The sequence below is a fragment of the Streptococcus alactolyticus genome, assembly GCF_012277075.1.
Taxonomy (GTDB): domain Bacteria; phylum Bacillota; class Bacilli; order Lactobacillales; family Streptococcaceae; genus Streptococcus; species Streptococcus alactolyticus.
This window is the reverse complement of record NZ_JAAXMT010000005.1, coordinates 1-115343: the sequence shown is the minus strand read 5'-3', so window position 1 is coordinate 115343 and position 115343 is coordinate 1. Positions and strand designations below refer to the sequence as shown.

The 115343-nt window shown below is 40.3% G+C and carries 113 protein-coding genes, 2 tRNA genes, 6 pseudogenes and 2 other annotated features (1 of these 123 running past the window's edge); of the genes and pseudogenes, 14 read left to right on the top strand and 107 right to left on the bottom strand.

What is annotated here, in order from left to right; genetic code table 11:
• The 5 genes from HFK82_RS02410 to HFK82_RS02390 form a co-directional block, all read right to left on the bottom strand.
• Positions 1–570, bottom strand: the 5' portion of a protein-coding gene (locus HFK82_RS02410; RefSeq protein WP_240928805.1) for a CPBP family intramembrane glutamic endopeptidase. It extends 117 nt beyond the left edge of the window; only the first 570 of its 687 coding nucleotides appear in the window; it begins with the start codon at positions 568–570; the stop codon falls past the left edge of the window.
• Positions 571–758: 188 nt separating this feature from the next.
• The gene (yihA, locus tag HFK82_RS02405; protein WP_154455226.1) at positions 759–1355 is read right to left on the bottom strand and encodes a ribosome biogenesis GTP-binding protein YihA/YsxC; all 597 of its coding nucleotides are present in this window, start codon (positions 1353–1355) and stop codon (positions 759–761) included.
• A gap of 7 nt (positions 1356–1362) precedes the next feature.
• Complete coding sequence (gene clpX / locus HFK82_RS02400; RefSeq protein WP_168260665.1) at positions 1363–2595, bottom strand: ATP-dependent Clp protease ATP-binding subunit ClpX; 1233 nt, start codon at positions 2593–2595, stop codon at positions 1363–1365.
• 211 nt (positions 2596–2806) lie between these two features.
• Positions 2807–3301, bottom strand: coding sequence for a dihydrofolate reductase (locus tag HFK82_RS02395; RefSeq protein WP_168260664.1), 495 nt, complete (start codon positions 3299–3301; stop codon positions 2807–2809).
• Between the two features lie 86 nt (positions 3302–3387).
• Positions 3388–4227: a thymidylate synthase gene (locus HFK82_RS02390; protein WP_154455222.1), complete on the bottom strand. Its 840-nt coding sequence runs from the start codon at positions 4225–4227 to the stop codon at positions 3388–3390.
• A 262-nt stretch (positions 4228–4489) separates the two neighbouring features.
• On the opposite strand from HFK82_RS02390, the gene HFK82_RS02385 reads away from it, so the two are divergent.
• The 4 genes from HFK82_RS02385 to trhA all read left to right on the top strand — a co-directional run bounded on the left by HFK82_RS02385 (position 4490) and on the right by trhA (position 8126).
• Entirely contained in the window at positions 4490–5668 is a 1179-nt protein-coding gene (locus HFK82_RS02385; protein ID WP_168260663.1) for a hydroxymethylglutaryl-CoA synthase, read from the top strand.
• Complete coding sequence (locus tag HFK82_RS02380) at positions 5643–6926, top strand: hydroxymethylglutaryl-CoA reductase, degradative (RefSeq protein ID WP_168260662.1); 1284 nt, start codon at positions 5643–5645, stop codon at positions 6924–6926. Before HFK82_RS02385 ends, HFK82_RS02380 begins: the two co-directional genes overlap by 26 nt.
• A 110-nt stretch (positions 6927–7036) precedes the next feature.
• Positions 7037–7480 carry a DUF1836 domain-containing protein gene (locus HFK82_RS02375; protein WP_168260661.1) on the top strand — a complete coding sequence of 148 codons (444 nt, stop codon included), beginning with the start codon at positions 7037–7039 and terminating at the stop codon, positions 7478–7480.
• The gene (trhA, locus tag HFK82_RS02370) at positions 7470–8126 is read left to right on the top strand and encodes a PAQR family membrane homeostasis protein TrhA (protein WP_168260660.1); all 657 of its coding nucleotides are present in this window, start codon (positions 7470–7472) and stop codon (positions 8124–8126) included. The genes HFK82_RS02375 and trhA overlap by 11 nt, the downstream gene beginning before the upstream one ends.
• 23 nt (positions 8127–8149) lie before the next feature.
• Here trhA and fni read toward each other — a convergent pair whose 3' ends face one another.
• The 15 genes and pseudogenes from fni to HFK82_RS02305 all read right to left on the bottom strand — a co-directional run bounded on the left by fni (position 8150) and on the right by HFK82_RS02305 (position 18799).
• Positions 8150–9145, bottom strand: a complete 996-nt coding sequence (gene fni, locus HFK82_RS02365) for a type 2 isopentenyl-diphosphate Delta-isomerase (RefSeq protein ID WP_168260659.1) — start codon at positions 9143–9145, stop codon at positions 8150–8152.
• Positions 9142–10140 carry a phosphomevalonate kinase gene (locus HFK82_RS02360; protein WP_168260658.1) on the bottom strand — a complete coding sequence of 333 codons (999 nt, stop codon included), beginning with the start codon at positions 10138–10140 and terminating at the stop codon, positions 9142–9144. The genes fni and HFK82_RS02360 overlap by 4 nt, the downstream gene beginning before the upstream one ends.
• Entirely contained in the window at positions 10127–11077 is a 951-nt protein-coding gene (gene mvaD / locus HFK82_RS02355) for a diphosphomevalonate decarboxylase (protein ID WP_168260657.1), read from the bottom strand. Before mvaD ends, HFK82_RS02360 begins: the two co-directional genes overlap by 14 nt.
• Positions 11059–11937: a mevalonate kinase gene (gene mvk, locus HFK82_RS02350; protein ID WP_168260656.1), complete on the bottom strand. Its 879-nt coding sequence runs from the start codon at positions 11935–11937 to the stop codon at positions 11059–11061. Before mvk ends, mvaD begins: the two co-directional genes overlap by 19 nt.
• Positions 11938–12215: 278 nt before the next feature.
• A complete protein-coding gene (locus HFK82_RS02345; protein WP_240928804.1) occupies positions 12216–12944 on the bottom strand; it encodes a transporter substrate-binding domain-containing protein in 729 nt (242 codons plus the stop codon).
• A gap of 3 nt (positions 12945–12947) precedes the next feature.
• Entirely contained in the window at positions 12948–13244 is a 297-nt protein-coding gene (locus HFK82_RS08860; protein WP_272869844.1) for a lyase family protein, read from the bottom strand.
• Positions 13245–13445: 201 nt separating this feature from the next.
• A pseudogene (locus HFK82_RS08855) lies at positions 13446–14312 on the bottom strand (class-II fumarase/aspartase family protein); the annotation flags it as partial.
• Positions 14313–14330: 18 nt separating this feature from the next.
• Positions 14331–15086: an amino acid ABC transporter ATP-binding protein gene (locus HFK82_RS02335; RefSeq protein ID WP_168260655.1), complete on the bottom strand. Its 756-nt coding sequence runs from the start codon at positions 15084–15086 to the stop codon at positions 14331–14333.
• A pseudogene (locus HFK82_RS02330) lies at positions 15073–15621 on the bottom strand (amino acid ABC transporter permease); the annotation flags it as partial. The gene HFK82_RS02335 and the pseudogene HFK82_RS02330, both read right to left, overlap by 14 nt.
• 15 nt (positions 15622–15636) lie before the next feature.
• Entirely contained in the window at positions 15637–15762 is a 126-nt protein-coding gene (locus HFK82_RS09125; protein WP_272869840.1) for a hypothetical protein, read from the bottom strand.
• Positions 15752–16303, bottom strand: coding sequence for a GNAT family N-acetyltransferase (locus HFK82_RS02325; protein WP_168260654.1), 552 nt, complete (start codon positions 16301–16303; stop codon positions 15752–15754). Before HFK82_RS02325 ends, HFK82_RS09125 begins: the two co-directional genes overlap by 11 nt.
• Positions 16304–16319: 16 nt before the next feature.
• The gene (locus tag HFK82_RS02320; protein WP_240928802.1) at positions 16320–16727 is read right to left on the bottom strand and encodes an MmgE/PrpD family protein; all 408 of its coding nucleotides are present in this window, start codon (positions 16725–16727) and stop codon (positions 16320–16322) included.
• Between the two features lie 49 nt (positions 16728–16776).
• Complete coding sequence (locus HFK82_RS08850) at positions 16777–16992, bottom strand: hypothetical protein (RefSeq protein ID WP_235280910.1); 216 nt, start codon at positions 16990–16992, stop codon at positions 16777–16779.
• A gap of 113 nt (positions 16993–17105) precedes the next feature.
• Positions 17106–17645 (bottom strand): MmgE/PrpD family protein, encoded by a 540-nt coding sequence (locus HFK82_RS02310; RefSeq protein ID WP_168260653.1) that lies wholly within the window; start codon positions 17643–17645, stop codon positions 17106–17108.
• Between the two features lie 11 nt (positions 17646–17656).
• Complete coding sequence (locus tag HFK82_RS02305; RefSeq protein ID WP_168260652.1) at positions 17657–18799, bottom strand: amidohydrolase; 1143 nt, start codon at positions 18797–18799, stop codon at positions 17657–17659.
• Positions 18800–19062: 263 nt separating this feature from the next.
• Here HFK82_RS02305 and HFK82_RS02300 point away from each other — a divergent pair, with 263 nt between their 5' ends.
• Both HFK82_RS02300 and HFK82_RS02295 read left to right on the top strand, forming a co-directional pair.
• Positions 19063–19968 carry a LysR family transcriptional regulator gene (locus HFK82_RS02300; protein WP_168260651.1) on the top strand — a complete coding sequence of 302 codons (906 nt, stop codon included), beginning with the start codon at positions 19063–19065 and terminating at the stop codon, positions 19966–19968.
• A gap of 59 nt (positions 19969–20027) precedes the next feature.
• Positions 20028–20876, top strand: coding sequence for an aldo/keto reductase (locus HFK82_RS02295; RefSeq protein ID WP_168260650.1), 849 nt, complete (start codon positions 20028–20030; stop codon positions 20874–20876).
• 66 nt (positions 20877–20942) lie between these two features.
• Here the strand turns inward: HFK82_RS02295 and HFK82_RS09185 are convergent.
• A pseudogene (locus tag HFK82_RS09185) lies at positions 20943–21110 on the bottom strand (ABC transporter permease); the annotation flags it as partial.
• On the opposite strand from HFK82_RS09185, the gene HFK82_RS08845 reads away from it, so the two are divergent.
• Positions 21055–22161 (top strand): FtsX-like permease family protein, encoded by a 1107-nt coding sequence (locus tag HFK82_RS08845; protein WP_240928831.1) that lies wholly within the window; start codon positions 21055–21057, stop codon positions 22159–22161. The pseudogene HFK82_RS09185 and the gene HFK82_RS08845 overlap by 56 nt on opposite strands.
• A 176-nt stretch (positions 22162–22337) precedes the next feature.
• On the opposite strand, the gene bsh is transcribed toward HFK82_RS08845, so the two are convergent.
• From bsh to gdhA, 8 genes are all read right to left on the bottom strand, one after another.
• A complete protein-coding gene (bsh, locus tag HFK82_RS02275; RefSeq protein ID WP_168260649.1) occupies positions 22338–23315 on the bottom strand; it encodes a choloylglycine hydrolase in 978 nt (325 codons plus the stop codon).
• 33 nt (positions 23316–23348) lie between these two features.
• On the bottom strand, positions 23349–24653 hold the full coding sequence (locus HFK82_RS02270) for a conjugated bile salt MFS transporter (protein WP_168260648.1): 1305 nt from the start codon (positions 24651–24653) through the stop codon (positions 23349–23351).
• Positions 24654–25022: 369 nt separating this feature from the next.
• Positions 25023–25850, bottom strand: a complete 828-nt coding sequence (locus HFK82_RS08840) for a polyprenyl synthetase family protein (RefSeq protein ID WP_239472467.1) — start codon at positions 25848–25850, stop codon at positions 25023–25025.
• Between the two features lie 226 nt (positions 25851–26076).
• Positions 26077–27849 (bottom strand): ABC transporter ATP-binding protein, encoded by a 1773-nt coding sequence (locus tag HFK82_RS02255; RefSeq protein WP_168260647.1) that lies wholly within the window; start codon positions 27847–27849, stop codon positions 26077–26079.
• The gene (locus HFK82_RS02250; RefSeq protein ID WP_168260646.1) at positions 27839–29653 is read right to left on the bottom strand and encodes an ABC transporter ATP-binding protein; all 1815 of its coding nucleotides are present in this window, start codon (positions 29651–29653) and stop codon (positions 27839–27841) included. The genes HFK82_RS02255 and HFK82_RS02250 overlap by 11 nt, the downstream gene beginning before the upstream one ends.
• Positions 29654–29663: 10 nt before the next feature.
• Positions 29664–30098, bottom strand: a complete 435-nt coding sequence (locus HFK82_RS02245) for a MarR family winged helix-turn-helix transcriptional regulator (RefSeq protein ID WP_168260645.1) — start codon at positions 30096–30098, stop codon at positions 29664–29666.
• A 144-nt stretch (positions 30099–30242) separates the two neighbouring features.
• On the bottom strand, positions 30243–30653 hold the full coding sequence (locus HFK82_RS02240; protein ID WP_154454614.1) for a peptide deformylase: 411 nt from the start codon (positions 30651–30653) through the stop codon (positions 30243–30245).
• 89 nt (positions 30654–30742) lie between these two features.
• The gene (gdhA, locus tag HFK82_RS02235; RefSeq protein ID WP_168260644.1) at positions 30743–32092 is read right to left on the bottom strand and encodes an NADP-specific glutamate dehydrogenase; all 1350 of its coding nucleotides are present in this window, start codon (positions 32090–32092) and stop codon (positions 30743–30745) included.
• Between the two features lie 235 nt (positions 32093–32327).
• Between gdhA and HFK82_RS02230 the strand changes: the two genes are divergently transcribed.
• Positions 32328–32825 carry an HdeD family acid-resistance protein gene (locus HFK82_RS02230; RefSeq protein WP_168260643.1) on the top strand — a complete coding sequence of 166 codons (498 nt, stop codon included), beginning with the start codon at positions 32328–32330 and terminating at the stop codon, positions 32823–32825.
• Positions 32826–32872: 47 nt separating this feature from the next.
• Here the strand turns inward: HFK82_RS02230 and queF are convergent, their stop codons facing one another.
• From queF to HFK82_RS02080, 31 genes and pseudogenes are all read right to left on the bottom strand, one after another.
• Positions 32873–33364 carry a preQ(1) synthase gene (gene queF / locus HFK82_RS02225; RefSeq protein ID WP_168260642.1) on the bottom strand — a complete coding sequence of 164 codons (492 nt, stop codon included), beginning with the start codon at positions 33362–33364 and terminating at the stop codon, positions 32873–32875.
• A gap of 12 nt (positions 33365–33376) precedes the next feature.
• The gene (queE, locus tag HFK82_RS02220; protein WP_154454611.1) at positions 33377–34090 is read right to left on the bottom strand and encodes a 7-carboxy-7-deazaguanine synthase QueE; all 714 of its coding nucleotides are present in this window, start codon (positions 34088–34090) and stop codon (positions 33377–33379) included.
• On the bottom strand, positions 34056–34529 hold the full coding sequence (gene queD, locus HFK82_RS02215; RefSeq protein ID WP_168260641.1) for a 6-carboxytetrahydropterin synthase QueD: 474 nt from the start codon (positions 34527–34529) through the stop codon (positions 34056–34058). The genes queE and queD overlap by 35 nt, the downstream gene beginning before the upstream one ends.
• Positions 34529–35182: a 7-cyano-7-deazaguanine synthase QueC gene (queC, locus tag HFK82_RS02210; RefSeq protein ID WP_168260640.1), complete on the bottom strand. Its 654-nt coding sequence runs from the start codon at positions 35180–35182 to the stop codon at positions 34529–34531. Before queC ends, queD begins: the two co-directional genes overlap by 1 nt.
• 184 nt (positions 35183–35366) lie before the next feature.
• The gene (locus HFK82_RS02205; RefSeq protein WP_168260639.1) at positions 35367–37136 is read right to left on the bottom strand and encodes an ABC transporter ATP-binding protein; all 1770 of its coding nucleotides are present in this window, start codon (positions 37134–37136) and stop codon (positions 35367–35369) included.
• Between the two features lie 2 nt (positions 37137–37138).
• Positions 37139–38878, bottom strand: a complete 1740-nt coding sequence (locus HFK82_RS02200; RefSeq protein WP_168260638.1) for an ABC transporter ATP-binding protein — start codon at positions 38876–38878, stop codon at positions 37139–37141.
• A gap of 64 nt (positions 38879–38942) precedes the next feature.
• Positions 38943–40814 (bottom strand): ABC-F family ATP-binding cassette domain-containing protein, encoded by a 1872-nt coding sequence (locus HFK82_RS02195; RefSeq protein WP_168260637.1) that lies wholly within the window; start codon positions 40812–40814, stop codon positions 38943–38945.
• A complete protein-coding gene (locus tag HFK82_RS02190; RefSeq protein ID WP_168260636.1) occupies positions 40811–42016 on the bottom strand; it encodes a CCA tRNA nucleotidyltransferase in 1206 nt (401 codons plus the stop codon). The genes HFK82_RS02195 and HFK82_RS02190 overlap by 4 nt, the downstream gene beginning before the upstream one ends.
• Positions 42013–42780, bottom strand: coding sequence for a 4-hydroxy-tetrahydrodipicolinate reductase (gene dapB / locus HFK82_RS02185; RefSeq protein WP_168260635.1), 768 nt, complete (start codon positions 42778–42780; stop codon positions 42013–42015). Before dapB ends, HFK82_RS02190 begins: the two co-directional genes overlap by 4 nt.
• 28 nt (positions 42781–42808) lie before the next feature.
• Positions 42809–43654, bottom strand: coding sequence for a DegV family protein (locus HFK82_RS02180; protein WP_168260634.1), 846 nt, complete (start codon positions 43652–43654; stop codon positions 42809–42811).
• Positions 43654–44034, bottom strand: coding sequence for a DUF1149 family protein (locus tag HFK82_RS02175; RefSeq protein WP_168260633.1), 381 nt, complete (start codon positions 44032–44034; stop codon positions 43654–43656). The genes HFK82_RS02180 and HFK82_RS02175 overlap by 1 nt, the downstream gene beginning before the upstream one ends.
• Positions 44035–44133: 99 nt before the next feature.
• The gene (locus HFK82_RS02170; RefSeq protein ID WP_168260632.1) at positions 44134–44814 is read right to left on the bottom strand and encodes a TMEM175 family protein; all 681 of its coding nucleotides are present in this window, start codon (positions 44812–44814) and stop codon (positions 44134–44136) included.
• A 76-nt stretch (positions 44815–44890) separates the two neighbouring features.
• Positions 44891–45421, bottom strand: a complete 531-nt coding sequence (locus HFK82_RS02165) for a GNAT family N-acetyltransferase (RefSeq protein ID WP_168260631.1) — start codon at positions 45419–45421, stop codon at positions 44891–44893.
• Between the two features lie 225 nt (positions 45422–45646).
• Complete coding sequence (locus tag HFK82_RS02160; RefSeq protein WP_168260630.1) at positions 45647–45787, bottom strand: hypothetical protein; 141 nt, start codon at positions 45785–45787, stop codon at positions 45647–45649.
• 626 nt (positions 45788–46413) lie between these two features.
• Positions 46414–47079 carry a glucosaminidase domain-containing protein gene (locus HFK82_RS02155; protein WP_168260629.1) on the bottom strand — a complete coding sequence of 222 codons (666 nt, stop codon included), beginning with the start codon at positions 47077–47079 and terminating at the stop codon, positions 46414–46416.
• 86 nt (positions 47080–47165) lie between these two features.
• Positions 47166–49022 carry a bifunctional homocysteine S-methyltransferase/methylenetetrahydrofolate reductase gene (locus HFK82_RS02150; RefSeq protein ID WP_168260628.1) on the bottom strand — a complete coding sequence of 619 codons (1857 nt, stop codon included), beginning with the start codon at positions 49020–49022 and terminating at the stop codon, positions 47166–47168.
• Positions 49023–49035: 13 nt separating this feature from the next.
• A pseudogene (metE, locus tag HFK82_RS02145) lies at positions 49036–51269 on the bottom strand (5-methyltetrahydropteroyltriglutamate--homocysteine S-methyltransferase).
• Positions 51270–51462: 193 nt separating this feature from the next.
• Positions 51463–53427, bottom strand: coding sequence for a PTS fructose transporter subunit IIABC (locus HFK82_RS02140; RefSeq protein WP_168260627.1), 1965 nt, complete (start codon positions 53425–53427; stop codon positions 51463–51465).
• Positions 53424–54335 carry a 1-phosphofructokinase gene (gene pfkB, locus HFK82_RS02135; protein ID WP_168260626.1) on the bottom strand — a complete coding sequence of 304 codons (912 nt, stop codon included), beginning with the start codon at positions 54333–54335 and terminating at the stop codon, positions 53424–53426. The genes HFK82_RS02140 and pfkB overlap by 4 nt, the downstream gene beginning before the upstream one ends.
• Positions 54332–55090, bottom strand: a complete 759-nt coding sequence (locus tag HFK82_RS02130; protein ID WP_272869839.1) for a DeoR/GlpR family DNA-binding transcription regulator — start codon at positions 55088–55090, stop codon at positions 54332–54334. Before HFK82_RS02130 ends, pfkB begins: the two co-directional genes overlap by 4 nt.
• Positions 55091–55209: 119 nt before the next feature.
• Positions 55210–56208, bottom strand: coding sequence for an NAD(P)/FAD-dependent oxidoreductase (locus HFK82_RS02125; RefSeq protein WP_206151209.1), 999 nt, complete (start codon positions 56206–56208; stop codon positions 55210–55212).
• A 27-nt stretch (positions 56209–56235) separates the two neighbouring features.
• Positions 56236–56721, bottom strand: a pseudogene (locus tag HFK82_RS08735) (GrpB family protein); the annotation flags it as partial.
• A gap of 60 nt (positions 56722–56781) precedes the next feature.
• Entirely contained in the window at positions 56782–57510 is a 729-nt protein-coding gene (gene trmD / locus HFK82_RS02120; RefSeq protein WP_168260624.1) for a tRNA (guanosine(37)-N1)-methyltransferase TrmD, read from the bottom strand.
• On the bottom strand, positions 57500–58018 hold the full coding sequence (rimM, locus tag HFK82_RS02115; RefSeq protein ID WP_154454591.1) for a ribosome maturation factor RimM: 519 nt from the start codon (positions 58016–58018) through the stop codon (positions 57500–57502). The genes trmD and rimM overlap by 11 nt, the downstream gene beginning before the upstream one ends.
• A gap of 79 nt (positions 58019–58097) precedes the next feature.
• Positions 58098–58169 (bottom strand) — tRNA-Glu (locus tag HFK82_RS02110).
• A gap of 31 nt (positions 58170–58200) precedes the next feature.
• A tRNA-Gln gene (locus tag HFK82_RS02105) sits at positions 58201–58272 on the bottom strand.
• 93 nt (positions 58273–58365) lie between these two features.
• Positions 58366–58608 carry a KH domain-containing protein gene (locus tag HFK82_RS02100; RefSeq protein WP_154454590.1) on the bottom strand — a complete coding sequence of 81 codons (243 nt, stop codon included), beginning with the start codon at positions 58606–58608 and terminating at the stop codon, positions 58366–58368.
• An 18-nt stretch (positions 58609–58626) separates the two neighbouring features.
• Entirely contained in the window at positions 58627–58899 is a 273-nt protein-coding gene (gene rpsP / locus HFK82_RS02095) for a 30S ribosomal protein S16 (protein ID WP_003065322.1), read from the bottom strand.
• Positions 58900–59070: 171 nt separating this feature from the next.
• On the bottom strand, positions 59071–60300 hold the full coding sequence (locus HFK82_RS02090) for an ABC transporter permease (protein WP_168260623.1): 1230 nt from the start codon (positions 60298–60300) through the stop codon (positions 59071–59073).
• An 11-nt stretch (positions 60301–60311) separates the two neighbouring features.
• A complete protein-coding gene (locus tag HFK82_RS02085; protein ID WP_167829263.1) occupies positions 60312–61022 on the bottom strand; it encodes an ABC transporter ATP-binding protein in 711 nt (236 codons plus the stop codon).
• A complete protein-coding gene (locus HFK82_RS02080) occupies positions 61022–62254 on the bottom strand; it encodes an efflux RND transporter periplasmic adaptor subunit (RefSeq protein ID WP_168260622.1) in 1233 nt (410 codons plus the stop codon). Before HFK82_RS02080 ends, HFK82_RS02085 begins: the two co-directional genes overlap by 1 nt.
• 413 nt (positions 62255–62667) lie before the next feature.
• Between HFK82_RS02080 and HFK82_RS02075 the strand changes: the two genes are divergently transcribed.
• Positions 62668–63870: an IS110 family RNA-guided transposase gene (locus HFK82_RS02075; protein ID WP_336498111.1), complete on the top strand. Its 1203-nt coding sequence runs from the start codon at positions 62668–62670 to the stop codon at positions 63868–63870.
• Between the two features lie 226 nt (positions 63871–64096).
• Here the strand turns inward: HFK82_RS02075 and carB are convergent, their stop codons facing one another.
• The 15 genes from carB to HFK82_RS02000 all read right to left on the bottom strand — a co-directional run bounded on the left by carB (position 64097) and on the right by HFK82_RS02000 (position 79298).
• Positions 64097–67276: a carbamoyl-phosphate synthase large subunit gene (gene carB / locus HFK82_RS02070; protein WP_168260620.1), complete on the bottom strand. Its 3180-nt coding sequence runs from the start codon at positions 67274–67276 to the stop codon at positions 64097–64099.
• A 97-nt stretch (positions 67277–67373) separates the two neighbouring features.
• Positions 67374–68462, bottom strand: a complete 1089-nt coding sequence (locus tag HFK82_RS02065; RefSeq protein ID WP_154455119.1) for a carbamoyl phosphate synthase small subunit — start codon at positions 68460–68462, stop codon at positions 67374–67376.
• Between the two features lie 66 nt (positions 68463–68528).
• Complete coding sequence (locus HFK82_RS02060) at positions 68529–69455, bottom strand: aspartate carbamoyltransferase catalytic subunit (RefSeq protein ID WP_154455120.1); 927 nt, start codon at positions 69453–69455, stop codon at positions 68529–68531.
• Positions 69456–69458: 3 nt separating this feature from the next.
• The gene (locus tag HFK82_RS02055; RefSeq protein WP_336497808.1) at positions 69459–70721 is read right to left on the bottom strand and encodes a uracil-xanthine permease family protein; all 1263 of its coding nucleotides are present in this window, start codon (positions 70719–70721) and stop codon (positions 69459–69461) included.
• A 36-nt stretch (positions 70722–70757) separates the two neighbouring features.
• On the bottom strand, positions 70758–71279 hold the full coding sequence (pyrR, locus tag HFK82_RS02050) for a bifunctional pyr operon transcriptional regulator/uracil phosphoribosyltransferase PyrR (RefSeq protein WP_154455121.1): 522 nt from the start codon (positions 71277–71279) through the stop codon (positions 70758–70760).
• Positions 71280–71504: 225 nt separating this feature from the next.
• Positions 71505–72392, bottom strand: a complete 888-nt coding sequence (locus tag HFK82_RS02045; protein WP_168260619.1) for an RluA family pseudouridine synthase — start codon at positions 72390–72392, stop codon at positions 71505–71507.
• On the bottom strand, positions 72376–72849 hold the full coding sequence (gene lspA / locus HFK82_RS02040) for a signal peptidase II (RefSeq protein WP_168260618.1): 474 nt from the start codon (positions 72847–72849) through the stop codon (positions 72376–72378). The genes HFK82_RS02045 and lspA overlap by 17 nt, the downstream gene beginning before the upstream one ends.
• Positions 72846–73760 carry a LysR family transcriptional regulator gene (locus HFK82_RS02035; RefSeq protein ID WP_168260617.1) on the bottom strand — a complete coding sequence of 305 codons (915 nt, stop codon included), beginning with the start codon at positions 73758–73760 and terminating at the stop codon, positions 72846–72848. The genes lspA and HFK82_RS02035 overlap by 4 nt, the downstream gene beginning before the upstream one ends.
• Before the next feature lie 172 nt (positions 73761–73932).
• Entirely contained in the window at positions 73933–74226 is a 294-nt protein-coding gene (gene rpmA / locus HFK82_RS02030) for a 50S ribosomal protein L27 (protein ID WP_003065365.1), read from the bottom strand.
• Positions 74227–74247: 21 nt separating this feature from the next.
• Positions 74248–74583 carry a ribosomal-processing cysteine protease Prp gene (locus HFK82_RS02025; RefSeq protein WP_154455125.1) on the bottom strand — a complete coding sequence of 112 codons (336 nt, stop codon included), beginning with the start codon at positions 74581–74583 and terminating at the stop codon, positions 74248–74250.
• Positions 74584–74592: 9 nt separating this feature from the next.
• Positions 74593–74907, bottom strand: coding sequence for a 50S ribosomal protein L21 (gene rplU, locus HFK82_RS02020; RefSeq protein WP_003065371.1), 315 nt, complete (start codon positions 74905–74907; stop codon positions 74593–74595).
• Between the two features lie 35 nt (positions 74908–74942).
• Positions 74943–75017: a sequence feature (ribosomal protein L21 leader region), on the bottom strand.
• Positions 75018–75095: 78 nt separating this feature from the next.
• On the bottom strand, positions 75096–75635 hold the full coding sequence (locus tag HFK82_RS02015) for a GNAT family N-acetyltransferase (RefSeq protein WP_168260616.1): 540 nt from the start codon (positions 75633–75635) through the stop codon (positions 75096–75098).
• Positions 75626–76807 (bottom strand): CapA family protein, encoded by a 1182-nt coding sequence (locus HFK82_RS02010; RefSeq protein WP_168260615.1) that lies wholly within the window; start codon positions 76805–76807, stop codon positions 75626–75628. The genes HFK82_RS02015 and HFK82_RS02010 overlap by 10 nt, the downstream gene beginning before the upstream one ends.
• An 88-nt stretch (positions 76808–76895) precedes the next feature.
• Entirely contained in the window at positions 76896–78110 is a 1215-nt protein-coding gene (gene thiI / locus HFK82_RS02005) for a tRNA uracil 4-sulfurtransferase ThiI (protein WP_154455128.1), read from the bottom strand.
• Between the two features lie 42 nt (positions 78111–78152).
• The gene (locus HFK82_RS02000) at positions 78153–79298 is read right to left on the bottom strand and encodes a cysteine desulfurase family protein (protein ID WP_154455129.1); all 1146 of its coding nucleotides are present in this window, start codon (positions 79296–79298) and stop codon (positions 78153–78155) included.
• Positions 79299–79499: 201 nt separating this feature from the next.
• Between HFK82_RS02000 and HFK82_RS01995 the strand changes: the two genes are divergently transcribed.
• Entirely contained in the window at positions 79500–80018 is a 519-nt protein-coding gene (locus tag HFK82_RS01995) for a DUF6556 family protein (protein ID WP_168260614.1), read from the top strand.
• 67 nt (positions 80019–80085) lie between these two features.
• The gene (locus HFK82_RS01990) at positions 80086–81330 is read left to right on the top strand and encodes a bifunctional folylpolyglutamate synthase/dihydrofolate synthase (protein ID WP_168260613.1); all 1245 of its coding nucleotides are present in this window, start codon (positions 80086–80088) and stop codon (positions 81328–81330) included.
• Between the two features lie 39 nt (positions 81331–81369).
• On the opposite strand, the gene HFK82_RS01985 is transcribed toward HFK82_RS01990, so the two are convergent.
• From HFK82_RS01985 to HFK82_RS01950, 8 genes are all read right to left on the bottom strand, one after another.
• A complete protein-coding gene (locus tag HFK82_RS01985) occupies positions 81370–82287 on the bottom strand; it encodes an L-lactate dehydrogenase (protein ID WP_154455132.1) in 918 nt (305 codons plus the stop codon).
• Positions 82288–82380: 93 nt separating this feature from the next.
• A complete protein-coding gene (locus HFK82_RS01980) occupies positions 82381–82719 on the bottom strand; it encodes a YlbF/YmcA family competence regulator (RefSeq protein WP_168260612.1) in 339 nt (112 codons plus the stop codon).
• An 11-nt stretch (positions 82720–82730) separates the two neighbouring features.
• Complete coding sequence (locus HFK82_RS01975; protein ID WP_154455134.1) at positions 82731–83837, bottom strand: prephenate dehydrogenase; 1107 nt, start codon at positions 83835–83837, stop codon at positions 82731–82733.
• Positions 83838–83878: 41 nt separating this feature from the next.
• Positions 83879–85045: a chorismate synthase gene (gene aroC, locus HFK82_RS01970; RefSeq protein WP_168260611.1), complete on the bottom strand. Its 1167-nt coding sequence runs from the start codon at positions 85043–85045 to the stop codon at positions 83879–83881.
• Position 85046: 1 nt separating this feature from the next.
• Positions 85047–86111, bottom strand: coding sequence for a 3-dehydroquinate synthase (aroB, locus tag HFK82_RS01965; RefSeq protein ID WP_168260610.1), 1065 nt, complete (start codon positions 86109–86111; stop codon positions 85047–85049).
• 22 nt (positions 86112–86133) lie between these two features.
• On the bottom strand, positions 86134–87003 hold the full coding sequence (locus HFK82_RS01960; RefSeq protein ID WP_154455137.1) for a shikimate dehydrogenase: 870 nt from the start codon (positions 87001–87003) through the stop codon (positions 86134–86136).
• Positions 86993–87670: a type I 3-dehydroquinate dehydratase gene (gene aroD, locus HFK82_RS01955; RefSeq protein ID WP_168260609.1), complete on the bottom strand. Its 678-nt coding sequence runs from the start codon at positions 87668–87670 to the stop codon at positions 86993–86995. The genes HFK82_RS01960 and aroD overlap by 11 nt, the downstream gene beginning before the upstream one ends.
• Positions 87667–88830, bottom strand: coding sequence for a class I SAM-dependent rRNA methyltransferase (locus HFK82_RS01950; protein ID WP_168260608.1), 1164 nt, complete (start codon positions 88828–88830; stop codon positions 87667–87669). Before HFK82_RS01950 ends, aroD begins: the two co-directional genes overlap by 4 nt.
• A gap of 135 nt (positions 88831–88965) precedes the next feature.
• Between HFK82_RS01950 and HFK82_RS01945 the strand changes: the two genes are divergently transcribed.
• Positions 88966–91137: a sulfatase-like hydrolase/transferase gene (locus HFK82_RS01945; RefSeq protein WP_168260607.1), complete on the top strand. Its 2172-nt coding sequence runs from the start codon at positions 88966–88968 to the stop codon at positions 91135–91137.
• A 318-nt stretch (positions 91138–91455) separates the two neighbouring features.
• Positions 91456–92425: pseudogene (locus HFK82_RS01940) on the top strand (transposase).
• 212 nt (positions 92426–92637) lie between these two features.
• Here HFK82_RS01940 and rplT read toward each other — a convergent pair.
• The 5 genes from rplT to HFK82_RS01915 form a co-directional block, all read right to left on the bottom strand.
• On the bottom strand, positions 92638–92997 hold the full coding sequence (rplT, locus tag HFK82_RS01935; protein ID WP_000124839.1) for a 50S ribosomal protein L20: 360 nt from the start codon (positions 92995–92997) through the stop codon (positions 92638–92640).
• Between the two features lie 51 nt (positions 92998–93048).
• Positions 93049–93249 (bottom strand): 50S ribosomal protein L35, encoded by a 201-nt coding sequence (gene rpmI, locus HFK82_RS01930; protein WP_003065422.1) that lies wholly within the window; start codon positions 93247–93249, stop codon positions 93049–93051.
• Between the two features lie 39 nt (positions 93250–93288).
• Positions 93289–93819, bottom strand: a complete 531-nt coding sequence (gene infC / locus HFK82_RS01925; RefSeq protein WP_167829272.1) for a translation initiation factor IF-3 — start codon at positions 93817–93819, stop codon at positions 93289–93291.
• A 13-nt stretch (positions 93820–93832) separates the two neighbouring features.
• Positions 93833–93959 (bottom strand) — a sequence feature (ribosomal protein L20 leader region).
• A 24-nt stretch (positions 93960–93983) separates the two neighbouring features.
• Positions 93984–94664, bottom strand: coding sequence for a (d)CMP kinase (cmk, locus tag HFK82_RS01920; protein WP_154454707.1), 681 nt, complete (start codon positions 94662–94664; stop codon positions 93984–93986).
• A 15-nt stretch (positions 94665–94679) separates the two neighbouring features.
• Positions 94680–95225 (bottom strand): SAG1386/EF1546 family surface-associated protein, encoded by a 546-nt coding sequence (locus HFK82_RS01915; RefSeq protein WP_168260606.1) that lies wholly within the window; start codon positions 95223–95225, stop codon positions 94680–94682.
• A gap of 44 nt (positions 95226–95269) precedes the next feature.
• Here HFK82_RS01915 and HFK82_RS01910 point away from each other — a divergent pair, with 44 nt between their 5' ends.
• Positions 95270–95467: a ferredoxin gene (locus HFK82_RS01910; protein ID WP_154454705.1), complete on the top strand. Its 198-nt coding sequence runs from the start codon at positions 95270–95272 to the stop codon at positions 95465–95467.
• Here HFK82_RS01910 and HFK82_RS01905 read toward each other — a convergent pair.
• The 19 genes from HFK82_RS01905 to HFK82_RS01825 all read right to left on the bottom strand — a co-directional run.
• Positions 95457–95945 carry an EbsA family protein gene (locus tag HFK82_RS01905; protein ID WP_167829271.1) on the bottom strand — a complete coding sequence of 163 codons (489 nt, stop codon included), beginning with the start codon at positions 95943–95945 and terminating at the stop codon, positions 95457–95459. The genes HFK82_RS01910 and HFK82_RS01905 overlap by 11 nt on opposite strands.
• 57 nt (positions 95946–96002) lie before the next feature.
• Positions 96003–97220 (bottom strand): peptidase T, encoded by a 1218-nt coding sequence (pepT, locus tag HFK82_RS01900; RefSeq protein WP_168260605.1) that lies wholly within the window; start codon positions 97218–97220, stop codon positions 96003–96005.
• Positions 97221–97309: 89 nt separating this feature from the next.
• Positions 97310–97576, bottom strand: a complete 267-nt coding sequence (locus HFK82_RS08835) for a hypothetical protein (protein ID WP_239472481.1) — start codon at positions 97574–97576, stop codon at positions 97310–97312.
• A 21-nt stretch (positions 97577–97597) separates the two neighbouring features.
• On the bottom strand, positions 97598–97894 hold the full coding sequence (locus HFK82_RS08830) for a hypothetical protein (RefSeq protein ID WP_239472480.1): 297 nt from the start codon (positions 97892–97894) through the stop codon (positions 97598–97600).
• A gap of 15 nt (positions 97895–97909) precedes the next feature.
• Entirely contained in the window at positions 97910–98680 is a 771-nt protein-coding gene (locus tag HFK82_RS08825; RefSeq protein ID WP_300125237.1) for a GH25 family lysozyme, read from the bottom strand.
• A 51-nt stretch (positions 98681–98731) separates the two neighbouring features.
• Entirely contained in the window at positions 98732–99820 is a 1089-nt protein-coding gene (locus HFK82_RS08820) for a GBS Bsp-like repeat-containing protein (RefSeq protein ID WP_239472479.1), read from the bottom strand.
• 65 nt (positions 99821–99885) lie between these two features.
• On the bottom strand, positions 99886–100812 hold the full coding sequence (locus tag HFK82_RS01885; RefSeq protein WP_168260604.1) for a glycosyltransferase family 2 protein: 927 nt from the start codon (positions 100810–100812) through the stop codon (positions 99886–99888).
• Between the two features lie 82 nt (positions 100813–100894).
• Positions 100895–102445 (bottom strand): glycosyltransferase family protein, encoded by a 1551-nt coding sequence (locus HFK82_RS01880; protein ID WP_168260603.1) that lies wholly within the window; start codon positions 102443–102445, stop codon positions 100895–100897.
• A gap of 47 nt (positions 102446–102492) precedes the next feature.
• Positions 102493–103764, bottom strand: coding sequence for a hypothetical protein (locus HFK82_RS01875; protein WP_168260602.1), 1272 nt, complete (start codon positions 103762–103764; stop codon positions 102493–102495).
• Between the two features lie 2 nt (positions 103765–103766).
• Positions 103767–106244: a sulfatase-like hydrolase/transferase gene (locus tag HFK82_RS01870; RefSeq protein WP_168261004.1), complete on the bottom strand. Its 2478-nt coding sequence runs from the start codon at positions 106242–106244 to the stop codon at positions 103767–103769.
• Positions 106245–106252: 8 nt separating this feature from the next.
• Positions 106253–108019, bottom strand: a complete 1767-nt coding sequence (locus HFK82_RS01865; RefSeq protein ID WP_168260601.1) for a rhamnan synthesis F family protein — start codon at positions 108017–108019, stop codon at positions 106253–106255.
• Positions 108016–109434, bottom strand: coding sequence for a glycosyltransferase family 2 protein (locus HFK82_RS01860; RefSeq protein ID WP_168260600.1), 1419 nt, complete (start codon positions 109432–109434; stop codon positions 108016–108018). The genes HFK82_RS01865 and HFK82_RS01860 overlap by 4 nt, the downstream gene beginning before the upstream one ends.
• Positions 109435–109467: 33 nt before the next feature.
• Positions 109468–110706, bottom strand: coding sequence for an ABC transporter ATP-binding protein (locus tag HFK82_RS01855; protein WP_168260599.1), 1239 nt, complete (start codon positions 110704–110706; stop codon positions 109468–109470).
• Positions 110706–111512, bottom strand: coding sequence for an ABC transporter permease (locus tag HFK82_RS01850; protein ID WP_168260598.1), 807 nt, complete (start codon positions 111510–111512; stop codon positions 110706–110708). Before HFK82_RS01850 ends, HFK82_RS01855 begins: the two co-directional genes overlap by 1 nt.
• The gene (locus HFK82_RS01845) at positions 111509–112444 is read right to left on the bottom strand and encodes a glycosyltransferase family 2 protein (RefSeq protein ID WP_168260597.1); all 936 of its coding nucleotides are present in this window, start codon (positions 112442–112444) and stop codon (positions 111509–111511) included. The genes HFK82_RS01850 and HFK82_RS01845 overlap by 4 nt, the downstream gene beginning before the upstream one ends.
• The gene (cps2T, locus tag HFK82_RS01840; protein ID WP_168260596.1) at positions 112434–113588 is read right to left on the bottom strand and encodes a beta 1-4 rhamnosyltransferase Cps2T; all 1155 of its coding nucleotides are present in this window, start codon (positions 113586–113588) and stop codon (positions 112434–112436) included. Before cps2T ends, HFK82_RS01845 begins: the two co-directional genes overlap by 11 nt.
• Before the next feature lie 122 nt (positions 113589–113710).
• Positions 113711–114565, bottom strand: coding sequence for a dTDP-4-dehydrorhamnose reductase (rfbD, locus tag HFK82_RS01835; protein ID WP_154454695.1), 855 nt, complete (start codon positions 114563–114565; stop codon positions 113711–113713).
• Between the two features lie 109 nt (positions 114566–114674).
• Positions 114675–115010, bottom strand: coding sequence for a metal-sulfur cluster assembly factor (locus tag HFK82_RS01830; protein ID WP_168260588.1), 336 nt, complete (start codon positions 115008–115010; stop codon positions 114675–114677).
• A gap of 18 nt (positions 115011–115028) precedes the next feature.
• On the bottom strand, positions 115029–115343 hold a 315-nt coding region (locus HFK82_RS01825), incomplete at its 5' end, for a sigma-70 family RNA polymerase sigma factor (RefSeq protein ID WP_168260595.1).

The following is a 115343-nucleotide window of genomic DNA, read 5'->3' as shown; positions in this document are numbered from 1 at the left end:
ACTGTCAATGAACACACCAGCAATATCGTAAGCTACAATCCCTATGTTTCCAGTAGCAATATGTCCAGCAGCAAAAACAATAGACGATACTACGGCACTAATCCAAATTGGAAATATTTTCAAGGATTTTCCAAAGAAGAAACCTCTATATGCAATTTCTTCTCCAAATGCTGCAATGATAACTTGACCTATCAATAATGCCGTCTTATCAAAAGACAAGATAGAATCCGTCCGTCCCATTACATGGGCAACAAATTCTCCACCAAAAATGATATTTCCTGCAACAAGCGCCGCAATACCACTTAAACTCGGTAGCAACATCCAAATAATGACTCCCGACTTTTTGAGGTCGGTGACGATAGTATTGAAACGTAAACCCGATTCGGAAGCTCGTGTTTTACTAACATCTTCTACTATAAAGAAAAATACTATCCCCACAAATACGGAATACCCTGCTATGGTTGAGGAAGGAACAACTTTTGTCAAAGTCAACAATATCATTACTGTTATATCGATGAGTGTAAGAGCAGTACTCTTTTTGTTAATATCCATCATTTGCTGATTTTTCATTTCATTTCCTCCTGTATTTGGAAGTGTTCCCCGTGTTAAAAATGATAATTCTCTATAAACGCCATCTTTTATAATAAGTATATATCTATAATAGCATAAGATTTTCAGGGAGGGTAATAGTCTTTATCTATCAATAGCGCTAGGCAAAAACGATAACAAAAAAAGACTGGCTAAACCAATCTTTTCCTTTATAATTCACTTAAAATGCTATCCCAAGCGTCATCTAAGCCAGTACGGTCAACAGATGAGAAGATAACGAATTGGTCTGATTTATCAAAATTCAGTGTTTTTTTGATTTCAGACTCGTGTTTGTTCCATTTACCGCGGGGGATTTTATCAGCTTTCGTAGCTACCACGATGACAGGAATCTCGTAATATTTAAGGAATTCGTACATCTGCACATCATCGGCGCTAGGGCTATGGCGCAAATCCACCAAACTCACTACCGCACGCAAATTGTCACGGCTCACCAAATACTCTTCAATCATCTTGCCCCATTTAGCACGCTCGGTCTTAGAAACTTTGGCATAGCCATAACCTGGAACGTCCACAAAACGCAGCTTGTCATCAATATTGTAAAAGTTCAAAAGCTGGGTTTTTCCTGGTTTGCTTGATGTCCGAGCAAGGTTTTTACGTCCTAAAAGGGTATTGATAAAACTTGATTTCCCAACGTTAGAACGTCCAGCCAAGGCAATTTCCGGCAAATCATCTTGTGGGTAATGCGATTTGTTAGCGGCACTCAAAAGAAGCGAGGCATTATGGGTATTTAAATACTCAGTCATCATTCTCTCCTTAAGACGCAATTTCTAAAATCGGTTTTTCCGTTCCGTCAACTGTCGCTTTCGTGATACGAACTTTAGTGACATCTTCTTGGCTTGGTACTTCAAACATAACATCCATCATGGTTTCTTCAATGATAGAACGCAAACCACGCGCCCCTGTTCGACGTTCGATAGCTTTATTGGCAATAGCTTGCAAGGCGTCGTCATCAAATTCTAACTCAACACCATCATAAGACATAAGGGTTTGGTATTGTTTAACCAAGGCGTTTCGTGGTTCTGTCAAAATACGAACCAAGTCATCTGCAGTCAATTTTTCAAGCGCTGCAACGACTGGCAAACGTCCGATAAATTCAGGAATCAAACCGAATTTTTGAATATCTTCTGAGATGATTTCTTGCATATAAGAAGCATCATCAGCAATTTTACGGTTGTTTTGACCAAAGCCGATAACTTTTTCACCCAAACGTTGTTTGACAATGTCTTCGATGCCATCAAAAGCACCACCAACGATAAAGAGGATATTTTTGGTATCGATTTGAATCATTTCTTGATTTGGATGTTTTCGTCCACCTTGTGGTGGCACGCTGGCAACGGTTCCTTCGATGATTTTCAAAAGTGCTTGTTGCACCCCTTCACCAGAAACATCACGCGTAATGGATACATTTTCCCCTTTTTTCGCGATTTTATCGATTTCGTCGATGTAGATAATTCCGCGCTCAGCTCGTTCAATATTAAAGTCAGCCGCTTGAATCAGTTTGAGCAAGATATTTTCAACGTCTTCTCCGACATAACCTGCCTCAGTCAATGATGTCGCATCGGCAATCGCAAATGGAACGTTCAAGGTTTTGGCCAAGGTTTGCGCAAGGAAAGTCTTCCCTGAACCCGTTGGGCCAATCATCAAGATATTTGATTTTTGCAAATCAACATCTTCTTCATCGCGGTTTTCTGCAAAAGCCACGCGTTTGTAGTGGTTATAAACCGCCACAGAAAGCGCACGTTTGGCACATTCTTGCCCGACAACGTATTCATCAAGCATCGCCATCAATTCTTTTGGTTTTGGAACTTCTGATAAATCCGCTAGCACTTCTTCCGCCAGTTCTTCACGGATAATTTCTTGGGACAAAGCCACGCATTCATTACAAATGAACACATTGTTTCCTGCAATGATTTTCTTGACTTCGTCTTGTCCTTTCCCACAGAAAGAACAATATACTTTAACATCATTTGTTCGATTTCCAACCATAGTTACTCTTTCTCACCTATCCTTTTCATTTCATTAAAATAACGTGCCATAAAAGGCATGGATTGTATTTACTAGGTTTGTAAAGGCATTTAAAAACAAAAGAACAGCCAAGGCATAGCGTCTTCTTCTAAGTGCTGGGATAGCACACAAGATACAAATAACCATTAAAAAAGCCGTAAATACACCAAAAATACTTCTTTGCATCCTCTTCCTATCTTTCTAGAACTGTAATGGTAAAATCGTAAGCATTTTTTTCATCTTTGTCGTAATGCGTTTCTGAAACGGTTTTAAAATCTGTCATATCCACTTCTGGGAAGTAGGTGTCGCCTATAAACGTCGCATGAACCTTTGTTCTAATCAAGGTCTGGCAATCAGGTAAAAAGCGTTCGTACACATGGCTACCGCCCACGACATACAAGTCTTTATCGTGTTCATCTAACCACTGGAAAACCTCTTCAGGACTATGAACAACGGTCACACCGTCAGCCTGATAGGTTTTATCCCGCGTCAAAACAAGGGTATCACGCCCTGGCAAAACACGATGACCCATGCCATCAAAGGTCACTCGCCCCATCAACAGAGCCTGCCCCATTGTTGTTTCTTTAAAATGCTTTAATTCCTTTGGTAGATGCCAAGGCAGACCGCCATCGACACCGATCAAGTGATTTTCATCTTCTGCCCAAATGGCAATCAGTTGTTTTGTCATACTATCCTTCCATTCATCAACTCCATTTTATCAAATTTCTCCAAAAAATTCAGAAATCCAACATCACAGGAGCATTTTCCCAAAACCTAGATGGCCAAATCGAATGTCAATTGCGGCTTAACTGGGTCATAATCTACCAATTCAAAATCATCGGGCTTAATGTCAAAGAAATTGGTTCCGTCAGGTACGTTTAAAACTAGTCTTGGTTTGCAATCCGTTGGATCACGACGTAATAATTCCTGTGCTTGTTCAAATTGATTGTCGTAAATGTGTAGGTTATTGACAAAATAGAAGAATTTGCCGACTTTCCAACCAAAGTGCTTGGCAATCATCATCTGCAAAGCCACGTATTGCATGGCATTGATGTGGTGCGATACCAACATATCATTTGAGCGTTGGGTTAGGGTCGCATCAAGGTAAATATCGCTGCCTACACGCCTTACATCGTACATGGTCTGAAAGGCACATGGCAAAAGCCCCTCCGTCCGCTCAAAAGCATCGTAATCCCAAAGCGAGATGACATTGCGTCTGTTCCACGGATTATCTTCCAATTGTTTTAAAATTTTGTTGATGATGTCGTGTTTTTTGACTACGGCACCGTAGCGCTCGCCGATTGTTCCTGTGTGTCCAACTTCCCACTCGTTCCAGTATTTCACACCGTATTTGTCATTTAAAACGGATAAATCGTTGGTTTGGTCTTGATAAATCCAAAAAATCTCACGAATGGCACTCTTAATGGGAATAGGGCGCAAAGTGGTAATGGGAAACTCACCCTTACTCAAATCGTACTCTGCAAAAGCACCCGTTACGTATTTTGAGTTGGCTTGCCCGCCACTTTGGTAAACAGGCCGTGCATTTTCTGAAAAGACCCCTTCTGTCATAATTTTTTGGATGTTTTCTTTAAAAATGGCATCAGCCTTTGTCATGTGTTTTTCCTCGATTCTCAAAAATTAGCTTTTTTTTATTTTAGCTAAAAAGTGTCAAAATTGCAAAGGAAACCAATAAATGGCTTAAATTCTTATTTAGTTTGAAACTTAAAATGAATACGTTTTTTGTGGGGCTTTTTGGGGAGTTTATGATAAAATTAACTTTGGACATTTTTGACAGGATGTATTTTATTATGACGAGCTTGTGATTGTTTTTAAGCTCCCACGCAAAAATATTCTATTTAAGAAAGGTTTGTTACTAATGAACGTTGGTATTGATAAGATTGGTTTTGCGACAACGCAATACCTATTGAATATGGATGATTTAGCCAAGGAACGTGGGGTTGACCCTGATAAATACAGCAAAGGTTTGCTTTTGGAAAACCTCAGTATCGCACCCATTACTGAGGACATTATCACTTTGGGAGCGTCAGCGGCTGATAGCATTCTAAGTGATGAGGACAAAGAAACGATTGACATGGTCATTGTCGCGACAGAGTCTTCTATTGACCAAAGTAAAGCAGCTGCGACTTACATTCACCATTTGTTGGGCATTCAGCCTTTTGCTCGTAGCATCGAAATGAAAGAGGCTTGTTACAGCGCGACGGCGGCTCTGGATTATGCCCGTTTGCACGTTGAAAAACACCCTGACTCAAAAGTCTTGGTAATTGCTGCTGATGTGGCACGCTACGGCGCCAATACCCCTGGTGAACCCACTCAAGGAGCTGGTAGCGTAGCCATGCTCGTTACACAAAATCCTCGTATTTTGCTTTTGAATGATAACTCTGTCGCTCAAACACGCGATATCATGGATTTCTGGCGTCCAAATTATTCAACAACCCCTTATGTCAACGGCATGTATTCAACCAAGCAATACCTTGATATGCTCAAAACGACTTGGGCTGAATTTCAAAAACGTTTTGACACCTCATTGGCTGATTTTTCTGCCTTTTGCTTCCACTTGCCATTTCCAAAATTAGCCCTCAAAGGCTTCCGCAAAATCATGGACAAATCTTTACCTACCCAATGGCAAGAAAAACTCCAAGCCAATTTTGAAAGTTCTATTCTTTACAGCAAACAAGTGGGCAATATCTACACAGGTTCTATTTTCCTTGGCCTGCTTTCCTTGCTTGAAAATAGCCAAAACCTAGCGGCAGGTGACCGCATTGCCTTCTTTAGTTATGGCAGTGGTGCAGTGGCTGAAATTTTCACAGGAACCTTGGTCGATGGCTTTCAAGAGCAACTCCACAGCAGTCGCCTCCAAGAACTCAACCAACGTCAACCACTTAGCGTTGCGACTTATGAAAAACTCTTCTTTGAAGAGGCTCAGCTCGATGCGGACGGTAATGCCACTTTTGCAGACTACCTCACAGGACCATTTGCCCTCAAAGAAATCCTCGGACACGAAAGATTGTATGGAAGAACAAATGACAAAAACTAAAGGAAACTGGGGAGGCTTCTCCAAAAAAACGTTGCCAGAGCGCCTTGATGTGCTAGACGCCCACCACTTACTCAGTCAAGACAACCTTGCTCTGCTCAAGGAAAATAAAGGCTTGTCCCTAGATACAGCCAATCAATTGACCGAAAATGTCTTAGGCACTTTTTCGCTACCCTTTTCTTTGGCGCCTGATTTTCTGGTGGATGGAACAGTTTTCAATGTGCCAATGGTTACGGAAGAGCCGTCAGTAGTGGCTGCTGCGAGTTTTGCTGCTAAAATCATCAAACGTTCAGGTGGTTTTAAAACCACTGTTCATTCCCGTCAAATGATTGGGCAGGTGGCGCTTTATGACGTCACAGACAAGACAGCCGCTCAAAAACGTATCTTAGAACACACTGAGCAGCTATTATCCGTGGCAAATGACGCCCATCCTTCTATTGTTAAACGCGGTGGCGGAGCACAATCGCTGCGCATGGAAGAAAAAGAGGCCTTTCTCATCGTTTACGTGAACGTTGATACCAAAGAGGCTATGGGAGCCAATATGGTTAATACCATGATGGAAGCTTTAGTCCCAAGCTTGGAAGAACTATCTGGAGGCAAAAGCCTCATGGCTATCTTGTCAAACTATGCGACGCAAGCCCTTGTTACTGCCGATTGTCAAGTGGACCTCCGCTACCTCAGCCGCAATACAAGCGAAGCCAAAAAGCTAGCGAGAAAATTTCAAATGGCAAGCCAACTGGCGCAAGTGGACACCTACCGTGCCACCACTCATAATAAAGGTATTTTCAATGGAGTGGATGCTGTCGTTTTAGCCACAGGAAATGACTGGCGTGCTATCGAAGCTGGAGCCAATGCTTATGCTTGCAAAGACGGGCAATACCGTGGCTTATCGACTTGGACATTTGACGAGGACAAGCAGCATCTCCATGGTCAATTGACCCTGCCGATGCCTATTGCAACGCGAGGAGGCTCAATTGGACTTAACCCAACGGTCTACATCGCCCATGAGCTGCTTGGTCAACCAGACGCCCAACAATTGGCTCAGATTATCGTATCAGTCGGATTGGCACAAAATTTTGCTGCCGTCAAAGCCCTCACGTCAACTGGTATCCAGGCGGGACACATGAAATTGCAAGCCAAATCGCTGGCTCTCCTAGCAGGTGCTAAGGAAAACGAGGTCACTCAGGTAGTCAACCAGCTCCTTCAAGCCCCTCACATGAATTTGGAAACTGCTCAGGCCATTCTCAAAACCTTAAACTAACTCAAGACATCAAGCAACACTCGATATTTCGGGTGTTTTTTCTTGACAATATTTTTCATAGATTATATAATCTAGTTATAAATACTAGATAAAGAGGTAAGGAAAACGTTATGACAAAATCTTATCCAAAATGGACGGATTTGCCAGAAATTGACTTGTATTTGGACCAAGTACTTCTTTACGTCAACCAAATCAACCAAGCCAATCATCCAAGTGACAAAGGCTTGACCGCTTCTATGATTAATAATTACGTCAAACACGGGCATTTGGATAAGCCCACTAAAAAGAAATACAGTCGCAAGCAAGTAGCGAGGCTCATTGTGATTACGTGTTTGAAAAATGTTTTCTCCATTCAAGAAATCAGTCAGACCTTGGCGCTGTTAACCGCAGATGATCAGTCGCAAAAACGCTACGATGATTTTGTTGCTTGCATGAATGGGGAAGAGGTCGCTGACGTGCCAGCTGTTGTGCTTTCTGCTTGTCAGACCTTGCAACTGTATGACCAAACCCACCAATTAGTTCAAGAATTAGGAGGAGTCGCTGATGAATGCTAGCATGACCGTGAAATTAAGTAAACGCTTATCATTTGGTGAAGAAGTTGCCAACAGCGTGACACATGCCGTTGGGACTGTTGCCATGCTTGTTTTATTACCTATTACCGCTATTTACAGCTACCAACATTATGGTATGGAAGCTGCTGTTGGGATGTCTATTTTTGATATTAGTCTATTTTTGATGTTTTTATCATCGACCATTTACCACTCTATGCAGTACGATTCACCGCAAAAATTCGTTCTTCGAATTATTGACCATAGTATGATTTACATTGCCATTGCGGGTTCTTACACGCCTGTTGCTCTCTCTTTAGTGGGCGGATGGCTTGGTTATCTGATTATCGTTTTGCAGTGGGGTGCAACTATCTTTGGTATTTTGTATAAGATTTTCGCCAAAGAGATAAACGAAAAATTCTCCCTTTCCCTTTATTTGCTTATGGGCTGGTTGGTGATTTTCATCATTCCAAGTATTGTGACGAAGACTGGTGTCGTCTTTTGGTTGCTCATGCTTGCGGGTGGATTGTCTTACACCGTTGGTGCGATTTTCTACGCACGCAAACGCCCTTACGACCACATGATTTGGCATCTCTTCATTTTATTAGCCTCTATGCTGCATTACGTTGCCATCGTCTTCTTCATGTTGTAATACAAAAAACACTGATATCGCTATCAGTGTTTTTTTGTTGCTTGTAATTTGCCATATAATAAATAATCAACCTGCCTAAGTTGGTCAATGGTTTTGCAATTTAGGGCACACATAATCAAACGCAGGTCATCTTTCCAGCCGTTGATAATGGCAATCACTTTTTCGACTGGGTATTTTTCAACAAGTTCTAAAACAGTGCGAGATAAACCGACTGCTTTAGCCCCTAATACCAAACATTTAATGATATCCAGAGGATGGCGAACACCACCAGAGGCAAGAATTTCCATCTTATCCACCATTGGCTGAGCATTTAAAAGGGTCTGCACTGTGCTTTGTCCCCAATCATCGAGGTAAGAACGGTTATTGCCACGCTGGTTTTCAATATAAGCAAAACTAGTCCCACCACGCCCTGAAATATCGACAGTCTGAATACCCAGGTCATGCGCCATCTCAATAGTTTTAAGGTCCATCCCAAAGCCGACTTCCTTAAGAATAACGGGAACAGGAGATTTGCTGGCATAATCAGCTAGGTTGGCTTTCCACTGATGAAAAACGCGCTCTCCCTCAGGCATAAGCAACTCTTGCATGAGATTAACATGGACTTGCAGAAAAATAGGCTGCATCTCTTGAATAGTTTGCAGACCGAGTTCATAAGGCTTATCAATGCCGATATTGGTCGCTAATAACAATTGTGGAAATTCTGACGACTTGGGATAAGACTGGTCTTTTGGATTTTTCAGCGCAGCACTATAAGAACCCGTCACCATAACCAGTCCTGTCGCTTGGGCCACCTGAGCTATTTTGCGATTGACAGCTCTGCCTTTTTCCGAGCCACCCGTCATCGCATTGATGTAAAAAGGAAAATCAAAATCTTGCCCAGCAAAATGAGTTGTGAGATCAATCTCGCTCAAATCATAGTCTGGCAAGGAATGATGAATTAATTCCATATCGTCAAATGAATTGTAGGGCGACTGGTAAGCCAAAGCGTACTTGATGTGGTCATCTTTACGGTTGGTCATGCTAATTCCTCCAAATCCAGTAATACAATTCCTGCATCTTCCCAGCGTTTGATGAGGGTTTTGGTGTCTGTTTGATTAAAGGACAGAGCGATGCCGCAATCGCCGCCGCCTGAACCTGATGATTTGGCAATAACGTCCAAGCCTTCTTCGGCTGCTTTCAAAGTTTTCAGAGTGTCATTGTAAATGGCTGGGCTCAAACCGAGCAACAAATCGCTGACCTTTTGCAGACTGGTTTTAATGACATCTTTATCACCTGTTTGTAAGGCTTCTTGGCAAATTAAGACTTGATTTTGAGTGTCCTTCAAAAAATCTGGTGTGATAGCCGATTTGACCAAACAAATCATATCCTTTGAAATAGAAGGTTGTCTGGTCCAACCAACCAAGAAATCACAGGCTAAAGCAGGCTTAAGAATGTCAATGCGATAGCCCCAATCCTTAGCCAGCACCTCTTGAATGCTTTCTGTGGCAATCCAACTTGCGACTTTTTGACGGTCAAAAGCGGTAAAGGCCACCAAATCATCATAAGTAATACAGGCAATATCGCCCATTGAACCGTTGTCCCCCATTTTCAAGAGCGTATAAGACGCCAACTTAAAAATAGTATTTGCCGATAAGTTCAAGTCATAAAAGGCAGACAAGGCTTTCAATGTCAGAACCGTCACTGAACCACTTGAGCCAATACCAAATTTCTTGCCGTCGCGCTCCATTTTTCCTGTAATACGAAGGTCAAAGGCAGGCAATGCTTCCAAAGATTTCCCCAAACAAGCGGCTAATGTCTTAATCGTCTGCTGAATAAGGGAGTAATCACTGTTTGGAGTCATGTCAGCACCTGCATCAAACATATCTGAAAAGAGGTGGATCGTCCTAGCTTCCCTAACCTGCGCGGTCATGTAAATGGGGATATTTTTGATAATAGCGGTCTGACCTGGGGTTAAAATAGCGTATTCCCCCGCAATATAAAGCTTACCGCCTGTTTGCACACTAATCGTTTTCATCTGGCAATACCTTGGTTTGTGAGGCAATTACGCGATACTTCTCTTCAAAACGTTTGGTTAAGCGCTCCAAATCATCTTCTAAACAAAGCACTTTAACGTTCGGACCTGCATCCATAGTGAAATAGCATTTTTCCCCTTGGGCACGCAAACTCTTAACAAAGTCCATAGCCTCATAAGACGCATCGGTCAGATAGTTAAAAGGAGGATTGGCATGGGTATTGGTATCATGCATGGCAAGGGCGTTGCGCTCAGTCAATTCCCCCACGCGCTCAAAGTCGTTGGCTTTTAAATAAGCCAACATATCCTTGTAATCTTGTTCTGATTGTTTGACCCAATCCGCAAAAGTGGTTGAGGTTTCTACGCAACGTTTCATGCCTTCGCGGCTAGAAATAGGCTTTTTATTATCGTTTAAAACTAGCATAATCATCGCCAGCTTGAGGTCAGTCTGAACAGGGTAAATGTCGCCGCTGTCCTTATCCCAAGCTGCAATGGGTCCAAAAAAAGAACGCGACGATGAACCAGAGGCAAATTTGGCTTTTTGAGCTAGTCGAGCCTGCGTCAATCCAGTTTCAAATAGTTCGTTGCAAGCTTTGACAAGGGCTGATAGGCCACTAGAACTTGAGGATAATCCCGCAGCTGTTGGCATGTTATTGCTTGTTTCAACGCTGACAAACTGGCTACGGTCCCTACGGTATTGGTCAATAATGGCTGAAATCTTAGCGTGTTCTTTCTCGTCTTGCAAGACCCCATTGATGTAAAATATATCCTTAGTTGCTGATGGGGGCAGGAAAGAAACGGTTGTTGTCGTAAAGAGATTGTCCAAAGTCAAGGAAATACTGCTAGTTGCTGGAATCATGCAGGCAGCGTCAGCTTTTCCCCAGTATTTGATAATGGCAATATTAGCGTATGATGTTACCGTTACAGTTTTTCGATCCACGTTTGAACCGCTCCTCCTTCTTTTAATACATGACTAATGTGCTCCGCGTCAGCTTGATCGCTTGCAAGGGCAATAATACACCCCCCAAGTCCGCCACCGCTCATCTTGGCTCCAAGGGCACCATTTTCCAAAGCAAGAGCAACCAACTGATCCGAAAGATCCACGCTGACACCGATAGCTTGCAAATGACTATGGGCCTTGGTCATCATCTGACCGATGGTGTCAATAGCCTTATCTTGAATCGCTTTCTGGACGATTTCCGTCAAATCACCCAATGCCGCTAGATGAGGAAGGTTGGCTTCTTCAGTTTGTGCCACTTTTTCGACGGCTTCTCTGGTGTTACCATAAATCCCCGTGTCTGCAATCACCAAATAAGCCCCCAAATCCAAATCTAGCGTGTTAAAACCAATGTTTCGGATAAAGGTGATGGCTTGGTCACTCAAACACGTCTTGGCATCCAAACCACTCGGATTGGAATGCGCAATGATTTCCGCCTTGTTCACCAAAATTTCCAATGTTTGTCGGTCAATGCTTTGCTCAAAGTAATCAAAAACCGCTCGAATAGCTGCAATAGATACCGCTGCCGACGACCCCATCCCTCGTTTTTGAGGAATTTCGGAACGAATGGCACAAGAAATCGGAATATCCGTGTGATTAAGGTACTCAAGAGCTGAATAAATCGCAGTTGACACCGTATCGTAAAAGTCAAATGTTATCTTCTCTTTGGCTGGATAAATGCAGCACTCAACCTCAATTCCCTTAAGCGGAATTGCAATGGCAGGATAGCCATAAACCACCGAATGCTCACCCATCCAAATAATCTTACTATGCGCCTTACCAACGCCAATTTTCTTAGTCATTTTCTTCTCTTATTAAAAAATTTAGTCCACTTATCATTGTATCATCAATAACAAAAAAAAGCGACTATTACTGAAAATTGATTAGAGGGAATATAATTCTTTTCATATGCTACCCACATTTTGGAAGGAAAAAAGTAAGTATAATCCTTGTGTCTTATTGACAGTGGGATTACACTTACTTGCATTTAACAATTCTTATTGATTTTTGTAGCTAGCATCAATGCCAGAGAAAAATTGTTTAGATAATTTGGAAATGGTGCCATCTTGTTCAAGTTCTTTCAGGCTTTGTTAAGCTTCTTTTGAAGAGCTTCATCTTGACCTTTATTAAAAGCAATGGCAATGTTTTCTTCACCAATTTCACCATCTAAAATTTTCAAATCCAATCCTTTTTGCTTGATAATAGCAGCTAAAATGGTCTTAGCATTTGAATAGCCATTGACTTGACCATTTGTCACTGCAGAAAATGCAGCTTCGCGGTCATCATAAGTTTGGATGGTGGTGCTTGGATTAAATTGCTTAAGGACGGTGATTTGGTTAGAACCAACAGTTGCTGCGATGGTCGTATTGGATAAGTCATCAACAGATTTTAGGTGAGAATCTGATTGAGTGACAACACCATATTTGAAAGTAGCATACGGTGTTGAAAAATCATAGGCTTCTTTTCGTTTATCCGTTATTGCCACAGAACTTGCCACTGCATCCACTTTATGGCTAGTCAACAAACCAAATAAACCGTCAAAACTAGTTGTCGTAAAATCAACACGATAACCCATTTTATCTGCTACAGCTTTCATAACTTCTACGTCAAATCCTGTTAAATTTCCATTATCATCTTTATAAGACCCTGGAAAACTAACCCCAGTTGTCGTCTCTTTCAAAACAGGTTTATCTGATGAGGCTGTGCTTTCTGATGCTTGATTGCCCTTGGTAGCTGTTTGATAGCCAAAATAAGCAAGTACTGCAATAACCACAATGGCAATAATCCCAATAATCGATTTTTTCTTCATTCATTAATCTCCTCTAAAATAAACTTGAACAGTTGACACCACATCGTCAACTTTAGCTAAACTTTCTCCAATATTATTTTCGGGAACAATCCAAGATTGAATTGTCTCCTTACTAAAATGAGTGCTTACAGTAGGCTCTTGATAAAGCAAACTAATAAAATCATCGTGATTTTCGATTGCCTTCATCGCTGCTTGATAAACCAACTCATGTGCGGTTTGCTTACCAATAACTTTCCCCAACTTAAACATGATACGCTCTGAATAAGGGAGACTGCCTTGAATATCAAGGTTTTTCCGCATCTGAACGGTATTAACCTCTAACTCCGACAAGATATAAGTCAATTGAACTAGCTGAGCATCCAAATAACTGGTGATTTCTGGAAGAGCAACCCACTCATTGCGCCAATGAATAGCGTCACGTTCGCCATCAATCAACATAGATTGTAACATTAGGCTAACATCTGAAAAAATGGGCTGCGTCAGGCTTGCAACCCCTTCTATCAAAGCTGGATTGCGTTTTTGAGGCATGGTTGATGAACCAATTTCCCCCTTACGAAAAGGTTCGTGAATTTCATTGATTTCAGTTTTCATCAGGGTAAACAGTTCATGTCCAATTTTACCCAAGGTACCAGCATAAATCCCTAAAGTCGTAGCGAATTCTGAAAAGTGATCTCTGGATGGCTGCCATGAAATATTGGGAACGACCAAACCCAATTCAGCCAAGGTTAAACGCTCAACTTCAATTCCCCTTCCGTCAAATGCAGCTTATGTCCCAACAGCACCACTGATACTTCCAACAAAAACCTCATTGAATTCCAATTGGCGTAAACGTTTGTGATTTCTTAATAATTCATCCAACCAAATGGCTAATTTAACGCCAAATGTAATCGGAATGGCGTGAATGCCATGAGTTCGCCCCATCATAAGAGTAGAACGGTGCTTTTGGGCCAATGCTGCTACTGTTTGAATGAGGGCTTTTGAATGTTGTACAATCACATCATAGGCTTCTTTGGTTTGCAACATAATACCTGTATCAACAATATCTTGAGTGGTAACACCGTAATGCACGTATTCCCCCACCTCAGTGCCGACTAATTCTTGAAGCGCATGAATTAAAGCAATCAAAGAGTGCCGCTTTTGAGCACTTTCTTTTTGCAAGGCCAAAAGGTTGAGATGTTCAACTTTTGCTTTTTCAATAATTTGTTGTGCTGCCGTTTTTGGAATAATGCCCAATTCACCTTCAATTTTAGCCAGAGCCACCTCAACCGCTAATTGTTTTGATACTTTGTTCTCGTCACTCCAAATCAAGCGAATCTCAGGTGTTGAAAAATTATTTTGCAATAATATCGAATCTAAAACACTTGTCATTTGTCATCTTTCCCTTTCTTATAAGGCTGAACTCTCTAAAGACCCACGATAGAGTGAATGAACAAAGGCACGCACGCGCTCATGACTGTTATTATTAGAAAGTAATAGATCCGTAGGTCCTTGTGTTAAAATTTCCCCATTTTCAATAAAGACAACATTATCTGCCGTCTTTCTAGCAAATGCCATTTCATGAGTCACTAAAATCATGGAAATATTTTCTTCTGCCAGAGTTGAGATAACTTGCAAGACTCCATCGACCATTTCAGGGTCAAGAGCTGAAGTTGGCTCATCAAATAAAATGATTTTGGGCTTAAACGCAATAGCAACACGTTGCTGCTGCCCGCCTGATAAAGTAACTGGGTACTGATTTTCAAAAGCTGCTAAACCAACTTTTTCCAAAGACTCATGTGCGATGATTTCGGCCTCTTTTCTTGAAAAACGACCGCTTAAAACCAAAGGCTGAACCACATTTTGCAAAACCGTGTAATTCTTAAACAAGTGAAATTGTTGAAAAACCATGGTTGAATGGTTGCGAATCTGACGAATATCACGCTTATTTATCTTTCCTCCGATGACTTCAGTATCTCCAACTCGCAACCTTCCTGACGTTGGTATCTGTAACAGATTCAAGGTGCGTAACAGAGTTGTTTTACCTGAACCGCTTGGCCCAACAAAAGCGGTCACCGTTCCTTCTTCAATAGTTAAATCAATGGATTTTAAAATGGTTTTGTGACCTATTGTCACTTCTAAATTAGTTAACTCAATCAAACTCATCTACGGACCTCCTATACGGTGCTGTCAAATCTCTTTCAAATAGATGTTGTATCCAAGTGTAGATCACAATCATCAGCCAATACAGTAACCCTATGGCTAAATAGGTTTCAAAATAGCGTAAAGAACCTCCTGCAATCATTTTTGCGTGGGCAAATAACTCTATTATTCCCAAGGTGAATACAAGCGATGTTTCTTTTAGCAAACTAACAAATGTATTTCCGGTAGCGGGTAAAGCATTTAAAGTCGCCTGAGGCAAAATGACATGTAGAAAAATCTTCCAACCCAGGATGTTAAGAGCTTGCCCTGCCTCAATTTGCCCTTTATCAACAGAATTAACGGCTGCTCTAAAAATCTCAGCCAAATAAGCAGATTGTTTTAAGCCAAGACCTACAACAGCTGAGGTAATGGCGGTCATTCCTTGAAAAGCTGGAAATAACTGAAGTAAGCCATAAAATATTAAAAACAATTGCACCAAGGTCGGCATCCCACGAAATAAGGAAATGTAAACATTAGCAAAGTATCGTAGCGTTTTTTGATTGGATAGTTGAAACTATGTCATCAAAGATCCGACTAAAATCGCTAATAACATAGAAGCCATTGCAATAAAAATGGTTACAGGAATGTAGGCAGGTAATTTTAAAAATAATTCAAAAAAGTATTGCCAACTAAAATTCATGGCTTACTCCTTTCAATAATGTTTGCAAAGCTTCATCCTTAACATCTAACAAAGCTTCTTGATTAAAGGTTTTGATGAGGTAAACCGTTTTATGATCTGAAAAAAGTGACTTCTCACCAAGGTAACGAAAACCCATTTTTTCGTAGGCATCAATGAGCCAAGGATGTTCTAGAGCCGTTCCCAGCGTCACAGCAGGTGCCTTCAATTCTTTTAGGATATAGTTGTCAATGATTTCTGATATCAAGGACTTAGCATGTCCCTGCCCTTGAAAATGAGGATTTGTCGCCACCCAGCCTAAGTGGGGGAGGAAAAAAGGACTCCGATTATCTGACCAAGGCAGCCTAACTGAAACAGACGATACCAGTTGTTTATCAAGCACTTTTACAAAAGTAGGCGTTGTTTGCAGTACTTTTTCAAGTTCTGATTGAGTCATTATCCCTGCTTTAAAATGAATTCCTAGTCTTTCATTTGCTGCATAAGCTTGATGATACAAGTTCACTAATGCTTCACTAAATTCATATGTTGCTTGCTGATAGGTCATACATTTCCTTTCTTTTTTAGTCTAACAATGTTATTTTTTCAAAAAATTCTGATATTTTTAGCAGTGTTTTTTCCATTAGTTGCCAATAAATGGCGTCGAGTTTCCCTTGAGTTAACTGGTGATACTTAGCAAAATGCTCTCGTGATGATAACGGATTTTGAGGAGAACCTTTAGGATATTGTACTAACTGATCAAAAATGATCTGATGATTGCTTCTGATAATCAAACGTATTGGACGTGTGCTATCATCGCTTGGCAAATCATTAAAACGGCTAATTTTTTGTGCAAATTCACGAAAGTCAGTAGATGTTTTTTCCTCGGAAAAATCAGAACTTTCCACACTTCCTTTAGATAAAACCAACCACAAAAGGTATTCAATTGAAAACTTACCTTCTAAACACGTTTTAGGAAAACGATGCGTCAAAGCCCGATCCCCTGTCGCAGAAAAATGTACTTCAATATCAGATACTTCATCAGCCCCTTATCCCAAATTGGTAAGCTTTTTCTCCCAAATCATAGCCAGCATTGGCTGTAGAGCAAAAAGGGTATTTCTTAAACCATAAGCCTGGTGATAAGATTTGAGCAGGTTCCAACCAATTATCCAAGAAAGCCGTCACAGAGAAATGCTGCCGATTAAAGATTTGAAACCAACCTGTCAAGGGGGATAAGACATCATCGTAAGCTGTCATGCCCAAATTCACTAACTCATAGGCTTGAACAGCATTTCTTGCTGCAAATCCTACATTTAAAGGCTTACCATCTGTTCCTTCTTGGCAGAGAAAGCCTGCAGATTGCGTTGATGTTAACGATAATAACTGAGAATATCCGTCAACGGTAAGGTTTTAAAATAACCAATAGCAACAGCAGCAGCTAAACTACCAATGGTGGCTGTACTATGCCAGCCTTGTTTAATGTGTTGAGGTTGGCACTGCAGACCAATCCTGCCAGCAAATTCCACGCCTTGAACATAAGCCGCTAATAACCTTTCAAAAGAATCATCGGCATCACTGACAGCTAACAGCGCCGAAAAGATTACTGCACTTGGATGCCCTCGAAAATTGGCTTGAACACCGTCTAAATCATGGTAGTGAGCCAAATAGCCTGATAGCAAGGCTGATTGCTCCTTTGATGTTCGATAAGGGGTTAAAAGAATCAGATGACTGCCAGCTTTTTCGAGTGATGCTTGCAACAAACCTTTCCTTTTAGCTGATTGTAATCCAGCAGAATAACAAGCTAAATAATCTAATAAAGCTATTTTCGCAAGCGCTATGCTTTCCTTATATTGCGGAGTATCATGAATCTCTTTTTGCAATTGTTGGATCATTTTTTTAGTAACGCTCATAACTTCTCAAATCATTTCTCACCAGCGTAGTAATCCAATAAATACAAGGCATTTTTAACAAAATAATTAACTGCAACTGGAATCGCCTCATCTTTTACACTAAAGTCATCGTGGTGCCAGTCAGGGGCATTTTCGTCACCATTTGAACCAATAAAGGCAAAAACTCCTGGAATTTTTTCTTGATAAGCAGCAAAATCTTCACCACCTGTTGATGGCAGGGTTTCAATAACCTCAGCAAAGGTTTTAGAATGTTCAAAAATCAAAGGCGTTAGCGTAGAATCATTAAACGTAACTTTTGGTGAATTTCCCCAAGAAATCGAAACTTCCGCTCCAAATTGTTCCGCCGTATGTTCGACTACTTTGGTAAATTGCTCAATGACTGACAAGCGAACGTCAGGATCAAATGTTCGAATAGTCCCTTCAAAAAAACTACTGGCTGGTAAAACATTCCAAGTATTGCCAACATCAATATGAGTCACAGACAAGACTGCTGATTGAAAAGGTGAGATTGTTCTTGACACAATCGACTGTAAATTATTAATAATAGTTGTGATAACCAATACTGTATCAACACCTAAATCAGGCCGAGCTGCGTGAACGCTGATGCCTTTGACTGTCACTGCAAATTGTTCCACTCCAGCCATTATAGCTCCTGAACGCAAACCGATTTGACCTGGTTTTAAATGAGGATTATTGTGATACCCCACAATAGCTGATACCCCTTCTATGCCACCAACCGCTATGACTTGATGTCCACCCTGAAAATGTTCTTCTGCTACTTGGAAAATCAAGCGAACGGTTCCTTTTAATGTTGCTTCTTGTTGTTTTAAACGTTCTGCTGCTCCCAATAAACTGGTTTGGTGAAAATCATGGCCGCAGGCATGCATCGCACCATTATCACTCGCATAGGCAAGCCCTGTCTTTTCAAAAATAGGAAGAGCATCAATATCTGCTCGTAAAGCAATAATGGGATATCCATGCCCAATTTCAGCAATAACCCCTGTTTTCAAAGGGTAATCCAAGGGCTCAATCCCAATATTTTGCAACTGTTCTTTGATAAAACGAGTGGTGTTGTATTCTTTTTCTGAAACTTCTGGATGTTGATGAATATGGTGACGAATCGCTGTCAATTTTTGATAAAACGTATCTGACAAATGCCTATCCTCCTCTTTTCAGATTGCTATTATCTTATCACCTCATTTTCACCTTGCATACTCTATTTTACTTATGGCAAGCTATAAATCATGTTTATAGAGGACTTTTAAAAAATGTTCTTTCATTAAAGGACACATGAACCTTCCCCTTCGCTATTACATTTTTTTATCACGGGTTTGGTTTTTTATATCAGAACTTTGCGATTTTTCAGTTTACTTTTTGTTATAATAGCTACAACTTTCACAAGGAGGGATGGGTTCATATGAATTTACAGCAGTGTCGTTATGTTGATATGGTGGCTCGTATGGGGTCTTTTAGTCAGGCGGCTAAGGAATTGTTTATGACACAGCCCAATTTATCCAGTTCCATTAAGGATTTGGAAAATGAATTGGGGGTTCAGCTTTTTGTGCGTTCCAATGTCGGCACGCGCCCGACCGAAGATGGCTATGATTTTTTAAAATATGCCAAGCGGATTCTTGGTGAGGTGGATTTATTAGAGCAACGTTATCAGGAAGATTTCAAAAAGAGTTTTACAGTCGCATCGCACCACTATGATTTTTTGTCCATTCCCATGGCAACCGTAGCGCAGCAATTTAACGAGGAATATCAGGAATTTCAAACCATTGAAACCACAACCAAGGAGATTTTGGATAGTGTGGCGACTTTTGAGGCAGATTTGGGCATTATTTACCTTGATGACGACAACAAGCATATTTTAGAAACGTCCTTGGAGCATCATGATCTGACGTTTACGTCTTTGGGGGATTTTCCCACGCGTATTTTTTTGCGAAGGCAACACCCTTTGGCAACGAAAAAAGAGATTTCTGAGAGTGATTTGAAGGGCTACGACCAAATTCGTTTTCGTCAGGAAGAGTCTGGATTGCATTTTGATGAGGACGCTCTGAGCATTCATCGTAAACAGCGCGTACTTTATAGCAATGATAGAGGCACGGTCATGAATTTGCTTTGTGCCACGGATGCTTATGCTTCTGGTCTTGGCATCGTCAATAGTTTTGTGCGTGACCAGATTGTCTTGATTCCGCTGAAGGATAGCCCCAAACATACACTTGGCTACGTTACCCATAAACATAAAAAAATGTCTGACATTGGGGCGGCTTTTGTTGCTGAAGTGCGAAAAAGTTTAGATGTCTTTCCAAATGCCATCTAAGACTTCTCTTGAAAACACTTTCTCTTTTTGTGTTACAATAGAAAAAAGGAGGATGCATTATGGAATGGAAAACACTTAATAACGGCGTGAAAATCCCTGTTTTGGGGTTTGGCGTGTGGCAAATGTTTGACCAAGCTGACTGCCAACGTGCGGTGGAGGAGGCCTTTGACGTTGGCTACCGTCTGATTGATACCGCTGCTCTTTACCAAAACGAAGAGGCTGTGGGACGTGCGGTCAAGGCTTCAGGTCTAGCCCGTGAGGACGTTTTTCTAACCAGCAAGGTTTGGATTAATGACTTGGGTTATGAAGCAACCAAAAAAGCCTTTGAAAAAAGCCTTCAAAAGCTTAATACCGATTATTTGGACCTTTATCTCATTCACCAACCTTATGGCGATACACACGGGGCTTGGCGAGCAATGATTGACTTGTACCGTGAGGGACGCATTCGCGCTATTGGGGTGTCTAATTTTTCAACTGGTCGCTTGACAGATTTTGCGATAAATACTGATATCGTGCCAGCGCTTAATCAAATTGAGCTGCACCCTTACAAGCAACGCCCTCTCATGCAAGCAGCTAATGCCGAATTTGGAGTGGCAACTCAGGCATGGAGCCCTTTCAACCGCGGAGAGGACAATATCTTCAAGGATCCTGTTTTGAACAACATTGCTGAAAAGCACGACAAAACCGTGGCACAGGTCATTCTTCGTTGGCAAATTCAAAGTGATATTCTCACCATTCCAAAATCAGCACATATTGACCGTATGCGTGACAATATCGATGTTTTTGATTTCCAATTGACAGATGATGACCTCAAACGCATTCAAGCTCTCGACCGTTATCCAAACGACTATGGTCCAAACGAAAGCCCTGAGCAAGTCAAGCGCTTATCAACTTTCTTCCCATCTTAATCGTAAGAGCACTCAAAATCTTAGATTTGGGTGCTCTTTCTTATTTTCCAAAAACGGCTTGAGAGGTTACTCCACTCCTTCACTTTTGAATAATTCTTCGGTCAAATACAAGATAACCTGAACCAAGATGGAAAGAGCCACTGTGAGGAGAATGCCCCAAATCAAAGGCGGAAAACTCATGGTGCGCAAGCCATCAAACAAAATGCGACCTAATCCGTCAGCATTGATGGTGGCTGAACCTAAGGAAAGTCGCAGTTTCAGTCTGGATCCTTCTTTAGGTACTTTAGAAAATATTGTCGTAAAAAATGGCCAGCAAGTTAAAAGTGGTGATGTGATTGCTACTTATCAAAATGCAACGATTGCTAATCAAGCCAATGAGCAAGCTCAATCTTTAAATAAATTAAATTTAGCCATTACCAATGCTAAGACAAATTTAGATAGTGCCGTTCAAAAACGTAACCAACTAGCCAATCAATTAGCCCAAGCTAAAAAGAATGTGCAAAGTTTGCAAGCAGCCAATGATCCTAGTGCAATTGAAGCATCGGCACAATTAGATGCAGCCCAACAAGCCTATGATGCCCAAGTTGAAGTGGTCAATCAAGCGCAACAAGCACTAGATAATGCCAATTTAGATTTTTCTGATGCTAATGCCCAAGTCGAGCAAACACGTAAGAAAGTTACTACTTCAGTAACTGCGCCGTTTGATGGTACCATTTCACGTTACTATCAAGGAAGTAAAAATACCGCTAGTGTAACAGCTGTATTGGATAAAGGGACAAAACCAGATGAAGTAGCTAAGAAAATTTTGGATAAATTGAAAAAACAAGGAAGCTTACGTAATCAGGGAACTTATCAATCATTTGATAGTAGTTTCTTAACCAAGGGTATCGGTAAAGTTTTAAGTACCATTACCTACTTTATCTCGGCGGTAGCAGGTATCTCATTATTTATTGCCGGTGTAGGTGTAAAGAATATGATGTATATTTCTGTCTCTGAACGGACAAAAGAAATCGGTATAAGAAAAGCCTTAGGAGCTACTCAGCGTTCGATTATGATCCAGTTTTTATTAGAAGGCGTCATGTTAATCTTTACTGGTGGAATTATCGGTTACCTTTTAGGAATAGTTGTGGCCTATTCGATAGGCGCTATTATGAAAATTGGTATTCAAATTGATTTTTTTACTATTAGTATAGCTGTAGGTGTCTCGACGTTAATTGGTTTAGTCTTTTCAGTAATGCCAGCTAGAGAGGCGGCTAAGAAAGACTTAATTGATATTTTACGTTAGTATGAAATAAAAAAGCTTTGCGATGTGTAGGTCGCAAAGCTTTTTTGGCGTGTTAAAAAGGTGTGAAGAAAACACGCAGCGTAAAGAAGTTGAAAGAGGATATTTATTTAAGTCAAATTTTACTGCATTTACCAATTATTTATGATTAAGCTAATTAAAATGAGTAAGCCAACGCCTTAATTGACTTGTCTAAATTGTTGTTTATCTTCCATAGGGTAAACAAACAATTTAGTAGATTCCAGATCAACTTTTGACATAGAAACCTTTGAGATTTGGTTGTTGGTATAGGTTTTATAGTAATAATCACCAGTAGCAGCATTTCCGCAAGAAGAATACATAGTGATATCATGAGTATTTCGATCAGAAGTGGTACAGCCCTGAACAAAAGCGACTGAATCTAAAATGTGGAAGAATTGTGTAACATTGGCTACATCATCTTGCGGACAAACTGAATGTTCTTTAACAAAGGTGGCTTTAACTAATCTAGATGCTGGTGACCAATCACCAGGTAAACCAATCGCACCAAAACCTTCGCCAAAAGGTTTTGCATCCCAATCAGGAGAATAAGAATTGTGAGGTTGTTTGCTACTTAAATGACGATAATTGTGTAAATTCATTAAATGATAATCAAAACTAGGACTATTAGTTAAAACGCCAACAGGATTATCATAAATGACGGTTTTTCCGTCAATAATTTCAACGACAATCGCTTCGTCTTTGTCGGCGATGAGCCAATGTAAAGTAGTGTTCGGTACATTAGGCTTAAAAGGAATATCAACCATATTTAAATTTTTAAGGGCAGCTTTAGTTTCCTTAACAGTTGAGAATTGTGCTAACACCCAAGGCACTAATTCATAAGGAGGAAGATTAAGGGCACCTTCTTTGATTTCATCAGCATATTTAGAAAACTGTGGGAAATTCAAATTTGCAATGCCTAAGCCTTTTTCGTTAATCGCATCGGCATAAAGTGGATAATTATCTAATACCATAGCTACGCCGATAAAAGCATAGTGTGATTTTTGTGAAGGTTCATTTTTATAGGTGATTTCATAGTTTCTAGGTGTAATAACGATTTCTTCGCCAAAATGGTAATCTAAATCTAAATTTCGTCCAAAGTAAAAATCTCCGTTAACATATCTTAATCCAGTACACATAAATATGATGCACTCCTTTCAAAAAATTATACATTAAGCAGTTTGATCGGCAAATTTATGTTTTTGAATATCGGTAATGAAGAATAATAAACCAGAAAATCCGATAAGTACATAACATAAAATGCTAATCCAAGCTGCAGTAAAGCCAAAGGTATCAACAAAGAAACCAAATACAATATTTCCTAAAGCAAAGCCAACTGCAAAAAAGATACTAAATACACCTAGTATTTGACTGGTGTCTTTCATACCGAAGAGTGTTTGCATCATTACAGCCGGTGCACTCATATAAGAGTAAACATTAAAACCATAAAGGACGGCCCAAGCAAATGCAGAAAAGACTTTAATGCTAGGAATAAAAATACTAGCAATTAGCAAGATAACGGTAACTAGTTGTAAAATAAAGGCTAAAAACATGGCGTTGCGTACACCAATTTTTGAGAATAAGAAACCTCCGCCAACATTTCCAACCAAACAAGCAATGGCAAACGTAGAGCCAATCGTACCAATTAAGGTAGTATTGATATGAATAGAAGCGAAAAAGTTTGCATATTGACTGGAAAGAGCAGAAATAGCTAATCCTATAATTAAATAAAAACAAGATAATGCCCAAAAACTTTTTTGTTGGGTAGTTTTTTTATAGCCGATACCGGTTTGAGTATTAGCAGGATGGGTACCTTGGGGAACAGATTGATTTGTAGAGATTTTTGAGTCTTTAGAAGAATCAGTTGATTGTTTGGTAGCACTAGATTCGATAGGTTGTTTGTTAGGATGGATTAAAAGCACACCAACAAGTACCCCAACAACCAAGGAAGCCAATGCACACATGAAATAGACTTTATGTAATTCATAATGATTGAGTAGGTTGGTTACGATAGGTTGTAAGAAGAAATTCCCGATAGAACCACCTGCAAAGGCAATTCCTAGTGCGCTAGCTTTAGATTTTTCATCAAACCAAGTAGCGATTAAAAACGGTACCCCTAAACCTGAAAACGTAACAGTTCCTATTTGAGTAATTGCATTTGCTACTAAAAACATCCATAATTTGCTTGAAACTGCGTTTAACATAACTCCACAAGCAGACAAAATTAATCCACCTAACATCATTAGCTTGACTGGAAATTTACTATACATTTTACCAGCCATTGGTGAAATTAATGATGCTGCTAAAGCGCCAATCATAAAAATATAACCAACACTTTGGACACTAAAATGATATTCTTTCTCTAAATAGTGAATGAATAATGGAGGGATGTTTTGTGCAATGCCATAAGGAATGGCTTGTAATAGCATACAAGCAAAAATAATTAAATGTTTACTACCTTTAGACACTTTTGTCATAAATTATCACCTCAATATTTATTTATAAAACATTGATCTCTTAAAAATGATAACAGACCTCCTTTTTTGTGAATATTTTATTTTTAGAGAATAACATATAAAATGATTTATTCAATAATTAAGAGAATCAATGAGATATCAATAGAAGATTGATTGAAGTCAATTAATCTTCTGTTGTATTATACAACTTTCTGTTGTATTATACAACCAAATAAAAAAAATATCCAAAATAAAGCATTGGATTAATAAAAAAAATGAATGAATGGAGGGAATATATTCAGAAAGAATATTTTAGAATAGGAATTCTTATAAAAACGGACTATATATAATAAATAATCGTAAAATAGCCAAGCTACTTTACGATTAAAGTTAATATTGACGCTGTAATAATTGTAAAGTTAATTGTTGAATGCAATCTTTGGCTGGAGAATTTGGTAATTTTTTAATATCGATCAAAGCTTTTTGAGTGAAAGCCTGAGCCATTTGTTTTGCTTGCTCTACGCCTCCTAATTGAACAACTAGCTTTGCGACCTCAGTAATCTCATCAGGAGTAATCGCTGATTGTTTACATAGATAAGGAATCAATGCTTCAGGATTTTGTTGTTTGGCTAAAAGTAGCGGTAAGGTATAGATGCCTTGTCCTAAGTCTTCAAGCACTGGCTTTTTAAGTTTATCCTGATCAGCAGTATAGTCTAGGATATCATCATAGATTTGAAAAGCAAAACCGATGTTACGACCAATTCGGCCGGCTAAACGTACTGTTTGCACATCGCAACCACCGAAATAAGCCCCTTCTTTACAAGCTAACCAAAATAATTCAGCCGTTTTTCCTTTGATGCTACGTCCAAGCGCTGTTTTCACTAGAGTGTCCGACACCGATTCAAAACCGATAATGGTCTGCAGCAAAATGGGAGGAATACCCAGAATAACCAAAGCAATTAAGGCAGGCAGCCGCCCCACTCCGATAAAAGGAATGAGAATAAACAATATCCCAAGGCTAGGAATAACCCGCAAACCTTGCGTCAAAAGGGTTGATACCTGCTGGACCCAAGGCTTTTCATAAGAAAAATAAGCCAGAGGAAGCGCCAGCACACAAGCCAGTACCAGAGCTTCGATACTCAAGCTCAAATGCTGCCCGACATAAGTTAAATACGTCTGACCATTATTTACAAAATAGGTGATAATGTCTTGAATCATTGGCTTTTCCTACTAACTTTCCGATAAGTTTCCATAACAGTATCAGCATACCACAATCTCTCTTGCAATAACATTTTTTGGTATGGCAAAAAGATAAATTGGTAGTATCTGAAACGGCTTTCATGACGCTACCAATTATGGTACAGACCTCCACTTGCGTCAACTATTTGGTTTTGGCATCAGACAAAAAAGAAAAACCAGAGCTACGTCTGATTTTTCCTGTCTATTAAGCGACTTCAAATTGTGAATTGTAAAGATCTGAATAGAAGCCACCTTGTTCCATCAATTCATCGTGGTTACCTTGTTCGATGATATTACCATCTTTCATCACGAGAATCAAATCGGCATTTTTAATGGTTGATAGACGGTGAGCGATCACAAATGATGTGCGTCCTTCCATCAATTTATCCATAGCTTTTTGAATCAATTCTTCAGTACGTGTATCAACTGAAGATGTGGCTTCGTCCAAAATAAGCAATGGAGCATCTTTCAACAGAGAACGCGCAATGGTCAACAATTGTTTTTGACCGATTGAAAGCGTTACGGAATCATCCAAATAAGTGTCGTAACCGTCTGGCAAGGTCATGATAAAGTGGTGCACACCAACAGCCTTAGCTGCTGCAATGACTTGCGCATCAGTGATGTTTTCTTGGTTATAAACCAAGTTTTCCTTAATAGTTCCTTCAAACAACCAAGTGTCTTGAAGCACCATTGAGAATTGGTCATGCACTTCTTCACGTGACATCAAACGCGTATCCACGCCGTCAATACTGATGCGACCTTTATCAATGTTGTAGAATTTCATCAACAAGTTAACAATGGTAGTTTTACCAGCACCTGTTGGTCCAACAATCGCAACTTTTTGACCAGGTTTTGCCACAGCTGAAAAGTCATGAATAATGGTTTTATCTTTAGAGTAACCAAAGAAAACATTATCAAAAGCGACTTCACCTTTCACATGGTTAAGTTGACGTTTCTTATCAGAATCGTCTTCCATTTCTTCTTCGCCAAGGAAATCAAAGACACGTCCCATAGCGGCAATAGCTGATTGCAATTGGGTGAAGGCTTGAGCGATTTGAGAAAGGGGTTGTGAGAAGATACGCACATAAGTCATGAAGGCAACAACGTCACCCATGTTTAGGTCACCGTTGATAACTTTGACCGCACCAACGACACAGACCATAACGTAACCAAAGTTACCAATGAAAATCATCAAAGGCATCATAATACCTGATAAGAATTGTGATTGCCACATTGATTTGTAAAGGTTTTGGTTCAATTCTTTAAAGGATTCGCTCACTTCTTCTGCTGCATTGTAGCTTGTTATCACGTTATGACCAGAATAAATTTCTTCGACATAACCGTTAATGGCAGCTAGGTTATTTTGTTGGCGTTTGAAGAGGGGTTGTGAAGAACCCATAATCACGATCACCAAGACAAAACCAATCAAGACAGAACCAATTGTAGTGAAGGCCATGCTGATGTTTGAATAGAACATCATGATGATTGAGCCAATCAACAACATCGTTGATGTTACCAGTGTTCCTAAACTTTGGTTAAGTGATTGGGCGAACAAATCGACGTCGTTTGTGACGCGTGACAAGGTATCCCCTTGGGCATGGCTATCGAAATAATTCAATGGCACATTATCAATCTTATCTTGGATAGCTCGACGCAAACGTTGTGAAAAACGTTGAACGATAGTGGCCACAGTGAAGTTTTGAATGTAACCCACAACAGCTGCAATCCCATACAAAATGGCCAAGGTCATCGCAATATGACCAATTTTATCCAAATCAATACCTGGAATCGTTCCAGTAGCCGTTGGTGTTAAGCCTTTGGTAATGGTATTGGTGATTTCTTTTAGCTTATCAGGACCGATAACCGTTACCGTGGCTGAAATACAAGCACCAATAACCGCAAGGAGAAATGGAAGTCTGAAACCTTTGATATAAGGTTTCAATTGACTATAGAAACTTGTTTTCTTTTTATTTTCCATTTTCTAATTCCTCCTTAGATAATTGTGAGTACGCAATTTCACGGTAAACTTCATTAGATGCCAACAATTCTTTGTGTGTTCCTTGACCAACCACACGACCTTTGTCTAGAACAAGGATTTGGTCGGCGTCCATAATGGTTGCAATACGTTGCGCCACAATCAATTTTGTCATGTGACTTGTTTTTTCTCTTAATTGAGTACGTAAGATACGGTCTGTCTTGTAATCAAGAGCAGAGAAGGAATCATCGAAAATGATAATTTCAGGTTTACGCGCCAAAGCACGTGCAATCGCCAAACGTTGTTTTTGACCACCAGAGAAGTTTTGGCCGCCTTGTGATACAGGCGCTTTCAGTTGCCCTTCTTTGCGTTCCACAAATTCTCTACCTTGTGCCAAATCTAGTGCTTCCCACATTTGGCTATCATTTAGAGGAGATTCAGGGCTTTCACCCATGTCCATATTAGAAGCGATATCACCACTAAACAAGACAGCTTTTTGTGGAATATAACCGACAATATTATGCAAGGTATCGTGGTCATATTGGCGAACGTCTAAACCATCGACTTTAACCGTTCCTTCAGTAGCGTCATAGAAACGCGGAATCAAATTCACAAGCGTTGATTTACCTGAACCTGTAGAACCGATAAAGGCAACCGTTTCACCAGCTTTAGCTTTGAATGAAACGTGTTCCAAAACAGCTTCTGAAGTTTTGCTGTAACGGAAAGACACATTGTCAAATTCGATAGACCCTTTTTCAGTTGGTTGTTCTTTAGTAGCTTCAGGGTAAGCAATTGAGGTCTTAGTTTCTAGCACCTCATTGATACGACCAGCTGCGACAACCGCACGTGGCAAAATGAAGAAGACGACAATCATCATCATAAATCCCATAACGACTTGCATGGCATAAGATGAGTAAACGATCATATCAGAGAAAAGTCCGACTTTGTCATGCATGGCACCAGCAATTTTAGTTGGATCTTTTGGAATAGCCACATCTTCAATCAAATGTGCCCCAATCCAGTAAATGGCCAAAGTCATTCCGCTAGAGATTGCTGTCATGACTGGTGACAAGATAGCCATTGAACGGTTGATGAACAAGTTGGTATTGGTTACATCGTCATTGGCTTTGGCGAATTTGCCATCTTGGTAAGATTCGGCGTTGTAAGCACGAACCACACGAATACCAGTCAACGACTCACGAGTAATACTATTCAATTTATCCGTTAATTTTTGGATAATACGTTGCTTAGGCATAACGACAATGAGTAGGAAGGTCAACATCAAGAACATGACTGCAACAGCGACAATCAATACCCAAAGCCATTCGTGGTTTTTATCGGCAATCTTCGTAATGGCCCAAATAGCCATGATAGGTCCTTTGGTAACCACCTGAATTCCCATGGTAAATACCAATTGAATTTGTGTGATATCGTTGGTTGTACGGGTTAAAAGACTTGGAATTGAAAATTTCTTGATTTCAGCATCAGAGAAATTCAAAACACTGTGGAAAATGTCATCTCGCAAGCTCGTACTAAAACTTGCCGCGATACGAGAAGCTAAAAAGCCGACAACAACAGCTGATAAGAAACTAGCAAACGATAACAAAATCATTCGCATCCCTGGAGAATCAACATCCCAAGCGAAAATATCATCCGCCTTTGTCCCTTGCGTTGACAAGAGCTTGGTAATCGTTGACATGTAATCTGGGATTTTCAAATCAAGATACACATTTAAGCAAACGAATAAGATGGCAAAGACAAGCATGGTGATTTCCTTTGCCGTTAAACGTTTCAAAATTTTTAACATGCCTTACTCCTTATTTTTCTAAATTTTTTAAAGCTTGTTTAAAGACGCGAAAAGAGGTTCTCAAATCCTCTCGGCTAATCCCTTTTAACACTTGGTCATGCATTTCATCGTGAAATGCCTTGATAGCCTTCGCTTTTGATTCACCTAATTCTGTTAAAACAACTTGTTTGTAGCGCTTATCCACTTTTGATGGAATCACTTGGATAAAACCATTTTTTTCCATACGTTTAATCAAGTTACTCGTTACTGATTTGGAAATGTTTAACCGCTTTTCAATGTCTTTGATAAAGATTTCTTTTCCTTTATCCTCACAAAGATACATCACCACAAATCCTTGTGGACCAGCTAGTTTTTCAATTCCGTACACCGCAGCAAGATGATTGACACGATTTTCCATCAAATTAATAAAATCCCTAAATTGTGAAAATGGATCTTTTGGGCGCATTGTCTCCTCACTCTCTAAGCATTTATAAGCACGATTTATTAACAAACAACATTATAGTTCTCATGGAAACCATTGTCAAGTGAAAACGTTGCTTTTTCACATTTTTTCAGAAAAAAAGAGCATGGCGCTCCACGCTCCTTCTTATTAGATGATAATCCCTTCCAAATGGTCAAGCTCATGCTGGCAAATTTGGGCTGGTAAACCTGTTAAGGTCAAGGTTTGACGTTGCCAGTACTTATCTAAGAAAGACACTTCGATGGTTTGGTAACGACGTGTCGGACGAGCCCCAGACAATGATAGGCAAGATTCTTTGGTATCAAATGGAATGGATTTGTTGAGCAAGACGGGATTGAACATCACCACATCTGCCACTCCCATATTCACAATAATCACACGCTTTATCACGCCAATCATATTGGCTGCCATGCCGATACACTGATCACGATTGGCTTCCAAGGTATCTTGCAAGTCCTGCGCTAAATACAAATCGTCTTTTGTAGCGTCTTCTGATTTTTGCGCCAAGAAAAAGGTGTCTTTTACAATCTCTTTAATCATGTTTTCTCCCATCGTTCTTTTATCCGATAGTATTATTATACCAAAAAAAGAGCCCACTAAGTGAGCTCTTTAGAGGTAGAATCGTCTGATTAAACGATACCTTGTGCTGACATGGCTTCAGCCACTTTAAGGAAACCAGCGATGTTGGCACCAACAACAAGGTCGCCTTCTGCACCAAATTCTTTGGCTGCTGCTGCTGCGTTTTCGTAGATGCCTTTCATGATGTCATAAAGTTTGGCATCAACTTCTTCAAATGACCATGCTGTGCGTTGGCTGTTTTGAGCCATTTCAAGCGCTGATACGGCTACACCACCAGCGTTAGCTGCTTTGGCAGGACCAAATGACACACCTGCTTTTTGGAAGACTTCGATAGCTTCAAGCGTTGATGGCATATTAGCCCCTTCTGTAACAGCGATAACGCCATTAGCAACAAGGGTTTTAGCGTCTTCTTCGTTAATTTCATTTTGTGTTGCACATGGGAAAGCAAGGTCAGCTTTGATTGACCAAATTGAACCTTCACCTGCTGGTGTGAAAGTAGCACTTGGACGAGCGTCAGCGTATTTAACGATACGAGCACGTTCGACTTCTTTCAATTGTTTCAAGAGAGCAACGTCAATACCTTCTGGGTCGTAAACGTAACCTGATGAATCTGAAACGGCAACGACTTTAGCACCAAGAGATTGCAGTTTTTCAGTCGCGTAAATAGCTACATTACCAGAACCTGAAACGATAGCCACTTTACCAGCGAAATCTTCGCCACGTGCTTTCAACATTTGTTCTGCAAAGTAAACAGCACCATAACCAGTCGCTTCTGTACGGGCAAGCGAACCGCCGTAAGTCAACCCTTTACCTGTTAGAACACCTGTGTATTCGTTGCGAAGGCGTTTGTATTGACCGTAAAGGTAACCAATTTCACGTCCACCAACACCGATATCACCCGCAGGAACATCTGTATCAGCCCCAATGTGTTTGCTCAATTCTGTCATGAAGCTTTGGCAGAAACGCATGATTTCATTGTCTGATTTTCCTTTAGGGTCAAAGTTTGAACCACCTTTACCACCACCAATTGGTTGGCCAGTCAATGAGTTTTTGAAGATTTGTTCAAAACCAAGGAATTTGATGATTGATTGGTTAACAGATGGGTGGAAACGAAGACCACCTTTGTATGGACCAATCGCTGATGAGAATTGCACGCGGTAACCACGGTTAACCTGAACATGACCTTGGTCATCTACCCAAGGCACACGGAATGAAACGATGCGTTCTGGTTCAACCAAACGTTCGAGAAGATTTTCGTCAATGTATTTTGGATATTTATCAAACACGGGAACAAGTGATTCAAACACTTCTCCAACGGCTTGCAAAAATTCTGGTTCATGAGCATTTTGTGCTTTGACTTTTTCAAAGACACTTGTTACATAGGCTTTACCTGTTGTCATATCTATTCCTCCGGAATTTAGATTATAATCAAACAAAATGACTATATGAATATTATAAAATTTTCTGAAAATTATTGTCAAGTATTTACGTTCTTTTTTGCATTCTCTTTACAAAAGAGACTTTAAAATCACCGAAAATCCAAATGATTGGCAAATAGTTGATATTCTTTAGCAGCTTCCTTTTCCTTTTGCTAAAAATATGGTACTATAAGGGTAACGAACGAGGAGGTCTTTTATGAAACGTCTTTCATTATGGTCAGGTGTGATTGCCTTACTGATTGGGATTTGGCTTTTTGTCCGTCCTTTTACGACAACTGCTATGATTGGTTGGATTATCGCTTTTTTGGTCTTTATGTCAGGGTTAACCAGCCTCATCATGTACACCAATAGCGTCGAACGACAATTTTGGTACTTGTTGCAAAGCATCTTATCCATTGTGTTTGGGATTATTTTATTATCAAGTTCTGCCTTTTCACTCTCAAATGTAGTGATTACGGTTGCTGCTTATTGGATTTTAATTAGTGGATTCCTTCGCTTGGTCGGTGGGATTCAAATGCGAAAAGCTGGTTTTTACGATGCCAATCGTTTCCTAAGCTCTGCGATTTTGGCTATCTTCCTTGGTATTTTCCTACTCTTTAACCCAACATTGTCTGCGATTTTCATCGGACGTTTGACTGGACTTTTGCTCATAGCAGTCGGCGCGTCAGGCATTGCCTTTTCATTCCGTATCTAGCCCCAAATACTTAAAAAGAACCTGTTAGTAGGTTCTTTTTTATGTTTTTAACGATTGTCAATGGTTTCAGGATACAGGTCGTGATTCATCAAGCGGTACTCTGCCATTTTTTCATACTTAGTACCTGGTTTACCATAATTAAAGTAAGGGTCAATCGACAAGCCTCCACGTGGGGTGAATTTTCCCCAAACCTCAAGGTAGCGTGGTTCCAAGAGCGCAATCAAATCCTTACCAATGGTATTGATGCAATTTTCATGAAAATCCCCATGATTGCGGTAGCTAAATAGGTAGAGTTTCAGCGATTTTGATTCCACGCAACGTTGGTCAGGAATATAAGAAAAGTAAATGGTCGCAAAATCTGGCTGGCCAGTCATAGGGCACAGCGACGTGAATTCGGGGCAATTGAATTTGATAAAATAGTCGTTATCGACATGGCGGTTATCAAAAGCCTCCAAAATATTTGGGTCGTATTCGTAAATGTAGTCTGTTTTTTGATTGCCCAAAAGGGTTAAATCTTTCATTTCATCTGTTTTTGTCATGTTAGCTCCTTTTTAAACGCCTCGTTGGTTGTCATATAATAAGGTGTGTAATTGGGGCAAGACGCATACGCTTTGCCAATCTGGGTCTTTGGCCACACTATCCCATAGTTGCTTTAAACGAACCAATTGGTGCTCCACAATATTGCCACTAGCATTTGGCTCGGGATTGCCTGCTGATAAATACAAAACATCAGGCTGGTAACGTTTTTGAATGGCTTTGGCAAAAGCCAAATCGGCTTCATCAAAGACAGGAATTTTAAAGGTAACTTGGTCTTTGTCTAGTTGTGACACAATAAAATCTAAGGTGTCCAATTGGACAGTCATCTGACTTGAAGGTGGTTTTGGGCTCAGAGTTACTTGGTCAATATCTTTTAACCAATCTTGCCAGCGAGAACCTTGCGTTTCAACAGCTAAGGTCACTCCTCTGGCTTTTAATTTAGCCACCAATTCTGCCATATTGGCTGCCAGCAAGCAAGGATTACCACCTGACAAGGTCACATAATCATATTGCCCCAGTTGGTCCAATGCAGCAATGACTTCATCAGCCGTCATGCGTCTAGGTTTTTCGGAACCATCCCAAGTAAAGGCAGAATCACACCAAGCACAGTGGTAATCACATCCTCCTGTTCGCACAAACATGGTCTTTTGCCCAATTGCTCGCCCCTCTCCTTGAAAGGTGGGACCAAAAATCTCAAGAATGGGTAGTGTCAGCGGTCGTTTTGACATCCTTATCCCACTCCCTTCTAAATTCTGCAAAAGAGGTTGGCGTTTCATACAGACGCACAGATTCTAGTCTTATATCGCGTTCTGTCGGCAAATGGGTCTGAACTTGTTTGAAAATCCAGTACACCATGTTTTCTGCTGTTGTGTTCATGTAAGGCAAACTTTCGTTGAGGTAACGGTGGTCGAGATAGGGTTCCAAGTGCGTTTTGTAAATGGCTTTCAAATCCCCAAAATCCACCGCCATGCCACGATGGTCTAAAAAACCTGATACCGCTATTTGCAAGTGATAAGTATGTCCGTGTAGGGCTTTGCATTTCCCCTCATAGTCAAATAAATGATGGGCAGCATCAAAGGTAAATTCTTTAGATACGCAGACACGGCGAGGGCAATAAACCAAAGATTCACCCGTTTGGGTTTTTACTTCTGTTGGTATTTGAAACATTAAGCCTCACCTCTTCTAGCCAGATATTGCTCTAGGCCTGCTTGGCGAAGGTGGCAGGCTGGGCATTCCCCACAACCACTACCTTTGATACCGTTGTAGCAAGTCAAGGTATGGTCACGCACGTACTCAAATTTTCCTAGTTGGTCAGCCAATTCCCAGGTTTCTGATTTATCCAGCCACATCAAGGGTGTCTGAATAACAAAATCATAAGCCATAGCCAAATTCAAGGTCACGTTGAGGGATTTGACAAAGGAATCGCGACAATCAGGATAACCTGAAAAATCCGTTTCGCAAACACCTGTCACAATGTCAGTAATCCCAAGCCCTTTCGCAAGAACTGCAGCAAAAGATAAGAACAAATGATTTCTGCCATCCACAAATGTATTTGGCAGGTCATCCTCAGAATTTTCAATTGCAATGTCGCGTGTCAGCGCATTTTCTGTTAATTGTCCCAACAAAGACATATCCAACAAGTGGTGCTTGACCCCTTGTTCTTTGGCAATCTGCTTTGCGACTTCAATTTCTAAACTGTGTCGTTGACCATAATTAAAGGTTACTGCTTCAACGTGTTCGTAGTGTTTTAGTGCCCAAAATAAACAAGTGGTGGAGTCTTGTCCTCCACTAAAAACAACAAGGGCTGATTGGCGTTTCATGTCCATTCTCCTCTATCTTTTCTAAGATATTTGGGTCAAAAAAAGCCCCTATGAAAAAGTCCATAGGAGCGCTAATATCAGTCATAGAGCTGGTTTTTTTTAGCGATGGCTTTTCCCAAACATCGTTATAATAACAGTATCTATGATAACATCTTTCAAGCAGATATTCAATGGGGATTGTCAATTAACTGCTCTTGCTAAATTGACTGTTGTACAAATCATAGTAGAAACCTTTGGCGGCAAGTAGGCTTTCATGGTTTCCTTGTTCGATAATTTGACCGTTATTTAACACCAAAATCTTATCAGCCTCTTGAATCGTTGACAAACGGTGGGCAATGACAAAGCTAGTGCGTCCTTCCATCAAATTCGTCATGGCTTTTTGGATAAGCAATTCCAAGCGTGTATCAACTGATGAAGTCGCTTCGTCCAAGATAAGAATTTTAGGGTCAGCGAGCAAGGCACGCGCAATGGTCAACAATTGTTTTTGCCCCAAGGAAACGTTGGTTGATTCTTGGTTCATCTCCATGTTGTAGCCACCTGGCAAGGTCCGAATGAAATGGTCAACGTTGGCAGCCTTGGCAGCCGCAACAATTTCCTCATCCGTCGCCTCTAAATTACCAAAGCGAAGGTTTTCCTTAATGCTAGCCTCGTAGAGCCAAGCGTCTTGCAAAACCATTCCAAATTGTTTGCGGTATTCTTGACGAGAGAGATTACGAATATCATGCCCGTCGATTTTGATAGAACCACCAGTCACATCGTAAAAACGCATCAAAAGGTTAATCAAGGTCGTCTTACCAGCACCTGTCGGACCAACGATGGCAACCATTTCACCTGGTTTGACCTCCAGATTAAAGTTTTGAATCAAAGGCTTGTCTGCAACATATTGGAAAGACACATTTTCAAAGCTGACTTGTCCTGTCAAATCATGTGTCAAATGTTCTGTGACTTGTGACACTTCATCAGGTTCATCCAACACTTCAAAGATACGGTCTAAAGATGATTTGGCACTTTGAAGAACGCTAGCTAGCTGAGTGATGGTTTGGACGGGTTGGCTAACTTGCCAAACGTATTGCACAAAGGCCTGCATATTACCAATTGTCAAAGTTCCTGAAAGCACTTGAAGGGCACCAATTGCTGCGATAATCAAGTAAGCCATATCTGAAATGGCACTAAGCACAGGCATCATTATCCCTGAAATAAAGCTGGCTTTAAAGCCGACTTCTTGCAAGTTTTGCGTAATCTCACGGAATTCCTCACTTGAAATTTCTTCACGTCCGTACAACTTCAAGACATTAAAACCTGTTAGATTTTCTTGAACAAAACCATTCATATCACCAAGAGCATCGGCTTGTTTCTTGAAATAAGGTTGCGATTTTTTCAAGATGAACTGAGCACTGACATAAGTGATTGGAATCATGACAATCACGATCATCGCCAATTGCCAGTTGAGGTAGAGCACCATAGCAATAACCAAAATAATGGTTAAAAAGGCATTGATAATCTGCAAGAAACTTTGTTGAAGGGCATTTGAAACGGTTTCGATATCCGATGTGAAACGCCCCAAGACATTCCCAAATTGTTGATTATCAAAGTAAGAAACGGGGACTTTATTAATTTTTTCACTCAAATCATGACGCAAATCACGGATACTATTTTGCACCGCATTGGTCATAAAGTAGCTTGACCCATAACTGCCCAATTCGTAAAGCAAGCCGCGCAGGAAGTAGAGCACCAAAATCACGCCAATGTAGGTGGTATCGATGTGCGCACCTGGAATCCCTTTTGCCATATCGATGAGGTTAGCTGTCAATTCGGTGATAGCCAAACCGAGAACAAAAGGTTCTAGCACGCTCATCACACTACTGAGCACTTTTAGGAAGATGGCAAAAAAGAGCGCTCCTTTATAATGCCTAAGGTAATCCCACAAGCGTAGAAAAGCATTACGTTGTTTCATCCTTATTCTCCTCCCATTTCATCCATATTTTTCAGTTGGGAATTGGTAATTTCACGATAAATGTCATTGGTTTTCATCAATTCATCGTGTGTACCACGTCCAACAATTTCACCATTATCCAAGACAATGATGTGGTCTGCGTCCATGATGGTTCCGATACGTTGTGCCACAATCAAAACTGTCGCATCTTGCGTGACTTCTTTCAAGCGTGCACGTAATTGCGCATCGGTTTTATAGTCCAAAGCAGAGAAAGAGTCGTCAAAGATGTAAATATCTGGTTTTTTGACCACCGCACGCGCAATAGACAAACGTTGTTTTTGACCACCTGACAAGTTGCTTCCGCCTTCTGCAAGGTGGGTTTGGTAACGCTCGTCCTTGCTTTCGATGAAGTCTTTCGCCTGAGCCACTTCCGCCGCTTCTTGCAATTCAAAAGTGCTGGCATCCACTTTCCCATATTTAAGATTTTCCTCGATCGTTCCTGTAAAGAGCAGCGCTTTTTGTGGAATGAAGCCGATTTTTTGACGCAAGGCCTTGAGCTGGTAATCGCGAACGTCCACGCCATCCACCAAAATACGGCCCAAAGTCACGTCATAAAAACGTGGAATCAAATTAACCAAGGATGATTTTCCAGAACCTGTCGAACCAATAAAGGCAACCGTTTCACCTGGCTTGGCTTTAAAGGAAATGTCTTTTAGTACTGGGCTTTCGGTTTCTCCAGGATAAGCAAAAGTGACCTTGTCAAATTCTAAATAACCTCTCTTATCAGTTGTTGTCACGCCATTTTCATTTGGATTGATCGAAATAGGCATATCCATCACTTCTGTGATCCGTTCGCTAGAAACCACGACTTTGGGATACATGGTAAAAAGATTAGCAAACATCAAGAAAGAGAACAAGGCATGGAAACTGTACTCGATAAAGGCAACCAAATCACCAATTTGTAGATTTCCTTTACCAAGCGGATTAAGGGCAAACCACACAATAGCCACAATCATAGCAACAATAATTTGCACAAATAAAGGTTCTGTCAAACCTGTGAGCTTGAACAAGCGACTTGAAATATCCTTGTATTCTTCGTTTTTTTGGTCAAAACGTTCTTCTTGGAATTCTTCACGAGCAAAGGCGCGGATAACACGCAAGCCTGTGAGGTTTTCACGAACATACTGGTTGATTTTATCTAGCGTTGCTTGTTGTTTTTCAGATAATGGTCGTGTTTTAAGAGCAACGTAATAGACAACCAAAATCAAAAGGGGAATAGCAACAGCGACAATCCAAGCCAAAGATGGGCTGGTGATTAAAATCATGGCCACACTGAAAATCATCATCAAAGGTGTCACCACCCCGATACGCAACGATTGTTCAGCAAACTGCATCAAAATAAAGGCGTCACTGGTAATCCGAGTCACCAGCGAAGACACCCCAATTTGCTCGTACTCATAATGCGAATATTCTTGCAATTTGTCATACATATCATTACGCATATCTTTAATCATGTTTGTCGTGATTTTCCCAGCCGCATAAGCTAAGGTAATTCTACCAATCACCCCAATAACAACAATCGCAAACATAATCATTGCCCAAAAGTAAACTTGCTGTCGGTCATTTGCCGTTATCCCTTGGTCAATCATACGCGCCAAGGCTGTTGGCAAACCAAGGTTAACCAAGACAAATGCCAAGGCACCAAAGACGTCCAAAACAAGCCATTTGGGATATTTTTTCAAATAAGTCCAAATGAGTTTCATAGCTCTTATCCTTCCTCTTTTATTTTTCCTTCAACAGCACTCTAGCAAGCAAACGTATGAACGTTTACTCGGCTAAGTCACTTAAATACTCATAACGTTCGTATTTTTCCAGCAAGGTTTCATTGGCAGCATCTAGCGAGCGTTGCAGTTCTGCTAATTTGCCATAATCGCTGGCATTTTCTTGCATTTGAGTTTCGATGGTTTCGATGTCTTCTTCTAATTTGGCAATCTCATCTTCGATGGTTTCCCATTCTTGTTTTTCAAAGTAAGACATGCGTTTTTTCTTCGTTTTTTCTTTTTCTGCTTTGGGTGCAGCTGCCTTCTTAGCTTGCTCAGTCGCTACATTTTCTTCAAAAGCCTCTTCGTCCAAATAATCGGTGTAATTACCGAAAAAGGCACGCACTTGACCATTTTCAAAAGCGAGAATTTTATTGGCTACTTTGTCAAGGAAGTAGCGATCGTGGCTCACTGTGATAACAGGTCCCGAAAATGTTTGCAAGAAATTTTCAAGAATAGTCAAAGTTGCAATATCAAGATCATTAGTCGGTTCGTCAAGTAACAAGACATTAGGCTTTTCAATCAAAATCTTAAGCAGATACAGGCGCTTCTTTTCACCACCTGATAATTTTGAAATCAAGGTTCCGTGTGTTGAGCGAGGGAATAAAAATTGCTCCAGCAATTCCGTGATGCTCGTTGTCCCAACGCTCGTTTTCACCTCATCTGCTACTTCTTGCAGGTAATTAATCACGCGTTTATTCTCATCTATGTCTTTTATCAATTGCGAGAAATAACCAATGCGGACGGTTTCCCCAATGTCCAGTTGACCGCTAGTTGGCTGCAAATCACCATTGATAAGGTTGAGTAAGGTTGACTTTCCAACACCATTGTCACCCACAATCCCAATACGGTCCTTGTTTTGCACCAACAAATTAAAGTCCTGCAAAATTGGTTTATTGGGGTAAGCAAATGAAACATCCTTAAATTCGATAACCTTTTTACCAATACGGCTGGTTTCAAAATGAATTTCCATTTCGCTGGACTGCTTAGTACCTGATAAATCAGCTTTTAAGTCATTAAAACGATTGATACGGGCTTGTTGCTTGGTTGCACGTGCTTGCGGCTGAGTCCGCATCCAGGCTAATTCTTGCTTGTAAAGTTGTTTTTTCTTATGCAAGGTTGCTGCATCACGCTCATCTTGCTCCGCACGCAAGCGCACATAATCTTGGTAATTTCCCTGATATTCCGTCAATTGACTATCAGCCAACTCAAAAATACGCGTTGCCACATTATCCAAGAAATAGCGGTCGTGGGTGATAAAGAGCACGGTTTTCTTGCTGTTCTTCAGAAATTGCGTCAACCAAGCAATGGTATCAATATCCAAGTGGTTGGTTGGTTCGTCCAATAACAATAAGTCCGCATCATTCAAGAGGACCTGAGCCATTTGCACACGGCGACGGAGCCCACCAGACAAATCACCGACTTTTTGCGACAAATCATGCAAGCCTAACTTGGTCAAGACCGTTTTGACTTCGCTTTCAATGGTCCAAGCATCAAGAGAATCCATTTCTGCCATGACTTTTTCTAGCTGAGCTTGGTTGGATTCGTTATAGTCTGCCATCAATTGCTCATAGGTTTTAATCAAAGCCATTTCCCGCAAATCAGATGATAACACCGTGTCCAAAATCGTTTTGTTATCATCAAAATCAGGTTCTTGGGTCAAATAAGCGATTTTATAACCATTTTTAGCTGAAAATGGAGAAACATCTCCATCAAAACCAAGTCGACCTGAAATCACATCCAGCAGCGTCGTTTTACCTGTTCCATTGACCCCAATAATCCCAATACGGTCATAATCGTGCATGATAAAGGAAATATCACGAAAAACCGTCTTGTCACCGACTGATTTTGTTAAATGTTCTACAATAAAGTCACTCATTTACTCGCCTCTCTAATCCATTCCAGAATCGCTGCTTTATCGTTGGCCAACTCGCCTAGTACAATCGCGTCCTCAACCTGTTTCAAGGTACGTCCTAGGTCTGGTCCTGGTTTATAAGCCATTTCTTTGATTAAAATGCTACCATTAACCACAATTTCATGTTTGTCATGAATAGTCAATGCCTCGTCCAAACGCTCGATGCGCTCAATATCAACTGGCAAGCCAAACCCAATTCGTAAATCCTCAGCCTGCTCAATCAAATCTTTTCCATAACGATAAACCTGTTTTTTATCCAAAGAAGATTGCAAACGCGCACGGTAAATAGTCACAATGGTTTCAACATCTTTCTGAAACTGCGTTGACGTTTTCCAAGATCTCAAGAAAGCACGACTATCGGTAATGTCTAGGGACAATAGCAGAGCTGCCCAAGCTTGCTCAGAGCTTTTGAAATGATAGTCCTCAGCCAAATGATCCAACAAGCCTTGTAGATTTTCATGTGCTTCTTCCAAATGTGGCAAGTATTTTTGGGCCTGACTGGCCAACATAGCTGTAATCCCTTTTCGCCAAAACGGTGCCAACAAAAGCTTATCAAATTCAATAAAAGAGCGCTCTACTGAAATTTTTTCAAGCAAAGGTGCATGAGAGGCCATAGCAGCAAAGGTATTTGCTTCAATGTTAAAATCAAGGCTGGCTGCAAAACGAAAACCACGCATGATGCGCAAAGCATCTTCGTTAAAACGTTCAGCAGGGTTTCCTACTGCTCGCAAAAGCTTGGCTTTCAAGTCAGCCAGACCATCAAATTTATCAATCACATTTCCTTCGTCGTTCAAGGCAAAGGCATTTACTGTAAAATCACGGCGTTTCAAATCTTCTTCCAAGGAACGCACAAAGGAAACGCTGCTCGGTCTGCGGTAATCCACATAGACATCTTCTGTTCGGAAGGTGGTGATTTCATATTCACCACTATCTTCTAATACCAAGACCGTCCCATGCTCAATCCCGATATCAATCGTCCTAGCAAAGATGGTCTTGGTTTCCTCAGGATAAGCACTAGTAGCAATATCCACGTCATGAATAGGACGATTGAGGAGGGCATCACGCACACTTCCTCCAACAAAATAGGCCTCATAACCAGCTTCACGAATTTTCTTTAAGACAGGTAAAGCCTCCTGAAATTCAGAAGGCAAATTATTTAATTTCATAATAATTTTTCCAAACCATAAACGAGTTTATCTCGTTTTACAACTGCTCTTACTCCAATATTAACACCACTCATGAAGGATTTGCGGTCATACGAATCATGACGCAAGGTCAATCCTTCGCCCTGAGCCCCAAAAATCACTTCTTGATGCGCCACCAAACCAGGTAGACGCACACTGTGAATGCGGAAGCCATCAAATTCAGCACCACGCGCACCCTTAAGGCTTTCCATCTCATCAGCTGCCCCTTGTTGCTTAGGCTGGCGAACTTCACGAATCAATTCTGCCGTTTTAATGGCTGTTCCAGACGGTGCATCCTTTTTATTGTCATGGTGCAACTCAATAATTTCAAGGTCAGGGAAGTATTTGGCTGCTTTAGCCGCGAATTCCATCAGCAAAATAGCTCCAATGGCAAAATTAGGCGCAATCAAACCACCGATTTTTTTGTCTTCAGACAGGGCAATCAATTCTACAATTTCATCTTCTGTAAATCCAGTTGTCCCAACCACAGGAGCAAACCCATGTTCTAAAGCAAAGCGGGTATTGTCATAAGCCACGGCTGGTGTGGTAAAGTCAATCCAAACATCCGCATCAAAGCCAATAAGCTGTGATTTATCTGTAAAAACAGGCACCCCATCTACCTCAGTGTCCTTCGCAAATGGGTCTAACAAGGCTGACAAGATAAGGTCTTCATCTTCTTTGACCATATTCACAGCCGCAGAACCCATTCTCCCTCTGAAACCTGCAACAATAACTTTAATCCCCAAAATAGTCCTCCCCTAACATTAAAACGTTTTAAACAATTGGCGTGAAACCAAAGGCAACAGCACCTTCACCTAAGTGAGTCGCAATAACAGCATCAAAACCAACAATTTCAAGTTGGTGGCCGAAATGATTGTCACACAAGGTTTGGTAGAAATGTTGCGCTTTTTCTTCAGCACGCGTATGGATAATAAAGACTTCATACTGACCATTTGCTGTCTTTTCTGTCAAGACTTCTACAAGACGCTTGATGGCTTTTTTCTCTGTTCTCACCTTTTCAAACACTTCGATAATGCCGTCGTTAAAGTAGAGAATTGGCTTAATGCTCAACAAATTACCAATCAAAGCCGAACCATTTGACAAACGTCCGCCCTTTACCAAGTGATTCAAATCATCAACCATGATAAAAGCACCTGTTCCATCAATTTGTTGCTGCAATTTCTCTAAAATAGCCTCAAAAGCAAGTTCTTCCTCTCCCCATTTTAAAAGGTTCTTCACCATGCAGCCAAGCGGTGCTGACGTAATCTTACTGTCTGGAAAGGCAATCGTCAGTTCTGGGTGGTCTTCAATAAAAAATTGAATGTTTTGCCAAAAGCCTGAAATACCAGAAGATAAGAACAAGCCAATCACGTGTGTATAACCGTCTGAAACCAGCTGCGTTAAAATCTCATCCAATTTGGCTAAACTTGGCTGACTTGTGTGTGGCAGCGTTGGAGAATGGGCCATGCGATGGTAAAACTCATCTAAGCTCAAGTTTTTCCCTTCCACATAGGTTTCCCCTTCAAACGTAATAGGAATATCTAAGATAAAAAGATTTTCTTTTTGCTTGATATCATCCGACAAGACAGCGGTTGTATCAGTAATAACTGCTAATTTCATTAATTTCTAAACTCCAATTTCACTCCAGGACGGTCTAAAGCAATCTCAGTGACTTCGTAGGTTAAGCGTTGAACCATGTTTAATAATGGCGCTGCTAACGTTTCAACTTCTCCTCTTTCAAATTCACTTGGCTCGTTCACAATACGGTTTTTGATGTGAATCATTTGTGAAACTACGCCACTAATGACAAATTCTTCCTTCACAACCATAAATTGCAAGACAGCCACAATAGATGTCTGGTTATTTTCGATATCTTTATTAACTAATTGAAAAGTAACCTCAAAGTTTGTCTTTGGGGTACCATTTTTTTCTTCCCATTTTAAATTTCTAGCATCATAATGATATTGGTTAACGAATTCTTTTTCCCGTACTAATTCCATGATAGTCTCCTCATTGTATATCCTTTTAATTATAGCATATCTTGAGCAGTTTTAAAAGAGAGGAAATCACGAACCTTCTTGTCCGTGCCTTGCTCTCTTTTAATTGCTACTGCTTGCCGAATGGTTCTTGTCAGCTGACATCCGTTGTTTCAAGATTTCTTGGAAACTTTGCCCTTCTTGGTAAGCTGTTTCCATGGCACGCCCATGCCTGAAATTACTGATAAATTTCAAAAGTGGCATGAGAATGTAAATATAAACCCCGATTGTGTTGAAACAAAGGGAAATAGCCAGCAGAACAATATCTGCCACTAGGCTACCAATTGCTCTACGATTAAGCCAATCGTTGAACATTTGAATGGCCTCTTCATCCTTATCAGGTGAATTTTTCACGGCCTTCATGGCTAATTCGTAGGTCATGCAATTGACCAAAACGCCAGTCAGCAGATTAATGCCCCCAAAAAAGAGAATACCAACCCATCGGACGTCAAATTCAACCAACATTTTAGTGGCTAATGGGAAAAGGGCCAAAATAGCATGGGCAATAACGTCCATCAAAAATGTCCGAAAAGTCGTCTTGTCCGTTGCTCGCATGGCTTGAAAACGGCGGTACCAAAAATTAATGATGATAATAAAACTCAGCAAAAACAAGGCAACTTGCTCAAACAAATGCGGCAAGCCCTTCATGCTGGATGGAATGGAAATTTCCAATACTAAAATAGTCATCACAATCGCGATAATAGCATCGCTTAAGGTATCAAAACGGTCTTTTAATAATTTCATTGTCTTTTTCCTCTTTGTTACCTATTCTAACACAAAAAAGAAAAGGGTGGTAGGTGAAACAAAAATTCCTCTACTCTTATGAGTTTCCCAAATATTTTTCTAGCAACACTAACTGAACTTCCGAAATACCATTGAAATCCGTTGAAACAATTCCGATTTCTGTGTAGCCATGCTTTTTATACATGGCCTGAGCGACTTCATTTTTGGCATTCGTGTCGAGTCTAAGTTCAATGCAACCTTGCTCCAACGCATAGTTTTCATAAAACTCAAGAAAGGCTTTGCCATAGCCCTTCCCTGCACTTGCAGGTGAAATAACTAGGGTGTGCAGGACACAGACTTGCTCATCAGAAACCCTATGCTTCCAGTTTCCTTGATTATAAATGTCCACTTGTAGCTTGTTTATGATGGCCGTTCCATATAGTGTGCCATTTTCTTCAAGCACAAATAAATCCTCTCGTTTTAATGCTGCTTCTGCCGTAGCACGAACAGGATAAATCCCTCTGACCCAGCCAATGTCTTGTTTATTTTCTTCTTCAGCCGTGTGAATGGCATCGTATAACTTTTCCACAGCATCGATATCATTTTCAGTCGCTTTTCTAATCTTCATCCTAACACCATCCCTTTCCATTACATGCTTCAAACGTAAGTCCATATCACTTATTATAACATGACTTTTCGCACATAAAAAATACCCTCGCAATCAAGGGAAAACTGTTAAAACTTTTTAGATTTTCTTGGATAAGTTCTTGCAATTCAAGCAAATCTTCTTTTGTGACATTACTACGAATAAAACTACGAGCCGTTGACCGCTTAGTCATGTCATCTCTGCGTTCTAATCATAAGACATAACAAAGTAGGCCAATAAGATTGTGATGATTAAATCAATCGTGCTTAACACGTCAAAACCTTGCAAAACTGATAACATAGCATGCAAGACTAACAAAATAACGACTAGTGTTTTAAATCTTTTCATTGTTTTTTTATCCCTAACTTGATATACTAGAACCAAAGCCAAGTCGTGGAGCACTTTCCCCACGGTTAGCGTTAAATTATTTGTTTAAGAAGATTTTGACAAGACTGATGATCTCTTTTAGAATCTCGAGTTTTATCAGTAAAATTGCTAAATCTACTTTTTTGTTTCCTTTTTTCTAAGTGTTTATTAACTCATTTTTCTTAAAATAGTTGTGCCACTATAAGAATCACTGTCAAAACAATATCTACAATCAATAAACCTTTGATTAAGTTGTTCAATTTCATTTGCATTATTACCATTTTTAGCTTAAAATAACAAGACAAGTGAGTGAGGTTTCTCACCTCACCCGTCATGTTTCTAGAAGCGTTTAAGCAACTCGATTATCTTGTATAGGATATCCAACACTAATAAGATTATTCCTAACTTAAGATTTAATCGTTCTAGCTTTTTCGCTTCTTTTTGTTGCCTGCGTTAGCACCAACAAACGACAGCTAATATTGAATTCCTTTCATTGCCATTTCATCACAGACTTGGCATTTTTATTTTTCAAAAAAATTGACAAGAGCGATGATTTCTTTGAGTATCTCAAGTTTTTAGCGTCTTGTCAATCTTTTTTTGGTTATAAGCTAATTGGTATCGTAGTCAGTGAGGTGGTATTCTTCGATGATTTGATTGAGCTTGGCCCCATAGGAAGTGTCGGTAGCATAGACACCTGTTAAAGCTGCCGTGGCATCTTGGTAAGAATTGGTATTGGATTTTTGGACGCCTGCATAGATATTTTTTTGAAGAAATTGGGCATAATCTTCCAAAGATTCCATGGGATTATCATAAGAGCGAAAGTCGGCATCAATGGTGTAGGCATTGCCATTGCCGTCATCTTCCCAAGTTTGCATGGTAACGGACTTGCCATTGTAATCGCCCTTGATACCAAAAAAGTTGTAATTTGGGGCTTGACTGAGGGCGGATTGCCCACTATTAGACTCTAAAATGGTCTGGGCAATCATCACAGAAGCATACAAATCATTTTGAGCCGCAATGTAGCGAGCATCTTCACCAATGGTTTGAATGAAAGTCTGGGTGTCTTGGCTGGGTGTTTCTAAGTTCGCCGTATCCGCAATGGCTATGCTATGCAGTTCTTGATAATACCGCTGTCCAAAAAAGACCACACTAAATAGAGCTGCCAAAGCAATGGCCGTTTTTAGCAAACCCTTTGGCATTTTTGATGAGCGACGTTTGCGACGTCGTTTTTTTCTGCGCTTTTGGCTTGGGTATTTTCTCGCTTTTTTTGCCATGACTCTCCTCCTTTCTCAAAACTAGATACCAGTATATCAAAACTCCTTTAAAAAAGACAAAAAAAGAAAGCCTTTTGACTTTCTTTTTACGATATGACTAACTGCTTTTGCTTCACTTTTTGATGAATGTAATCAACCAACTCTACCGTCAAATCATAACGCATAAATGGCGTAATCAAGTAAATGCCATTAAAGTATTCTAAGGCTCGGTCAATCAAGCATTTGCTCTCTTCCAAAGCAAGTTGTTGACACGTTTCCTTGTCGCCTTTCACCGCTTCTAATTTAGCTAAAAATGCTTCTGACAATTGAAGACCTGGAACCTCATTGTGCAAGAAAATCGCATTATTGTAGCTGGTAATGGGCATGATACCGACAAAGAAAGGCGTTTCATAGTCTTTTGTCAAATCAGCCAATTCTTCAAAAATATCGGCATTGAAAATGGGTTGTGTGATGAAATAATCAGCACCAGACGCGATTTTTCGCTCAATCAAGCGTCCGCAACGCGACAAATTTTTGACATTGGGATTGAACGCCGCTGCTGCTGTGAAATTGGTTGCTTTCTTAACACTAGCACCACTGTAACCTTGCCCATGGTTCAATTGCTGAATTAGCTCTAGTAATTTAAAACTGGTGGCATCATAAACGCTAGTCGCTCCAGGAAAATCGCCAATTTTAGACGGGTCCCCTGTAATGGCTAACACATTATCAAATCCTAGCACATTCATTCCCAACAAACGCAACTGCAAGCCAATCATATTGTGGTCACGACAGGATAGGTGCAACAGAAAAGGTGTAGCAATTTCATTTTTCAACAATGAAGCTAAGCTGACATTGCAAATGCGGGTTTTGGCTAGGGAGTTATCCGCCAAGGTAATGGCCGAAATACCTGCCGCATCCAAAGCCTTGACCCCTGCTGTGAACTTGCTGATGTCAAGCGTTTTGGGAGGGTCAAGTTCAGCAATAATAGTCACTTCTCGTTTGACCCTATCTACCAAGGTTTCTGATGATTTGACCCTTTTGATAAGCTCTGCCTCTTCCACCATAGGCGTGACAAATTTCTTCTCGACAGGTTTTAGACCTTTAATGGCACACTTGACAGCTCTGATATGGTCTGGTGTTGTCCCACAACACCCTCCAATCAGGCGTGCCCCTTCTGCCACAAGAAGCTCTGCACTTTTACCAAAATAATCCGCATTCTGACTAAAACCATAATGACCGCTGCCATTATCATCCTCAAAAGATAGCAGGCTGGCATTGGGATAAACCGACAAATAGGACTGGGCAAATAAGGGCACTTGCTTGAGGGATTTAATCATGTGGTAGGGACCAAGGTGGCAATTTAAGCCAACAATATCCGCTCCCAGCATGACCAAAGTCCCCAATAATTCCACCAAGGGGCGACCATTTTCCGTAATCCCCGCCTCATGAAGAGCGATATTGGTGATAATCGGGAGGTCTGTTAGCGGTCGAACGGCTTTCAGCACTTCGATGATTTCTTCTTCATCGTAATACGTTTCAAACAATAAACCATCAATTTGCTTGGTTTCTAACAAGTAACCCACTTGTTCGAGGGTTTCTTCAATGATTTCATCAAGCGTTAAATCACATTGTTTCAGAGCACGGAGAGCACCAACGGTTCCGAGGACAAAAGCGTCCTCGCCCGCTGCTTTTCGTGCCAATTCAACACCAGCTTGGTTGATGGCTTTAACCTGTTCATCATAGCCATAACCTTTTAGACGGTGGCGTTTCGCCGCATAAGTATTGGTTTGAATCACATCTGCTCCCGCCTCCAAATAAGCTTGGTGAATCGCAGAAATATTGTCTGGGTGTGTCAGATTATAGGCTTCGTAGCAATTGTCAAGACCATTGGCATAAAGCAGTGTCCCCATAGCGCCATCCGCTACTAGAATATCGGTTTTTAAACATTCTAATAATCGTGACATAGCCTCCCCCTTCTTATTTGCCGTATTTTGCTCGAACCTCTTTAGTTGCTGCTACCAAAATCTCAAGAGCGGAAATGGTTTCAGGTTCACGGTGCGTTTTCAAACCACAATCAGGGTTAACCCAGAATTGTTCAAGTGACAATTGACGCAATGGGCGTTCAATATTGGCAATCACTTCTTCTTTGGTTGGAACGCGTGGCGAATGAATATCGTACACCCCAAGACCAATACCAAGCGGATAGACCGCTGTTTCAAATGATTCAATCACATCACCGTGGCTACGACTCGTTTCAATAGAAATCACATCAGCGTCCAAAGCGCGAATAGAATCAATGATTTCACTAAATTTTGAATAGCACATATGCGTGTGAATCTGCGTTTCATCTTTCACTGATGACGTAGCGATGTGGAAGGCGTGAACAGCATCGTCCAAATAAGCTTGTTGCTTGCTCTTACGAAGTGGCAAACCTTCACGAAGCGCAGCCTCATCCACCTGAATAATAGCAATGCCAACATCCTCAAGCAGCTTAATTTCATCTTTAATAGCCAAACCAATTTGATTAAACAAATCCGCACGCGAAATATCTGAACGTTCAAATGACCAGTTGGTAATAGTGATTGGGCCAGTTAGCATCCCTTTCACTGGACGATCTGTCAGGCTTTGCGCATAAACCGTTTCCTTGACCGTCAATGGCTGAATGTGTTTAACATCACCATAGATAATTGGTGGCTTAACCGCACGTGAACCATAAGATTGCACCCAACCATACGCAGTTGTTGTGAAACCAGCTAATTTTTGGCCGAAGAATTCCACCATGTCCACGCGCTCAAATTCACCGTGCACCAAGACATCAATATCCAAATCCTCTTGAATCTTAATCCAACGCGCAATTTCAGATTGAATGAAGTTTTCGTATTCCGCATCTGAAATATCCCCACGTTTCCAAGTCAAACGCGTACGGCGAACTTCAGGCGATTGTGGGAAAGAACCAATGGTTGTGGTTGGCAAAATCGGCAAATCTAGTTTATCTTGCTGCACCTGACGACGAACCTTGTAATCCACGCGCTCAGTCACCACATCATCCAAGTTTTCCAAGGTCACATTACGGAAATCTGCAGCTTGCAAGGCATTAAAATCCGCAACGTGCTTGGCATAAGCCTCAAATGGTTTACCCTCCACATGTTGGCTCAATAACTGAATTTCCTGTAATTTTTCATCCGCAAACGCCAAACCATTTTTAAGAACAGGTTCTAACTCTGTTTCGTTTTTAGTGGTTACAGGTACATGAAGCAATGAACAAGATGGCTGAATCACAAAGTTTCCAACCTTAGCTTGAAGGTTTGCTAGCAATTCTGATGTTTTGACAAAATCACTCGCCCAGACGTTACGACCGTCAACCACACCAGCAAAAACTTCCTTATCAGCAAAATAACCAGCGTCAACAGCTTCTAGATTTTCCTCCAAACCATGCACAAAATCAAGGCCAAATGCAGCTACTGGCAAGTGTGATAACTCCTTAGCATCAATCAAGGCTTCAAAATAAGTTTGGAAAATGAGTTTAGCCTCAGGCACTTCCTTGGCAAAATAAGCATAAACCGATTTAGCTGCTTCTAGGAGGTCATCGCCTTCATCAGTCACAAAAATGGGCTCATCCACTTGGATGTAAGTCGCTCCTGCTTCCACCAATTCTGTAAAGACTCGTTTGTATAAAGGCAACAATTTTTTCACAGCAGCGGTAAAATCGCTGACTTCTGATAACAAGGCCACATAGGTAATTGGCCCTGTGATGACTGGTTTTGCCTTGTCGCCGATAACTTCTCTGGCCTCCAAGTACAAGTCCAACAAACGGGTATTTGTCAAATGCGGCTGAACACCAGACCACTCTAGCACAATGTAATGGTAATTGGTGTTAAACCATTTTTTCATTGAAGAAGCCACATTGTCTTGATTGCCACGCACAATCGCAAAATACAAATCTAAATCGATGTCCTCATCAGAGAAACGCTTTGGAATCACGCCAAATTGCACTGACAAATCCAAGATATGGTCATACAGTGAGAAATCTCCCACTGGAATCAAATCAAGACCAGCATCAGCCTGTTTTTTCAAAAACGCCAAACGCAATTCCTTGGCTTGTGCCTGCAACTCTTCTTGCGAACCTTACCTGCCCAATAAGACTCAATCAATTTTTTCCACTCACGATTTTCCCCTAGACGTGCATACCCCAAATTTGAAATCTTTACCATAAGAACCTCCTGGTTTCGTATTAGTTTTAAACTATACATTCTATTTTTTTGATAGTTAAGATTCTAACGGATAATACAGTTTTTTCAATACTTTAATCCATTCTATCTTTTTATGCTTTAGTATAGTTTTAAACTATATCTCGAGATGCAAAAAGAACTCCCGTAGGAGTTCTGTGTTAGATTCATAAAAGACTTATTTTGCTTTTCTAAGGGCACCGAAGAGAAATCCTGAAATAATAGCACCGATAATGATTGCGACAAGGTATAGAACCCAGTTGCTTGTCAAGGCAAAGACGAAGATTCCGCCGTGTGGTGCCATCAATTTGATGTCAAATGCTCCGACAAGGGCACCCGTTACTGCTGAACCAACCATAAAACTTGGGATGGCACGAGCTGGGTCAGCTGCACCAAATGGAATAGCTCCTTCTGTGATGAATGACAAGCCCATAACAATGTTTGTTAGACCTGCGTCACGTTCTTCTTCTGTAAATTTGTTTTGGAACAAACGTGTAGCGACAAAGACTGCAAGAGGAGGTACCATACCACCTGCCATAACGGCTGCCATAACGACTGAACCACCATTAGCAAGGGCTGCGGCTGTTAAACTACTTGTCCCAAAGACATAAGCAGCTTTGTTGAAAGGTCCACCCATATCAATGGCCATCATACCACCAAGGATAAGTCCAAGGATAATAGCAGAGCTACCAGATAGGCTATCAAGGAAACCATAAAGAGCAGTGTTGATTGCGGCCATTGGGATGTTGACAAAGAGCATCAAGCATCCTGTGATAAGCACACCAAGAAGTGGATAAAGAAGGATAGATTTGATTCCTTCAAGTGATTTCGGTAAGAATGCTAGCGCCTTCTTAAGGGCTAAAATAACACCACCTGCTAAGAAACCACCAACAAGGGCACCAAGGAAACCTGAAGCGACTTGGTTGCTAGACAATTCTGCTGCACTAGCGACACTGTAATAAGAGATACGACCAAAAGCAATCCCTGATGTTGCCATCGCACCAGCTGTGAAACCAGCTACCAAACCAGGTTTTTCAGCGATAGAGTAGGCAATGTAAGCTGCAAAGACAGAAATCATGAAGCCAAAGGCTGCATTTCCGAGTTGGTTAAATACAGCAGCGATTTCATGGTAGTTACCAAGGTGACTTAATTGGTCTTTAGGCACCCCCATAAATTGGTCAATCAAGAATGAAATGGCAATGAGAATCCCGCCCCCAATAACGAATGGTAGCATTTGAGATACACCACTCATCAAGTGTTTGTAGAAGGCTGCTCCCAAGCTGAGGTTTTCTTCTTCGGCTTCTGCAGCAGTACCACCAGCACCGTTGTAAATGCTTGCTTTGCCGTCAAGGATTTCATTAATAAGTTCTTCTGATTTTTTAATACCGTCAGCTACTGGACGTGAAATCAATGGCTTGCCATTGAAACGACCCATTTCAACTGCTTTGTCCGCTGCAATGATAACCCCTTTTGCTCGTGCAATTTCATCACCAGTCAAACGGTTACCAACACCTGAGGCACCGTTGGTTTCAACACGAACGGTTACACCCATTTCATCACCTTTTTTAATCAAGGCTTCTTCTGCCATATAAGTGTGGGCAATTCCTGTTGTACAAGCTGTAACAGCAACAATCAGTGGGCGTTCGCTGCTAACTGGCGTGCTTTTATCTGCTGCTTTAGCTTCGTTTTCTTTTTCAACCGCATCAAAGGCAGCAATCACATCATCAGGCGTTGTCGCTTTTCGTAAGGTATCAGCAAATCCATCTTTCAAAAGGTATTTTGACAATTCCGCAAGCGCTGCTAAGTGGGTGTCATTAGCCCCTTCTGGAGCAGCAATCATGAAGAACAAGTCTGTTGGTTGACCGTCCAATGATTCATAGTCCACACCTTTGCTTGATTTGGCAAAAAGCACTGTTGTTTCTTTAACCGCTTCATTTTTACTGTGAGGCATGGCAATCCCATCTCCTAAACCAGTTGATGTTTGCGCCTCACGGTTCATAATACCTTGTTTAAACACATCAAAGTCTGTTACAACACCGTGTTTGACAAGGTTGGTAATCATTTCATCAATCGCAGCCTCTTTCGTGGTTGCTTTTAAATCCATGATCATGACATCTTTTCTGAGCAAGTCCTGAATTTTCATAGTTTCTCCACCTCTACCTTTTGATAAGTTTCTTTTATGAATTCGGCTGTCGCCAAGTCATCTGAAAATGTAGTTGCTGTCCCGCAAGCGACACCCCATTTAAGGGCTTCAATTGGGTCACCTGATTTGACATATTCGCCTGTAAATCCTGCAACCATTGAGTCACCCGCACCAACAGAATTTTTAACTGTTCCTTTAATTGGTTTGGCAAAGTAGGCAGCTTCTGGTGTGACCAACAAAGCTCCATCTCCTGCCATTGAAATAATCACGTTTTTAGCCCCTTTTGCCAACAATTCACGAGCGTATTTTTCAATATCGGCAAGACCATTTAAGGTGACATCAAAAATCGCAGCTAATTCATGATTATTAGGTTTAACCAAGAGCGGTTGGTAATTTAAGGCATCTAGCAAGGTTTGCCCTTCAAAGTCACACACCACTTCAGCCCCTACTTGTTTAGCAATTGGAATCAAGGTATTGTACACTTGGTTACCTAGGCTGCTTGGGGCAGAACCCGCAAAGACCACCGTATCATCACTTGTTAAACCTGCCAAAATGCTTTCCAATTCAGCTAATTTCTCATCTGAGATACGTGGGCCGGCACCGTTGATTTCCGTTTCTTCGCCAGCCTTGACTTTGACATTGATACGAGTATCGTCAGCAACCTCAACAAATTGTGTCGCAATGCCTTCAGCAGCTAAGCCATCTGTGATAAAACGTCCTGTGAAACCACCGATAAAACCTGTGGCAGTATTGTCAATTCCCAGATGTTTCAAGACACGGCTAACGTTAATCCCTTTACCGCCAACAAACTTGTCATCGCTTGTCATACGATTCACTTCTCCAATGGTTAAAGTATCCAAACGGACAATAAAATCAATGGATGGATTAAGTGTTACAGTATAAATCATACTTCAATTACCTTCGCCTTCTCTTTTATTTTTTTCATAAGTGTACTGTTGGATTGATTGGTGATAATTCCAAGATTGTCGATAGCAGCTACTTTTGCAAAAGACACATGACCGATTTTGGAAGAATCTGTCACAATAAAGGTCTTTCGAGCATTTTCAATCACTGTTTTTTTAATCACAGCCTCCTCCAAATCTGGAGTAGTCAAAAATTGCTCGTCAATCCCATTGATTCCCAAAAAGGCTTTGTCAAAGTTCAATTGCTTGATTTGCTGGTAAGCTATCGTGCCAATACTAGCGTCTGTCGTCTGTTTGACATGACCCCCAATAATGATCGTCTTGATATCTTTATCGACCAACTTCGCGGCATGATGAATGGAATTTGTGACAACGGTTACATTTGTTTGTGTAATATAATTAAGCAACAATTCATTTGTCGTCCCCGCATCCACAAAAATCACATCATTATCCGAAATAAAAGAAGCCGCTTTTTGAGCCACACACTCCTTGTATTGAACGTTTTTGATAGATTTTTGCTGAATGGTAAATTCTTCTTTGAGAGAACGAGGCAACTCTGCCCCACCATGAACACGGTGCAACTTATGCTCGCTTTCCAATTCATCTAAATCACGACGAACAGTGGATTCTGAGGTGTCTAAGAGGGTCACTAAGTCTTCGATATTAACAAACTGATCCTTGGAAAGTTTTGCCATAATCAACTGTTTTCGTTTAGACTTAAGAATCTTAATCACCTCCATGAAATCGTTTACATTTTATATTATACTCTTTTATAAAAAGATGTCAAGCGATTTCAATCAAATTCTATCATTTTTTATCAAAAAAAGACCTAGGCAAGTTTACCTAGGTCTGATTGGTTTTAATCAATTAAAGATGTTGAGTGAACAACGCGGTTGTCACGGTCAGGGTAAATATATTGAATAGCTTGGTTGATTGCTACTGGTGCTTCACCAAAACCTGTCGCGATGAGAGAAACTTTGCCCTCATAATTCGCCGCATCACCAATAGCATAAACCCCTGGCTGGCTGGTTTCAAACAAAGGTGAAACGTTGATGCTAGAGCGTTTATAGTCCACGTTCCAATTTTTGAGGTTTTTATTAGACGTTGAAAAACCAAAGCTGACAATCAAAGCATCTAATGGCAAATCAATGGTTTCATCTGATTTTACCTTTTGAACAGTCAAACGATTAGCAAAAGTACCATCACCTTCCAAATTCAGTGGCACATAAGGCGTCAAAATGATGGCGTTTGATTGTTCCAGTAATTCAACACTATGCTGGTGGGCACGGAAAGCCTCACGACGGTGAACGATAGTCACACTATTTGCCAAACCATCTAAATGATTAGCCCAGTCCACAGCAGAATCACCGCCACCACAAATCACCACATCTTTGCCAGCAAATTGGTCAAGTTTGTGCACGTTGTAGAATAAATTATTGTCCGCGTAGAAATCTTCACCTTCTAGCCCAAGCATGCGCGGTGCAAAAGCACCATTACCACAAGCGATAACGATAGCACGTGAAAAATGTTGCCCTTTGCTAGTTTCGATAGTGAAAATATCCCCTTCTTTTTCAAAAGCCTTCACTTCCTCTTTCAAACAAATGGCTGTTCTATCTTCAAAACGTTGCAATTGTTTGATGAGATTTTCCACCAAATCTGCAGCTGGAATTTCAGGAAAACCAGGCACATCGTAAATCATTTTTTCTGGATAAAGAATGGCAGGCTGTCCACCAAGCTCCGATAAACTTTCAATGATTTTTACAGAAACCCCACGTAAACCTGCGTAAAAGGCTGCAAAAAGTCCCACAGGACCCCCACCGACAATAGTGATATCATATATTTCACGATTTTCTGACATTAATCTCTCCAACTCCTTGTATATTTCTTCGATAATCGACGATTTATAGGCAATGTATTTATCAATATCTTTAGGGAATAGCTTCGCTGCTTTTTCTTTTACCTCGCCATAAGCCAAAACAGCCTCAGGATGACTACGTAAATAATCACGAAAAGCAAGATGACGCTTCAGTTCAGGCGAATTTTCAGGACAAACATAAATATGATGAACTTGAAGATGCTCTTTGCCTGAATAAGCAAAAGCTTCTCTACCTTCGATCCCTAAATTTCCCTCATGAACATAACCAATCACTGCTAATTCTTGAATCACCTCAGACAAGTCTGTGTCTATAGCAATCACCAAATCGATGTCAATAATTGGCTTTGCCGAAAGCCCTTGAACAGAAGTACTTCCCACATGTTCTATTTTAAGAATTAAGTCACCTAGAGCAGCTTTAAGCTCTTTGGCAATCTTCTTAAAATCATCTTTCCAACTTTCCTGATAAGACAGAACAAGGACTTCCTTCGTTCGCATAAAACCTCCCCAAAAATAAAGAGACATACAGCCTGCATGTCCTCTATTATATCACATATTCTATTCTTGCACGTCTCTCTCTTTGAGAATCTTGCGGAAAATAGCCTCTTCTTCTTTTGTAAAAGCATAATCTTCCAACAAATCCGGTCGACGCTCTAAAGTCTTACGAAGACTTTGTTCAATTCGCCATTTGCGAATATTTTCGTGGTGCCCACTCATCAAAACATCAGGAACTTTCATACCTCTGAAGTCATAAGGACGCGTGTATTGTGGGAACTCGAGCAAACCAGATGAGAACGAATCATCTTGGTGACTCGCTTCTTTTCCAAGAACATTTGGAATTAGGCGAACCGTTGCATCCACAATCGTCATCGCTACCAACTCTCCACCAGTCAAGACAAAATCCCCCAAGGAAATTTCATCTGTCACCAAGGTCTTAATACGTTCGTCATAGCCCTCGTAGTGCCCACAAATGAAAATCAATTCATCTTCCTGAGCTAATTCTTCGGCGTAGCTTTGGTCAAACGTCCGACCTGCTGGGTCTAAGAGAATCACGCGCGGCTTCTTGGCATCAATCTTATCAATAGTATCAAAAATAGGCTGTGCGCGTAAAAGCATTCCCTGACCACCACCATAAGGTTCGTCGTCCACATGACGAGCTTTTTCTGCATTTTCACGGAAATTATGGTAGTTGATTTCCAACAAGCCTTTTTCCGTCGCTTTCCCAACAATCGAATGCTCCAGCGGGGCAAACATTTCTGGGAAAAGGGTTAAAATATCAATCTTCATCGTCAAGTCCTTCTAAGACATCCACATCCACACGATTACCCGCTATATCAACGTTAAGCACAACTGGCGGAATGTAAGGCAGCAACAAGTCACGTTTGCCTTGGCGTTTTACGACCCACACATCATTGGCACCAGGTTGCAAGATTTCTTTCACCTGACCAATTAAAACATCGTTTTCATAAACGTCTAGTCCGATGATTTCATGGTAGTAAAATTCGCCCTCATCCAAATCAGACAAATTTTCCTCAGCAACTTTCAAGGTGCAACCTTTGTATTTTTCGATATCGTTAATATGGTACATTCCTTTGAATTTCACGATATCAAAATTCTTTTGCTTGCGATGGCTGGCAATTTCCACCTCAAGAAGAAATTGGTCCTTGTCATCAAAAATTGCTAATTTTGAGCCTTTTTTAAAACGCTCTTCTGTAAAATCGGTCACTGACAAGACACGCATTTCACCTTGTAACCCTTGGGTATTGACAATCTTTCCAACGTTAAAATAATTCATGCTTACTCCACTTAACTTAATCTTTATCATTTTACTATGATGGCAATAAAAAACCAGCTGCCACCGCAACTGGTCAAGATAGTCCGTACGGGATTCGAACCCGTGTTACCGCCGTGAAAAGGCGGTGTCTTAACCCCTTGACCAACGGACCAAAATCAATGATGTTACCACCAATGAACTCACTGGGGTAGCTGGATTCGAACCAACGCATGAGGGAGTCAAAGTCCCTTGCCTTACCGCTTGGCTATACCCCAAAACAACAAAAACTATTTTACCCTAGTTTAGCTAAGGTGTCAATACCTTTTTGAATATTTTTTCAAAAAAAATTAGAAAAAGAGCAGAAACAACTACTCTTTCTCATCAATAACGAGTCTTACTTTTTTACCTTGAGTTGGTACCGAATAGACAATCGATCTTATCGCTGTAATGGTACGACCTTTTTTACCAATCACACGACCAATGTCTTGAGCATCCAAATCAAGATGGTATTCTAAAAACTCAGGTGTATCCTTAATTTTGATAATAAGATTATCTGGTTGTGAAATCAAGGGTTTCACAATAGCGATAATTAGATTTTCAATGGTATCCATAGGCTTTAGCTTACTCTATTATTTTGAAAATTTTGATTCGTGGAATTTTTTCATAACGCCTTCACGTGAAAGGATGTTACGAACTGTATCTGAAGGTTGAGCACCTTTTGACAACCATTCAAGAACACGATCTTCTTTCAAAGTTACTTGGTTTTCTTCTACAAGTGGGTTGTAAGTACCAACTGTTTCGATGAAACGACCATCACGTGGAGCACGTGAATCAGCTACGTTGATACGGTAGAAAGGTTTTTTCTTAGAACCCATACGAGTTAAACGGATTTTTACTGCCATTAGTATTAAGTCTCTTTTCTATATTTTTTGTCTAAGTTAATAGCCTTGCCACTAACTCACTTTACTTATTATAACATAAAACCTAGGGGTGTCAAGAAAAAAACTTGACAGAGTTTAAAAATATTGAAAAAGGGCTCCAATAGTGTTTGGAGTCCCTTTTCTAAGCTTATATCATTCGTAACGAAGAGCTTCAATCGGGTCTAATTTACTTGCTTTATTGGCTGGTAGGATACCAAAGACCATACCAATCAAAGCAGAGAAAATCAAGCTACCGATAGCCACATTGATCGAAATGTATGGCTTGATTTCAGCGATACTATTGCCCAGAATATTGGTCAAAACAACCGCTAATCCCAAACCAATCAAACCACCCAATAATGTCAAGACCATTGATTCAATCAAGAATTGGGTCAAGATTTTTCGGCGTGTAGCACCCAAAGCTTTACGCAAGCCGATTTCGCGTGTGCGTTCTGTCACGGATACCAGCATGATATTCATGACACCGATACCACCAACTAAGAGGGAGATACCTGCAATGGCACCGATAACCGTCGTCATCATGCCATAAGCCGAATTAATTTGGTCAATTTGTTTGGACATGTCATAGATGGTGAAATGCCCCACCTTGACACCTGACAATTGGGTCATCATTTTAGCAGCTTGCTTACCTACCTCAGTAGATTCCTTGGCATCATTGACATGGACAAAAGCCCCTTCAATCTCATTCATATGGAATTCTGCTGCCAGTTGGGTATTGGTCATAATGGCATTTCCACCAGAAGCCATACCATAAAGAGCTGAACCTGCATTAGGGTCCTTATACACCCCAACAACCAAGTAGGATTTAGAACCAACAGATACTTGTTTGTTTAAAGCATTGTCGTTGCTGCCAAATAATTTAACCGCTAATTTGGTGTCTAGCATGATAATGCGTGAAAAATGCGAATAATCATCGGCACGGAAACTACGTCCTGCTACAATTTTGTACTTTTTAACGTCAAAATAGGTGCGATTAACCCCTGTAATATTAACGTTTTTCGCTTTTTTATTGACATAAGAAACCGTTGAAGTGGTCGAATTAGTCACATAATAATTTTGAACACCAGGCACATCCGCAGCAATCTTTTGGAGCCATTCTTCTTGAATCTTAGGCCCCTTATCTTGCGAAGTCGATTCCGTATCATCAAAAAAGCTATCACTATCAGAATCTTTTGTCACATAATAAATCTGAACATCTCGCGTATCAGCTGAAAACATATCGGTAATCTGCTTGGTCAAGCCTTGTCCCAAAGCCATGATCACCACAACAGATGCCACACCGATAATAATTCCCAGCATGGTCAAGAACGAGCGCATTTTGTGCCCCATGATTGAACTTAGGGCGAATTTCCAATTTTCCATATCTTTTCCCCCTAATCAATTCTGACGCTGTCAGTCGTATCTTTGGTAATCTCACCATCTCTGATAATGATTTTACGCGTTGCAAAATCAGCGACCTCAGGCTCATGTGTTACCATGACAATGGTTTTACCTTCTTGATTTAACTCTGTCAACAGTTGCATGATTTGCTCACTGGTTTTCGTATCCAAGGCTCCTGTTGGTTCGTCCGCCAAAATGATAGACGGATTGTTAACCAAGGCTCTGGCAATTGCCACACGCTGCTTTTGTCCACCTGATAATTCCGATGGCAAATGTTGCATTCGATTACCCAGTTCGACTTTTTCCAAAAATTGCTTGGCTAATTGGCGGCGTTTCCCAGCCCCCACACCTGAATAAATCAGTGGCAATTCCACATTTTGCAAAGCATTTAATTTAGAAAGTAAGAAGAATTGTTGGAAAACAAAGCCGATTTCTTCATTTCGAACCTTGGCCAATTCCTTTTCTTTCAATTCTTCAACCTGCTTGCCATTTAGGGCATAGTCACCTGATGTTGGTCTATCAAGCAATCCGATGATATTCATCAGTGTTGATTTACCAGACCCTGAAGGGCCCATGATGGCTAAAAATTCCCCATCATAGACCTTTAGGTCAACACCTTTTAGCACCTGCAATTCTTGATCACCGTTCTTATAGGATTTGACAATATTTTTAAGATCAATTAAAACTTTTCTTTCTTCTGTCACTACTCACTCTCCCCTGATTCATATGAAACAGTCGCGTTGTCAGCAACCACATCATCAACTGTTTCACCGTCTTTTAGGCGATCGTTAGGATTAGCAATAACCGTTTGACCAACTTCTAAGCCACTCAAAATTTCTTGCTCTTTCGCATCGGCACTACCAAGAGTGACTTCAACTTTGCTGACTTTTTGCGTGTCTTTGTCATAAACCCAAACGTAGTTTTTCTCACCTTCAGCAATCACTGCCTTCACTGGAACCAGTTTGTTTTTAGTGTCATTGACCACTTCAACAGATACGGTAAAGCCTTGTTTCAAGTTTGAAATATCACCGTTGATATCAACTTTATAGTCATAAGTTGAACTGGCTGTTGAGTCAGACGAAGCACTTGCTGCGCTGGCTGTATCGCTAGTTTGGTTTGGATAATTCGACACGTAAGAAATGGTACCAGTCCATTCTTGGTCTGGGTAAACTTTTGATTTAATCTTAACGGTTTGACCTGTTTTGATGTTTGCCAAATCGTATTCTGTCAAAGTTCCTTGAATTTGCAACTGACCTTCTGTCGCCACATGAACCAAGGTTTGACTGTTTTTTGAAGATGGGTCAATATCGCTGTTGACTTCTACCACCGTTCCTGAAACATCGCTCACGACAACTGTTTCGTTCAAGGCTTGTTGAGCTTTGTTAACTTCGCCTTGAGCATCGGCGTAAGAATCATTTAAATCTTGCAGTTGTTGGTTGTACTGTGCATTTGCTTGAGCAGATGGTGCTTGCGTAACAGTCGTTTGCTCACCAGTTTCTTCATCCGTTGATGCTGTCGTGGTTGGCAAATTACCGTATGTTTTTAGGTAATTAATTTGACGGCCAATTTTGTTAAGGTTACGAACAGCGGCATCATAGGCAGCCTGCGCCGTTGTGGTGTCATACTGCACTAATTGTTGCCCTGTTGTAATCTGGTCACCTACTGAAACGGTTGGCCTAGCTTCTGTCCCTTTGGTGCTGTCGTAATAAACATATTGTTCCTGAAGGGCTTTAACAGTACCTGTTAAGAGGGTTGATGAGGAAATAGAGCCTTCTGTGACCATACTGGTCTTGTAAGTCATTTCCTCTGCTTCTTTGCTGTCTTTGCCCTGTTGCCACCATAGAAGACCAGCTCCAGCGACTGCAAACAAACCAATGGCTGCCCCAATAATCACCTTGTTTCTTTTCGACATCGTCGTTTTACTTCTTCTAGACATAATTCTCCTTTATTCCACAATAGGTTTGTATTATTTTTATAAGACAATTATACGTTTTATAAGAATGGGTGTCAAGGCTAAAACGTTAAAACTATCTGTCAATTCTATTATAGCTAAAAAACATCTGACCTATCTTACACTTTTGTAAGATTTGCTTTTGAACGTCAAAAACATACTAAGATTAGTAGTGAGAAAATCTTCGACGGGAGAAAGTACTCTCTACTTTTTCTTTTATGTTAAAGTAGTGGTGTCTTGTTAAGTCGAGTTCTCTTGTGACGCTAGACGTCGTATCAAAAACTGGCAAGACACCTGTTTTAGGAAGAATGTTATCAAAGTATGTAGGACACAAGATGTCGAGTATTGAAAATGAAATCACTAAAACAAGGAATCATTCAAGACAAAGAGGTAATATGATGCGTACAGTATTTGGAATTGATGTCAGTAAGGCAAGTTCAGAGGTGGCTATTGTCATCAATGGCGAGAAAATTCATGGATACACCATGCCAAATGACACTATCGGTTTTACTCGCCTATTAGATGATTTAAAAACCGTTCAAAAGCCCGAGATCATTTTTGAAGCAACAGGTGTCTATTCGCGTCGTCTTCAAGCATTTCTTGAAGAAAATGGATACGCTTATACACAGCTAAATCCTTTGGAAGCTAAAAAGCAATTAGACAGTTTGCGTGTCCGTAAAACGGATAAAATCGATGCCGAAACATTAGCGATATCTCAATTTGTACTGAATCGTAAGCCAACTTATATCCAAGAAGAAGTCTATCAAGAACTGCGCGATTTAAGTAGATTCTATCAGAACTTAACGGAGGATATTGTCCGCACTAAGAATCGATTGCACAAGGTCTTACAAGTTACCTTTCCTGAGATGGAAAATATCTTATCAACGCCAACTAGGGAGCAATACTGGAACTTGGTCATGACGTTTCCTTACAAGGACTTCGTGCTTGAGTTAAGTAAAGATGAGCCCTTAGAAGGTATTCGGCAATCTACTTCAAAACGCATTTCCAACAAACGCGTGGCTTACTTAGCACAAAAGCTTGCAGCACTAGCCAATCAGTCTTATTGTACCGTCAAGAAAAACTCTCCAATACTTGAAGAAGTTCGTTACTATGCCAAAGAACTACTCAGACTTTCTGAACAAAGACAAGCTGTTCTTGAGCAAATGGTGGAATTAGCTCAGCCTTTACCAGAGTATGAGATTCTGCTTTCTATTCCTGGCATCGCTGAGACAACTGCGACAAGCATGATTGGTGAACTTGGAGATATCCGCCGTTTTCAGTCTGCCAATCAAATCAATGCTTTTATCGGTATCGACTTACGGCACTATGAGTCTGGAAACTTCCTCGTTAAGGAACACATTACCAAGCGTGGTAATCCCTACGCTAGAAAGATTCTGTTTAAGTGTATTCACAACATCGCTGCGGCTAGCCATACTAATCCTTGCCATATTGCAGACTTCTATGAGAAACGAAAAAGACAATCGCAAACAACTTCAACGAAGCCACATACGATTGCCTCTATACATCGCCTTATTCGGACAATGTATTACCTCATAACGCATAACAAACTTTACGATTACACTTCAACCCAAAATCGCTAAAATTGTTTATGCCATATTATTGTAACACCTTTTCAAAAATGTAGCTAGCTAAGGTGTTATTTAGTTGTGCACTTTTTCTCTGTTAAGTCAAAGAAATAACTTCTCTACTGGTTGAATTAAGTAGCTTCTGATAATGATTTCTTCTAGAAATCGTTGATATGCTTGACAAAAGGTAGAAAAAGAGAAGATTTTGAGAATCTCCTCTTTCGATATAGTTTTATTAACTTTAGATGGCTTGAGTTGTGAAGCTGAGGCTTTCAAGTACACGAATCATAGCATCTGCGGTATCCAAAGCGGTAAAGAGTGGCACACCGTGTTCAATGGCAGAGCTACGGATAGCAGCACCATCTTCGTCACAACTTCTCTTAGTACCAACGGTATTGATAATAGCTTGAACTTTTCCTGTACGAACAAGAGCAGGAATATCGTTATCATCATCTTCACCGAGTTTATTAACCACTGTTGCATCTAAACCGTGTTTGGCAAAGAAGTCCGCTGTTCCTTGTGTTGCAAAGATGCTGTAACCAACGTTGGCAAAGCGTTTCGCCAAACTAAGAGCTTCTTCTTTGCTATCATCAGATACCGTAAAGACAACGTTACCAAAGGCTGGCAAGTGGAAGTAAGACGCTTCAAAGGCTTTGTAAAGAGCTTTTTCAAGGGTTTGGTCTGAACCCATAACCTCACCAGTTGATTTCATTTCAGGACCAAGAAGGCTATCTACCTTGGCTAGTTTGGTGAATGAGAAGACTGGTGCTTTGACGTGTACAAAGTCAGACTCAGGATAAAGCCCATCTTTGTAACCAAGGTCAGCTAATGATTTACCAAGAATCAATTGGGTAGCTACTTGCGCCATTGGGATATTTGTTACTTTAGAAAGGAATGGCACGGTACGGCTGGCACGAGGATTTACCTCGATAACATATACCGTTTCATCTTTGATAACAAATTGGATGTTCATCATTCCGATACAGTTCAAACCAATTGCCAAGCGTTTTGTATAATCCGCAATCGTTTCTTGGATTTCTTTTGAAAGGGTTTGTGGTGGGTAAACAGCCATTGAGTCACCTGAGTGAACACCCGCACGTTCGATGTGTTCCATGATACCTGGAATCAAAACGTCTTTGCCGTCAGAAATGGCATCAACTTCGCACTCACGACCAATAATGTAAGAGTCAACCAAGACTGGATGGTCTGGACTGGCTTTAACGGCAGTTCTCATGTAAGAACGAAGATCGTTTTCATTTTCAACGATTTCCATGGCACGTCCACCCAAGACATATGAAGGACGAACAAGCACTGGGAAACCAATATTGCGGGCTGCTTCAACCGCTTCTTCTTCGTTTGTTGCTGTTTGTCCTGGTGGTTGTGGGATATTCAAGGCTTTCAACGCTTGTTCAAAGAGGTCACGGTCTTCGGCACGGTCAAGGTCTTCTACCTGTGTTCCAAGGATTTTCACACCAGCTTTAGACAATGGTTCTGCCAAATTAATAGCTGTTTGACCACCAAATTGCACGATAACCCCTTTAGGTTGTTCCAATTCGATGACGTTCATCACGTCTTCAAAGGTCAATGGTTCAAAGTAAAGTTTATCTGAAATCGAGAAGTCCGTTGATACGGTTTCTGGATTTGAGTTCATGATAATCGCTTCGTAACCAGCTGCTTGAATAGCTTTCACTGAGTGAACCGTCGCATAGTCAAACTCAACCCCTTGACCAATACGGATAGGACCTGAACCAAGAACCAAGATTGATTCCTTACCTGATTTGATAGATTCATTTTCCCACTCGTAAGTTGAATAGAAATAAGGTGTTTCTGATTCAAATTCAGCTGCACATGTATCCACCATTTTGTAAACTGGGATAATCTTGTTTTCTGTACGAAGTGTGCGAACCTCGTCTGCTGTCATGTTCCAAAGCTCTGCAATTTTACGGTCTGCAAAACCATTGCGTTTGGCTTCTTTCAACAATGCAATATCCCCAACGTTAGTAGCCAAGGCTTGCTCAATTTCAAAAATGTGAAGCAATTTATCCAAGAAGAAAAGGTCAATTTTGGTTAATTTAGATAATTCTTCGATGGTGTAGCCACGGCGGATAGCTTCAGAAAGATAGAAAAGACGGTCATCTTGGGCACGAACAATTTTATCAACCAAAGCATCATCAGTTACATTTGCCAAATCAGGCATTTCATTGTGGTAAACACCGATTTCAAGCGAACGACAAGCTTTCAAAAGTGACTCTTCAATGTTACGACCGATTGCCATAACCTCACCAGTCGCTTTCATCTGAGTTCCTAAGCGACGTTCACCATGTTCAAATTTATCAAATGGGAAACGTGGGATTTTTGCAACCACATAGTCAAGAGCTGGTTCAAACATGGCATAAGTCGTACCAGTAACTGGATTGACCATTTCATCAAGTGTCAAACCAACCGCGATTTTCGCTGCTAATTTCGCAATTGGGTAACCTGTTGCTTTTGAGGCAAGGGCAGATGAACGTGACACACGTGGGTTAACTTCGATAACATAGTACTTGAAGCTATTTGGGTCAAGGGCCAACTGAACGTTACATCCTCCTTCGATTTTAAGGGCACGAATGATGCTCAAGCTAGCGTCACGCAACATTTGGTTTTCAATATCTGAAAGGGTTTGTGTTGGCGCAAAAACGATTGAATCTCCCGTGTGAATACCCACTGGGTCAAAGTTTTCCATGTTACAAACCACAAGAGCGTTGTCTGCCGCATCACGCATTACTTCGTATTCAATTTCTTTGAAACCAGCGATAGAACGTTCAATCAAACATTGGGTTACTGGTGACAATTTCAAACCATTTTCAGCGATTTCACGCAATTCGTCTTCATTGTCACACATACCACCACCAGTACCACCAAGGGTGAAGGCTGGACGAACAATGACAGGATAGCCAATCGTATTTGCAAAATCAACCGCTTCTTCCACCGTGTTAACAATTTCAGATTCTGGAATTGGCTGATTAAGGTCTTCCATCAATTGTTTGAAGAGGTCACGGTCTTCGGCTTGGTCGATTGCTGATAATTTAGTCCCCAACAATTCAACACCTAATTCATCAAGGATACCAGCTTTTGACAATTCCATTGCCATGTTAAGACCTGTTTGCCCTCCCAAAGTTGGTAGTAGGGCATCTGGACGCTCTTTACGGATAATGCGTGTCACAAATTCTGTTGTAATGGGTTCGATATAAACCTTATCTGCAATTTCTTTATCCGTCATGATTGTGGCAGGGTTTGAGTTTACAAGAACAACGCTATAACCTTCTTCTTTGAGGGCCAAGCAGGCTTGCGTTCCCGCATAGTCAAACTCTGCTGCCTGACCGATAATAATCGGACCAGACCCAATCACCATAATTTTTTTAATATCTGTACGTTTTGGCATTGTTTTCTCCTATTTGTCAACTCTCTGATTGACTTTAAATATGTGACTGACTGTTGCATCAGTCAGATTAAGTAGTTAGCGACACAAGTAAATCTGTTTAGCGAGTGACTTTTTCATTTTGAAAAGCATCAATCAATTCCAAGAAATCATCAAACAGATAGCTTGCATCGTGTGGTCCTGGTGCAGCATCTGGGTGGAATTGCACTGAAAAGGCTGGGAAATCGCGGTGGCGAACCCCTTCAACAGACTTGTCGTTAATTTCTTCGTGAGTTACCATGAGGCAATCTGGTAGAGTATCACGATCCACCGCATAACCATGGTTTTGACTGGTAAAATCAATACGTCCCGTTGCAATTTCACGAACAGCATGATTGAAACCACGGTGACCGAATTTCATTTTATAGGTTGTCGCTCCATTAGCTAGGCTGAACAATTGGTGTCCCATACAGATACCAAAAATTGGAATTTTACCTTGCACACCACGAATCATATCAAGGGCTTCTGGCACATCTTCTGGGTTACCAGGTCCATTTGACAACATCACTCCGTCAGGATTCAAGTGAAGAATTTCTTCAGCTGTGATATTGTAAGGCACGACAGTCACATTACAGTTACGTTTTGAAAATTCGCGTAAGATAGAATGTTTTAGTCCAAAGTCAACCAAAACAATATTTTTCCCCACACCAGGTGCTGGATAAGCTGTTTTTGTTGAAACTTGCTCAATGTTATTGGTCGGCAAGACAGTTGCTTGCAATTGAACTTTTAGGTGCTCAATAGAATCACCATCGCTTGCAAGAGTTGCTTTCATAGTACCGTGTTGACGGATGATTTTAGTCAAAGCACGTGTGTCAATTCCTGAAATGCCAGGGATATTTTTAGCTTTCAAAAACTCATCCAAGGTCATCTGATTACGCCAGTTATTAGCCAAACGGGCATTTTCAGAAACCACCACACCCTTACAAGTTGGGGTAATAGATTCGTAATCATCACGATTGATACCATAATTTCCCACCAAAGGATAAGTAAAGGTCAAAATTTGACCGTTGTAAGATTGGTCTGTAATCGATTCCTGATAACCTGTCATACCAGTATTAAAAACAATCTCACCTGTCACATCAAGGTCAGCACCAAAAGCTGTTCCCTCGAAAATTGTACCATCTTCTAAAATTAAAAGTCTTTTTGCCATATTTTTTCCTCTCGTTTGCTCTCACGGGAGCACTTTAACGTTGTTTATTAACTAGCAGATACCGTCTTACGCTTTGCCATTAAGGACTGCTTCAAGAATTGCCATACGAACAAATACACCATTTTGCATTTGTGTGGCAATACGTGATTTAGGAGCTTCCACCAATTGTGATGCAATTTCGACATCACGATTGACAGGAGCAGGGTGCATGATAATTGCTGATGGTTTCAAACGATTGTAACGTTCTTGAGTCAAACCATAACGGTTATGGTAGGTTTCTTTTGAAAAACCTTTGTCACTGTCATGACGCTCATGTTGCACACGCAACATCATCATCACATCAACTTCATCCACAATCTCATCTAAATCAACGTGCTTACCATACACATCAAATTCGTCTGAATACCATTGTTCTGGACCAGCAAAATACAACTCTGCTCCAAGGCGTTTCAAAATTTGCATATTTGATTTGGCAACACGCGAATGCGTAATGTCCCCCACGATAGCCACTTTTAACTGTTCAAATCGACCAAATTCCTCATAAATCGTCATCAAGTCTAGCAAGCATTGGCTTGGGTGTTGTCCTGAACCATCGCCCCCATTGACAATTGATGTCTGAATGGTACGACTGCCGATAAGCTCTTTGTAATAATCTTCTTTGGCATGACGAATCACACAGATATCAATGCCTAAAGAACTCATCGTTAAAATGGTATCGTAAAGGGTTTCGCCTTTATTGACTGAACTTGTTTTAGCGTCAAATTCGATCACGTCCAAACCTAATTTTTTCTCCGCCACTTCAAACGATTTGTGTGTTCGTGTTGATGATTCAAAAAAGAGATTTGCCGCAAAATATTGTCTTTCAGGTGTGAAATGGGCTTCGTTCTTTTTAAAAGCAATGCCACGTTTAATCAAACCTAAAACTTCTTCATTGGTCAATGTTTCCATGGTGACCAAATGTTTTAACGATACCATATTATCTATTATAGCCATTTTTTAATCCTTTTCTGGAAGAATTTGATATAAAAGAATTCCTAGAAGAGTTGAAAGTGCCACACCTGTGATTTGCAAACCAGCCACTTGTAGGGTCAAGTTACCGATTCCAGATACCAAGATAACACTTGCAATCAACAGGTTTTTCTTATTATCAAAATTTACCTTGTTTTCAACTAAAATTTTCAGACCACTTGAGGCAATCACACCAAATAAGGCAATTGAAATACCTCCAATGACTGGTGTTGGGATTGAAGACAAGAGAGCTGACACCTTACCGATAAAACTCATCACCACTGCAATCACTGCAGCTCCAGCAATGACGTAAACCGAATAAATTTTATTAAGCGCCATAACCCCGATGTTTTCACCGTACGACGTTACTGGCGGTGCACCAAAGAAACCAGCGATGATTTGTGCCAAACCGTCACCTGTCAATGTGCGGTCCAAACCTGGATCCTTAAAGAAATCACGACCAGTTAAACTATTTAACACCATTACGTGTCCAAAATGCTCTGTCATCGTTACAAAAGCAATTGGCGCCATGGTTAAAATAGCACTTGGATAGATTTTAAAATGATAATCAATAAATAAAATGTCAAAATCAGGAATTTGGAACCACGGTGATTGGGAAACAGCTGAAAAATCAACAATGTTTTGACCCGTCACGGCACCAACAACTATGGCAAACACATAACCAACAATTAAACCGAGCAAGATAGGCACTACCGCAACGATTTTCTTGCCATACATATTAAACAATATAACCGCTAGCAAGGTAACCAAGCCAATCAAAAGGTAGATAAAATTGTACTGGCCGTCTTTTAACATGACATCATTGACAGCAGTTGTTGATAAACTCAATCCAATCACAACGATGATTGGTCCAACCACAACAGGTGGTAAAACCTTATCAATCCAAGCATTACCAACAAATCGCACAATCAAGGCAACCAGCAAGTAAACCAGACCTCCTGCCATCGCCCCTTGGGCAACAGCTGCAATACCATCTGTTTTCATCAACATTTGCATGGTTGCGATGTAAGCAAAACTTGACCCCATATAAGCTGGAATTTTATACTTGGTCACTGTTAAGTGCGCCAAGGTTCCTAAACCACTTGAAAACAGGGCTATAGCTGGATCAATTCCCACCAAAATCGGAACCAAAACCGTCGCACCAAACATGGCAAAGAGGTGTTGGAATGATAAACCAACCAACATCCCTGGTTTGGGCATCTCATTAACGTCGTACTTGATATTATCCACTAATCCACTTCCTTTCTCATAATCCCCAGACACAAATTAGTTAGGATCTACGATGCTAACACGGTCTTTACCGTCGATTTCAATCACTTCCACAATGATTTCTTCTGTGGCGCTTGTTGGGATATTTTTACCGACATAGTCCGCACGAATTGGCAATTCACGATGTCCGCGATCCACCAATACGGCTAGGCTAACACGCGCAGGACGACCAAGGCTAACCAAGTTATCAATAGCAGCACGAATAGTACGACCTGTATAAAGCACATCATCCACCAAAATCACATCTTTACCTGTGATATCAATTGGCATGATTGTTGTGTCTTCTTCCACTTTAATATCATCACGAAATGGTTTTGTATCCAATTCACCGATTGGAATATCAAGATTCTCCAATTGTTTCAAACGGTCTTGGATACGACGAGCAATGTAAACACCACGTGTTTTGATTCCCGCAAGAACAATGTTATCAAGATTTTTATTGCGTTCAATAATCTCATACGTGATACGTGTAATCGCACGTTTCATGGTAACATCATCAACGATTTCTTTTGTCTTCATCTCGTAAACCTCACTAAAAAATATACAAAAAATCTCCTTAACAACAAGGAGATTCCACAAAATATAGGTACACCAAACCCTAGATGCACACTTCTTTTATCGTTCTCTCCTTGCCTGCCTCACGGGACAGTATTAAAGGATATATCTACTTTCTTATCATACCAAAACTATCCCATTTTGACAAGCGTTTTACTAACCTAAACCTAAAGCTTATGAGCGCAAGTCTTAGTGTCTCAAATTTTCCAACGTTTCTTGGAAAATAGCTGGTGGTTCTACGGAAAAGCGTAAGCTTTCGCCAGTCGTTGGGTGGGTAAATCCAAGGGTTTGAGCGTGCAAAAATTGCCCATTACCTTTCAAGGTTTTGCGAGGACCATAAAGCGGATCCCCTGCCACAGGATGACCAATATAAGCCATATGTACCCGAATTTGGTGGGTACGTCCTGTTTCCAAGGTCAATTCTACCAAGGTGTAATTGCCAAAGCGTTCCAAGACTTTAAAATGAGTTACGGCTGGCTTACCTTTAGCCATAACAGCTTGTTTTTTGCGGTCTTTTTCAGAACGTCCAATAGGTGCCTCAATCACGCCACGATCATTTGAAATATTGCCATGCACAATAGCCAAGTACTTGCGTAATGATTTCTTGTCCTTTAACTCTTCAGCCAGTGCTTGGTGGGCACGATCGTTTTTAGCAATCATCAACAAGCCCGATGTGTCCTTGTCAATACGATGCACAATACCTGGGCGAACAACCCCATTGATTGAAGATAAATCGTGAATATGATACATCAAGGCATTGACCAAGGTCCCTGAAGTATGCCCTACTGAAGGGTGAACAACCATTCCTTGTGGTTTGTTGACCACGGCAACATCATCATCCTCGTACACAATGTCAAGCGGAATATCTTCTGCCTCGTATTCTAAGACTTCTGGTTCAGGCAAGTCGTAAGTGACAAGATCCCCTTCTTTGACGCTGTATTTGGCTTTGACAGCTTTGCCATTTACCAAAATATTCCCATTTTTAATAGCTTCATTGGCTTGACTGCGGGATAATTCGGTCAAATCTGCCAAGGCCTTGTCCAATCGAATCCCTGATTCTTTAATGATTAATTCCATCTTCTCCTTCTCTCCACAACACAATAAATAACATCACAACACCGACGGTCAAATAAGAATCGGCGACATTGAAAATGGCAAAATCCATGAAATCCAAATGTACCATATCCACCACATAACCAAGGCGCACACGATCAATGAAATTGCCCAATCCACCCGAAATAATCAAACTCAAGCTCAACAAGAACCAGAACGATCCATTAAGATTTCGGATAAAGTAATAAATAGCAGCCCCCACGACCACAATCGTTAAAATCACAAAAAACCATTGTTGATTTTGCAAAATAGAAAATGCCGCACCATAATTGCGCAAATAGGTCAAACTAAAAATAGGTGGCAACCCCTTATGAATGCTGCCTAAAGGAATGTGCTTGACAATCCATAATTTGCTCCATTGGTCCAAGGCGACCAAAACGACCATTAAAAGTGAAAAATAAAGATATCGATATTGTTTCATCTGACTACCTCTGGGCTAAATTCAGCGAAATAATCCTTCATCACTGAAACGAATTTAAGCGCACAGGCCGACAAATTCTTATCACTACGCTTAATATAAACCATTTTATTATCTAAATCATCTTCAAGCGGTATCACAGTGATACCATTCACACTGCGACTATCTAAAAAGCCGGACCCAGTCGCATAAGCATCTGTTCGCTCCAAAATACCATTCAAAGTCGCTCTATCAGTAACATTGTAAATACAAGGACTTTCTGTCGTATCCACAAAATTTTCAGAATAATAGAGATACTCATCTTTTTCCTGTGTAAATCGCACCGTTGGAAAATCTACTAAATCACTCATGAGCAAACTACTTTTGTCTGCCAAGGGGTGATTTTTCGCCAAATAAATGTGAGTCTGAAACGGAATAAGCTCCACAAATTCCAAGCCCTGCTTTTCCATACGCTGCAATAAGCCTTTACGATTTTGGTTATTGAGATAAATGATACCAATCTCACTATCACCTTGTGCCACCTCATCTAGAATCCTCATCGTTGTTGATTCAAATATACGAAAATGGCGATGCTCAGGATGCAATTTGGAAAAAGTGGTAATCAACGGAGGTAAAAAATCATAATGCTGACTAGCAATTGAAAATTCAGGCGAATCCTCTGATTGTGAAAAGTGTTTTTCAAAGGAATCAAACGTTTTCACAACATCCAAGGCTTTTTCATAAAAATTCATTCCTTGACTCGTCAAAATAGCCCCAGTCGTCGTTCTTGTAAAAATTTGAAAACCCAACTCCGTTTCCAAATTTCTGATAGCAACAGATAAACTCGGCTGACTCACAAAAAGCTTCGAAGCTGCCTCTCGAAAGGTCCCGCTGTTAGCAATCGCTACCACATAGCGTAATTGTTGTATATTCATACTACCTTATTCTTTCTAAAGTCATCTTCTCCATTATATCAAAAAAACAAGCCAAACGCTTGCTTTTTCTGATGACTAAGTTATGGAAACAAGGCACTTTAGTAACACAGTCAAAAATGTACAAAAAAACTTCCTGATTTCTCAGAAAGCTTTTCTCATGCTATTTCTAGCCTTATTTTGCGATAGGGTAAACAGAAACTTGTTTTTTATCGCGACCTTTACGTTCGAAACGTACAACACCTTCAACTTTAGCGAAGAGTGTATCGTCACCACCGCGACCTACGTTTACACCTGGGTAAATGTGAGTACCGCGTTGACGATAAAGGATTGATCCACCTGAAACAGTTTGTCCGTCAGCTGCTTTAGCACCTAGACGTTTAGCTTGTGAATCACGACCGTTTGATGTAGAACCTCCACCTTTTTTGTGGGCGAAAAGTTGCAAGTTAGCAAGATTCATTTTTAACATATATAGTGTCCTCTTTTCAAATTAGTTTGCGATGACCTGAACCGACACAAACTCTTGAGAATTTTCTGCCAAGTTCGTCATCCCTAAAAGAAAGCTTCCAAATAAAAGCTGAACTTTCTCATCCGTCTTTCGCGTTATATGAGAGATATCAATCTTCATATAACCGCCATCAATTTCATCAATCGCTAAATCAGCCTTGCAATCTGCCAACACTTCTAGCGAATTAACCAGGTTAATCGACAAGGTTGAAACGGCTGCACATACGATATCAAAACCATACTCGCCACTGCCAGCATGCCCAGTCAGCTCAACGCTTTCTAGGTTACCTTTACGGCGAATAAAGGTTGCATGAATCATAAGGATAAATTAAGCGTTGATGGCGTTGATAACAACTTTTGTATAAGGTTGACGGTGACCTTGTTTACGGTGGCTACCTTTTTTAGGTTTGTATTTGAAAGTAACAACTTTCTTTTGTTTACCTTGTTTTTCAACAGTACCAACAACAGTAGCACCTTCAACAACTGGTGTACCTACAACAGTTTTGTCTCCACCAACAAGAACAACTTCGTTAAATGTTACTTCTGAACCAGCTTCAACATCAAGTTTTTCAACATAGATCGCTTGACCTACTTCAACTTTAACTTGTTTTCCACCAGTTTTGATGATTGCATATGTGCTCATCGTGCACCTCCTATAAAATTAGTTACGGGAAATCCCGTTTTGTGAAGACTCGCCTTGCACCGTGAGCTACGCTACTTAATGAAACGGTGTTCGCGCGGTTGCACAGGATGTGCATTTAGTCAACAGTCTCATTTTATCATGATTTATCTCATTAGGCAAGATATATCTCTTGATTTTTTATAGAAAAATTAAGTCAAGTCAAACGAGGTTTTAATGAAGCCTAGCAAAGCTTGCTTGGTCAGGCTATCTGCCTTATGGATATCTAACGACGGATCTGTTGCCATAACTTGGTAGATTTCCTTGCCTTCATGATAATAATAAGCAGTCAGCTGGAAACCATTTTTGGCATAAAACGCCACACGTTTTTGGCGTTGGGCATAATTATCTGCTGACTCATCCAGAGGCTCAATAGCCAAAATGATGGGACGATTGCCTGCTACTTTTTTGATATCTTGTAAAATGGCACTACCATAACCACGTGAGCGAATCTTGGTATTGACCGCTAAAAAGAAAAGGTAAAGCAAATCGTTATTTTGCAGTAGGTAAGCTAGCCCTACAAAAGAGTCGCCGTCATAATAGGCATAACAGTCTGTCAAAGGACGATAGGTATTTAAAATTAGCGGTAAATAAGGTAGGCGCTCCACTTTTGGAAAAGCCGTTTGATAGAGTTGCTTGACTTCTCTGTACTGTCTTGAAAAAAGAGTCACTTTTTGACGTGTTAATCCCATTGTAAATTCACCAATTCATTCGTTTCTGCATAAGCTGTATCCACTTTTTCTTGCATAGTGCTATCCAGCAGATGACGGTATTTGCCTCCCTCGATAAAGTCTTCTAAAACCAGCGTGCGGTAATCAGACAAGGTAAAACCTTCAGAACCAACAACGCCCTTGCTCCAAACCCAAACCATCGTCGGGTGGGCAGACACATTTTTAATGCGTGTTTTCCCTTCTTGTTTTTCAAACGTGACATCCAATAACAGACCACGCTCAGTCCAAATGTCATCCACCGTTTCCAGTCGTTGATTGGAAATGAAATTTCCCATTGAATAGAAAATGATTTTCTTTTCGCCGTCTTTTTCAACCACTTCACAAGGTTCAGGAACGTGTGGGTGCCCACCAAAAATAGCATCTGCACCCCAATCAATCATTTTATGATAAAGTTTCACTTGCTCTTCGGTTGGTTCCAAAGCGTATTCCGTTCCCATTTGCGGCATGACGATGGTTACATCGGCTTTTTTCTCTGCCTCTTGAATCTCCGCTTTTATCTTATCTTCTGACAAATCCGATAGATGCTTTTTGTACTCACTATCTGTCAAGGTCGCTTCCATGCCATTATAACCATAAGAATAGCCTAAAATGGCAATTTTAATTCCATTGACGTCCTTAATCAGAAAATCTTCCTTATCACGATTTTCTTGATAAATGCCAATGCAATCCATACCCAAGTCTTCAAAAATATTGACCGTTTGTAGAGCCCCTGACAAGCCCGAATCCAAAATATGATTATGTGCCAAATCAACAACATCGTATCCTGTTTCTTTCATGGCGAGGGCAATCTCACCAGGCGCATTAAACAAAGGGTAGCCAGCTAAGGGATAATCTGAACTGATCGTTCCTTCATAATCCCCAATCGCCAAATCAGCACTGGAAATCCAATCGGTCACATATTCAAAAAAGGGCAGAAAATCATAACTACCATCGGCTTGTTCAGCACTTCCATATAAGCCATTGTGAATTAAAATATCCCCATTTGCCATGACACGCGCTGTTTGAACACTATCTGCTGATGCGTCCTTGGGAGCACTGGTCTGTCTTTTTTCAAAAAACAGGCTGTAAATCCCAGAACCCAAAAGACTCAAGACAATAAAAGCAAGACACCATCTTGTTGTTTTTCGATACATCACCACACCTCCATGCCCATTATATCATGATAATGTGATGAAAACCGAAATGTAAAAGAAGAAAAGCTATTGAAAATAGCCTTCCTCCTTACAATAAATCATCAATCATGTCATCAACGTCATCTGAATCAGCTTGAGGGGTGATGGTTGTCACTTTGATGCCAGCAACTGCACGTTCAACCAATTCTTCAACTGCCATGCGTTTTTCGTATTGTTCCACATTTTTGATTTTTGGATTGGTTTTTGGTCTGTCTGGTGCAAAAATGGTACAACAATCCTCAAACGGTTGGATTGAAATGTCGAAAGTATCAATTTTTTGAGCAATATCAATGATTTCCAATTTATCCATTGTCACCACAGGACGAATAATTGGTGTGCACGTTACGGCATTGATAGCTTGCATGCTTTCCAAGGTCTGACTAGCCACTTGCCCAAGGCTTTCCCCGTTGATGATGACTAAGCCACTGCGTTCTTCACGGATACGGTCTGTAATACGCATCATGAAACGACGGGTCAAGGTCATCAAGTAAGCTTCTGGCGCTTTTTCCTTGATTTCTTCTTGAATTTCCGTAAATGGCACTTCGATAAAGGTAATATTGCCACCAAATTTGGTTAATTTTCGTGTTAAATCCTGTGCTTTTTTCAAAGCACCTGGGCTGGTATAAGGTGGGCTAGCAAAGTGTACAGCTTCAATATCAACACCACGTTTCAAGGCTAAGTAACCTGCAACAGGCGAATCAATACCACCTGACAACATAAGCATTCCACGACCTGCCGTTCCAACAGGAAGCCCGCCAGCTCCCTTGATGTTTTCATAAGACAAGTAAGCAGCTTCTTCACGAACTTCTACTTGCAGGTTAATGTCTGGTCCTTTCATCTTAGCTTGGATATTTGGCAAGACGTCAAAAACAGCTGAACCGAGGTATTGATTAAGCTTACGACTATCCATTTCAAAGGTGTGATCGCTGCGTTTGCTAGTAATTTTAAAGGTCAAACCGTCATGGTAAACATCTTGCATCACTTCTTGGACAGCTTGTTTAATGCTTTCCAAGTTTTTCTCAACCTTGTAAGACGGTGAAAAAGCTTGAATTCCAAAGATGTTTTTCAAAGATTCTGCCACAGGCACATAATCCGTACCATTTAGGAAAATGTGGGCACGGTCACGATTGGCTGTGATGGTCACATCAGGGTAGATTGATAGGACGTGCTTGATGTTTTGCTTTAATTTATTGATAAAGCGCATCCGATTTTTACCCTTTGTAGAAAGTTCGCCATATCGAACCATAATTTCTGAATATTCCATTGCTACGTCACGAGAGAAATGCTCTCATTCCTTTCTATAAAATTATCTCACTTTTTGTGTTTTATGGTAAATTTGTTTGAAAATGGTCAAAAATTGCTCGACTTGACTCATATCATTGTCATCATCAAGGCTAATTCTGACAGCTGATTGGGCCAATTTGCTTGGTACGCCCATCGCCACCAAGGTACCTGCTGGGTGCCCTGCTTTAGACGAACAAGCGGATGTGGTTGAAATGTAAATCTCATGTTCTTCAAAAGCGTGAACAATCACTTCCCCACGCACCCCTTTGATGCCAAAGGTTAGGATATTGGGAGCAAAGTCATCGGTTTTTTCAGAAAAGATTACCACATCTGAATAAACAGCCAAAGCGTCATAAATGACAGCTTTCATTTTGGCAATACGTGGTAGAGCCACGGTTTCTTTTTCCAAAGTCAAGCGCAGCGCTTTTGCCGTTGCAGCAATACCAGCCACATTTTCCGTTGTCGAACGAAGGCCATCTTCTTGCCCTCCTCCAGTCAAAAGAGGATTCAAACGTTTCCCAGCTTTTTTGTAAATAAAACCAACGCCACGCACACTGTGGAATTTATGCCCTGAAAAGCTGGCAAAATCCACACGCTCTGTCAAATAATCTGCCACTGGAACTTTGCCAATAGCTTGGACGGCATCCACATGGAAGGTAATACCTGGCTTGTCTGCTAACACATCTGAAATCGCTGCAATGGGCTGAATAGAACCAATTTCATTATTGACCGCCATAACGGAAACCAAGATTGTCTCAGGACGCAACAAGTCCGCTAAAGCCGCCACATCCACAAACCCACGCTCATCAACAGGAGCATAAGAAACATCAAAACCGTGCTGGCTCAACCATTTGGCTGATTCTTTCACAGCTGGGTGCTCAATGTCAGACACAATAATGTGATTGCCTTGGGGCTCTTTTTCAAAGGCGACACCTTTTAATACCCAGTTATCCCCTTCGGTTCCACCAGAGGTAAAGACAATCTCATCGGTGTTGACACCCAGTAAATCCGCTATTTGCTTGCGACTTGCTTCTAAAATACGACTCGATTTTGTCCCCAAGTTATGCAAACTAGAGGGATTTCCAATAATTTTACTCGCTACTTCTTGATAAGTGCGTAAAGCCTCATCGTACGGAATGGTTGTAGCTGCGTTATCAAAATATATCATAGCTTATTCCTTCAAAAAAAATCAATACTATCATTATAACACAGTCTTAAATATGTGGAAAAGATTTCTCTTTAGTTTTCCATAAGACTTTCTTGTTAATATAATAGTGGTGTCTTAGCGATGCTATTGAAAACATGATTAAATGCTGGACATTTAAAAAGAATGTTCTATAATAGAAACATACGTGAAAAGGAGTAAACTATGCCTCAACATTATTCAAGACGTGAACATTTAGAAACGAAAAAAGAAGAAAAGTCTGCTACCCCAACAAAACATATTAAAACGGGATTTTCTGCCCTTCAAAAAACCGTCGCCCTTGTCGGTTCGATACTCAGTATCATCGTGGCTAGCATTACCATCAATAACGCCTTAAATAGTTCATCAAGTTCTAAACCCAATCACAAGTCAACAACCACGACGACCGTTGTGATTAAAGAAAAAGACGATGATGACAGAGATGATAGTAAAACAGATACGTCAGATTATGATAATGACTACTCTGCTCCCGCCACTGCAAACAATAATACAACCAATAACGCTAAAACATCTGATGCCATTACTAATGGAAACACTAACAGTAGCTACAGTTCAAATACAGATAACACCGCAAGTTCTAGTGCTACTGATACACAACAAAGCACGAGCACACCATCTAGCTCAACCCCAGCTTCTAGCAACACTACTGCAAGCAGTAATGCCGACACAACGACTGGAAACTAATCTCACTTCGTAACATCATACCAATGGAATAAGCAATTATTCCATTTTTCAATCGCTAAAAATACCTATGAACTATACACAAACACTTGATTGGATTCATTCGTTCAAGGCAAATGGGCGCCGTCCTAGCCTTGAACGAATGCGCTATTTACTTACTCTGCTGGATAACCCACAAGACACCTTTCCTGCTATCCATGTTGTTGGAACAAATGGCAAAGGTTCAACAACTAGCTTTTTGCAACACATTTTAACGGCTTCTGGCTACCACACAGGAACCTTCACATCCCCATTTATCACGCGCTTCAATGAACGCATTGCTATTGATGGAAAAGCTATCGATGACCAAGCTTTGGTGGCCGTTGCCAAAGTCATTCGACCGATTGTGGATAGTCCTGATTTTCAACATAAAGTTGGCAGAGTGACTGAATTTGAGTTGGTAACCACCTTGATGTTTTACTATTTTGCAAACATGGCTAACGTGGATATCGCTGTTATTGAAGCTGGCATTGGAGGCACTTATGACTCGACCAATGTTTTCAAGGCGCTAGCTGTCATTTGCCCGTCGATTAGCTTTGACCACCAAGAAACGCTGGGAAATACTCTGACTGAGATTGCGAGTCACAAGGCTGGGGTGCTAAAAACAGGGGTTCCCTTTATTTTTGGGAAAATGGCAGAGCCTGTTGAACAAGTTTTCAAGGAAAAAGCAAAGCAGACCCATTCCCCTATTTATGCTCTGGGACATGATTTTTCAATCGTTTCAAATGGCAGAGCTTTTGATTTCAAGAGTCCAAAGGATAATTTGTCATCTATTCAACTCAAAATGCTTGGCAAGCACCAACAAAGCAATGCTTCTTTGGTAGCCATGACCGCCCTATTGTTGCAACCGTCCTTTTCTGCCATTTCGCTAAAAACAATTAGAGAAGGGCTAGAACAGACTATTTGGGCTGGTCGGTGTGAATGGCTAGGTCCTAATCTCATGCTAGATGGCGCCCACAACGAAGATTCCATTGCGAAATTAGTTGACTTGCTCAAAACGGAATTTGCCGATAAAACTATACACATCTTATTTGCAGGCTTGCGCCGTAAACCTTTGGCACATTTGCTGGAAGAATTGGCTGACTTTGATGTAGCCGTGACCACGTTTGATTTTTATCAAGCACAGGCCTTGGAGGATTACCCAGCGTCATACACCAAGGTTTCCCATTACAAAGACTGGCTGTCACAGGTTAATGACAATCCTGAGGACTTATTTGTAGTGACAGGTTCCCTCTACTTCATCTCCGAGGTTAGAAATCACTTATTGCAAGCATAGGAAAATCTCCCACCTGATTGCTAGGTGGGAGATGCTTTTTTACTGCAAACTTTCTGCAAATTTACGTTTAATGAAATCAGCTGAATAAGCTAATTTTTCCTCTTCTTCTGCTGGCAAGCTTAGGCTGATTTGCTCAATAATACCAGCACGGCCGACAATGGCAGGGTAGCTGAGGTAGGTGTCAAGCGGTTCATAATAATTAGAAACCGGCAATTCTTCGTGACTATCTGAAACAACCGCAAGCGCCAAACGAATGGCTGCGCTGGCAATGCCATAGCTGGTGTATTTTTTGCCATAAAAGACAGTGTGTCCACCAATCATGGCTTCGTGAGCAATCTCGTCCAAAGTTTCCCTGTCAGTGAAGCTTGCAATAGGTTGCCCTTTCACTCGGACTTGACTCCATGCCGTAAATTGAGAATTGCCGTGCTCTCCCAAATTATAACCATAAACACTACGAGCATCAACACCAAAACGTTCGGCCACCGCACGTTTCATTCGCGCCGTATCCAACAAAGTTCCCGTCCCAATGACACGTTCCTTAGGTAGTCCTGAATAGTGTTGGTATAGACTTGTGACCACATCAACAGGATTTGAAATGGCGATAATCACGCCGTTAAAGCCAACTTCTTTGAGGCGTTTCGCTACTTGTGGCACTTCTTTAGCTGTAAATGGCAATTCTGCAAAGCGATCTGCATTTGGATTGTCCTGCAAAGCAATATTTCCCAAGGCTGAAATCACCACATCTGCATCCGCCAAAGCCGCATAGTCATTAACCACGATATTGGCGTGCTGATTGAGATTGGCTGCTGCATCGCGGAAATCCACAGCATCGGCCGTCACCTTTTTCTCATTTGTATCAATCAAAACATAGTCATCAAATGCTCCTTGAGCAATCAAACCGTGAGCAACCGTTGAACCGACATGTCCCATTCCAATAATTCCAACCTTACGCGACATAAAACCTACCTCCTTGTGATATTACTCCACATTATAGCCCTTTCAGCTAAAAAATACGAAAGAAACCTAACAACTCATGTCAGGTTTCTTTTTTTATTTCACTAAATCTTGCAAAGGACCAAAAACAATCTTTTCAATATCTGCTACATAAACAGACAAGGCTTGTTGGGCATCAAGGTAATCTTTCAAAACAGGATTACCCTCAATTTTGGCACCGAGTTCTTGCATTTTGGTTTGCTCATCACCTGTTGGCATTTGCCCAGATTGGATTTTAGCATAAAGGCCTTGTTGGAAATCTGTAAATTCCTTGAACAAGTCTTTAGCTACTGGGTCAGCCTCGATAGCCGCACGACTTTCTTCAGCTTTTTTGTACTCAGGAAGGGCACGAATACCACGTTCCAATTCATTTGCTAAATCATAAACATTTGCCATTAATCTTCTCCTTAATTAATATAAACATTATAATCTGTGTGTTCGCTAATTGCTTGCTTGGCACGTTCTAAATCTTTCCTATTTTTGAAAGAGATTTGCAAAATACCATTGATATCCTCGCGGTTTTTCTCGTTAATATGGATATTCACCAGCGAAATACCTCGAAGCAATTCAAGAATATCCAAAATCACGTCTTCCTTGTCAGGAATATCGACAAAAATATCAAAACTACTTTCCACGCCACCACGCTTGTGAATGGTCATCTGTTGACGTGTGTCACGCGCATGGTAAAAATAATCCCAAATAGCTTGGTCATCACTTTGAACAATCAATTTGGCAACCGCGTCCAAACGGTCTTGAAAATCCGTAATGCGTTCTAGAATGGCTGTTTTATTGCTCAAAAGCACGCTGGTCCACATGGACGGGTCACTTTCTGAAATTCGCGTCATGTCACGAAAACCACCTGCCGCAAATTGATTGGTCATCTCGTGTTCAAGAGCATAATCCCCAGCCTGTTCCATCAGACTAGCTGCCAAAATATGGGGAAAATGGGAGATTTGGCTGGTCACACGATCATGCTCGTCCGCATCAATCCTTATAAATCGTGCATTAAGCCCTGTCAAAAGGTCTTGGATTTCTTCTATCGTTCCTTCTGAGGTTAAGACAGACGGCGTCAAAATGTAATAGGCATTTTCAAACAAGGTCACATCAGCTGCCAAGGGGCCTGATTTGTGTGAACCTGCCATAGGATGCCCACCCACAAAACGAATGGAACGATTAGCGAAGACGGACTCCCCCACAGCGACAATCTCAGATTTGGTTGAACCTGTATCTGTAATAATGACCTGATCCTTCAAATCCAAATCATCCAATTGTTTCAGGATGTCAATCGTGGGTTTTATTGGTGCCGCTATGATAATGATATCACTGATAGGAGCTAAATCTTTCAAGTCTGTCACTAAATCATCGACAATCCCACGTTCCATTGCAATGGTGCGTGATTTTTCTGACGTATCATAGCCAATGACCTGGTAATCAGGGTGGGCACGCTTAATGCCCAAGGCGATTGATCCGCCAATCAAGCCTAGACCGATAATCGAAATGATTTTATTTTCCATCCTTGATTTTTCCCCCATCACACAAGCTATCTCTGTGTTTTTTAGAAATGTTTGACATAATCACGGTATCTAGCAACCGCATCTTTTAGTTCTTCCAAATTATCTGACGAGAATTTATCTAAAATTTCATCAGCAATAACGGTTGCTACAACAGACTCCATGACAACACCTGCCGCAGGTAGAGCTGTTGGATCTGAACGCTCAACCGTTGCCTTATATGGCTCGTGCGTTTCAATATCCACTGACATCAGTGGCTTGTAAAGCGTTGGAATAGGTTTCATGACACCACGTACAACAATGGGTTGCCCATTGGACATCCCACCTTCAAATCCGCCAAGATTGTTGGTGCGACGTGTGTAGCCTTCTTCTTCATTCCAAAGGATTTCATCCATTACTTGACTACCTTTGAGATAGCCGTCCTTGAAACCTAGCCCAAACTCAACACCCTTGAAGGCATTGATGGATAGCACGGCAGCTGCGATTTTCGCATCGAGTTTTTTGTCCCACTGAACATAAGAACCAAGCCCGACAGGAACACCACCAACAACCGTTTCCACGATACCACCAATGGTATCTCCATCTTTTTTGATCTGGTCAATATAATCCTTGATTTCTTGCTCACGTTCTTGATTGACAATAGACACTTCAGATTGGCTAGCCAACTCCTTGATTTGAGCGACGGTCAAACCTTCTGGAACGTCAATTTCTTTTCCGCCAAAAACAACCACGTGATTAGCAATCTCGATATCCAATTCTGCCAAAATACGCTTAGCAACCGCTCCAACAGCAACACGCATCGTGGTTTCACGCGCTGACGAACGTTCCAAGGAATTACGCAAATCATCAAAACGATATTTCATGCCTCCAACAAGGTCAGCGTGCCCTGGACGTGGGTGCGTGATTTTGCGTTTGGTTTTGAGCCTATCCTCGATATCTTCAACCGCCATAATGTCTAACCATTTTTGGTGGTCTTTATTGATGACATGAAGGGTGATTGGCGCGCCAGTTGTTTTTCCGTGACGCACACCAGAAGTGATTTCCACTTTATCCGATTCGATTTTCATGCGTCCGCCACGACCGTAGCCACCTTGGCGACGTTTCAAATCGCCGTTTATATCCTCAGCCGTCAAAGGAAGCCCCGCAGGAACCCCCTCGATAATAGCCGTTAAACGCGGTCCGTGTGATTCACCAGCTGTTAAATATCTCATTTTATTTCTCCAAATACGCTTTCATCTCTTCAAGTGGTATCTGATTGATGGCTGCACGCCCCAATTCAGGAACAATGACTGTCTTAATCATGTGTCCGCGAGCTTTCTTGTCATGTTTTAAAGCATTATAAAGCTCATCAACCTGCCAAGGTTGGTAATCCGTTGGCAAGCCAAATTTTTGGCACATGTTCTCAATAGCTTGGGTAATGCCTTGTGGCATCAAGCCTTTTTTCTCAGCCACACGAGAGATTTGTACCATACCAATCGCGACTGCTTCACCGTGCATGACTTTGCCATAACCAGCGGTTGCTTCAATCGCATGACCAATGGTATGACCAAAATTAAGGTAAAGGCGGACACCATTATCTAACTCATCCTCAACAACAACCTTGCGTTTCACATTACAAGAACGGTAGATAATGCTTTCAGCATGGGCCAAAATGCTCTCAGGCGAACCATCCATTGCAGACAGTTCTTCCCAAAGTTCCACATCATCAATCAATCCGTACTTGATAACCTCTCCCATACCTTCGATAAGTTCACGTTTTCCGAGGGTTTGGAGAGTTTCAGGATCAATTAAAACCCCATCAGGTTGGGTGAATGTCCCGACCATATTTTTCGCAAAAGATGTGTTGACGCCTGTCTTGCCACCAATAGATGAATCCACTTGAGCTGTCAAACTCGTTGGTATTTGCAAGAAATGAATTCCACGCATATAAGTTGACGCGACAAAACCAGCCAAATCACCAACAACACCGCCACCTAGAGCAACGATGCCATCACTGCGAGTCATCTCGTGTTTAACAAGAAATTCATAAGCCTTATTGACTGTCTTAAGATTTTTAGACGCTTCACCTTCTAAAAAATCAAAGACAATAGCTTCAAAACCAGCATTTTCAAGGCTTAATTTAACTGTTTCAGCATATAAACTGCCCACACGATTGTCCGTGATAATAGCAATTTTTTGTGGTTGCCACAATGTCGCCACCCAATCACCCGCTTTTGCTAGGGCACCCTTTTCAATCACAATATCGTAAGGGGTTGGAAGATTAACATTTAGTTTCATACGCGTCACCTACCTGTTATTCTTATTTTGTATTGTATTTTTCTTCAAGCGCTGACCAAATTTCAGCAGTTGGCATGGTTTCTCTCGTCCAACATTCAAAGGCTTCAGCTGCTTGGAACAAAAGCATACCCAAACCATTTAACGCTGTTAATCCTTGACGGCGTGCCAAGGCTAAAAATGGCGTTTCAAAAGGTTGGTAAATGGTATCTGCTACCAGAATACCTTCTGGGAAGGTAAAATCTTCTGCGATAAGCATTGATATGCCGTCCATTCCCACGCTTGTCGCGTTCACAAATAATTGCGATGCCAAAACCTTCTCTTGAATCAAAGAAACATCCTCAACAGGGTAAACGTCAATAGATACGCCCGTTTTATCTGCTAATTCTTGTGCTTTTTGACGTGTTGCTTCTAAAAAAGCTGTTTGGTTGAAAATGTTAATGTGACGAGCGCCATTAAGTGCGGCTTGTGCAATAAGCGCCGTTGCTGCTCCGCCACCTCCAAGGATGGTCATAGTCTTATCTTTGACATCAAAATCAGCAAAAGTCGCTAAACTTCTAAAGAAGCCAATGCCATCAGTGTTGTGCCCAATCAATTTACCGTCACGATGAATAACCGTATTAACCGCACCAATCAATTGTGCCGAGTCTGTCAATTCATCCATGTAAGGAATGACTTTTTGTTTGTAGGGCATGGAAATATTGACACCAAACATATCGTAGCGTTTGACATTTTCCAAGGTTACTTTGAGGTCTGCTTCTGGAATATCCCAAGCCACATACACCCCATTGACACCTGTCTTATCAAAGGCATAATTATGGATAAATGGTGAAATAGAGTGCTTAATTGGAGTTGCAACCACCGCTGCTAACCGCGTGTGTCCATCAATTTTCATTAAGTACCTCCCTGATATGTCGCAAATCTTGTAAGGCGATTTGTCCTGGTGCGCTAGCTTGGTCTAGGCAAGCAAAAGACCAAGATGACCCAAAAACATCCACCGCAAGACGTGACGAACGGCCGAGTTTGCCCATTGACATGGTGGCATACTCTTGCTCTGGGTTTAAGGTTTTAAACCCACGAGTGTAATTCATCAAATCCAAAACATCTTGTTCACTGTTTGGCATCACGGCAATCTTAACCACGCGCGGTGCCAAAGCTGTCAACTCAGAAAACGAAGCCATAAGATTTTCAGGTGTTTCTTCAAAATTATGGTAAGACAAAACCAGATTTGAAAACTCTAACATTTCCTGAAAAGCTGCTTTATGTGAGAAATACTCAAAGTCAATGTAATCTGGATGATAAATGGCATTAATGTCTTTTAACAAGGCAACATAGTCCTCATCAGATATTTGCATCTGACCGCCTTCTTTATCGGTACGAATCGTAAAAAGAATTTCTCTGCCTGCAAAGGTTTCAAAGATAGCTGGGGCAACGGTCATAATGTCGTCTTTTTTCAAAACATCCGCACGCCATTCGATAATATCAGCTCCTTCAAATTTTGAAGCGTCAATATTCTGGGCCTCTTCTAAACTTTTAGGCATTATAGGTACTACTATTTTCATTTTTTAACCCTTATTGTAAATACTTTCAAATAATTGCTAACAGCGTCTGCCTCGTTGACTGTGAAATCACTTGGCAATTGTTGTAAGCGGAGGTAGTCATGCTTAACAGAAGCAAAGCCCTTTTCCAATTGCTTTTTGAACTGTGCTACTGAGACATTTGACGCATTGGTAGAGGCAATAATGACGCCGTTATCTGCTAGAATATCTAAAGCTTGACTAATAAGTCGATGATAATCTTTAGCGACCGAAAAAGTGTGCTTTTTATTACGGGCAAAACTTGGTGGGTCGATAACAATAACATCAAAGGTCAAGTGCTTACGTTTAGCGTATTTGAAATACTCAAAAACATCCATGACCACAAAATGGTGAGCTGCTAAATCCAATCCATTGCTCTCAAAATGCGCTTTTGAGAGTTCACGAGAACGTTTGGCCAAATCCACAGACGTGGTTTCAACAGCACCACCCATGGCTGCCGCAACGGAAAAAGCTGCTGTGTAAGAAAACATATTTAAGACACGTTTTCCCAAACCCAGCTCGTTAATCAAGGCATTGCGAACATCATGTTGGTCCAAAAAGATACCTGTCATCAAACCGTCATTCATGAAAACACTGTACTTAACCCCATTTTCCAAAATAGTAAAATGGCTTGGTGCTTCTTGGCCGTAAAGGTGAGCTGATTCATAATTCAACCCTTTGAATCGAATTTTCTCATAACCGCCCTTGATTTCAGGATAAGCTTGTTGAAAAGCCTTCACAATCGTGTCACGGTGTTGGTAAACAAAGGGATTGTACCATGAGAATACAGCAAAATCAGCATAACGGTCAACCGTTATACCACCAAAATTATCTCCATCTTGGTTAAATAGCCGATAAGATGTCGTAAAATCAGAATTTTCAAACGGTTGACGCCGTTCTTTGGCTATTCGAAACAGATTAAAAAAATAAGCTTCCGTTAGTGTTACTTTTTTAGGGCTCAAGAACCAACCACGCCCCTTATTTTGTCGAGAAAGATAAGCTGTCCCTAAAAACTGGTGCGATTGATTATAAAGCCCCACCAACTGGTCATCGCCTTTAGCCTGATAACAATCTTTATCATCTAAAAGCTGAACCCCACGTTTTATTTTTTTTTCTGTAGAAGAGCCTACATATAGTTTATTCATAAGGCTTATTATATCAAAATTTTGTGCGTTTTCCTACTATTTTTTGCATTTCTTCTGGCTCCCTAAAATAAATTTATGTTATAATCTTAACTGAGATTTTGTCTTTAGGAAAAATAAAAAAAGGAAGTTCCTACAGTGAAAAAATTGAAACAGGTTATCTCACACGTGTTGAGTACACGTTTGGGATTCATTTTAACACTTTTATTGCTTTATTGGCTAAAAACCATGTGGGCTTATCATATTGATTTTACCCTTGATTTAGGAAATTTCTATCAAGTTATCCTATCCATTTTAAATCCCATCCCATTTGGTTTGTTCTTATTAGGGTTAAGCCTTTATATCAAACGAACCCGAACCTTTTATATTGTGAGTTGGATTACTTACACGATTTTAAATATCCTACTCATTTCTAATGTCATTTATTTCCGTGAATTCTCTGACTTTATTACCGTCAGTGCCATGCTAGCAAGTAGCAAGGTGTCGGCTGGTCTAGGGGATTCTGCTGTTAACTTACTGCGTGTCTGGGATATTGTTTATATTCTAGATTATATTATTCTTATTACGCTTTTTGCGACGAAGAAAATCAGCATGGACCCGCGTCCATTTAACAAGAGAGCAAGTTTTGCGATTACAGCACTTTCAGGGTTGCTCTTTTCAATTAACCTCTTTATGGCAGAAATTGACCGTCCTGAGTTGCTCACACGTGGTTTTTCAAACGTTTATGTCGTTCGAGCCTTAGGTTTGCCATCGTTCACCGTTTATAGTGCCAATCAAACCTACCGTGCTGAAAAAGAACGAAGCGAAGCTACTGCTGATGATTTGGTCAAGGTAGAAGATTATGTCAAAGAGCATTACGCCGCTCCCGATCCTAAATACTTTGGTATCGCTAAAGGCAAGAATGTTATCGTGCTGCATTTGGAAAGTTTCCAACAATTTCTGATTGACTACAAGTTAGATGTTGATGGGCAATCCTACGAAGTCACACCATTTTTAAACTCGCTTTACCATTCAAAATCAACCTTTTCATTTGCTAATTTCTTTAACCAAGTTAAGGCTGGTAAAACATCCGATGCCGAAACGTTGATGGAAACCTCACTCTTTGGACTGAGCAGCGGTTCTTACATGGTTAACTACGGTGGTGACAATACCGCTTATGCCGCTCCATCTATCTTGGCACAAACTGGCGGATACACCAGCGCCGTATTCCACGGAAACGTCGGTTCTTTCTGGAATCGTAACAACGCTTATAAACAATGGGGTTACAATTATTTCTTTGATTCTTCTTATTTCCAAGAACAAACCGATAAAAACTCCTTCCAATACGGTCTAAATGATAAGTATATGTTTGCAGACTCAATCAAATACCTTGAGCATATGCAACAACCATTCTATACGAAATTCATTACCGTAAGTAACCATTATCCTTATACTAGCTTAAATGGCGAATCTGACGAAGAAGGTTTCCCACTCGCTAAAACCGATGACGAAACCATTAACGGCTACTTCGCCACTGCCAACTACCTTGATGCTTCTGTTGAAGCCTTCTTCAATTACTTAAAAGCATCTGGTTTATATGATAATACTATCGTTGTTCTTTACGGAGACCACTACGGTATCTCTAATTCACGTAATCCAAGCTTAGCACCATTGCTTGGCAAGGATTCAGAAACGTGGACCGAATACGACAATGCCATGTTGCAACGTGTTCCGTTCATGATTCATATTCCTGGTTATACTGATGGTTTCATTAGTGATACTTATGGCGGTGAAGTTGATGCTTTACCAACATTTCTTCACTTGCTTGGTGTTGATACCAGCCACTTTGTTGAACTTGGACAAGATTTGCTCTCACCTGAGAACAATCAAATCGTTGCTCTTAGAACATCTGGTTACTACATCACACCAACCTATACTAGCTACGGTGGACACCTTTATTACACCGCAACTGGCGAAGAAATCACTAACCCTGATGAAAATACCGTCGAAGCCACGAAGAAAATTCGTGATGCGGCAGCTGAGCAATTAGCTATCAGCGACGAGATTCAAACAGGTGACCTGTTACGTTTTGATAAAGACACTGGTCTTAAAACAGTTGATGCGTCATCAATTTCATATACACATTCGCTTAAAGATTTGAAAGCTATTGAGAAAAAACTGGGCGACGATTCAACCAGTCTATATAGCCAAAACGGCAACAAATCAACAGCAGACTTGTTCAAAGCACCTAGCTACATGCAACTTCACAAAAGCTCAACTAGCACAACAAGTTCTGAATCATCATCAACAGAAGCCTCGTCATCAGAATGATACCACACCAAAAAGCTCTTACTCCTATTTAGGAGTAAGAGCTTTTTTATTCTTATATTCCAAAAAATAGCAAAAACATACTAAGATTAGTAGTGAGAAAATCTCCGACGGGAGAAAGTACTCTCTACTTTTTCTTTTATGTTAAAGTAGTGGTGTCTTGTTAAGTCGAGTTCTCTTTTGACGCTAGACGTCGTATCAAAAACTGGCAAGACACCTGTTTTAGGAAGAATGTTATCAAAGTATGTAGGACACAAGATGTTGAGTATTGAAAATGAAATCACTAAAACAAGGAATCATTCAAGACAAAGAGGTAATATGATGCGTACAGTATTTGGAATTGATGTAAGTAAGGCAAGTTCAGAGGTGGCTATTGTCATCAATGGCGAGAAAATTCATGGATACACCATGCCAAATGACGCTATCGGTTTTACTCGCCTATTAGATGATTTAAAAAACGTTCAAAAGCCCGAGATCATTTTTGAAGCAACAGGTGTCTATTCGCATCGTCTTCAAGCATTTCTTGAAGAAAATGGATACGATTATACACAGCTAACTCCTTTGGAAGCTAAAAAGCAATTAGACAGTTTGCGTGTCCGTACAACGGATAAAATCAATGCCGAAACATTAGCGATATCTCAATTTGTACTGAATCGTAAGCTCGTATAACTTCGTATAATGTATGCTATAAGTTATTACGAAACGCGTGGCTTACTTAGCACAAAAGCTTGCAGCACTAGCCACTCAGTCTTATTGTTCCGTCAAGAAAAACTCTCCAATACTTGAAGAAGTTCGTTACTATGCCAAAGAACTACTCAGACTTTCTGAACAAAGACAAGCTGTTCTTGAGCAAATGGTGGAATTAGCTCAGCCTTTACCAGAGTATGAGATTCTGCTTTCTATTCCTGGCATCGCTGAGACAACTGCGACAAGTATGATTGGTGAACTTGGAGATATCCGCCGTTTACAGTCTGCCAATCAAATCAATGCTTTTATCGGTATCGACTTACGGCACTATGAGTCTGGAAACTTCCTCGTTAAGGAACACATTACCAAGCGTGGTAAGCCCTACGCTAGAAAGATTCTGTTTAAGTGTATTCACAACATCGCTGCGGCTAGCCATACTAATCCTTGCCATATTGCAGACTTCTATGGGATACGAAAAAGACAATCGCAAACAACTTCAACGAAGCCACATACGATTGCCTCTATACATCGCCTTATTCGGACAATGTATTACCTCATAACGCATAACAAGCTTTACGATTACACTTCAACCCAAAATCGCTAAAATTGTGTATGCCATATTATTGTAACACCTTTTCAAAAATGTAGCTAGCTAAGGTGTTATTTAGTTGTGCACTTTTTCTCTGTTAAGTCAAAGAAATAACTTCTCTACTGGTTGAATTAAGTAGCTTCTGATAATGATTTCTTCTAGAAATCGTTGATATGCTTGACAAAAGGTAGAAAAAGAGAGAACGTTTAATGTTCTCTCTTAACTCATTATTTACCAAGTTTAGCTTTAGCTGCATCTGCAAGAGCTGTGAAAGCTGCTGCATCGTTAACTGCTAAATCAGCAAGCATTTTACGGTTAACTTCGATTTCAGCTAATTTCAAACCATGCATCAATTGTGAGTATGATAAACCGTTCATACGAGCTGCCGCATTGATACGAGTGATCCAAAGTTTACGGAAATCACGTTTTTTCTGACGACGGTCACGATATGCATAGTAGTAAGAATTCATTACTTGTTCTTTTGCAGTACGGAACAAGATATGTTTTGCACCATAGTAACCTTTAGCAAGTTTCAATACACGTTTACGACGTTTGCGTGATACAACGCCACCCTTAACACGAGCCATTTATATTCTCCTCCAAATAATTCTTAATAATATTGAGTAAATGCTTTAGACTTATTTAAGACCTGAAAGCATTGCTTTAATACGTTTGAAATCTCCTGAGTGCACCATAGCGGCTTTGCGAAGATGACGACGTTGTTTTTTAGTTTTACCGTGGAAACGGTGTGATGTGAAGGCGCGGAAGCGTTTCAATCCACCAGAACCTGTACGTTTGAAACGTTTAGCTGATGCGCGGTGTGTTTTTTGTTTTGGCATTTTAAAAATTCTCCTCTTAAAATAGTTTAAAATTGACAATTATTTTTTGTCAGAAATTGGTGCAAGCTGCATGAACATTTGGCGTCCATCCATCTTAGCTCTTTGCTCAATAATAGCAATGTCTTGCGTTCTTTCTGCAAATTCCGCCAATACCTTTGCTCCAATTTCTTTGTGAGTAATCATACGACCTCTAAAGCGAATAGAGACCTTGACCTTATTTCCTTTTTCAAGGAATTTACGGCCGTTACGAAGTTTAGTCTCAAAGTCACCTTTATCGATAACTGGGCTAAGACGAACCTCTTTCACAGTCACAACGCTTTGTTTTTTACGTTGTTCCTTACGTTTCTTTTGATACTCAAATTTGAACTTTCCATAGTCCATAATTTTTGCAACAGGTGGCGTAGCTTGTGGTTGAATTAAAACCAAATCCACATTAGCATCATCAGCAATTGCTTGAGCTTCTGATAATGGTTTAATTCCTAACTGTTCACCATCAAGACCAACGAGACGAACTTCGCGAACGCGGATTTCATCGTTAATGAATAGATCTTTCTTAGCTATGATCTTCACCTCTTTATTTTTTTAGAGAAAAACGAAACGGACTTGAGAAACAAGCCCGCACACACGTAATATTCCATAAGGAATGTTTGACATGTTGGGCCAGACAACCGTAGTCGCAAGGCGAGAAGTTCTCACTTCTGCTTTTCTCATTGTTTTAAATTATAGCACGAATGTTAAGCCATGTCAATCATTTTCTCTGCTTTTTCTTGAATAAATGCGACAACACCATCAATGTCAACACCTGTCGTGTCAAATGTAATGGCATCAGAAGCTGGTTTCAAAGGAGAAACCTCACGATGACTGTCCTTATAATCCCGCTCTGCAATCTCTTTTTTCAAAGTTTCAAAATCGGTCGCAATTCCTCGCTCTTGATTTTCTTTGAAACGACGTTGAGCACGTTCTTCCACTGACGCAATTAAAAAGATTTTCAATTCTGCATCAGGCAAGACAACTGTCCCAATATCACGACCATCCATAATAATGGCACCGTCTTTGGCAATACGACGCTGCTGCTCAACTAATTCTTCACGAATTTCTGGAATAGCTGCAATATGTGACACATTAGCCGTCACATCATTGTCACGAATGGCACGTGTGACTTCTGTCTGACCAACAAAAACGGTTTGGCTACCATCTTTGGCACGTCCAAAAGAGATCGGATTGTCAGACAAGGCTTTTAAAATGCCCTGCACATCATCTATTTGGAGATTGTTTTTCAAAGCGAGATAAGTAGCTGAACGGTACATAGCCCCAGTATCTAGATAAGTATAGCCAAGATTATGTGCTAAAATCTTGGCTACTGTACTCTTTCCACTTGAAGCAGGACCATCAATCGCAATTCTAATTGATTTCATATTCCTCTGTCTTTCTTAGTTAACGTTAACGACATCACCTGGGTTAGCATACCAGTAACCTGATGTCATGTGACTTGGATTGAGTTGGTAAAGCGTGTCGACTGAAATACCAGCACGTGCGGCAATAGATGCAGCTCCTTCACCTGGCAATACGGTAATAGTCCCACCGTTGCTAGACGTATCTATACTTGATGAAGAAGGCGTTGTATCTGTACTTTGGCTAGTCGCTGGTGTTTCTTCTGTGCTCTCAGCTGGCGCCTCTGAGGTCGAATCACTTTCTGAAGGTGTTTCCTCAGAAGTTGTTTCTGATGTTTCAGTGCTTGATGACGTGCTGACACTGCTGCTTGTAGAAGCCCCGTAAAAATTAGAGGTTTCAGATACCTTGTCACCACTTCGATTTGAAGTGTAAAAGACAACAAATAAAATAGCCACAATGATCACAAAGAACACACTAAGCAAACCGGTCAACAAAGGTGTGCTCACTACTGAGCCCTTTGTTTTACGATTAGCAGATTGGTCTTTATCCTCTACGACTTTTTCTTCCCATGGTTGTTTTGTCATAATGTCCCCTTGTTAAATCAATCAATTCATATTACAATAATACTATGAAAGTACAAATAATACCAAAACAATGTATCGCCTGCGGATTATGTCAGACCTATTCTTCGGTATTTGACTACCACGACGATGGCATTGTTAAGTTTACTGATTCTGATAGCTTAGAAAAAGTTATTCCTAGCACAGATGTTGATACCATAACAGCCGTTAAAAACTGCCCGACAAAAGCTCTTACTATTTCGTAGGAGCTTTTGTCTCATTATGGTAAGCTTCAAAATAATCCAACTTAATCAAATTATCTGTTAAAACGACCTCGCCAGCAAACTCTGGACGTAACACTAAAGCATCTAAGAAGTATTTTTTCGGCCATTTTCGCATATAAAAGATACGATCGGGTTGGTTTTTGATTTTCATCACAATACCAGATTTATTAACCTCAATCGTTTGAATTTGCGCTATCGCTACTCTTGAGCGTCTAAATGGATTTAAGGCCACAATTCTTAATTTTCCATCATCTTCAATGATGAAATAGCGGTGAAAACCTAGCCCAACTAGAATCACAAAAGTCGCAAACAATACAAAGAAATGGTTGGGTATTTTAGTTCGTTCAAATAACAATGAGAATGCAATAAACATCGGCGCAAGAGCAATTGACCAATACGTAATCAGCCATGATAATTCAGGTTGCCAATGGTATCGCATCTTTCCAAAGATTTTAATCACAATGTTCCTCCACCGTTTGATTTTATCAACTAATGCTTATGCAACGCTTAAATGAGCTTATTTTCGGACAATTCCAATAATCACATCAACTGCTTTTTCCATTGTTTGAAGACTGACGAATTCAAAACGACCATGCATGTTTTCACCACCAGCAAACAAGTTTGGTGTTGGAATGCCCATAAATGAAATTTTTGAACCGTCTGTTCCACCACGAATTGGCTCAATAACAGGTTTGATGTTTAAATCTTCCATGACCTCTTTGGCTAATTCAATTGGTGTCATATCCTTTTCAATGACTTTTTTCATGTTGTAATATTGGTCATTCAAATGAACAAAAACACATTCTTTGCTGAGGGCTTTATTCATCTTGTCCGCAATCTCTTGTACGAGAGCCTTACGCCCTTTAAAAGAAGCATCTTCAAAATCGCGGATAATATAGGAACTATGCGCTTCATCAACTGTTCCTTCCATTCCGTGAAGATGGAAGAAGCCTTCATATCCTTCCGTATTTTCAGGACGGTCAGCTTCTGGCAATTGATTATGGAAATCAATAGCTAATTGCAAAGCATTAATCATTTGGTTTTTAGCCGTTCCTGGGTGAACATTACGCCCTTTAAAATCAACTTCTAAAGCTGCTGCGCTAAAGGTTTCGTATTGCAATTCACCAAGTGGACCACCATCAACGGTGTAGGCAAAATCCACATCAAAATCATCCACATCAAAATGATTAGCACCAACACCGATTTCTTCATCTGGACCAAAACCAACATGAATTTCCCCGTGTTTGATTTCAGGATGAGCCACCAAATACTCAATTGCTGTCATAATTTCAGCAATCCCTGATTTGTCATCAGAACCTAGCAAAGTTGTCCCATCAGTTGTCACCAAGGTTTGACCAAGGTAGTTATTAAGATTTGGAAATTCTGCTGGGTCTAGTGTGTAACCTGATTGACCAAGTTCAATAGATCCACCAACATAGTTATCAATCACTTGCGGGTTAACCCCTTCAGCATTGAAATCAGCCGTATCCATATGTGCAATAAACCCAATTTTACGGGTTTTAGTCGCATCATTGGCAGGCAATGTTCCAACCAAGTAGCCATTAGGCAAATAATGCACATCTTGCAAACCGACAGCTTCCATTTCAGGTTTTAGCACGTTCAAAGCAAAATCCACTTGGGATTGCGTTGACGGCACTGTTGTGCTGTTCGGATTACTACGCGTATTGACTTTAACATACGTTAAAAAACGTTTTAATAAATTCTCGTAAGACATCTTTCACCTCTAATTTTTCCATTCCTATTATAGCAAAAAAAACAGCCAAATGGGCTGTTTTTTTTAAGTGAGTTTTAAAAAAGAATCCACTAGTTTGTCACATGGTAATAAACCTTGTTTGCCAAGTCTTGAGAAGAAATATCTTCAGAGATAATCAATCGGTCTTTGCTGGTATCTGAAGTGTCTTGATTCCCATTCAAATACGATTCTGGAAAGATGGTGTTGGCTGGAATAATATAAACCGTTTCGTTTATTTTAGTTCCTGTTTGCACATTAAGCAATAAAATCCCATTTTGGTCTATATCCAAAAAGTCTGCGGTTAGACCTTCTGTTGCCAGACCCTTGTCATCAAACACCAATTCATCTCCAGAAGCATTTTACCATGTTCCTGCCATACTGGTGTAGTCTGCTTTTAAAACAGCACCTGTATTGACTAAGGGCAGGTCTGATTCTGTTGTCGATGACGCCACAACCGTAGCATTCTCAGAAGAAGTTATTGAGGCCTCAGAAAGTGTAGAAGTAGTTGATCCTGTGGTACTTTTAATGTTTTCAGTGCTGACTTGTTGAGAGGACGAACTTTGGTTGGTAGATTGTTGAGCAGTTGTCGAACACGCTGCTAATAACACCAATAACCAAGCGAAAAAGCTATAACGAACGATTCTTTTTCCCTGCATAAGTCTTATCTCCCATTACAAAGTGAAACGACCTGTGTAATCAATGTTTTCATCTAAAGCATGAGGAAGTTTCGGTGATACGCTTGTGTATTGCCAAGCCGCCGCATCTGAATAGTAAGACAAATCTTTAGCGGTTTCTTGGTCTGGGTAGTTGTAGCCATACACATAGTGAGCAACCCAGAAATTATCCATACCAAATTGTGATGTATTAACGGCACCACCTTTAGTGTCTAACCAGCTTGCCATAGTGTAATAAACCAAATCTGCATAGCCTAGGCGAATCATCTCTTCTTTCCAAGCTTGGGTGTTTTTATTGATGTCACCACCTGTAACCATTTCAGGGGATTCCATATCATTTACCATCACTGTCGCGTTTGACAAGCCTAGTGATTGTGCTGCTGACACAAAGTATTTTGCTTCTGCTTTCGCTTCTGCTTCGGTTTGGTAATGTGAATAATGGTAAGCAGACACTTTCAAGCCAGCATATTGAGCATTCTTGATTTGAGCACTGGCGTATGGGTTTGTGTAAGATGTTCCTTCTGTTAATTTGACAACAACTCCTGTGATGCCTTGATTTTTAAGCGACACAAATTCATTGACAGAAATGACACCGTTGTGGCTACTAATATCAACGAAGTAAGAAGCTGTTTGTTCCACAGGTTTCTCTGCATTGAAATTGTATTGTCCTAGGTTAAAGCTTGATGTTGTTCCATCTTTGAAATCAACATAAACATGGACGGTATAATCACCCTTGATGTAACCATGGTATTTTTCATCCACGGTCACAGTTGCCGAACCATCGACAAGATTTGACGTTGTGTACTAATGAAGGTTTGATTAATCGCTTTCTGACCATGCTGCCACACGAATGACTTGGATAACCTTACTTGTCGTGCATTCTGACACCTTAACTTGTAAAGTTCCCTTGTCAGCATCATGATTTTGCACGGTAACCGTTGGTGCTGTCAAGTTTTGATTAAAGGTTAAATCAATCCCTGAAGTAGTAGCTAAACCAACAAGGGAATGTGTTACTTCGCTGACACCGTAAACGTGAACGTTGTAGTGGCCTGATTCAAAGTTATGATTTTTCGCGTAGAAAGTGTAAGTGTAGCTGCCTTCTCCGATTTTACTAGCACTATACCACTTGATATCATCTTGACCATTAACATTAGACCAAGTCGGTACCGAAACAGACGTGATATACTCAGGAACATTGTGTATTAAAACATCAAAGCTATTTCCGTTGACTTTAGTAATCTGATAAGAAAGTTCAGGTCGATCAACTGTAAATTCTTGACCATTAATACCAATCATCTGCCCATTTTGTGAGAGATAGGTGTGTACGAAATACTTGCCATAACCTTTATGATTTTTTAAAGCAATCTGCGTCAGCCCTTTGCCGTTATCGTCGTACCACCTTAAATCATCTTGGCCATTTTCCTCAGACCAAATGGCATATTTCACTTGGCCATTTGACGGGGCATAAATTTCTGTCGTCAGCTGAATGACCCCATCTTTGACCGAAACTTGAGGCGCACTAGGAGTGATCTTAGTATTATCTAAAACAAGTCCTGAACGACTTCCATCAAGGTAAGTGGTATAAACGTGCGTCACATAATTTCCAGCGCGATTGCCATGATTGGCTAAATGAAATTGAACACTGGCTTGATCTTCGGTGATCGCGTTCGCGGAATACCATTTTAAGTCGTCCTGACCATTTTCTTCTGACCAGATAGCGACATCTATCTGCTTAATACCTTTACCGTTAGTGGATTGCTGTGCAGTGATGTCAAATGTTTTACTCACTGAATTAAAATCCGTTTTGGAAACCGTTGCTTCATCTAGCTGACTAGCCAGGACAGACGGCGACAAGTAAGCCGTTGACAACACAGCAGTTGATAACAATGCCGTTTTTAGTTTATTCAAAAAAGCTATTCTCCTTTTGGTATAGTGGTTACACTATACTAATTCGGAAAATAGCTTGTCTGTTGTTATCCTTTTTCTTTCACGATATAAACGGGACGTTTTTTGGTTTCAAGGAAAATTTTGGAAATGTATTTTCCAATAATACCAAGTGATAACAGCTGGATTCCACCGATGAACAAGATAATGCACACCAGGCTTGCCCAGCCATCTACACTGCCTCCAACCGTCAATTTACGCACGATAATGAAGATAACACCTAATATAGAAGCTAAAAATGAAGCCGCACCTGCCCAAAGAGACATATTAAGTGGTGCTTCAGAGAAGTTGATAAAACCTTCCATCGAGTACTTCAACAAACTCCAGAAGTTCCAAGATGTCTCACCAGCCACACGCTCACGGTTTTCATAAGCAATGTAAGTCACATTGTAACCAACCCATGAGAAAATCCCTTTAGAAAAGCGATTGACTTCTCCTAAATCTAAAATGCTATCGACAACTTGTCTTGTCATCAAGCGAAAATCACGCGCACCGTCAACCATTTCAGTATCTGATACTGCATTTATGATTTTATAAAACATCTTAGAAAAGAATGAACGAATAACAGGTTCGCCCTTACGGTCAGCACGACGTGTCCCAACGACATCATAACCTTCCAAAATCTTTTGATACATATCGATCAATAGTTCTGGCGGATCTTGCAAATCAGCGTCCATCACAGTAACAAGATCCCCATCAGCAGCCTCAAGACCTGCCAATAGTCCTGCTTCTTTCCCAAAATTACGTGAAAATGACAAATAATGTACATTGTCAAAACGCTTAGCAACATCTCGTAAAATAGTCAAGGTATCATCTTTTGATCCGTCATTAACAAAAATGTAATCAAAAATAAGCTGATCCTTCATCTGCTGCTCAACCTTTTGAGTTGCTTCTAAAAATGGATAAATAGTTTCTTGTTCATTGTAACAAGGAACGACAATAGATAATTTTTTCATTTTACTCCTAAGCCTTTCACCAGCTAGTTTACATATCGATTCTAGTATATCATAAAGTCTTTACAAAAAAAATGACGAAGGATTATTTCGTCATTTTAATCATCATGTCTTCTTTTTTTATTACCAAAGTCATCATATAATCCAGTCCTAATGCTGATAATGGCAATAATAGATAAACATATGGATAGACGTATTGACTCTTAGTTTCCCAAATCAAATGGAAGATGAAACCACCTGTTAAGTAAATCAACGGAATCAAAAGAAAGACTGTCATGCCATTTTTTTGACGGTATTGCGTCCAAATACTTGGAAGAACACTCACATATATCACCACCAATAATAAGGCAGAGAAATAATAAATGATCTGATAGGCTAATTTTCCTTGATAAATACTGGTCATTAAGCGACCTGTGATTTTTTGTCCCTCAACAGGCATCTTTGTAACAGGACCAGACCAAATGGATTCAAATAAGCTATCTGTCCATGTCGATAGAAATTTATTTTTAAAGAAATTCCAAGCGTAGTCTGGATGCTTCACCATATAAGTGACACGAGATACAATCTGTCTTTCGCTAGCTTCTTCAATCGCTTCAGCATCACCTTGATATTCATTGTACACTGTTTCAACATAAGCATCATACCAACCCGCTACACGATTGTATATTGGAGTGTCATTCAATCCCATAGCTATCCAAGCAACCTTGGGTTCCCCATCTAAATGATCTACTCGGGCAACCTGCTGGTAGTAGCTTGAGATCGCACGGTTTCCTGCAATGATCGAAGCCAAAAGAATCACCATAAAAGCTAGGTTTTTCTTTGTTTTGTGATAGAGAAAATCTAACATTAAAACAATGAGAACGGTTATGATGAGAATGATGTAGTTATTTCTAATAATATCTGATAAGGATAAGAAAACAGTACTTAGTAACAAGTTAGACCATGATTTCTTATCAAAATATAATTGCAGGAAATACAAACCGATCAAGGCAAAGAACAAGCCGTAAGTTAGCCCATAAACAAACAAGATGTTAAATAAATGGGGTAAAAAAACAAAGGACAATAATAGAACGATTTTTGAAATATTATCTTTTTTAAAGAGATTTTGTGTGATTTTCCAAAGAAAGAAATTATCAGCTATCGCCATCACTAAGTTGATGATAAAGAATACTTTAACATTGCTTTCACCAAATAGGGTTAAAATGAGGCGTTCAAAACTAACTAAACCAAGTTGGTGAGGGTACTTATGAAGGTAACCTGATACTTCTGTCAAGATACTGTAATCCCCACGATTAAGCGCCTTAGCAGCTTCTAGGACTGCCAAAGCATCGTGACGAAGCACATCATTTTGGTGAAGAATCACATAAGCTCCTAAAGCAAGATAAAAAAGCGTCCCAAATAAGAATAAATAAGATTCTTTAACAAATGCCAACGAACGCAAGCAAAGATAGAGTAAGCCAATAAAAAGCACTAAACTCACGAAAAAAATTGGTCCGTTTGCTTGCATATTGGCCAATTCTGACCCATCCATTGGCATATTGGTTCTGACAAAAAGACTCGATAGGCCTAAAAGAAGAAATAGCAAGAATGACCATATCAGAACTGCTTTTTGCCCTAAAAACGCAAGAAATTTCAAAAGATTTCTCCTTATACAAAAGGGGTCTAGGACCCCAAAATCGTTAATTAACTTTTTTCAATGTTACGGGTATCATTACCAACAAAAGCTCGTTTTTGAAAATCACTATCTAACTCTTTTGCAATCATCACAACGACAATCAATAAAGATAAGATAAGTGGTGTATAAGTTCGAATTCCTGAAGCATAGATTGTTGGTGATAATGACACCGCCATTCGAGAAGCATAGCCAGCAATTAAAACGATAACTGCAGACAAGCCCTCAGCTCTATTTCTAAAAATGAAAAAGACAACTGCAGCAAGTACGCATAAAATCAAAGTATAAACAATCAAAGGATAGAGATTTTCCTTGATGCTAAAATAAGTGACATCCCCTCTCTTATTTTGGTCATCAATACCCCTTTGAACAGCTGTCAAGAGGCTTCCTAAGGCAAGTTTGTGAGCAACAACAGTGTAGATGACTGCTCCTGAAAGAAAGGCAGAGAAATATTGCTTTTTAACAATTGTTGCAATGACAAGAATGCCTAGGAAAATGAAGACAATGCTTAATTCAGAGGTTACCAAGAGCACGCGATTGGTTTCCAGATAACCTTTTAAGATTTTAATAAGCAAAGATAATTTTTCAAATCCAGGGTACCACATTTCTGATTCAATGGCGACACGGTTATCAGAACCAGGTGCCAATAAACCTGAAAGAATACCCAAGAAAGAGATGGCCGTTGCCAGCAGATAAGTCATATCCACTTTTCGGTCTTTAATATAGGCACTGATGCAGAAGTAAAGGAATAAAATAAAGCTATAAACCGTAAATTGTTCTTGCATACAAGCAAAAAGCAAAAATGGCAAGGCAATGATGGTATAGCTTTGTTTCTTTTGTAGCAAGCAATACCAAGCAATGATAAAAGCAATCATTGGGAAGAGGTAGTTTGTGACTGTTGCAATGAGGCCTGCTCCAGTGAAAAAGATACTAGGAAAGGCAATCAAGAACAAAATTGGGGTTACAAACTGCAATAACCAATACTTCTGCTTATTCAAAAAGATACCATTGAAACAGTAAAAGAATACCGCTAACGACACCAACATGGTGATATCAAAAATCAGATAGTGGCTAGACATAAACATGGTAACCGACTCAATAAGCAGACGGCTAGACCACGTTTGGTAACGATGAATAGCAAATTCAAAGAAGCCAAATTTTTGTGCCATACGAGCAAAATCGATTTGGTCACCAGCGTCGTTAATATAAATGATAGACTCTAGTGTAAATAGAAGACTAACAAAAGTATAGTAGAGTGGTAAAATTATGTTTTTCTTTTTCATTTTTAATAACTCACTTTAAAAAAATTGTCGTGTTTTTTCAAATACCCTTTTCCTGAAACCAAATCATACTCAACTAGTTTTAAATCGTTAGCCATTTCTTTTTGTTCGTCTGTTAATTGGTCCTTGTCAACACTGGCGTTATTTAAAACATCTGTAAGCAAGGCATAATAAGGCGATACTTTAGAATTGGTTACCGCTAACAATTCTGCTGGAAAATCACTGGAATTGACTAGAGGATATGACAGCACTTCTGTCGGATAATTGCTCCAAATAAAATAATCGGTTTGATATTGACCAGCTGGATTATCAGCAAAAGCACTTTGAGGATAAAAGCCAGGCAAATGATCGCCATAAAAGACAACCGTAATTTTCTTGTCCATTTGTGATAACTCTTGTAACCACTCTTGAGTTGCTAAATCTGTTTGATACAATAACTTGGCGTAATTATTCATGTAATAATTTTCGTTAGGAGAAAAACCATCTCCTGAACCGCCAACATCTGATTCTTCGTCCAAATTCCATGGGGAATGGTTTTGGTAAGTAATAACTGAGAAGAATTGATTTTTATTGGTATCAATGTTATCTAGCACAGTTTGATAAGTTGAGGCATCACTTGGATAAACACCATATTGCTCTAAATGTGTGGTATCTTCAGTCCCATTTTTCGCTGCAATAAAGGTATCAAAACCAAGTTTCCGATACACGTCGTTACGCGAATAGGTCAAGGCATCTCCTAAATGAATGACGTATCTATCATCAGGAGCGTAAAAATCACTAATAGATGGAATGTATTTCATCTTAGGCACAACGTCTGTGTATAAAGTCGAAACAGAACTTGAGAGGTTATACATCGGCAAACCTGTCAACGTTTCAAATTCCATATTAGCTGTTCCACCACCGTAGGCATCAGATTTCATTAAACCACTGGTTGTAGAGTCTTTAACCGAACGGATAACAGGAATAGGATCCGTGGTTAAATTGACACTGGTAATGCGAGATGGATCCGCAAAACTTTCACTTAGGACATAAATAACCGTTTGGTCCGCAATGTTGTTTGTGCGCGACGCATTGATGAGTTGTGCTTGCTCTGTGTATTTTTGAGCAATTTTTTCCATCGTTTCTTGACTGTAATCCTTTGGTTTTTCCATTGTTTTTGAAGTAACCTGTTTCAGCCAAACAAATGTTAATGAACGTTCACGCGCAACCGTTCCTTGTCCCATCCACTCGATATTTTCATAATTATTTAATCGCGATAAGACAGGAATATTGTCAGCGATATCGCCATCTTCTTGGTGGAAAAAGACTCCCAAGGTAAAAAGGAAAACCGCTAAAATGGCAACGACATTAGCCACTCTTAAACGCCAACTTGTCATAATGCGCCCCTGCAGTAAACGGTTCTTAAAGAAATAGAAGAAAACAGCTACAGCAGCCACAGCAAGTAGAAAATAAAGAATAACTTTAATGTCAATATAAGAAACAACAAGCCTAATATCCTTTATCCAAACCCAGTCACTAAACAACAGCGGTTCATTGCGCATGCTAAATTTGATGCTATTGACAATCGTAATAACACTTCCTAAGGCAACAATTAGAGTTGTTGTGCGTAAGAAATGGTTAATACTCACATAAAGCAAGACATTAAATAAGGTCAATGCACCGATTTGAAAGAGGGTGGCAGACGGAAAAATATAATGTCCTAGCACTTCACCATAACTTTTTATACCATACTGGAATAAATAGTTAAAAATCACAGCTAATAGAAGGCTAAAACCAAGGGCCACAGAGTAATTAATTGTCTTTTTCCGAATAGCCTTATAAGCCTTAAAAAGAATCGCAACTACTAGACCACATAAGACTAAGGTTGTTATAACGCAACCTGAAACCGTTAAGAAATAGGCAACGTAGTCTTTGTTTTCAATGAAATCAGCTACTTTTTCTGATAACATATCTAAAAATAGCGGCCCATTTAAAGCAAAAGAGGCAATCAAACCTGTCAAAATGACTTTGGAACCATCAAAACTATCCAAATAAGCCTCTATTCGGTTACTTAAATGAAGCCTATCCGACGTTCGAGCAATTAAAGCAGCTATTCCAAGAACAGGAACCAGTGTCGACAAAAAGGATATTTGGAAAAAGCCATTGCTGAAAAGCTTCCACCAAATAAACTGGTCATTGTTTAGGTTTCTCGTGACAACTAAGAAATAAGAAACCACTAAATAAACAAGATACCCCTTAACAAGGTTGATGAAAAAGCTTCTCCTTATACCATTCGATAAATAAACGGCAAGTCCTAAAACAGATACGGTGTAAGCCACAATATTAAAAACATTAAGCGTTACAAACGATTCTGTTAAACGCCAACCACTATTTTTTAATAATGACGCATTAACCAGTGCTAAATTAGTATAAAATAAAAAGATAAATAAAACAATATAGTGTAAAACACTTAGCCAATTTATCTCTAGAAAAGTCTTCTTTATCCTTTCGTTCATGTCCTTACTTTTTCTAATGTTCTGTTAAAGATGTATTTGATGGCTCTTGCTGGACCAATGACAATGTATTTCAATGCTCCTCTTATACCACCTAGGTGATTAAAGTCAATAAAGGTATGTGGGGCACTGTCGCCACGTTCGTTGTATAATTTGTTATCGACAAATGGCGTGATAGCAATTGGATTTTGAACAATCCTGAAATCATAGTGTTCATTCCATGCAATGTAAACCAATAAACGTTCAATCGCGTGTAAAATAGAGTTTTGTGGCAATGGCTCTTCTGGCACATCTTCGTCTGTTAGACCTAGGTCAAACAGCGGTTTTAAAGCATCATATTTAAACCACACAAAAGTCCCATAACTCATGACAAAGGTGTGAAAACTATTAAAATCAATCGGTTTAGTCATGCCCATTTTTTGCCATAAATCATTCATCTCAGGAGCAATCAAATGTTCGTTCCACGCGTCAACAATCTTATTATATCTAAAGAAGGTTGGAATATCAGCAATGACCAAGCCTAATTTAGCATTGGCAAAATTAGCCAAGATATTATCCGCAGGTTTGATTAACATATCAATCAACTCATGTCGCCAAGATTCGCCTGCCCAAAAGTCTGCTTCTTTTGATTTTTTCGTGTGGAAATGCCCAACATAATCATAGTGTGACAAATGGTCTTTTAATTTTAGCATTGGTAAAACGTCACGGCCAATATTTCCTGTTACAAAAATCTGAGCTGTCTTGCCATTTTGGGTGAGAATCTCTTCGATTTCAACCTTTTTAGCATCAATATCTGTTGTTATCAATAAGTCATACTGAAAATGGAAATGCTCAAAGGCTTTCAAGAAATCTTCCAACAAATCCACATAGAAAACGTGAAGATGCACAGCTATTTTTTTGTCATCCAAGGAAACGGCTGGCGCTTCTTTGAGGTATTTGCGAGCTAAAAGATACTTAAAGTCTGGATAATTGATTTCAGACATATGCGATACAATCAAATCAACAGGATAGTCTGATTTTCTAGCAATATCATCTAAAAGATAGGGAGCGATGTGCTGATTGTTATCAATGGCTTTGACTTTGATAAATGGCACCTTGTGGTCCAAAATGGCTGTCGGATGATAGAATGAAAAATCAGCGTGAAGCATATGGCTTGCGTCTTCATTAACTGTATTGAACACCACACCATAGCGGAAGCCTGCGTCAACAAATTTGGTTGTTACTTGCGTTTCGTATTCATCAATAACCATTTGGACATCTGTGTATTCTTTGACATTTTCCCAGAATTCTCTAAAGGTATGCGAAAGAATGACAGGCTTTTTAAAGGTAATGAAATAACTTTGAATATGCTCACGAAAACCTTGTGTGTAGCGAGATTTTGGCGTTTCACGATTATTGGTCAAGCCCCAAAAGTCAACCGTTTCATCAGCTTCAAACTTCAAATAGTAATCCTTGATATCCCAAAGTGGTCCAAAGCAGGTATCATTCATAATAGTGATAGAATCATAGGTATCTAATTCATCAAAACCGACCTTAGCCATTCCATCACGCCAAGCAGCAAAATCAAAACCTTTATTTTCACGCTGGATAAAGCTATCCATCAAACGTAAATCTGACAATTTTTGCTGGTCTTGCTCTGTCACTAAACTATTTGAAATGAAGACCACTTTCGAAAAAAGCGGACGCATTTTGGTTAATTGATAATAGACGTGTGAACTGATACGATTATACTTGTTAAAATGAACGTACAATAATAAACGTTTCATCTTTTTCTCCTAAAAAAGTTAATGATCGCAGTTGGAATGATCCAACGGCGTGAATGTGTAACGGAATTATAGGCAACGACCATACGTTCTAATTCGTGCTTATAATACCGTTTTTTATCGTTAGCCTGTCTAAACTTAAACTTGTACTCTTGCAGCGTCTGGACTTGCTTTTCGAGTTTTAGCATTTCCTGAGTCAACACATTAGCAATATAATCGTTTTGGTTAATATGGTCAACATTAAACATTTTGTACGATAATTCAAAGGCAGTGCTGTCTAGTATTGAAATATCATAACAAATTTGCGGGTCTGGGTGTTCAAACATTATAGACTGTTTGAACACCGTTCCATTTGTCGAAGAAGGCAAAACTTCTGTGCGATAATCTTTTGCTACAAGGGTTACGTATTGATAGAAACTAGGCAGTTCCGATAAATCCACCCGTAAGGCAACTGTTTCTTCAGGTACCTCAAAAGATATAGTATCCTGATACTGAAGTTGAAATTCCAAGGTCTGCTCTTGCGTGAACACATTTTCTTGATTGCTATAATAAATCGTAACCTTTTGCGAGTTGACATTAGAGTGTCGGAAATCTCTCTGAGATAACTCTTTTTCAAAATTATTATGACGCTCTAATAAGATACGAAGCACTTTTTTATAATTCGTGTTGGGGTATTTATCCAAATAAGCCAACTGGGTTCTCAATAAAGAATCAAAACGCTTATCTAATTTTTCTTTACTATTTGGTCGTGAATCCGATCCCTGATTGACACGATAAGCCACTGTTACTTCTGGCAAAAAGCAAAATTGCGTATGATTGAAGAGGTCCAACTGCAAGTTAAAGGTATCATCAGCCGTTCTCATGTCATCTTTTAGCATATCATTGACCAAAAGCATCACATCGCGCTGAATTAACCAAGTAGATGGTGCGGTGAAACCACGCGTGGCAATCATTTTTTCATAAGAATCTGATAAATCAACAATCTGTCGCGTAAAAACGTTATGTTCGACGGTTTTACCATCCACATCGACAAAATCAATATCTGTCCCACACCATTTGGATTCAGGATTCTTTTCTAAGAAAGCTAGCTGTTTGGCTAATTTACACTCGTCAATCCAGTAATCATCCCCATCACAACGGGCAATGTAGTCACCTTTTGTAGCAAGGCAAGCTCTATACCAAGTTTCAGCAATCCCTAGATTGTGGTCATTATATAAGGTGCGGATTATATCAGGATACTGCTCAGCGTATTTTTGGATAATGTCGCGTGACGCATCTGTTGAAGCATCATCGATCAGAAGGATTTCAAAATCGACATCTTTTTGGCTTAAGAAACTGTCGATAGCCTGCCCAATCCATTTTTCCTTATTATAAACCGTACAAACAATCGAAACTGTTGGATTTTTGTCAAAAGACATCGATCATCCCATCCTTTCTAAAAATACGATCTATTATTCTGATAAAATATCCCATTTTCCGTTTCGTTGAATGATTCCTGTTGCTGAATCCAAGGCAGATAAATCATCTAACGGAATATCATCTCGGTTAACCACAATAAGAGGTGAGTTTTCTGAATTGGCAAAGGCATACATTTCTTTTGACTTACCAAGAATCGTTACTTCTAGGCGCAGTTTCATGTTGTTGACCTGACCTAAAGAGCAAGTGTAACGATAGGACTTATGCCCTGTTCCTGTTGTCGGAATGTTTGTGGCATTGTCATTGTACATCCAAATTCTGCGATCAATGTCCGTCAAAGAAAAGACAATATGCGTTTCAACATCTTTCAAAACATCGTAAGAAATCTCAAATTCAATCTTATCTGTTGGCCTGATTTTATTTGGTGTCAACAATTCAACGGTTAAATTGTCCACGTAAGGTTCAACTTTTTTTTCTTCTTTTTCAGTTTCGTCATCTTCTTCTGTCATCACTTCTTGTGGTGCTGATGACACGGCATTATCAAAACTGTATTGGTTGGCAACATCTTCTGGATCACCATACGCTTTCACCAAACCATCTTCAATCAAAACAGCTCGGTTACAGTATTTTTTAACGGCTCCCATGTCATGCGTTACCAAAATGGTTGTTTTACCTGAGGCTTTACGCTCCATGAAGTAATCGTTACATTTTCGTTGGAAGGCTTCGTCACCAACCGCAAGCACTTCGTCAAGGATTAGGACATCTCCTTGCGCTTTAATCGCAACAGAAAAGGCTAGACGCACCTGCATACCACTTGAATAATTTTTGAGTTTTTGGTTCATAAAATATTCAAGTTCTGCAAATTCAACGATGTCGCCATACATGGCATCAATTTCTTCAGTTGTAAAACCAAGCATCGCACCGTTCATATACACGTTTTCACGTCCTGTTAATTCAGGGTTAAAACCAACACCCAATTCAATGAAAGACACCATTTTACCATCTACGGTAACAGTCCCTTTTTCAGGAACGTAAATTTGAGAAATGATTTTCAAAAGCGTTGATTTTCCTGAACCATTTCGACCAACAATCCCAAAGAAATCACCTTTATAAACATCAAATGAAATGTCTTTCAAAACATGTTGTTCACGGTAACCTTTAATTCCTCTGAAACGATTAACTAACGCTGTACGTAAACTTTGAGTTGCTTCTGTTGGTAATCTAAAATCTTTACTAACATGATCAACTTTTACTGCAATTTCTTTCTCTGACATTATAAAATCTCCGCAAATTTCTTAGCATTTCTATGGAAAATAGCATACCCAATCGCAAAAATAACAATCGGCAATAAGTATGGGATAAGTGCCCAAATATGGTGGTTATACAAGTCCCAACCACGCATGCTTCCTGAGTAAACAATGTAATGACGCAAATCTTGGATAATCTGAGCTAACGGATTAAGCATCATTAACTTAGCAATAGTCACTTGATTTTTTTGAAGAATAAATGTTAAAGAATAGATAACAGGGGTTGCATACATACCAGCTTGCATGACAACTTCCCAAATAGGACCCAAGTCGCGGTATTTAACAAATAAGGTTGATAAAATAAAGGCTATCCCTGCTGAAAGTAAGGCTAATTCAATAAATAAGGGAATGATCACCAAGAATTTCCAGTCTGGTTGCACCCCATTAATCAAGGCAAAGACAAACACAACTAGCAAGTTAATACCGTAGTTGATAGCAGCCCCAACAACAGATGAAATAACAATAATTTCCTTTGAAAAGTTCAGTTTCCGTAGCAAGTCACCTCGACTAACAATGGAAACCATTCCCATACTAGTTGCTTCTTGGAAAAATGACCACGTCACCATCCCAAGCAAGACACCAATGGCATAGTGCGGTGTCCCATCATCTAGACGTAAAAAACGGATAAAGACCAAATACATGATGGTAAACAGCATCAAAGGTTTCAAAATTGACCACAAATGACCAACCAAACTCCCCTGATAACGCAGTTTAAAATCCGTTTTGACCATTTCATTTAGTAATATTCTGTTTTTTTTGCTAAAAAATGTCATCGTTTTCTCCTATAACCAAATTTGGTAATGATTAATGTTCTAAACACAAGAGTATGAAACGTTCTATTTTTTCGTAAATTATATTTTCTTAAGATGGCTATGCGCTGAAATAAAGACTGTTCTAAAAGCGTTGTGAAAGCATTGACCAATTGCCTATTTTCAGGCGACAAAGGTAAATGTAACAATAACTTTGCCTGCTCTTGGCTCGAATCAATCAGCCACCAATACTTCGCCACAAGCTTATGAGGTCTTAACCAGTTCCTCATGCGCTTGGTCCATGTGCGGGCTCCAAGCACATTGTGATCGTGTTGGCGATACAATTCAGTCGGGGTATCAATATAAATAAGCAACCCCATTGCACTAGCCACAAGTGCTAAATACCAATCATGCATCAACAGATGATCTGCCTCATTCCAATACTGGGCAAGAGCGTGATTGATCATCATGGTTCCGCCAGTAACCGTATTTTCAGTCAATTCTTGAACAAGTTCGGTATTAGCATGGTCAGACTGCGTCTTAATCATGCTCTCGTGCAGCACGGTCAATTCCTGATTGACAATTTTCAAATCCGTATAAACCAACAAAGGCTTATCAGACGGATACGCTTTGGCTTTTGCTAATGTCACCTCAAGCTTGTTTTCTAACCAAATATCATCCTGATCAGAAAAGAAATAATAATCTGCTTCGCTATGTTTTAAAAGCGTGTAGAAATTTCGAATCACTCCCAAATTGTTTTGATGTTCGGGATTGATAAAGACAATCCGTGAATCGGCTTGGGCGTATGCGTTAATAATATCTCTTGTCTTATCACTCGAGCCATCATCGCGGATGTATAATGTCCAGTCCTTAACCGTTTGATTTTGAATACTTTTGATTTGGTCGGCTAAAAACATCTCCCCATTGTAGGTGGACATGAGAATATTAATTTTCATTTAAAAACAGTGCCTCATACTCTCCTACTATTTTTTCCCACGTGTAATGTTCTGTAATAATCGCACGCGCACGCCTGCCGTATTCGGCAAAATCCTGGTGTTGGTCCACATCGTTAATCAACTGCGCAAGATTGCCAGACGATTTTGTCCAATACAGGGCACTAGCAGCTGCCACTGATTGGTTAAAGGGAACATTATAAACCAGATTAAGATTCGTGTGCCCCAAAGCTTCCAACAAGCCTGGATTGGTACCACCAACCTCATGACCATGAATGTAAGCAAAAGCATTTTCACGAATATAGGTCAACAACTCACGGTCATAAACCGTTCCCACGAAGCGAATTCGCTCATCCTTGTCAAAATGCGTCAAGCGTTTCAAGGTGTCAAAATAATCATTGCCCTCGTGGTTGCAAATGATGACTAGTTTACGCTTGGTATCTGACGCCATAAATTCACGGATAGCTGTTTCGTAATTGTTTTCAGGCACAAAACGCCCAACAATCAGATAATACCCCTTCTCTTTAATGTGCCATTGCTGAAACCACTCCTGCACTTTAGCACTCTCAGGGCTTAATGCCGATTTTTGTAAGTCTGTTCCGTAAGCAATAAAGGTTGTTTTGGCACTAGGATAAGAGGTTTTAATATACTCCTCTATACCAACGTTATCTGAAATCACCAAATCAGCTGATGTTGCCATAATTTTTTCAGACTGTTTTAAATACCATTGGACGGGTTTTGACCATTTTGACCGTTTCCATTCAAGACCATCTGGATTGATAAACAACTGCCCTCCGACAGCGTGGATGTTTCGAATGAAAGGATCAATAAAAGCGCCAATCGTATTTCCCAAAACATAAAAAATAGGATGCGCAATCTGTTCTTTTTTCACCATTTGAAGACTATAATTGATAGCCATCATGTCATAAGCAATGACACGCGCTGGACCAAGCTTAGGCGCCTTAATGGTAAAACAATCTGCACCCGCATACTGAAAATGTGTATGATGTTCTTTATCGCTTAGACAGGCCACATGGTAATACACGTCTGCACTTTGTTTATGTGTAACCAATTCCTCAACAAAAGTCTCAAAGCCACCATATTTTGCAGGCAGCCCGCGACTTCCAATGATAAAAACGTGTTGCATAGCAGACCTCTCTATCTTTAAAATACAATCATTTTCCATTATACCACATTTTACATAGGCTGGCTAAATAAAAAAGGAATCTGATTATTCACCAGATTCCTACCCTGTTCAAAAGGTAGTGATTACTCTTTCACTTCTTGTCTGTAAAATTCTTTCAAGGCATCTTGCCATGTTGGAATCACAAAACCAGTTTCTTTGGCTTTTTTAAGGCTAAGTGTTGAGTTAAATGGACGTTTTGCTTTTGCTGGGAATTGACTTGAATCAACTGGTTTAACAAGCACATCTGTATCTTTCAAAATCTCAACTGCGAAATCATACCATGTAGTGTCTTCATCAGCGTCATTTGACAAATGGTAGTAACCAAATGCTTTTTGGTTTTCAGTCAAGTAAGTCATGAATTCTGCCAGGGTGCGTGTCCATGTTGGGCGACCATGTTGGTCATTAACGACAGTTAAGGTATCATGTGTTTTAGCAAGGTTTTGCATGGTAAAGACAAAGTTTTTACCGTAGTTACTAAATACCCAAGCTGTACGGATGATATAGTAGTTATCCAAGTATTTTTCAACTGCTTCTTCACCCAAACGTTTTGTGCGACCGTATTCTGTTTGAGGGTTCGCTTTGTCGTCAACTTCCCATTCTTCTCCGACTGGCTTGTCACCATCAAAAACGTAGTCTGTAGAAACGTAAACAAGTGTTGCGCCGTATTTTGCAGCTGCTTTAGCAATAATTTCAGTTCCTGTCACGTTGATGGCGTAGTCCAATTCTTTACCTTCATCTTCTGCCGCATCAACTGCAGTGTAGGCAGCACAGTGGTAAATAAGAGTTGGTTTTACTTCAGCAAATACTTTATCCACTTTTTCGCTGTCTGTGATGTCCATTTCGGCAACGTCAACTGCAACGTATTCTTCATCACGTTCGTCCAATAAATGACGCATTTCTGAACCTAATTGACCATTAGCACCTGTAATTAAAATCATAACAAGTCTTTCTCCTTTACTTCATTCCCTTTCATTTTACACTATTTTACTGAAAAAAGCACTAATAATTCAAAAAAGAACAGCAAGGCTCTTGCTGTTCTTTCATCTATTATCGAATGCCTAGAGCAATGCGAGCATAGCGGCTCATCTTATCAACTGTCCAAGCAGGATACCAAACCAACTTCACTTCTGTCTTAGTGACTTCAGGAATATCACGCATCGCATCATGAATTTGGTCTGTCAAAAGGTCAGCCAAAGGGCAACCCATTGTTGTTAAGGTCATATCAATTTCTGTATGACCATCTTGGTTGAAACGAATTTCATAAACAAGGCCAAGATTCACAATATCAATTCCCAACTCTGGATCAATAACCATTTCCAAAGCTTCAAGGATACGATCTTTGATTTTAGCAACTTCTTCCTCAGTGTACTTTTGTTCTAACATAGGCAAACCTCTCACTCATTAGTCTTCAATAAAGTCACGTAGTTGTTTACTACGGCTTGGATGGCGTAATTTACGAAGAGCTTTCGCTTCAATTTGACGGATACGTTCACGCGTAACGTTAAAGACTTTTCCGACATCTTCTAAAGTACGCATTTTACCATCATCCAATCCAAAACGCAAGCGCAAGACATTTTCTTCACGGTCAGTCAAGGTGTCTAACACTTCATCCAATTGTTCACGAAGAACGACACGCGTTGTGTAGTCCACTGGATTTTCAATCACTTCATCTTCAATGAAATCACCTAAGTGGCTGTCATCTTCTTCACCGATTGG

Excerpts from the sequence above, each read along its gene's own strand:
- HFK82_RS01915 (WP_168260606.1), bottom strand. The coding sequence starts at position 95,225 with ATGACAAAACAACCATGGGAAGAAAAAGTCGTAGAGGATAAAGACCAA.
- HFK82_RS02155 (WP_168260629.1), bottom strand. The coding sequence starts at position 47,079 with ATGGCAAAAAAAGCGAGAAAATACCCAAGCCAAAAGCGCAGAAAAAAA.
- aroC (WP_168260611.1), bottom strand. The coding sequence starts at position 85,045 with ATGAGATATTTAACAGCTGGTGAATCACACGGACCGCGTTTAACGGCT.
- HFK82_RS02295 (WP_168260650.1), top strand. The coding sequence starts at position 20,028 with ATGGAATGGAAAACACTTAATAACGGCGTGAAAATCCCTGTTTTGGGG.
- HFK82_RS02130 (WP_272869839.1), bottom strand. The coding sequence starts at position 55,090 with ATGGAGGTGATTAAGATTCTTAAGTCTAAACGAAAACAGTTGATTATG.
- HFK82_RS02255 (WP_168260647.1), bottom strand. The coding sequence starts at position 27,849 with ATGGAAAATAAAAAGAAAACAAGTTTCTATAGTCAATTGAAACCTTAT.
- queC (WP_168260640.1), bottom strand. The coding sequence starts at position 35,182 with ATGAAACGCCAATCAGCCCTTGTTGTTTTTAGTGGAGGACAAGACTCC.
- HFK82_RS02240 (WP_154454614.1), bottom strand. The coding sequence starts at position 30,653 with ATGATTAAAGAGATTGTAAAAGACACCTTTTTCTTGGCGCAAAAATCA.
- rpmI (WP_003065422.1), bottom strand. The coding sequence starts at position 93,249 with ATGCCAAAACAAAAAACACACCGCGCATCAGCTAAACGTTTCAAACGT.
- HFK82_RS02395 (WP_168260664.1), bottom strand. The coding sequence starts at position 3,301 with ATGACAAAACAACTGATTGCCATTTGGGCAGAAGATGAAAATCACTTG.
- HFK82_RS02100 (WP_154454590.1), bottom strand. The coding sequence starts at position 58,608 with ATGGATACCATTGAAAATCTAATTATCGCTATTGTGAAACCCTTGATT.
- HFK82_RS01860 (WP_168260600.1), bottom strand. The coding sequence starts at position 109,434 with ATGTCTTTTGACAAAAATCCAACAGTTTCGATTGTTTGTACGGTTTAT.
- HFK82_RS01855 (WP_168260599.1), bottom strand. The coding sequence starts at position 110,706 with ATGTCAGAGAAAGAAATTGCAGTAAAAGTTGATCATGTTAGTAAAGAT.
- HFK82_RS02390 (WP_154455222.1), bottom strand. The coding sequence starts at position 4,227 with ATGACAAAGGCTGATGCCATTTTTAAAGAAAACATCCAAAAAATTATG.
- HFK82_RS02015 (WP_168260616.1), bottom strand. The coding sequence starts at position 75,635 with ATGGGATTAACACGTCAAAAAGTGACTCTTTTTTCAAGACAGTACAGA.
- HFK82_RS02025 (WP_154455125.1), bottom strand. The coding sequence starts at position 74,583 with ATGATTCATGCAACCTTTATTCGCCGTAAAGGTAACCTAGAAAGCGTT.
- HFK82_RS08850 (WP_235280910.1), bottom strand. The coding sequence starts at position 16,992 with ATGACAGCTTACGATGATGTCTTATCCCCCTTGACAGGTTGGTTTCAA.
- HFK82_RS02045 (WP_168260619.1), bottom strand. The coding sequence starts at position 72,392 with ATGGAATTAATCATTAAAGAATCAGGGATTCGATTGGACAAGGCCTTG.
- HFK82_RS02325 (WP_168260654.1), bottom strand. The coding sequence starts at position 16,303 with ATGACCTATCAGCAAGCAACATATGAATTTAGTGAAGCATTAGTGAAC.
- HFK82_RS02200 (WP_168260638.1), bottom strand. The coding sequence starts at position 38,878 with ATGAAACTCATTTGGACTTATTTGAAAAAATATCCCAAATGGCTTGTT.
- HFK82_RS02170 (WP_168260632.1), bottom strand. The coding sequence starts at position 44,814 with ATGAAATTATTAAAAGACCGTTTTGATACCTTAAGCGATGCTATTATC.
- HFK82_RS02335 (WP_168260655.1), bottom strand. The coding sequence starts at position 15,086 with ATGAGTTTGATTGAGTTAACTAATTTAGAAGTGACAATAGGTCACAAA.
- HFK82_RS02270 (WP_168260648.1), bottom strand. The coding sequence starts at position 24,653 with ATGACAAAAGTGTCTAAAGGTAGTAAACATTTAATTATTTTTGCTTGT.
- HFK82_RS08845 (WP_240928831.1), top strand. The coding sequence starts at position 21,055 with ATGGTGCGCAAGCCATCAAACAAAATGCGACCTAATCCGTCAGCATTG.
- HFK82_RS02195 (WP_168260637.1), bottom strand. The coding sequence starts at position 40,814 with ATGAGTGACTTTATTGTAGAACATTTAACAAAATCAGTCGGTGACAAG.
- HFK82_RS01950 (WP_168260608.1), bottom strand. The coding sequence starts at position 88,830 with ATGAATAAACTATATGTAGGCTCTTCTACAGAAAAAAAAATAAAACGT.
- rpsP (WP_003065322.1), bottom strand. The coding sequence starts at position 58,899 with ATGGCAGTAAAAATCCGTTTAACTCGTATGGGTTCTAAGAAAAAACCT.
- rpmA (WP_003065365.1), bottom strand. The coding sequence starts at position 74,226 with ATGTTAAAAATGAATCTTGCTAACTTGCAACTTTTCGCCCACAAAAAA.
- aroD (WP_168260609.1), bottom strand. The coding sequence starts at position 87,670 with ATGAAAATAGTAGTACCTATAATGCCTAAAAGTTTAGAAGAGGCCCAG.
- HFK82_RS01910 (WP_154454705.1), top strand. The coding sequence starts at position 95,270 with ATGAAAGTACAAATAATACCAAAACAATGTATCGCCTGCGGATTATGT.
- HFK82_RS02165 (WP_168260631.1), bottom strand. The coding sequence starts at position 45,421 with ATGAAGATTAGAAAAGCGACTGAAAATGATATCGATGCTGTGGAAAAG.
- HFK82_RS02080 (WP_168260622.1), bottom strand. The coding sequence starts at position 62,254 with ATGTCTAGAAGAAGTAAAACGACGATGTCGAAAAGAAACAAGGTGATT.
- fni (WP_168260659.1), bottom strand. The coding sequence starts at position 9,145 with ATGACCAACCGTAAAGATGACCACATCAAGTACGCTTTGGCTTACCAG.
- HFK82_RS01830 (WP_168260588.1), bottom strand. The coding sequence starts at position 115,010 with ATGTTAGAACAAAAGTACACTGAGGAAGAAGTTGCTAAAATCAAAGAT.
- rimM (WP_154454591.1), bottom strand. The coding sequence starts at position 58,018 with ATGAATTATTTTAACGTTGGAAAGATTGTCAATACCCAAGGGTTACAA.
- HFK82_RS02075 (WP_336498111.1), top strand. The coding sequence starts at position 62,668 with ATGCGTACAGTATTTGGAATTGATGTCAGTAAGGCAAGTTCAGAGGTG.
- HFK82_RS02065 (WP_154455119.1), bottom strand. The coding sequence starts at position 68,462 with ATGGCAAAAAGACTTTTAATTTTAGAAGATGGTACAATTTTCGAGGGA.
- HFK82_RS01875 (WP_168260602.1), bottom strand. The coding sequence starts at position 103,764 with ATGAAAAAGAAAAACATAATTTTACCACTCTACTATACTTTTGTTAGT.
- HFK82_RS02140 (WP_168260627.1), bottom strand. The coding sequence starts at position 53,427 with ATGAAAATTCAGGACTTGCTCAGAAAAGATGTCATGATCATGGATTTA.
- HFK82_RS02310 (WP_168260653.1), bottom strand. The coding sequence starts at position 17,645 with ATGAGCGTTACTAAAAAAATGATCCAACAATTGCAAAAAGAGATTCAT.
- HFK82_RS02385 (WP_168260663.1), top strand. The coding sequence starts at position 4,490 with ATGAACGTTGGTATTGATAAGATTGGTTTTGCGACAACGCAATACCTA.
- bsh (WP_168260649.1), bottom strand. The coding sequence starts at position 23,315 with ATGTGTACTGGATTAAGATATGTTAACGGAGATTTTTACTTTGGACGA.
- mvk (WP_168260656.1), bottom strand. The coding sequence starts at position 11,937 with ATGACTAAGAAAATTGGCGTTGGTAAGGCGCATAGTAAGATTATTTGG.
- HFK82_RS09125 (WP_272869840.1), bottom strand. The coding sequence starts at position 15,762 with ATGAATTTTAGTTGGCAATACTTTTTTGAATTATTTTTAAAATTACCT.
- HFK82_RS01885 (WP_168260604.1), bottom strand. The coding sequence starts at position 100,812 with ATGAAAAAATTATCTATTGTCGTTCCTTGTTACAATGAACAAGAAACT.
- HFK82_RS02380 (WP_168260662.1), top strand. The coding sequence starts at position 5,643 with ATGGAAGAACAAATGACAAAAACTAAAGGAAACTGGGGAGGCTTCTCC.
- HFK82_RS02250 (WP_168260646.1), bottom strand. The coding sequence starts at position 29,653 with ATGTTAAAAATTTTGAAACGTTTAACGGCAAAGGAAATCACCATGCTT.
- HFK82_RS01845 (WP_168260597.1), bottom strand. The coding sequence starts at position 112,444 with ATGAAAATTAATATTCTCATGTCCACCTACAATGGGGAGATGTTTTTA.
- HFK82_RS08830 (WP_239472480.1), bottom strand. The coding sequence starts at position 97,894 with ATGCAGGGAAAAAGAATCGTTCGTTATAGCTTTTTCGCTTGGTTATTG.
- HFK82_RS02160 (WP_168260630.1), bottom strand. The coding sequence starts at position 45,787 with ATGAAAAGATTTAAAACACTAGTCGTTATTTTGTTAGTCTTGCATGCT.
- HFK82_RS02375 (WP_168260661.1), top strand. The coding sequence starts at position 7,037 with ATGACAAAATCTTATCCAAAATGGACGGATTTGCCAGAAATTGACTTG.
- rplT (WP_000124839.1), bottom strand. The coding sequence starts at position 92,997 with ATGGCTCGTGTTAAGGGTGGCGTTGTATCACGCAAACGTCGTAAACGT.
- queD (WP_168260641.1), bottom strand. The coding sequence starts at position 34,529 with ATGTTTCAAATACCAACAGAAGTAAAAACCCAAACGGGTGAATCTTTG.
- HFK82_RS02345 (WP_240928804.1), bottom strand. The coding sequence starts at position 12,944 with ATGAAGAAAAAATCGATTATTGGGATTATTGCCATTGTGGTTATTGCA.
- HFK82_RS02175 (WP_168260633.1), bottom strand. The coding sequence starts at position 44,034 with ATGGAATTAGTACGGGAAAAAGAATTCGTTAACCAATATCATTATGAT.
- HFK82_RS02010 (WP_168260615.1), bottom strand. The coding sequence starts at position 76,807 with ATGTATCGAAAAACAACAAGATGGTGTCTTGCTTTTATTGTCTTGAGT.
- pepT (WP_168260605.1), bottom strand. The coding sequence starts at position 97,220 with ATGTCTTACGAGAATTTATTAAAACGTTTTTTAACGTATGTTAAAGTC.
- HFK82_RS02245 (WP_168260645.1), bottom strand. The coding sequence starts at position 30,098 with ATGCGCCCAAAAGATCCATTTTCACAATTTAGGGATTTTATTAATTTG.
- HFK82_RS02230 (WP_168260643.1), top strand. The coding sequence starts at position 32,328 with ATGAAACGTCTTTCATTATGGTCAGGTGTGATTGCCTTACTGATTGGG.
- HFK82_RS01865 (WP_168260601.1), bottom strand. The coding sequence starts at position 108,019 with ATGAAACGTTTATTATTGTACGTTCATTTTAACAAGTATAATCGTATC.
- HFK82_RS02180 (WP_168260634.1), bottom strand. The coding sequence starts at position 43,654 with ATGAAATTAGCAGTTATTACTGATACAACCGCTGTCTTGTCGGATGAT.
- pyrR (WP_154455121.1), bottom strand. The coding sequence starts at position 71,279 with ATGAAGACAAAAGAAATCGTTGATGATGTTACCATGAAACGTGCGATT.
- HFK82_RS01985 (WP_154455132.1), bottom strand. The coding sequence starts at position 82,287 with ATGTCGCGTAAGGTTGGAATTATTGGAATGGGACATGTCGGTTCAACG.
- lspA (WP_168260618.1), bottom strand. The coding sequence starts at position 72,849 with ATGAAACAATATCGATATCTTTATTTTTCACTTTTAATGGTCGTTTTG.
- trmD (WP_168260624.1), bottom strand. The coding sequence starts at position 57,510 with ATGAAGATTGATATTTTAACCCTTTTCCCAGAAATGTTTGCCCCGCTG.
- HFK82_RS08860 (WP_272869844.1), bottom strand. The coding sequence starts at position 13,244 with ATGCGGAAAAACCTTGATATTCAAGGCAGTCTCCCTTATTCAGAGCGT.
- gdhA (WP_168260644.1), bottom strand. The coding sequence starts at position 32,092 with ATGACAACAGGTAAAGCCTATGTAACAAGTGTCTTTGAAAAAGTCAAA.
- rfbD (WP_154454695.1), bottom strand. The coding sequence starts at position 114,565 with ATGATTTTAATTACAGGTGCTAATGGTCAATTAGGTTCAGAAATGCGT.
- queE (WP_154454611.1), bottom strand. The coding sequence starts at position 34,090 with ATGTCAAAACGACCGCTGACACTACCCATTCTTGAGATTTTTGGTCCC.
- HFK82_RS02300 (WP_168260651.1), top strand. The coding sequence starts at position 19,063 with ATGAATTTACAGCAGTGTCGTTATGTTGATATGGTGGCTCGTATGGGG.
- HFK82_RS08840 (WP_239472467.1), bottom strand. The coding sequence starts at position 25,850 with ATGATTCAAGACATTATCACCTATTTTGTAAATAATGGTCAGACGTAT.
- HFK82_RS01990 (WP_168260613.1), top strand. The coding sequence starts at position 80,086 with ATGAACTATACACAAACACTTGATTGGATTCATTCGTTCAAGGCAAAT.
- HFK82_RS02190 (WP_168260636.1), bottom strand. The coding sequence starts at position 42,016 with ATGAAATTAAATAATTTGCCTTCTGAATTTCAGGAGGCTTTACCTGTC.
- queF (WP_168260642.1), bottom strand. The coding sequence starts at position 33,364 with ATGACAAAAACAGATGAAATGAAAGATTTAACCCTTTTGGGCAATCAA.
- HFK82_RS01960 (WP_154455137.1), bottom strand. The coding sequence starts at position 87,003 with ATGAAAATTGATGGACACACGCGGTTAGCAGCGGTGGTTGCAACTCCA.
- clpX (WP_168260665.1), bottom strand. The coding sequence starts at position 2,595 with ATGGTTGGAAATCGAACAAATGATGTTAAAGTATATTGTTCTTTCTGT.
- HFK82_RS01975 (WP_154455134.1), bottom strand. The coding sequence starts at position 83,837 with ATGGAAAATAAAATCATTTCGATTATCGGTCTAGGCTTGATTGGCGGA.
- HFK82_RS01850 (WP_168260598.1), bottom strand. The coding sequence starts at position 111,512 with ATGACATTTTTTAGCAAAAAAAACAGAATATTACTAAATGAAATGGTC.
- cmk (WP_154454707.1), bottom strand. The coding sequence starts at position 94,664 with ATGAAATCAATTAGAATTGCGATTGATGGTCCTGCTTCAAGTGGAAAG.
- HFK82_RS01995 (WP_168260614.1), top strand. The coding sequence starts at position 79,500 with ATGCCTCAACATTATTCAAGACGTGAACATTTAGAAACGAAAAAAGAA.
- HFK82_RS02205 (WP_168260639.1), bottom strand. The coding sequence starts at position 37,136 with ATGAAACAACGTAATGCTTTTCTACGCTTGTGGGATTACCTTAGGCAT.
- HFK82_RS02360 (WP_168260658.1), bottom strand. The coding sequence starts at position 10,140 with ATGAAAACGATTAGTGTGCAAACAGGCGGTAAGCTTTATATTGCGGGG.
- trhA (WP_168260660.1), top strand. The coding sequence starts at position 7,470 with ATGAATGCTAGCATGACCGTGAAATTAAGTAAACGCTTATCATTTGGT.
- pfkB (WP_168260626.1), bottom strand. The coding sequence starts at position 54,335 with ATGATTTATACTGTAACACTTAATCCATCCATTGATTTTATTGTCCGT.
- HFK82_RS02060 (WP_154455120.1), bottom strand. The coding sequence starts at position 69,455 with ATGGCTATAATAGATAATATGGTATCGTTAAAACATTTGGTCACCATG.
- carB (WP_168260620.1), bottom strand. The coding sequence starts at position 67,276 with ATGCCAAAACGTACAGATATTAAAAAAATTATGGTGATTGGGTCTGGT.
- HFK82_RS02125 (WP_206151209.1), bottom strand. The coding sequence starts at position 56,208 with ATGTCAGAAAATCGTGAAATATATGATATCACTATTGTCGGTGGGGGT.
- rplU (WP_003065371.1), bottom strand. The coding sequence starts at position 74,907 with ATGAGCACATATGCAATCATCAAAACTGGTGGAAAACAAGTTAAAGTT.
- HFK82_RS02000 (WP_154455129.1), bottom strand. The coding sequence starts at position 79,298 with ATGATATATTTTGATAACGCAGCTACAACCATTCCGTACGATGAGGCT.
- HFK82_RS01980 (WP_168260612.1), bottom strand. The coding sequence starts at position 82,719 with ATGGCAAATGTTTATGATTTAGCAAATGAATTGGAACGTGGTATTCGT.
- cps2T (WP_168260596.1), bottom strand. The coding sequence starts at position 113,588 with ATGCAACACGTTTTTATCATTGGAAGTCGCGGGCTGCCTGCAAAATAT.
- thiI (WP_154455128.1), bottom strand. The coding sequence starts at position 78,110 with ATGGAATATTCAGAAATTATGGTTCGATATGGCGAACTTTCTACAAAG.
- HFK82_RS02090 (WP_168260623.1), bottom strand. The coding sequence starts at position 60,300 with ATGGAAAATTGGAAATTCGCCCTAAGTTCAATCATGGGGCACAAAATG.
- yihA (WP_154455226.1), bottom strand. The coding sequence starts at position 1,355 with ATGATGACTGAGTATTTAAATACCCATAATGCCTCGCTTCTTTTGAGT.
- aroB (WP_168260610.1), bottom strand. The coding sequence starts at position 86,111 with ATGAAACTAAATGTTAATCTTCCAACCCCTTACGATATTGTGATTGAA.
- HFK82_RS02035 (WP_168260617.1), bottom strand. The coding sequence starts at position 73,760 with ATGAATATACAACAATTACGCTATGTGGTAGCGATTGCTAACAGCGGG.
- HFK82_RS02150 (WP_168260628.1), bottom strand. The coding sequence starts at position 49,022 with ATGTCACGATTATTAGAATGTTTAAAAACCGATATTCTAGTAGCGGAT.